The sequence below is a fragment of the Sphingobium sp. B10D7B genome, assembly GCF_025961955.1.
Taxonomy (GTDB): domain Bacteria; phylum Pseudomonadota; class Alphaproteobacteria; order Sphingomonadales; family Sphingomonadaceae; genus Sphingobium.
The window spans coordinates 848,135-958,909 of the sequence record NZ_JAOQOQ010000001.1; the positions used below are offsets into that span (position 1 = coordinate 848,135).

At 63.5% G+C, this 110,775-nt stretch carries 119 protein-coding genes and 4 tRNA genes (2 of these 123 only partly in view); 74 read left to right on the top strand and 49 right to left on the bottom strand.

The annotated features are described in order from the left end of the window. From M2331_RS03905 to M2331_RS03915, 3 genes are all read left to right on the top strand, one after another. Positions 1-819 carry the 3' portion of a protein kinase domain-containing protein gene (locus tag M2331_RS03905; RefSeq protein ID WP_181559060.1) on the top strand. Its footprint begins 555 nt before the window's first position, so the window shows 819 of its 1,374 coding nt (coding positions 556-1,374); its start codon lies off the left edge, out of view; its stop codon occupies positions 817-819. A 1-nt stretch (position 820) separates the two neighbouring features. Then, a complete protein-coding gene (locus tag M2331_RS03910) occupies positions 821-1,972 on the top strand; it encodes an ATP-binding domain-containing protein (RefSeq protein WP_181559061.1) in 1,152 nt (383 codons plus the stop codon). An 89-nt stretch (positions 1,973-2,061) separates the two neighbouring features. After that, the gene (locus M2331_RS03915) at positions 2,062-3,330 is read left to right on the top strand and encodes a hypothetical protein (protein ID WP_264592284.1); all 1,269 of its coding nucleotides are present in this window, start codon (positions 2,062-2,064) and stop codon (positions 3,328-3,330) included. Positions 3,331-3,515: 185 nt separating this feature from the next. On the opposite strand, the gene M2331_RS03920 is transcribed toward M2331_RS03915, so the two are convergent. Genes M2331_RS03920 through M2331_RS03935 form a run of 4 tightly spaced genes read right to left on the bottom strand, consistent with a single transcriptional unit; the run spans position 3,516 to position 4,987 of the window. Next, positions 3,516-3,728: a hypothetical protein gene (locus M2331_RS03920; RefSeq protein WP_181559063.1), complete on the bottom strand. Its 213-nt coding sequence runs from the start codon at positions 3,726-3,728 to the stop codon at positions 3,516-3,518. Between the two features lie 16 nt (positions 3,729-3,744). Then, complete coding sequence (locus tag M2331_RS03925) at positions 3,745-4,125, bottom strand: hypothetical protein (protein WP_181559064.1); 381 nt, start codon at positions 4,123-4,125, stop codon at positions 3,745-3,747. Next, complete coding sequence (locus M2331_RS03930) at positions 4,122-4,727, bottom strand: glycoside hydrolase family 108 protein (RefSeq protein WP_181559065.1); 606 nt, start codon at positions 4,725-4,727, stop codon at positions 4,122-4,124. The genes M2331_RS03925 and M2331_RS03930 overlap by 4 nt, the downstream gene beginning before the upstream one ends. Further along, positions 4,724-4,987, bottom strand: coding sequence for a hypothetical protein (locus M2331_RS03935; protein WP_184117240.1), 264 nt, complete (start codon positions 4,985-4,987; stop codon positions 4,724-4,726). Before M2331_RS03935 ends, M2331_RS03930 begins: the two co-directional genes overlap by 4 nt. A 65-nt stretch (positions 4,988-5,052) precedes the next feature. Here M2331_RS03935 and M2331_RS03940 point away from each other — a divergent pair, with 65 nt between their 5' ends. Further along, entirely contained in the window at positions 5,053-5,592 is a 540-nt protein-coding gene (locus tag M2331_RS03940; protein ID WP_181559067.1) for a PEPxxWA-CTERM sorting domain-containing protein, read from the top strand. Here the strand turns inward: M2331_RS03940 and M2331_RS03945 are convergent. Both M2331_RS03945 and M2331_RS03950 read right to left on the bottom strand, forming a co-directional pair. Then, positions 5,556-9,128, bottom strand: coding sequence for a hypothetical protein (locus M2331_RS03945; protein ID WP_181559068.1), 3,573 nt, complete (start codon positions 9,126-9,128; stop codon positions 5,556-5,558). The two genes, M2331_RS03940 and M2331_RS03945, sit on opposite strands and share 37 nt — an antisense overlap. Next, positions 9,128-9,442, bottom strand: a complete 315-nt coding sequence (locus M2331_RS03950; RefSeq protein ID WP_181559069.1) for a hypothetical protein — start codon at positions 9,440-9,442, stop codon at positions 9,128-9,130. Before M2331_RS03950 ends, M2331_RS03945 begins: the two co-directional genes overlap by 1 nt. A gap of 138 nt (positions 9,443-9,580) precedes the next feature. Here M2331_RS03950 and M2331_RS03955 point away from each other — a divergent pair, with 138 nt between their 5' ends. Genes M2331_RS03955 through M2331_RS03970 form a run of 4 tightly spaced genes read left to right on the top strand, consistent with a single transcriptional unit; the run spans position 9,581 to position 13,116 of the window. Further along, a complete protein-coding gene (locus tag M2331_RS03955; protein ID WP_181559070.1) occupies positions 9,581-10,477 on the top strand; it encodes a baseplate J/gp47 family protein in 897 nt (298 codons plus the stop codon). Next, complete coding sequence (locus tag M2331_RS03960; RefSeq protein WP_181559071.1) at positions 10,474-11,007, top strand: phage tail protein I; 534 nt, start codon at positions 10,474-10,476, stop codon at positions 11,005-11,007. The genes M2331_RS03955 and M2331_RS03960 overlap by 4 nt, the downstream gene beginning before the upstream one ends. A 13-nt stretch (positions 11,008-11,020) precedes the next feature. Continuing rightward, the gene (locus M2331_RS03965) at positions 11,021-12,883 is read left to right on the top strand and encodes a hypothetical protein (RefSeq protein WP_181559072.1); all 1,863 of its coding nucleotides are present in this window, start codon (positions 11,021-11,023) and stop codon (positions 12,881-12,883) included. A 26-nt stretch (positions 12,884-12,909) separates the two neighbouring features. Continuing rightward, positions 12,910-13,116 (top strand): hypothetical protein, encoded by a 207-nt coding sequence (locus M2331_RS03970; RefSeq protein ID WP_181559073.1) that lies wholly within the window; start codon positions 12,910-12,912, stop codon positions 13,114-13,116. A gap of 184 nt (positions 13,117-13,300) precedes the next feature. On the opposite strand, the gene M2331_RS03975 is transcribed toward M2331_RS03970, so the two are convergent. Further along, positions 13,301-13,912, bottom strand: a complete 612-nt coding sequence (locus M2331_RS03975) for a hypothetical protein (RefSeq protein ID WP_181559074.1) — start codon at positions 13,910-13,912, stop codon at positions 13,301-13,303. Positions 13,913-14,464: 552 nt separating this feature from the next. Between M2331_RS03975 and M2331_RS03980 the strand changes: the two genes are divergently transcribed. The 9 genes from M2331_RS03980 to M2331_RS04020 all read left to right on the top strand — a co-directional run bounded on the left by M2331_RS03980 (position 14,465) and on the right by M2331_RS04020 (position 21,198). After that, positions 14,465-15,022: a phage baseplate assembly protein V gene (locus M2331_RS03980; protein WP_264592285.1), complete on the top strand. Its 558-nt coding sequence runs from the start codon at positions 14,465-14,467 to the stop codon at positions 15,020-15,022. After that, on the top strand, positions 15,019-15,360 hold the full coding sequence (locus M2331_RS03985; protein WP_181559076.1) for a GPW/gp25 family protein: 342 nt from the start codon (positions 15,019-15,021) through the stop codon (positions 15,358-15,360). Before M2331_RS03980 ends, M2331_RS03985 begins: the two co-directional genes overlap by 4 nt. Before the next feature lie 13 nt (positions 15,361-15,373). Continuing rightward, positions 15,374-16,483, top strand: coding sequence for a phage tail sheath subtilisin-like domain-containing protein (locus tag M2331_RS03990; protein ID WP_181559077.1), 1,110 nt, complete (start codon positions 15,374-15,376; stop codon positions 16,481-16,483). Positions 16,484-16,517: 34 nt separating this feature from the next. Next, a complete protein-coding gene (locus tag M2331_RS03995; protein ID WP_181559078.1) occupies positions 16,518-17,027 on the top strand; it encodes a phage major tail tube protein in 510 nt (169 codons plus the stop codon). Positions 17,028-17,107: 80 nt separating this feature from the next. After that, positions 17,108-17,443: a phage tail assembly protein gene (locus M2331_RS04000; RefSeq protein ID WP_181559079.1), complete on the top strand. Its 336-nt coding sequence runs from the start codon at positions 17,108-17,110 to the stop codon at positions 17,441-17,443. Next, the gene (locus M2331_RS04005; protein ID WP_181559080.1) at positions 17,443-17,574 is read left to right on the top strand and encodes a GpE family phage tail protein; all 132 of its coding nucleotides are present in this window, start codon (positions 17,443-17,445) and stop codon (positions 17,572-17,574) included. The genes M2331_RS04000 and M2331_RS04005 overlap by 1 nt, the downstream gene beginning before the upstream one ends. A gap of 4 nt (positions 17,575-17,578) precedes the next feature. Further along, complete coding sequence (locus M2331_RS04010) at positions 17,579-19,807, top strand: phage tail tape measure protein (protein ID WP_181559081.1); 2,229 nt, start codon at positions 17,579-17,581, stop codon at positions 19,805-19,807. A 3-nt stretch (positions 19,808-19,810) separates the two neighbouring features. Next, positions 19,811-20,185 (top strand): phage tail protein, encoded by a 375-nt coding sequence (locus M2331_RS04015; RefSeq protein ID WP_181559082.1) that lies wholly within the window; start codon positions 19,811-19,813, stop codon positions 20,183-20,185. Further along, the gene (locus M2331_RS04020; RefSeq protein ID WP_181559083.1) at positions 20,182-21,198 is read left to right on the top strand and encodes a contractile injection system protein, VgrG/Pvc8 family; all 1,017 of its coding nucleotides are present in this window, start codon (positions 20,182-20,184) and stop codon (positions 21,196-21,198) included. Before M2331_RS04015 ends, M2331_RS04020 begins: the two co-directional genes overlap by 4 nt. 34 nt (positions 21,199-21,232) lie before the next feature. On the opposite strand, the gene M2331_RS04025 is transcribed toward M2331_RS04020, so the two are convergent. Next, positions 21,233-22,213 (bottom strand): transferrin-binding protein-like solute binding protein, encoded by a 981-nt coding sequence (locus tag M2331_RS04025; RefSeq protein ID WP_181559084.1) that lies wholly within the window; start codon positions 22,211-22,213, stop codon positions 21,233-21,235. A 242-nt stretch (positions 22,214-22,455) separates the two neighbouring features. Here M2331_RS04025 and M2331_RS04030 point away from each other — a divergent pair, with 242 nt between their 5' ends. After that, the gene (locus tag M2331_RS04030; RefSeq protein WP_181559085.1) at positions 22,456-22,743 is read left to right on the top strand and encodes a type II toxin-antitoxin system HicB family antitoxin; all 288 of its coding nucleotides are present in this window, start codon (positions 22,456-22,458) and stop codon (positions 22,741-22,743) included. 705 nt (positions 22,744-23,448) lie between these two features. Here M2331_RS04030 and M2331_RS04035 read toward each other — a convergent pair. The 4 genes from M2331_RS04035 to M2331_RS04050 form a co-directional block, all read right to left on the bottom strand. After that, positions 23,449-23,784 carry a hypothetical protein gene (locus M2331_RS04035; protein ID WP_220128510.1) on the bottom strand — a complete coding sequence of 112 codons (336 nt, stop codon included), beginning with the start codon at positions 23,782-23,784 and terminating at the stop codon, positions 23,449-23,451. Between the two features lie 541 nt (positions 23,785-24,325). After that, entirely contained in the window at positions 24,326-24,631 is a 306-nt protein-coding gene (locus M2331_RS04040; RefSeq protein WP_264592286.1) for a hypothetical protein, read from the bottom strand. Between the two features lie 3 nt (positions 24,632-24,634). Then, positions 24,635-24,868, bottom strand: a complete 234-nt coding sequence (locus tag M2331_RS04045; RefSeq protein WP_264592287.1) for a hypothetical protein — start codon at positions 24,866-24,868, stop codon at positions 24,635-24,637. A gap of 497 nt (positions 24,869-25,365) precedes the next feature. After that, the gene (locus M2331_RS04050) at positions 25,366-25,533 is read right to left on the bottom strand and encodes a hypothetical protein (protein WP_181559086.1); all 168 of its coding nucleotides are present in this window, start codon (positions 25,531-25,533) and stop codon (positions 25,366-25,368) included. Between the two features lie 575 nt (positions 25,534-26,108). On the opposite strand from M2331_RS04050, the gene M2331_RS04055 reads away from it, so the two are divergent. After that, entirely contained in the window at positions 26,109-26,642 is a 534-nt protein-coding gene (locus M2331_RS04055; RefSeq protein WP_181559087.1) for a hypothetical protein, read from the top strand. 113 nt (positions 26,643-26,755) lie between these two features. Here the strand turns inward: M2331_RS04055 and M2331_RS04060 are convergent, their stop codons facing one another. Together M2331_RS04060 and M2331_RS04065 are read right to left on the bottom strand one after the other, a co-directional pair. Further along, the gene (locus tag M2331_RS04060) at positions 26,756-27,427 is read right to left on the bottom strand and encodes a hypothetical protein (RefSeq protein WP_181559088.1); all 672 of its coding nucleotides are present in this window, start codon (positions 27,425-27,427) and stop codon (positions 26,756-26,758) included. Positions 27,428-27,498: 71 nt separating this feature from the next. After that, a complete protein-coding gene (locus tag M2331_RS04065; RefSeq protein WP_181559089.1) occupies positions 27,499-27,828 on the bottom strand; it encodes a helix-turn-helix domain-containing protein in 330 nt (109 codons plus the stop codon). Between the two features lie 85 nt (positions 27,829-27,913). Between M2331_RS04065 and M2331_RS04070 the strand changes: the two genes are divergently transcribed. From M2331_RS04070 to M2331_RS04100, 7 genes are all read left to right on the top strand, one after another. After that, entirely contained in the window at positions 27,914-28,252 is a 339-nt protein-coding gene (locus M2331_RS04070) for a transcriptional regulator (protein ID WP_181559090.1), read from the top strand. Continuing rightward, on the top strand, positions 28,249-28,551 hold the full coding sequence (locus M2331_RS04075; protein ID WP_181559091.1) for a hypothetical protein: 303 nt from the start codon (positions 28,249-28,251) through the stop codon (positions 28,549-28,551). Before M2331_RS04070 ends, M2331_RS04075 begins: the two co-directional genes overlap by 4 nt. Continuing rightward, the gene (locus M2331_RS04080; protein WP_181559092.1) at positions 28,548-29,033 is read left to right on the top strand and encodes a hypothetical protein; all 486 of its coding nucleotides are present in this window, start codon (positions 28,548-28,550) and stop codon (positions 29,031-29,033) included. Before M2331_RS04075 ends, M2331_RS04080 begins: the two co-directional genes overlap by 4 nt. Then, on the top strand, positions 29,011-29,385 hold the full coding sequence (locus tag M2331_RS04085; RefSeq protein ID WP_181559093.1) for an ogr/Delta-like zinc finger family protein: 375 nt from the start codon (positions 29,011-29,013) through the stop codon (positions 29,383-29,385). Before M2331_RS04080 ends, M2331_RS04085 begins: the two co-directional genes overlap by 23 nt. A gap of 110 nt (positions 29,386-29,495) precedes the next feature. Continuing rightward, positions 29,496-29,942 carry a hypothetical protein gene (locus tag M2331_RS04090; RefSeq protein ID WP_181559094.1) on the top strand — a complete coding sequence of 149 codons (447 nt, stop codon included), beginning with the start codon at positions 29,496-29,498 and terminating at the stop codon, positions 29,940-29,942. A 27-nt stretch (positions 29,943-29,969) separates the two neighbouring features. Continuing rightward, positions 29,970-30,239, top strand: coding sequence for a DUF2312 domain-containing protein (locus tag M2331_RS04095; RefSeq protein WP_181559095.1), 270 nt, complete (start codon positions 29,970-29,972; stop codon positions 30,237-30,239). A 193-nt stretch (positions 30,240-30,432) separates the two neighbouring features. Continuing rightward, positions 30,433-31,563, top strand: coding sequence for a tyrosine-type recombinase/integrase (locus M2331_RS04100; protein WP_181559096.1), 1,131 nt, complete (start codon positions 30,433-30,435; stop codon positions 31,561-31,563). A 64-nt stretch (positions 31,564-31,627) separates the two neighbouring features. On the opposite strand, the gene M2331_RS04105 is transcribed toward M2331_RS04100, so the two are convergent. The 3 genes from M2331_RS04105 to M2331_RS04115 all read right to left on the bottom strand — a co-directional run bounded on the left by M2331_RS04105 (position 31,628) and on the right by M2331_RS04115 (position 33,940). Then, the gene (locus M2331_RS04105; RefSeq protein ID WP_184117299.1) at positions 31,628-31,864 is read right to left on the bottom strand and encodes a hypothetical protein; all 237 of its coding nucleotides are present in this window, start codon (positions 31,862-31,864) and stop codon (positions 31,628-31,630) included. A gap of 75 nt (positions 31,865-31,939) precedes the next feature. Continuing rightward, entirely contained in the window at positions 31,940-33,253 is a 1,314-nt protein-coding gene (locus M2331_RS04110; protein ID WP_181559098.1) for a glycosyltransferase, read from the bottom strand. A gap of 213 nt (positions 33,254-33,466) precedes the next feature. Beyond that, complete coding sequence (locus M2331_RS04115; protein ID WP_181559099.1) at positions 33,467-33,940, bottom strand: copper chaperone PCu(A)C; 474 nt, start codon at positions 33,938-33,940, stop codon at positions 33,467-33,469. Positions 33,941-34,222: 282 nt separating this feature from the next. Between M2331_RS04115 and dnaK the strand changes: the two genes are divergently transcribed. Both dnaK and dnaJ read left to right on the top strand, forming a co-directional pair. After that, on the top strand, positions 34,223-36,130 hold the full coding sequence (gene dnaK / locus M2331_RS04120; RefSeq protein ID WP_181559100.1) for a molecular chaperone DnaK: 1,908 nt from the start codon (positions 34,223-34,225) through the stop codon (positions 36,128-36,130). A 71-nt stretch (positions 36,131-36,201) separates the two neighbouring features. Continuing rightward, positions 36,202-37,329: a molecular chaperone DnaJ gene (gene dnaJ, locus M2331_RS04125; RefSeq protein WP_181559101.1), complete on the top strand. Its 1,128-nt coding sequence runs from the start codon at positions 36,202-36,204 to the stop codon at positions 37,327-37,329. Positions 37,330-37,585: 256 nt separating this feature from the next. Here the strand turns inward: dnaJ and M2331_RS04130 are convergent, their stop codons facing one another. Further along, the gene (locus M2331_RS04130; protein WP_181559102.1) at positions 37,586-38,311 is read right to left on the bottom strand and encodes an SDR family NAD(P)-dependent oxidoreductase; all 726 of its coding nucleotides are present in this window, start codon (positions 38,309-38,311) and stop codon (positions 37,586-37,588) included. A gap of 17 nt (positions 38,312-38,328) precedes the next feature. After that, on the bottom strand, positions 38,329-39,792 hold the full coding sequence (gene purF / locus M2331_RS04135; RefSeq protein ID WP_181559103.1) for an amidophosphoribosyltransferase: 1,464 nt from the start codon (positions 39,790-39,792) through the stop codon (positions 38,329-38,331). Positions 39,793-40,027: 235 nt separating this feature from the next. Between purF and M2331_RS04140 the strand changes: the two genes are divergently transcribed. From M2331_RS04140 to M2331_RS04185, 10 genes are all read left to right on the top strand, one after another. Next, positions 40,028-42,451, top strand: a complete 2,424-nt coding sequence (locus M2331_RS04140; RefSeq protein WP_181559104.1) for a membrane-bound PQQ-dependent dehydrogenase, glucose/quinate/shikimate family — start codon at positions 40,028-40,030, stop codon at positions 42,449-42,451. 169 nt (positions 42,452-42,620) lie between these two features. After that, complete coding sequence (gene rodA / locus M2331_RS04145) at positions 42,621-43,736, top strand: rod shape-determining protein RodA (RefSeq protein WP_264574755.1); 1,116 nt, start codon at positions 42,621-42,623, stop codon at positions 43,734-43,736. A gap of 95 nt (positions 43,737-43,831) precedes the next feature. Then, positions 43,832-44,563, top strand: a complete 732-nt coding sequence (gene ccmC / locus M2331_RS04150; RefSeq protein ID WP_181559105.1) for a heme ABC transporter permease CcmC — start codon at positions 43,832-43,834, stop codon at positions 44,561-44,563. An 11-nt stretch (positions 44,564-44,574) separates the two neighbouring features. Further along, the gene (gene ccmD / locus M2331_RS04155; protein WP_181559106.1) at positions 44,575-44,706 is read left to right on the top strand and encodes a heme exporter protein CcmD; all 132 of its coding nucleotides are present in this window, start codon (positions 44,575-44,577) and stop codon (positions 44,704-44,706) included. Position 44,707: 1 nt separating this feature from the next. Continuing rightward, the gene (ccmE, locus tag M2331_RS04160) at positions 44,708-45,187 is read left to right on the top strand and encodes a cytochrome c maturation protein CcmE (protein ID WP_181559107.1); all 480 of its coding nucleotides are present in this window, start codon (positions 44,708-44,710) and stop codon (positions 45,185-45,187) included. Continuing rightward, the gene (locus M2331_RS04165) at positions 45,184-47,145 is read left to right on the top strand and encodes a heme lyase CcmF/NrfE family subunit (RefSeq protein ID WP_181559108.1); all 1,962 of its coding nucleotides are present in this window, start codon (positions 45,184-45,186) and stop codon (positions 47,143-47,145) included. Before ccmE ends, M2331_RS04165 begins: the two co-directional genes overlap by 4 nt. Further along, positions 47,142-47,684 (top strand): DsbE family thiol:disulfide interchange protein, encoded by a 543-nt coding sequence (locus tag M2331_RS04170; RefSeq protein WP_181559109.1) that lies wholly within the window; start codon positions 47,142-47,144, stop codon positions 47,682-47,684. The genes M2331_RS04165 and M2331_RS04170 overlap by 4 nt, the downstream gene beginning before the upstream one ends. Beyond that, positions 47,681-48,103 carry a cytochrome c-type biogenesis protein CcmH gene (locus M2331_RS04175; protein WP_181559110.1) on the top strand — a complete coding sequence of 141 codons (423 nt, stop codon included), beginning with the start codon at positions 47,681-47,683 and terminating at the stop codon, positions 48,101-48,103. Before M2331_RS04170 ends, M2331_RS04175 begins: the two co-directional genes overlap by 4 nt. Then, the gene (locus M2331_RS04180; protein WP_181559111.1) at positions 48,100-48,804 is read left to right on the top strand and encodes a tetratricopeptide repeat protein; all 705 of its coding nucleotides are present in this window, start codon (positions 48,100-48,102) and stop codon (positions 48,802-48,804) included. Before M2331_RS04175 ends, M2331_RS04180 begins: the two co-directional genes overlap by 4 nt. A 102-nt stretch (positions 48,805-48,906) precedes the next feature. Then, positions 48,907-50,844, top strand: coding sequence for a potassium transporter Kup (locus M2331_RS04185; RefSeq protein WP_264579391.1), 1,938 nt, complete (start codon positions 48,907-48,909; stop codon positions 50,842-50,844). 230 nt (positions 50,845-51,074) lie between these two features. Here the strand turns inward: M2331_RS04185 and M2331_RS04190 are convergent, their stop codons facing one another. After that, a complete protein-coding gene (locus M2331_RS04190) occupies positions 51,075-51,683 on the bottom strand; it encodes an NTP transferase domain-containing protein (protein WP_181559112.1) in 609 nt (202 codons plus the stop codon). Continuing rightward, entirely contained in the window at positions 51,683-52,600 is a 918-nt protein-coding gene (locus M2331_RS04195; RefSeq protein ID WP_181559113.1) for an XdhC family protein, read from the bottom strand. The genes M2331_RS04190 and M2331_RS04195 overlap by 1 nt, the downstream gene beginning before the upstream one ends. A gap of 145 nt (positions 52,601-52,745) precedes the next feature. On the opposite strand from M2331_RS04195, the gene M2331_RS04200 reads away from it, so the two are divergent. The 3 genes from M2331_RS04200 (at position 52,746) to M2331_RS04210 (ending at position 55,927) form a co-directional block, all read left to right on the top strand. Then, complete coding sequence (locus M2331_RS04200; protein WP_181559114.1) at positions 52,746-53,219, top strand: (2Fe-2S)-binding protein; 474 nt, start codon at positions 52,746-52,748, stop codon at positions 53,217-53,219. Beyond that, positions 53,216-55,453, top strand: a complete 2,238-nt coding sequence (locus M2331_RS04205) for a xanthine dehydrogenase family protein molybdopterin-binding subunit (protein WP_181559115.1) — start codon at positions 53,216-53,218, stop codon at positions 55,451-55,453. Before M2331_RS04200 ends, M2331_RS04205 begins: the two co-directional genes overlap by 4 nt. A gap of 192 nt (positions 55,454-55,645) precedes the next feature. Beyond that, positions 55,646-55,927, top strand: a complete 282-nt coding sequence (locus M2331_RS04210) for a DUF427 domain-containing protein (RefSeq protein WP_181559116.1) — start codon at positions 55,646-55,648, stop codon at positions 55,925-55,927. Between the two features lie 8 nt (positions 55,928-55,935). Here M2331_RS04210 and arsC read toward each other — a convergent pair whose 3' ends face one another. From arsC to aroQ, 5 genes are all read right to left on the bottom strand, one after another. Then, positions 55,936-56,274 (bottom strand): arsenate reductase (glutaredoxin), encoded by a 339-nt coding sequence (gene arsC, locus M2331_RS04215; protein WP_181559117.1) that lies wholly within the window; start codon positions 56,272-56,274, stop codon positions 55,936-55,938. A 28-nt stretch (positions 56,275-56,302) separates the two neighbouring features. Next, positions 56,303-56,857: a GNAT family N-acetyltransferase gene (locus M2331_RS04220; protein WP_181559118.1), complete on the bottom strand. Its 555-nt coding sequence runs from the start codon at positions 56,855-56,857 to the stop codon at positions 56,303-56,305. Beyond that, positions 56,830-58,182, bottom strand: coding sequence for an acetyl-CoA carboxylase biotin carboxylase subunit (accC, locus tag M2331_RS04225; protein ID WP_181559119.1), 1,353 nt, complete (start codon positions 58,180-58,182; stop codon positions 56,830-56,832). Before accC ends, M2331_RS04220 begins: the two co-directional genes overlap by 28 nt. Before the next feature lie 13 nt (positions 58,183-58,195). Then, positions 58,196-58,684, bottom strand: a complete 489-nt coding sequence (gene accB / locus M2331_RS04230; RefSeq protein WP_181559120.1) for an acetyl-CoA carboxylase biotin carboxyl carrier protein — start codon at positions 58,682-58,684, stop codon at positions 58,196-58,198. 98 nt (positions 58,685-58,782) lie between these two features. Beyond that, positions 58,783-59,226 carry a type II 3-dehydroquinate dehydratase gene (gene aroQ, locus M2331_RS04235; RefSeq protein WP_181559121.1) on the bottom strand — a complete coding sequence of 148 codons (444 nt, stop codon included), beginning with the start codon at positions 59,224-59,226 and terminating at the stop codon, positions 58,783-58,785. A gap of 91 nt (positions 59,227-59,317) precedes the next feature. On the opposite strand from aroQ, the gene thiS reads away from it, so the two are divergent. From thiS to leuC, 5 genes are all read left to right on the top strand, one after another. After that, complete coding sequence (gene thiS / locus M2331_RS04240; RefSeq protein WP_181559122.1) at positions 59,318-60,322, top strand: sulfur carrier protein ThiS; 1,005 nt, start codon at positions 59,318-59,320, stop codon at positions 60,320-60,322. 117 nt (positions 60,323-60,439) lie between these two features. After that, positions 60,440-60,622 (top strand): CsbD family protein, encoded by a 183-nt coding sequence (locus tag M2331_RS04245; protein WP_181559123.1) that lies wholly within the window; start codon positions 60,440-60,442, stop codon positions 60,620-60,622. A 206-nt stretch (positions 60,623-60,828) separates the two neighbouring features. Continuing rightward, positions 60,829-61,536, top strand: coding sequence for a CoA transferase subunit A (locus M2331_RS04250; protein ID WP_181559124.1), 708 nt, complete (start codon positions 60,829-60,831; stop codon positions 61,534-61,536). Continuing rightward, positions 61,536-62,171 (top strand): CoA transferase subunit B, encoded by a 636-nt coding sequence (locus tag M2331_RS04255; protein ID WP_181559125.1) that lies wholly within the window; start codon positions 61,536-61,538, stop codon positions 62,169-62,171. The genes M2331_RS04250 and M2331_RS04255 overlap by 1 nt, the downstream gene beginning before the upstream one ends. 209 nt (positions 62,172-62,380) lie before the next feature. Further along, positions 62,381-63,823 (top strand): 3-isopropylmalate dehydratase large subunit, encoded by a 1,443-nt coding sequence (gene leuC / locus M2331_RS04260; RefSeq protein WP_181559126.1) that lies wholly within the window; start codon positions 62,381-62,383, stop codon positions 63,821-63,823. Between the two features lie 172 nt (positions 63,824-63,995). Here the strand turns inward: leuC and M2331_RS04265 are convergent, their stop codons facing one another. Then, positions 63,996-64,547, bottom strand: a complete 552-nt coding sequence (locus M2331_RS04265) for a GNAT family N-acetyltransferase (protein WP_264592288.1) — start codon at positions 64,545-64,547, stop codon at positions 63,996-63,998. A 64-nt stretch (positions 64,548-64,611) separates the two neighbouring features. Between M2331_RS04265 and leuD the strand changes: the two genes are divergently transcribed. From leuD to nadC, 9 genes are all read left to right on the top strand, one after another. Then, positions 64,612-65,205, top strand: a complete 594-nt coding sequence (gene leuD, locus M2331_RS04270; protein ID WP_181559128.1) for a 3-isopropylmalate dehydratase small subunit — start codon at positions 64,612-64,614, stop codon at positions 65,203-65,205. A gap of 97 nt (positions 65,206-65,302) precedes the next feature. Continuing rightward, positions 65,303-65,629 carry a DUF1476 domain-containing protein gene (locus M2331_RS04275; protein WP_181559129.1) on the top strand — a complete coding sequence of 109 codons (327 nt, stop codon included), beginning with the start codon at positions 65,303-65,305 and terminating at the stop codon, positions 65,627-65,629. Between the two features lie 12 nt (positions 65,630-65,641). Continuing rightward, entirely contained in the window at positions 65,642-65,875 is a 234-nt protein-coding gene (locus M2331_RS04280; protein WP_181559130.1) for a BolA/IbaG family iron-sulfur metabolism protein, read from the top strand. A gap of 46 nt (positions 65,876-65,921) precedes the next feature. Further along, positions 65,922-66,251 (top strand): Grx4 family monothiol glutaredoxin, encoded by a 330-nt coding sequence (gene grxD, locus M2331_RS04285; RefSeq protein ID WP_181559131.1) that lies wholly within the window; start codon positions 65,922-65,924, stop codon positions 66,249-66,251. A gap of 317 nt (positions 66,252-66,568) precedes the next feature. Then, complete coding sequence (locus M2331_RS04290; protein WP_413716065.1) at positions 66,569-67,453, top strand: MBL fold metallo-hydrolase; 885 nt, start codon at positions 66,569-66,571, stop codon at positions 67,451-67,453. A 66-nt stretch (positions 67,454-67,519) separates the two neighbouring features. Then, the gene (locus M2331_RS04295; RefSeq protein ID WP_181559133.1) at positions 67,520-68,284 is read left to right on the top strand and encodes a hypothetical protein; all 765 of its coding nucleotides are present in this window, start codon (positions 67,520-67,522) and stop codon (positions 68,282-68,284) included. Positions 68,285-68,352: 68 nt separating this feature from the next. Further along, positions 68,353-69,348 carry a quinolinate synthase NadA gene (gene nadA / locus M2331_RS04300; protein ID WP_181561358.1) on the top strand — a complete coding sequence of 332 codons (996 nt, stop codon included), beginning with the start codon at positions 68,353-68,355 and terminating at the stop codon, positions 69,346-69,348. 16 nt (positions 69,349-69,364) lie between these two features. Further along, complete coding sequence (locus tag M2331_RS04305) at positions 69,365-70,678, top strand: DUF2254 domain-containing protein (RefSeq protein WP_181559134.1); 1,314 nt, start codon at positions 69,365-69,367, stop codon at positions 70,676-70,678. Then, on the top strand, positions 70,662-71,522 hold the full coding sequence (gene nadC / locus M2331_RS04310; RefSeq protein ID WP_181559135.1) for a carboxylating nicotinate-nucleotide diphosphorylase: 861 nt from the start codon (positions 70,662-70,664) through the stop codon (positions 71,520-71,522). The genes M2331_RS04305 and nadC overlap by 17 nt, the downstream gene beginning before the upstream one ends. A gap of 32 nt (positions 71,523-71,554) precedes the next feature. On the opposite strand, the gene M2331_RS04315 is transcribed toward nadC, so the two are convergent. From M2331_RS04315 to aroA, 7 genes are all read right to left on the bottom strand, one after another. Then, positions 71,555-71,962 carry a DUF4112 domain-containing protein gene (locus tag M2331_RS04315; RefSeq protein ID WP_181559136.1) on the bottom strand — a complete coding sequence of 136 codons (408 nt, stop codon included), beginning with the start codon at positions 71,960-71,962 and terminating at the stop codon, positions 71,555-71,557. A 77-nt stretch (positions 71,963-72,039) separates the two neighbouring features. Further along, positions 72,040-73,530 (bottom strand): ABC transporter substrate-binding protein, encoded by a 1,491-nt coding sequence (locus tag M2331_RS04320; RefSeq protein WP_181559137.1) that lies wholly within the window; start codon positions 73,528-73,530, stop codon positions 72,040-72,042. A gap of 116 nt (positions 73,531-73,646) precedes the next feature. Beyond that, a tRNA-Leu gene (locus tag M2331_RS04325) sits at positions 73,647-73,733 on the bottom strand. 165 nt (positions 73,734-73,898) lie between these two features. Beyond that, the gene (locus M2331_RS04330; RefSeq protein WP_181559138.1) at positions 73,899-74,183 is read right to left on the bottom strand and encodes an integration host factor subunit beta; all 285 of its coding nucleotides are present in this window, start codon (positions 74,181-74,183) and stop codon (positions 73,899-73,901) included. 212 nt (positions 74,184-74,395) lie between these two features. After that, positions 74,396-76,096: a 30S ribosomal protein S1 gene (gene rpsA, locus M2331_RS04335; protein WP_181559139.1), complete on the bottom strand. Its 1,701-nt coding sequence runs from the start codon at positions 76,094-76,096 to the stop codon at positions 74,396-74,398. Positions 76,097-76,272: 176 nt separating this feature from the next. After that, positions 76,273-76,902, bottom strand: coding sequence for a (d)CMP kinase (locus tag M2331_RS04340; protein WP_181559140.1), 630 nt, complete (start codon positions 76,900-76,902; stop codon positions 76,273-76,275). Further along, positions 76,899-78,239 (bottom strand): 3-phosphoshikimate 1-carboxyvinyltransferase, encoded by a 1,341-nt coding sequence (gene aroA / locus M2331_RS04345; RefSeq protein WP_181559141.1) that lies wholly within the window; start codon positions 78,237-78,239, stop codon positions 76,899-76,901. The genes M2331_RS04340 and aroA overlap by 4 nt, the downstream gene beginning before the upstream one ends. Before the next feature lie 172 nt (positions 78,240-78,411). Between aroA and M2331_RS04350 the strand changes: the two genes are divergently transcribed. The 9 genes from M2331_RS04350 (at position 78,412) to M2331_RS04390 (ending at position 86,396) form a co-directional block, all read left to right on the top strand. Then, positions 78,412-78,741, top strand: coding sequence for a TIGR02300 family protein (locus M2331_RS04350; RefSeq protein ID WP_181559142.1), 330 nt, complete (start codon positions 78,412-78,414; stop codon positions 78,739-78,741). Between the two features lie 110 nt (positions 78,742-78,851). Further along, a tRNA-Ala gene (locus M2331_RS04355) sits at positions 78,852-78,927 on the top strand. Positions 78,928-79,241: 314 nt separating this feature from the next. Beyond that, complete coding sequence (locus M2331_RS04360; protein ID WP_181559143.1) at positions 79,242-80,444, top strand: aromatic ring-hydroxylating oxygenase subunit alpha; 1,203 nt, start codon at positions 79,242-79,244, stop codon at positions 80,442-80,444. A 141-nt stretch (positions 80,445-80,585) separates the two neighbouring features. Beyond that, positions 80,586-81,074 (top strand): VOC family protein, encoded by a 489-nt coding sequence (locus tag M2331_RS04365; protein WP_264576193.1) that lies wholly within the window; start codon positions 80,586-80,588, stop codon positions 81,072-81,074. A gap of 200 nt (positions 81,075-81,274) precedes the next feature. Then, on the top strand, positions 81,275-82,057 hold the full coding sequence (gene ygiD, locus M2331_RS04370) for a 4,5-DOPA dioxygenase extradiol (RefSeq protein ID WP_181559145.1): 783 nt from the start codon (positions 81,275-81,277) through the stop codon (positions 82,055-82,057). Positions 82,058-82,097: 40 nt separating this feature from the next. Next, positions 82,098-83,189: an acetamidase/formamidase family protein gene (locus M2331_RS04375; RefSeq protein WP_181559146.1), complete on the top strand. Its 1,092-nt coding sequence runs from the start codon at positions 82,098-82,100 to the stop codon at positions 83,187-83,189. Then, complete coding sequence (locus M2331_RS04380; protein ID WP_184117300.1) at positions 83,170-84,189, top strand: helix-turn-helix domain-containing protein; 1,020 nt, start codon at positions 83,170-83,172, stop codon at positions 84,187-84,189. Before M2331_RS04375 ends, M2331_RS04380 begins: the two co-directional genes overlap by 20 nt. A gap of 78 nt (positions 84,190-84,267) precedes the next feature. Then, a complete protein-coding gene (locus M2331_RS04385) occupies positions 84,268-85,080 on the top strand; it encodes a TauD/TfdA dioxygenase family protein (RefSeq protein ID WP_181559148.1) in 813 nt (270 codons plus the stop codon). Further along, positions 85,080-86,396: a serine hydrolase domain-containing protein gene (locus M2331_RS04390; RefSeq protein WP_181559149.1), complete on the top strand. Its 1,317-nt coding sequence runs from the start codon at positions 85,080-85,082 to the stop codon at positions 86,394-86,396. Before M2331_RS04385 ends, M2331_RS04390 begins: the two co-directional genes overlap by 1 nt. Here M2331_RS04390 and M2331_RS04395 read toward each other — a convergent pair. The 7 genes from M2331_RS04395 to M2331_RS04425 all read right to left on the bottom strand — a co-directional run bounded on the left by M2331_RS04395 (position 86,386) and on the right by M2331_RS04425 (position 95,639). After that, positions 86,386-88,731, bottom strand: coding sequence for an acetamidase/formamidase family protein (locus M2331_RS04395; RefSeq protein WP_181559150.1), 2,346 nt, complete (start codon positions 88,729-88,731; stop codon positions 86,386-86,388). The genes M2331_RS04390 and M2331_RS04395 overlap by 11 nt on opposite strands. 99 nt (positions 88,732-88,830) lie before the next feature. Continuing rightward, entirely contained in the window at positions 88,831-90,231 is a 1,401-nt protein-coding gene (locus M2331_RS04400) for a peptidase M20 (RefSeq protein WP_264592290.1), read from the bottom strand. A gap of 1 nt (position 90,232) precedes the next feature. Further along, positions 90,233-91,468: a CynX/NimT family MFS transporter gene (locus tag M2331_RS04405; protein WP_181559151.1), complete on the bottom strand. Its 1,236-nt coding sequence runs from the start codon at positions 91,466-91,468 to the stop codon at positions 90,233-90,235. Between the two features lie 103 nt (positions 91,469-91,571). Further along, positions 91,572-92,861, bottom strand: a complete 1,290-nt coding sequence (locus tag M2331_RS04410) for an MFS transporter (protein WP_181559152.1) — start codon at positions 92,859-92,861, stop codon at positions 91,572-91,574. Then, positions 92,858-93,514, bottom strand: coding sequence for a cysteine hydrolase family protein (locus tag M2331_RS04415; protein ID WP_181559153.1), 657 nt, complete (start codon positions 93,512-93,514; stop codon positions 92,858-92,860). Before M2331_RS04415 ends, M2331_RS04410 begins: the two co-directional genes overlap by 4 nt. Next, on the bottom strand, positions 93,507-94,625 hold the full coding sequence (locus M2331_RS04420) for an LLM class flavin-dependent oxidoreductase (protein ID WP_181559154.1): 1,119 nt from the start codon (positions 94,623-94,625) through the stop codon (positions 93,507-93,509). Before M2331_RS04420 ends, M2331_RS04415 begins: the two co-directional genes overlap by 8 nt. Before the next feature lie 75 nt (positions 94,626-94,700). Then, positions 94,701-95,639: a ribokinase gene (locus tag M2331_RS04425; protein WP_181559155.1), complete on the bottom strand. Its 939-nt coding sequence runs from the start codon at positions 95,637-95,639 to the stop codon at positions 94,701-94,703. 168 nt (positions 95,640-95,807) lie between these two features. On the opposite strand from M2331_RS04425, the gene M2331_RS04430 reads away from it, so the two are divergent. The 3 genes from M2331_RS04430 to M2331_RS04440 are packed head-to-tail and all read left to right on the top strand — an operon-like array spanning position 95,808 to position 97,934. Then, on the top strand, positions 95,808-96,662 hold the full coding sequence (locus tag M2331_RS04430; RefSeq protein WP_181559156.1) for an oxidoreductase: 855 nt from the start codon (positions 95,808-95,810) through the stop codon (positions 96,660-96,662). Then, positions 96,655-97,314, top strand: coding sequence for a cysteine hydrolase family protein (locus M2331_RS04435; RefSeq protein ID WP_181559157.1), 660 nt, complete (start codon positions 96,655-96,657; stop codon positions 97,312-97,314). Before M2331_RS04430 ends, M2331_RS04435 begins: the two co-directional genes overlap by 8 nt. A 20-nt stretch (positions 97,315-97,334) precedes the next feature. Then, entirely contained in the window at positions 97,335-97,934 is a 600-nt protein-coding gene (locus M2331_RS04440; RefSeq protein ID WP_181559158.1) for a nitroreductase family protein, read from the top strand. 83 nt (positions 97,935-98,017) lie between these two features. Here the strand turns inward: M2331_RS04440 and M2331_RS04445 are convergent, their stop codons facing one another. Then, complete coding sequence (locus M2331_RS04445) at positions 98,018-99,103, bottom strand: TauD/TfdA family dioxygenase (RefSeq protein ID WP_181559159.1); 1,086 nt, start codon at positions 99,101-99,103, stop codon at positions 98,018-98,020. Between the two features lie 422 nt (positions 99,104-99,525). Here M2331_RS04445 and M2331_RS04450 point away from each other — a divergent pair, with 422 nt between their 5' ends. Then, positions 99,526-101,877, top strand: coding sequence for a TonB-dependent receptor (locus tag M2331_RS04450; RefSeq protein ID WP_264592291.1), 2,352 nt, complete (start codon positions 99,526-99,528; stop codon positions 101,875-101,877). Between the two features lie 250 nt (positions 101,878-102,127). Here the strand turns inward: M2331_RS04450 and M2331_RS04455 are convergent, their stop codons facing one another. Together M2331_RS04455 and M2331_RS04460 are read right to left on the bottom strand one after the other, a co-directional pair. Further along, a complete protein-coding gene (locus M2331_RS04455) occupies positions 102,128-102,859 on the bottom strand; it encodes an HD domain-containing protein (protein WP_181559160.1) in 732 nt (243 codons plus the stop codon). A gap of 138 nt (positions 102,860-102,997) precedes the next feature. Continuing rightward, positions 102,998-103,495, bottom strand: a complete 498-nt coding sequence (locus tag M2331_RS04460) for an Lrp/AsnC family transcriptional regulator (protein ID WP_181559161.1) — start codon at positions 103,493-103,495, stop codon at positions 102,998-103,000. A 338-nt stretch (positions 103,496-103,833) separates the two neighbouring features. Between M2331_RS04460 and M2331_RS04465 the strand changes: the two genes are divergently transcribed. Next, on the top strand, positions 103,834-104,040 hold the full coding sequence (locus M2331_RS04465; protein ID WP_181559162.1) for a cold-shock protein: 207 nt from the start codon (positions 103,834-103,836) through the stop codon (positions 104,038-104,040). Between the two features lie 168 nt (positions 104,041-104,208). Then, positions 104,209-104,382, top strand: a complete 174-nt coding sequence (locus M2331_RS04470) for a hypothetical protein (protein WP_181559163.1) — start codon at positions 104,209-104,211, stop codon at positions 104,380-104,382. A gap of 120 nt (positions 104,383-104,502) precedes the next feature. Here the strand turns inward: M2331_RS04470 and M2331_RS04475 are convergent. After that, positions 104,503-104,579: transfer RNA gene (locus tag M2331_RS04475), tRNA-Pro, on the bottom strand. A gap of 194 nt (positions 104,580-104,773) precedes the next feature. Between M2331_RS04475 and thyA the strand changes: the two genes are divergently transcribed. From thyA to M2331_RS04490, 3 genes are all read left to right on the top strand, one after another. Next, positions 104,774-105,754 carry a thymidylate synthase gene (gene thyA / locus M2331_RS04480; RefSeq protein WP_181559164.1) on the top strand — a complete coding sequence of 327 codons (981 nt, stop codon included), beginning with the start codon at positions 104,774-104,776 and terminating at the stop codon, positions 105,752-105,754. Between the two features lie 107 nt (positions 105,755-105,861). Then, positions 105,862-106,953, top strand: a complete 1,092-nt coding sequence (locus M2331_RS04485) for an AI-2E family transporter (protein ID WP_181561361.1) — start codon at positions 105,862-105,864, stop codon at positions 106,951-106,953. A 61-nt stretch (positions 106,954-107,014) separates the two neighbouring features. Further along, positions 107,015-107,091: transfer RNA gene (locus tag M2331_RS04490), tRNA-Asp, on the top strand. Positions 107,092-107,182: 91 nt separating this feature from the next. Here the strand turns inward: M2331_RS04490 and M2331_RS04495 are convergent. The 4 genes from M2331_RS04495 to M2331_RS04510 form a co-directional block, all read right to left on the bottom strand. Continuing rightward, on the bottom strand, positions 107,183-107,404 hold the full coding sequence (locus M2331_RS04495; protein WP_264569843.1) for a DUF2842 domain-containing protein: 222 nt from the start codon (positions 107,402-107,404) through the stop codon (positions 107,183-107,185). Continuing rightward, positions 107,401-107,979 (bottom strand): 5-formyltetrahydrofolate cyclo-ligase, encoded by a 579-nt coding sequence (locus M2331_RS04500; RefSeq protein ID WP_181559165.1) that lies wholly within the window; start codon positions 107,977-107,979, stop codon positions 107,401-107,403. The genes M2331_RS04495 and M2331_RS04500 overlap by 4 nt, the downstream gene beginning before the upstream one ends. A 200-nt stretch (positions 107,980-108,179) precedes the next feature. After that, complete coding sequence (locus tag M2331_RS04505; protein ID WP_181559166.1) at positions 108,180-108,515, bottom strand: cell division protein ZapA; 336 nt, start codon at positions 108,513-108,515, stop codon at positions 108,180-108,182. Between the two features lie 3 nt (positions 108,516-108,518). Beyond that, positions 108,519-108,767: a hypothetical protein gene (locus M2331_RS04510; protein ID WP_181559167.1), complete on the bottom strand. Its 249-nt coding sequence runs from the start codon at positions 108,765-108,767 to the stop codon at positions 108,519-108,521. A gap of 269 nt (positions 108,768-109,036) precedes the next feature. On the opposite strand from M2331_RS04510, the gene tkt reads away from it, so the two are divergent. After that, positions 109,037-110,775, top strand: the 5' portion of a protein-coding gene (gene tkt / locus M2331_RS04515; RefSeq protein ID WP_181559168.1) for a transketolase. Its footprint extends 229 nt past the window's final position; the window shows 1,739 of its 1,968 coding nt (coding positions 1-1,739); its start codon is at positions 109,037-109,039; its stop codon lies off the right edge, out of view.

Consider the following 110,775-nt stretch of genomic DNA (forward strand, 5'->3'; position numbering starts at 1 on the left):
ACACTGCAATATAGCTCGCCTGAATTCCTTTTAAGGAATGAGGAAGATACGATTGAGGGCTGGCGCGCACTATCGATTTACCAGATCGGCGGAGTGCTCCACGATCTAATTATGCGTAAACCATTGTTCGAGGATTACACCAATCCTTATGCCCGACTGGTAATGGCCGTACAGAATGACATGCCCTCAATCGGCAGCACAACGCTCCCGTCCTACTTAGTTGAGGCTTGCAAGGCATCACTTGTCAAGAACCCGCTTACCCGGATCGAGTTGGTTGACTGGCAATCATTCAGTCCGCCGGTAAAGACTAGCGCCGGCGCTGCGGCACGTGAGCGTGTCACCCGCCGGTCAGTCGTGAATCAGGCGACCGCGATCGTCGAGGCTCCGAGTGCTACCGCAACACCCGACTTAGTTGATGTAGTGATCGATCTCATAAAGGTTGAGGCGCGACGCATACGCAACGCCAATACCGCAGCGTTCCCGCCTCTGACTGTTGCCAGACAACCTCGGGCGGGTCGAACCGTAACGATCGCGCTCCGCAAGGCTCCTCAACAGGGCCTCCCGGATGGGCTGACGATTGCGCTGGATGTTGAAGTCGTCGACGAGGCAGCTCAGGCGATATCCCTTTCGGTTGTGGCGTGGCGGGGTGACAGCGCACAAAGGCCCGCGAAGTCGAGCAATGCAGGCACTTTTATGGGCGTCTTTGTCCCCGCCACGGTGTCAGGACTTTTGGAGAATGTAATGTATATGGCGGTCGATCAAGCGCAGACGGTAAATGCTGATTGCGAACTAAACCTTTGCGGCGTGGAGGCGGCCTAAAATGCAAGCATCATGGTGGACTGATCCGAAGGATCTCGATCCTGACCAGCGCAAGGTTGTTGTCTTGACGACTAATAAAAATCATTTGGTGATTGGACCGCCGGGTTGTGGAAAAACGAATCTATTACTTCTCAGAGCCACATATTTATTTCGCCAAGGCGTTACCAACATCATAGTGCTGAGCTTCGGTAGAGTGCTGCGTGAGTTCCTGGCAACCGGTTCCGCGCATTATCCCTTCGCAAGTGACAAGGTACAGACCTATGTCCGCTGGGGTGCGGAATTGCTGCGAGCGAACGGAATAAAGTTTGACGAGTCGGAAGATTTCGACACCACGCGCGTGAAGCTTTACGACGCGTTACTGGCCCTTGCTGACCAAGGGCTGCGAGAGAATGTTCACGACGTGATCCTTATTGACGAGGCGCAAGATTACTCCGCCGACGAGATTGCCCTGATCGCTCGTTTTGGCGATCGAATCTTCGCCGTGGGAGACAAGGATCAGCGGATTTCTGACAAGACGGGTGCGCTCGATAAGCTCGTATTGCTTGGCACTAACCGAGAGGTTCTAAGCACGCATTATCGTAATGGACTAAAAGTCTGCAGAGTGGCCGATGGGGTCAAAAACCTAATCGACGACCCAGCCGGATTGGAGGCGACCTCCAATTACGACGAGACGCGCTACCCGTCGACAGTCGACGTGTTTCCGGGCCTCACGATCGAACAACAGGTGGCCGAGGCCATCCCGCGAATCCAGACCCAGTTGCAGGCATACCCCGGCGAGATGATCGGCATATTTTGTCCGCGCGTGGGTGATCTCGATGCAGTCCGAACGATGTTGGAAGCCTCTCCGATCTCGCACGAGTTACACGTTCAGAGAGCAGGCGCATATTCATCCTTCTCGCCTGATCGCCTCGTAGTGCTATCGACTGTGATGGGCGCCAAGGGACTGGAGTTTCGGTGTGTGCATATGCTCGCATCAGACAAGCTAAAGCGCTTTCCGTCTCAGCGGAACCTGACTTATACGGCTGTGACGCGGACCAAGACGTCGCTATCAATCTATCATGAGGACAATCTGTCCGGTTATTTCGAAAAGGGCCTTTCGGCGTGTCGATCCGTCAAACTCGCCCCTCCGACCCTCGACGAGTTATTCCTGTGAGGGAGTTTGCCACCGCTACTCTCTCTCGCCAAGAATTTCTTGATTGGCTCGGCGGAGATCGAACCGATCTGACGGGTACGCCATACCAAATGGTGGAACCTAGCCGCCGGGACCGGCAAGTCGTGCTGCTTTACAGGCCGATTTCGCAAAGCGCACTAGACCAGCCAATTGTTGCCATCCCTATCGAAGAAATATCCGAGTTCTTCGCGTTCATGGCGACCTATGTTGCGAGCTACAAGCCGTTTTCTGCATTTCATCGCGTCATGCCTTTAGAACTAGTTGAGGAGTTTGAAAACCGGCGACCGCTTGAGGCCGAGATGATTGGATCGGTTGCAAAATTGGTTGCGGGCGGAGTTGTCGCCGAACATTTCTTGCGGGAGCGGTCGCGTGTCGACCTAGCTGGCTCTGTGCTGAGCACCGCGAAATCCACGCTTTCGGCCACGCTCGGATCGGCAGTTATTGCTGGATATGAGCAGATCGTCATTGCTTGGATTTCCGATCAGTGGGCTTCAGTGAATCGGAGGGACAGAGCAATCTTTGGATCGGCAGCGACGACGGACATACTGGCGATATGGAACCTGCTCTTTTCGGCTATCCGTGATGAAGCCAGTCCCTCAGTCTATCACGGCAGTCCGGCGGCTCAAGCGGTCTCGATCTTCCTTAGAACTGCTATGGAAACCGGCGTAACGCCCGACATTTTGAGTGGTCTGCGTGTGGTCAGCCGAGGCGAGATAGAGCCGGAAAAGTTGCTCACGGCATCACGAGAAGACCGAATTCGGTCGTTTAACAGATTTGTCGCTGGGATGAACGAACGCTCTGCGGTTGGCCTGGAAGAGCCTTTCATGGCGGGATTGCTGTTAGCGATCGTCGGCAACGGCTCATTCGACATGTTGCGCTCTGCGCGCGAACTCGCGGAACGGTCGCCAGTATCGATCATCTGGTTTGGCATCTGCGCGGCGTTGTTTGAGGAAAGTAACATTCTTACTACGGCTAATTGCTTGGGGCGCCGTCTTGTGCGCGATTTATGCAGTACCGCCGATCCATTCGGCCCACCGCGCGCAGATCTCAGCTTGTTCGAGTATCGGGCGATGACGCGCGAACCTGAGGCGCTCGCACAAATGGTCACCGGAAACGCGGATGCATTGCGCATCGAGATTCTTCCCGGTGTTGACACATACGTCGCGCGCGGTTCGATCGACCGCGAGCGCAGACTGAATGAAGATTACAACCTGATGGCCGACAGCTTTCGGGAGATCCGCTTAGTCGTCGATCGGGTTACGCGGCGGATGGACCTCACCAGCGATTACCGGCAGCGCGATCTCTACGTTGACGATGCAAAGCCTCGACGACGGCGGTAGCGCGCTCGCGCTCAATCGTCTAAAGATGGCACGATCGCGGCAGAACCGAACTGGGTCATTCTCTCCGTGCAACGCTGACATTGCCGTCAGCTGTTCACGTCTTTGGCGAGCCGTGAACGGAAGAAATTGCCGGACAATAGCCGTCTCACAAAACTGTTGAATTCACCCACTGCACCTGTCCGCTCTCACCTCGGCCGCGCCGCATTCAACATCGCCTCACAATTTCGCACGATCGCCAACATCGTCGCCAGGCGTTCCTGCACGATCTCCTGCCTCCCATCCGCCGCGACATAGGCCGAGGCCCACGGTGCCACCAAAGCAACGCCCATGCTGTCGGTGAAGGGCTTGCCCAGCCACGCGCTGTAATCCGGCGTGATCGGCACGGGAGCGGCCGCCACAGGCTCATCATAGGCTTTAGGGATGAGGTCGCCACAGCGCGCAGGCGGGGTCTCCACGATGGGATGGCTTCGCACACAGCCGATCAAGCACATGGTCGCGAATATCATTGACGGTCTGCGCATTGGAAATCTCCCCTTGCGTCTGTGCGATGGCGGTCTCGATGGCGCGCTCTGTCGCCGCCTGGTTGCCGATCTGATTGATGGCGGCCTCCGCGGCGTCGGCGATGGCCTCGGCCGACCGCGTCGTCTGCTGCGCCTGCGCGGCCGTCCGGTCTTTCCCGCCCGTGCATTTGGCTATGGTGAGCGTCGCCAGCACCGCGACCATCACGATCAGCGCGAGCTGCACCAGGCGCGAGCCGGCGAGCATGTCGCGCGCCTTCGCCAGAAGCGCGCTCACGACCGGCATTCCCTGAAATCGACATTGCCGATCCGGTTGATCGTCCAGCCCGGCATGAAGTCCTCATAGGCATTGTCGTTGGAGGCCAAGCGCAGATAGTGGGCGGCCTGTTGGGCATCGAGGAGCTTCACCACCATTTCGCATGCCGCTGCCGCACCGCGCCGGCGCTGGAGGTTACGATAGGCGGCGATCGTGCTCGGCCCGACTTGCCCGTCGACCGCGATGTTAGGATAGTCAGCGCCGCGTCGATTCAACGAATTTAGCGCCGTCTGCAGCCATCGCGAGGGCTGTGCCGGCCCCGCGTTCACGCCACTGTCGATGATCTCTTCGGCGACCGGCCGGGACAGCTCCACCAACGGCGCGAAGCCCGGCTTTACGATGTAATCGACATGGTAGATGCGGGCCGCCTCGTCCTGCGGCAGCGCCTGCATATCGCCCTGATAGCCATGCTTGCGGGCGACCTGTTCCGTCACGCCATGGTTGGTCGCGCCCCCCGGATCGGACGGATGGTCGACAAATCCGCCCTCGATTGCGAAAATGCCGGAGATGATCGCCACAACGGCCGGCGTGCCCCAGCGCAGGGCCTGTTGCTGCCAGCTCATTTCGCCAAGCCCTTATAGGCGGCGAAGATCGCTCCCAGAGATGCGACCAGCCCGACGATCCACTTGAACCAGCGCAGCCAAGTTTTCGCGGCGCTCCACGCTTCCACGATCTCCTTGGTGCTCTTCGTTTCCTGCTCGACGACGACCATCCGATTGGAAAGGCCTCCCATCGTTTCGCGCATACCGCGCACTTCCCCGATCAGTTGATCGAGTTTTTCAGACAGCATCGGCGCGCTCATAAACTGTTCCACCTGTGCCATTTCGGGATTTGGCGCGACTCGGTCGCGCGTGCTGTTAGCCAACCCACCATTGTGGGAGGTGATTGATGTTGAAGCTTTTTCTGGCGGCCGCTCTGGCCGTAGTTGGCATGCCTGCGCAGGCGGTCACGTTCATCAAATACACGGCGACCGGAACGGGCATTCTTTACGAGAACGCGCCCGACTGGACGCCGGCCTATGTGACTGCGACCGCCTATTTTCCGACTGGCGAGATGGGATGTTGGCTGCGATTCCAGTGCACCGTCACTGACACGCAGATGACCTTTCTCGCCAACCCGCAAGAATTCGGCGGGCCGTCGATGTCGCTGACATTCTTTGACGGCGTCGCCGCGCCTCGCACCACCTCGGACGACTTTGTCAGGGGTAGCGTGACCTGGATCTACGGCCAGGCGCAACTGACGGGCCTGACGATCGAAACTGTCGACATCGCCGATCCGTATCTCGCCTCGGGCTGGGTCTCGGTCGAGGCGCAGCGGCAAGCTGTGCCTGAGCCTTCCACATGGGCCATGATGATTGCCGGCTTTGGCTTGCTCGGTGCCTCGCTTCGTCGTCATACGGCACCGAAGTGGTTGAGCAACGCTAGGTAACGCTGTTCGTCGGCGTCATTGTTATTGAGAGGGCCGGGCAGACTGTACTGGCGCATCCCGAACCACTGCATCTGCTCGATCCAGCTATTGTAAGTGACCTTCTCGACGTCGGCGAAGTAGCACATGACGCCGCCCACTTCGTTGCGGAGCCGTCCGTTGAAGATGGCGGCTTCAGCCTTGTCTTCGCGGCTCGCAAGGACAGCGGAGACCGCTGCCTTCAAGCCTGCCTGTTGGGCACTCGGCACCTTGATAAAGGTGTTGTGATCAAAGCCCTCGTACAGGAAGCCCATCTTGGGGCAGAGTTCGGCCGGCACGCCCTCGGCGAGCATGATGCGACGCGTGCCGTGCTTCAGGAGTTTCAGCTTGTCGACCGTTGTGGCCGCCGTGGTACGGAAGCGGCTGTGGAAGTTGGTCTTGAAGTTGGCGAAGTTAGACGTGTGCTGCTGTGCCCACGCGGTCGTCGTGTAGTCTTGAGCTTCGCCGGCATAGAAGGACGGCGAGAAGTAGTCGATGCCCTGCCAGCTTTCGTTCCAGAGTAGGTAGCTTGCCACCTGGTTAGGCTGATCACCAAGGAACGTACCAAGGACGCTGGTGAAGCGGTCCCCTAAGATTTCGCGGCCGAGGTTTCCGAGCCGCATCTGCTGATAGCTCTGCTCGCGGCGAGCCGAAGTATTGATCGCGTCAAACAACCCCAACGTCTGGAAGTTGGCGTCGCTGGCCTCCCACACGTCGGTCCCCACCGGAACGGGCGACAACGCGACCACTTTTTTGACCACGGCCTGATAGTTACTCGATCCGCACAGGATGACTTCGCCGGGGTTGAATACCCGTCGGGTCTTACCGGGCGTCACGGTGCCATTCTCGTCCTTGCCGCCAGAGATGACGCCCCCGGTGGGGTTCCAGTCGGTGTAAACCTCAAGCGTGATCGATCCGCCAGACGGCACCGCGACGCCCGGAAGGAAGCCGCGATTGGCGCCGGCGACCGCCATCGTCCACCATTGCTTGTTGTAGGTGCTGTAATTCCAGACCTCGTTGGCGACCTCGCCGGCTGAACGAGAATAAATGGGAGCGTGGGCGAGGAAGTATGTGAGGTCGTTGGCGACCTTGGTCTCAAGGTGGTTGGCGACCTCGTCATAGGGGAAGGTCCAGAAGAGACTGCCCTTCGTCTGCTTACAAACGGAGACGCCGAATTCTTTGGAGCCCGCGAAATACGGTAGCTTGGGGTCGACAGCCTCGGCCATCGTGACCTTCATGTTACGCCACCACATGTTGCCCGCGACGCCGCCGAAGTTGTCGCTATGCCAAATGGCAGCGACCTGCGGCGTCATGAGTTCAGATGGGTCGTGCTCCTCTCCCTGAGGAAGAACAGGCAGCACCGACAGTTGAAAGCCTTCTGGCGGAACCGTCACATTCGCAAAGCGCAAAGTTATGTTGGAGGCCGCTGTTGCGCTGGTCTGCGTGAGACGAGCACCTCTAGAGGTAACATTGGATACCGTTACGTTTTCAGGTGTCCATGTAGTCGAGATGGTTGAATCCGCATTGGTCGTAAGGTTCCAGGCACCAAAGCGCCCACCCGGGCCGGCACCCTCCCAGATAATGGCACAGATTGAATACCCTGCAGGCGGCTGAACTGCCGGCCAACCATCGGCATTACGGTCCTCATCGGGAATGTAAGAATGCGTGCCATTTGACGTATGGATATAGCGCCAGGAGACGACCCGCCCACGATCTTTGACGATGTCGACAGGGTTACTTGCACTTGTCGGAGAAGAATTGACGCCGAAGACATGAGGCTCGATTGCCTCAAATACCGGCATGACCGGAGCCTCGGCAAAGATGCCATCATTCGGCGCATCTACAGGGGCGATATAGGCGCCGTATGGCGGAAGCAGGTCGAATGGCATCGTGACCGAATATGCGCCGGCGGACGGAATGAAGGGGAAGGGGCCGCTCACGACACGCCCATATTCATCCACACCCCATGCGTTGTGCTGCCCGGTGTTTGTCGTCGTGCCGGTGACCACGACGGCCGGCGGGGCGGAGGCCGATGGCTCCGGGACATTCATCGAGCCGACATTGACGGCGCGATTATCCCAAGCTGAAACTTGCAGTTCGTGGATCAGGCGTTGCGGCCACGAGGGATTGGACACCCCCAATTCTGTCGTCATGGCGATGCCGACGTTTGTCCCCGGAAGCAGCGTACCTCCAGTTGCGTTCAGGTTGATGCCATTGCCGCCTGGATCGACACGAACGCCCCCCCGCGAGATTTTCAGGTAAGGGGTGTCGCTGATCCAGTTCAGCTCGATCTCGAACCATGTGGCTTCCAGATTGCTTCCGCCGATGGTCGGGATGTAGCTCCACTCCATCTGATTATTGGCGCGCTTGTTGATGCCAATATTGCCCGTCGAGATGGAAACGTTCACCCAGTTGCGGTCGTCGGGAGTAGCGGCCAGCAGGAACCCGCGCTGGGATGAACTGCCGTCGTTGCCGTTAGCGGGATCAGACTTGAACTGCGGGCGGAACCGGATCTTCTGATTGACCTTACCCACATTGCGAAGAGGGAAGGTGCCTGCGGAGGATGTTCGCGTAAGCGCGACCCCGTCCGTGACGAATTGCGCAGGCGACGTCCAGCCTAGGGCACTAAGGGGCGTGCCGCTGGGCGCGTCGGCAAAGTCCAGATATTGGTTGAGGTCGGAGACGATCTTGAAAACGACCGCTGACTTCGTGGCGGGTTGGCCCTCCACTTCTGCGGTGACGCCTTCAGAAGTTGAGGCGGCGGCCAGCGTAGCGGCAGAGGTTGTCGAGAGGGTGGTGCCGCCACGGGTCTTGTAGACGTAGGTAGCGCCGGGAAACGCGCTGGCATTAGCGACTTCCCATCGGGTGTCGGCAGTGTTGTAGCGCAGGTCCACCCGGTCGATCTGGACCGCTTCCTGGACCGCCATCGTGAACGCATCAGTTCGAGATGTCGGGTTTGTGCCCGCGTTGGCGGTTGCGATCTGGAATGAAAGCGACGCCGTCTCCGCATGAGCGATAGGCGTCAATCCGGCGACGATCTTGCTACCGCTTGCAATCGCGAGGCGCCCGCCGGCGTCATCGGCCAGACTGTAACTGTTCCCTGACTGCCCGGTGATGGTCGCGATCTCGGCGCCTGGCGCCAGAGCTTCGACAACGGTGAGGGGGGACACGGTCGGGGCATCCAGCGCGGGGGTCGGCGTTGGCGTCGGCGTGGGGGCGACAGCAGTCAACGAGGCGGACCACGGCTTGCGGCACCCATCTGCCCCGAAGGCATAGCCTCCAATTTCCTGTGTTTCGTCCACCGCGATCGGGAGCGACGCCACGATCGCGCCGGTCGAGGCGCCGCCGGAGAGAACGGTAAGATTGGCCGGCCCGGTCGTCTTCGTGAAGGTGACAGGAGACAGCAGCCCCATCATAGGCAGGGTGAACACGACGCCTGCCTTGGACGGCACTTTCGCCGTGAAGGGCTTGGGTGCGCGTGTCAGGTTCGCGCGCGAGCCGCCACCAAAGCCGCCCAGCATCACGCGGCCCTCTTGATCGCGATGCGCTCGCCCTTTCGGACGTAGCGCTGATCGGTCGTGCCATCGAGCCACAACTCGCCGGTGTCGGCATCGGCATCCTTTGCGATGCGCACCTGCGCGTCGCCGCCCACGATGACGATGCGGCAGAGGCACGGGCCATCAAACGCCTCGGTCTCGGCCTGCTCGCCGTCTGCAAGGTCAAGGGCGATTCCGTCGCCGTCCTGATGGCCAAGCACGGACAGCGCCTGGCCGGAAGAAAGCCGCTGCCAGTTCAGCGAATTGGTGCTGTAACGGGTGATGTAGGCCTTCGCCATTGATGCACGCCCCTATGAGATCGGTCTGCAGCAACCTTCGGTCGGGCGGGGCGCGGGCGCCATTTGGGCCGATTGTGAGAACGGTCCTCACAAGAGCGCGCGGGTGCAAAGATGTGAGCGCTGGGCATTGCTCCGACCATGACGGACGCGACCTTCTCAGCCATCGACCTATCGCGCCTGCCGGCGCCCGCCGTGGTCGAGCAGCTCAGCTATGAGGCGATCTTTGGCGCGATGACCGCCTCGCTACTGGCCGTGATGCCGGACTTCGACGCCAGCCTTGAGAGCGACCCGGCGGTGAAGATCCTGCAGATCGCGGCCTATCGCGAATTGCTGATCCGCCAGCATGTCAACGACGCTGCCCGCGCGGTCATGGTAGCCTATGCCAAGGGATCGGACCTCGATCATCTCGGCGCCCTGTTCGGGGTTCCGCGACTGGAGCTGGTGCCGGCGGATTCCGAGGCGGACACGCCGGCCGTGATGGAAGACGATGAGGATTTCCGCCGGCGCATCATCCTCGCGCCTGAGGCGATGTCGGTGGCCGGGCCGAGCGGTGCGTACATTGCCCATGCGCTAAGCGCTGATGGGGATGTCCTTGACGCCTCGGCCGCGTCGCCTGCGCCCGCCGAAGTGACCGTCTATGTGCTCTCGCGCGTCGGCGATGGCACGGCGGCGCCCGAGCTGCTCGCGGCCGTCACGGCGGCGCTCTCCGATGAGACGGTGCGGCCGGTGGCCGACCGGGTGACCGTGCAATCGGCCAGCATCGTCCAATATGCCGTGCAGGCGACGATCAAGACCTATGCGGGGCCGGACCCTGTCGTCGTGCTGGCCGAAGCGCAGGCCCGGGTCGAGGCTTATGTTCAGTCCCACAAGCGCCTTGGCTTCGATGTGACGCGCTCGGGCCTGTTCGCAGCCCTTCATGTGGCGGGGGTCCAGAATGTGGTGCTGGTCGAGCCGGCGGCCGATATCGTCATCGATCCGAGCGAGGCCGCGCACTGCACCGGCATCGCCCTCACCAATGGCGGCACGGACGAATGAGCCTGCTGCCACCCAATGCCTCGGCGCTGGAGCTGGGCCTCGAAGCAGCGGTGACAGGGCAGGCCTTGCCGGTGCCGTTGCGCGCGCTCTGGTCGCCGCAGAGCTGCCCGGAGGCGTTGCTGCCATGGCTCGCCTGGGCGCTCTCGGTCGATGAGTGGGATGCGAGCTGGCCGGTCTCCGTGCGGCGGCAGGTGATCGCCAGCGCGATTGCCGTGCATCGCCGCAAAGGCACGCTCGCGGCCGTGCGTGCCGCCGTCGCGGCGCTGGGTGGTTCCATTTCCATCCGCGAATGGTGGGAAACGGAACCGATGGGCGAGCCGGGCACATTCTCGCTCATCCTCGCCCTTTCCGAGGTGAACGGTGCGGCCCCAGGCGCGGCCTATGTCGATGCCACGATCAGGCAGGTCGAGCGCGCCAAGCCGCTGAGCCGCCCCTTCGATTTCACGCTCGCCATCGCCGCCGCCGGCGCGATCGGCATCGCCCCCTATGCCCGCGCCGTGGTGTCCGCCCGGCTCGACATGGCGGCCTAAGGAGACCTGCAGCATGGCGCTTACGCTCACCGTCACCAACGCCGGCCGCGACGCAGTCGTCAATGCAGAAGGCACCGGCACGGCGCCCCTCACGATCACGCAAGTCGGCCTGTCGGCGACGGCTGTCGCGGCGGTGCCTACAGCGACGGCGCTGGCCGGCGAGTTCAAGCGGGTCGCGGCGGCGGGCGGGGGGACGGTGGCGCCCGACACGATCCACCTGATCGCGCGCGACGATAGCGCGGACGCCTTCACCATGCGCAGCTTTGCGCTCTATCTCGCCGATGGCACGCTCTTCGCGCTCTACGGGCAGGCAGGCGCGATTGTGGAGAAAACGGCCAGCTCCATCGCCTTGCTCCAGTGCGATATCAAATTTGCCGATATCGCGGCAGCAAGCCTCACCTTCGGCGATCTGGAGTTCATCAATCCCCCCGCATCCGAGACGGTGAAAGGCGTTGCCGAGATCGCCACGCAAGCCGAGACGGATGCCGGCGCGGATGATCAGCGGATCGTCACACCCAAGAAGCTCATGGCGGGCCTTGCAACCTGGGCAGCAGTCACCTTCGGCGATGTCTGGCGGGCCAGCAATGACGGGTCCGGCTCGGGCCTCGATGCCGATCTGCTCGATGGGCAGCACGGGAGCTATTACAGCAACATCCCCGCGCGTCTGGGCTACACGCCCGCGAACAAGGCCGGCGATACCTTCACGGGCGCCGTGGCCGCGCCGTCGATCGAGATCATCAGTGGCGATCTGTTTCTCAGCCGCACCAATGGGAGCACTGCCCAGATCCTGCGCCCCAACCTTGCCGGCTACAAGGGCCTGAAAATCGGCGTCTCGGGCGGCGGCAATCTCGACACGCTCGAACTGGCGAGCCTGTCCGTGACGATCCGGGGCAATATGGTCTGGCATTCGGGCAATGATGGCGCCGGCTCGGGCCTCGATGCGGATCTGCTCGATGGTCAGGACAGCAACTACTTCACCAACATCGTTGCGCGCCTGGGCTACACGCCGCTCAATGCCACGCTCTACACAGCGGCGGATATTCTGGCCAAGCTGGCAACAGTGGACGGCTCGGGATCCGGCCTCGATGCCGATCTGCTGGACGGGATCAATTCGAGCGGCTTCCTGCGCGCCAACGCGGGCGCATGGGTCTATTCGACCGATGGCATAGCGCGCTTCTACTTCGCGGATGTCACATTCATCGGCGGCGGCCCGCAGGGCTGGTCGTTTCAGTATGGCGGCGTCAATCGGGTCACGATCTCAACCGGTGGCAATATTTGGACAGCGGGGTCGATTCAGTCGACAGGCAATGTCGAGGCGAGCGATGGGAACGCCGTCAGCCGTATTGCATCCAATGGCGATATTACGACCTCCCGAGCCGGCGGCGTCGAAGGCGTGGTCTGGTTCGGGAACAGCGGCAACCGATACCTGCATTACAGCGGATCAACCTACAACCTCGTGAACGCGCCGCTCTATGTGAATGGCGGCTATGTCTGGACGTCGACCAACGATGGCGCGGGGTCCGGCCTCGATGCTGATACGCTCGATGGCAAGCATGCGAACGCCTTTCTTGAAGTGACCGCGAGCTACATCGTCGAGAATGGCGGCTATCGCGTGACGGCGGACGGCCTCAAGGAGACGTGGGGTTTCATCACGATCGGGCCGGACAGCATCGGCACCTACAACTTGCCGGTCGGCCATTCGAGCTGGGTGAACCCCGTCATTTCGGCATACTGGCCCGCTAACCAAACGGTCAGCCAGCACGCCACCGACTGGTATCAGACCCTCTACAATGGTGCCGGCCAACCCTATGCGATCCAGTTCTGGAATGCGGACGATCGCTACGTCCGCGTCCACGTCCAGACCAAGGGCGTCTGACCCCGCAATCTCGAAAGGAAGACCTCATGAAGATCAGCATTGGAGCCTTCAACGCCGCCACCAACGAGGTGCCCGTGACCCTCACGATCGACACCGCAAAATATCAGCGCAATGTGCGCGCCGTGCTGAAGGACGACGGCAGCTATGACCGCGCAGCGACCAAGGCGCGCGTCGAGGAAGTCGCTCGGGGTTATCCGGCCAAGATTGCCGCCAGGGTGGTTTCGCCGACTTAGGTCAGCGAGCATTCGGACGACAACGTCTGGGACACACTCCCCATTCCAATGATTAGCCGCGAACAGCGGGTGCGTCGGAATGCTCCCACTGCTAGTCAAAAATACAGTAGCAGAAGCCCCTTTTTCTGGCGCTGGTTGTGGACCCGTCTGCAAGGCTGACTTGCCGGTCCGGAACATGGCCGATCTATAGTGGCTTGAGCTGTGTAGAAAAGTTTCCTGCCCGGAGGGACTTCGTCAACGGCCCGCTTGGGTTGTTAAATCGTTCGCCAAAGAACGAGCGGTCAAAATACTTTGGCAACCATGGTAATCTGCTAAGAATATGGTCGCTGACAGCTTCCTGGGTAAGCTGCAAAGTGATTTGACGCAGACGATATCCGGGGCCAAAAGCCTCTTCGAGATTGGCAGGATCAACCACCTTCACGCTGGTGGGGTCGGCAAGATTGCGGAACCGCACAAGCGCAGGGTAGCCCGTCGGCTTGGCGAAGTCACCTTGTCGTTCACGGGGGTCCATAGCAATTGGACCTGCAGGTGTAGCGCCTCCGCTGATGCGTTTCGCGCTGTCAATCCAGTTGTTCTTCCACTCTGGATCAAGCACGGCCTGCGTCAGTTCCGGACGACATAGTAATGCAAAGAGTACGTTTCCATTGCCCAAATCCACTGCGACCGCTTCACCTCGCGTATGCATCCCCCGCTTCGCTGAAATATCGCCCAGATCGACATTGCTCTGACTAACAATAGTCTCTTGCACGGAATAACCGGTGCGAATGCCATCTGGTGTATCGACGGCGACGGTCATGCGGTATCTGTATTTAAAAGTGCTATTAAGCAGGTTGCACCCGGAAAGAACTAGCACACCGCTGCAAATCAGCCACTCCATCAAGTTGCGTCTCGTCGTCATACCACCTCATTTCGCACGCTTGATGACATGCGGTTGTCAGCGTTCGTTTAACTGTCTTTAAAACGGTGCTGATCGAAACAAAGCAGCAGATCAGCGCGAAAAAACGGGCTCACCGGGTCTGGCATCCGAGAACTCAATCTCGGAAACCATGTCGCGAAAAACGGTGTGACTATCAAGTCGCCTTTCCCGCAATCGAGCTACCGCTTTTGGCCCGGCTACAACCGCTTTGGTCTGGGACGGTGGTCCGCGGTCCGTATGGCGAACGGGTCGCCTGGTCGGCTGCTACCGACGCTGCGGCTCCCAACTAGACCGTCTCCGTCTCAGGTTCGAATATCCGGTCGGCCATTACCGGACGCCCGCGATCCTAGCGTTTGACGCCGCCGCTTTCGGCTCGCTTGTGAGAACCGATGCCACAAGCCCTTGCGGTGGCTCAGCATCCGCCGGCGTTGGATGCAGTCTGCCATGACGCAGACCGAAGACATGCCCGGCCTCGTTGGCGACTTGATCCGCATTGGCGTGGTCGAGGCTGTCGATCTGGCCGGCGCCACGCTCACCGCGAAGCTCGGCGATATCGTGTCGCCGGCAGTGCCCTGGCTGGAGCTGGCGGGTGGCTTCCGCACTTGGTGCCCGCCCACGGTCGGCGAGCAAATCCTTCTCCTTTGCCCTGAGGGCGACATTGCCCATGGCGTCGCCCTGCGCGGCCTCTACTCCAATGCGTTTCCGGCGCCGGCCAGCGACGGCCGGGCGCGGATCCTGATGCCGGACGGCTCGACGATAGACTATGATCCCGAGGGGCATGTTCTGGCCATCACGCTCGCCGGCGGCAAGCTAACCATCAACGCGCCCGAGGGCGTCGCGATCTCGGGTAACGTCGAGATCACCGGCAAAGTCGACGTGAACGGGACGGTCACGGCAAGCGATGATGTGGTCGGCGGGGGCAAGAGCCTCAAAGGCCACAAGCATAGCGGCGTGCAGGCCGGCAGCGCGCTCTCCGGAGCACCCGCATGAGTGGGATGGAGCGGGCTACCGGCAAGCGGATCGATGGCGCCGAGCATATCGCGCAGTCGATCCGGGACATCCTGACCACGCCCATATCCACGCGCGTCATGCGGCGCGACTATGGATCGCGGCTGTTCGAGCTGATCGACGCGCCGCTGAATGCCGTCACGCGGCAACTCATCGCAGCGGCAAGCGCTGGCGCCATCGCCCGCTGGGAACCGCGCGTGAAGCTCTCCCGCATCATCGTCGGCAGTGGCGACGCTGCCGGCAAGCTGACCCTCCTGATCGAGGGCGCCCGGCTCGATCTCCCCGGCGGCGCGCCGCTCAATCTCTCCATCGCGTTCTAGGAAAGGACGAACCATGGCCATCATTCACGGCATCAAGGTCAACGAGATCAATACCGGTGCGCGCGCTGTCGCCGCCGCCTCGACGGCAATCATCGGCCTGGTGGCCACGGCAAGCGACGCGGACGTGACGACTTTCCCGGTCAACACCCCCATTGTCGTGCCCAATGTGACGGCGGCGATCGCCAAGGCTGGCGCGGCCGGCACGCTCGCCAAGGCGCTCGATGCCATTGCCGATCAGTGCAGCCCGATCGTGGTGGTGGTGCGCGTTGAAACAGGCGTCGATGCCGAAGCGACCGAAACCAACACCAAGGCCGGGGTCGCGAAGCTGCTGCAGGCCGAGAGCACGCTGGGCGTCCGTCCGCGTATCCTTGGGGCACCCGGCCTCGATACTGCAGAGGTCATCAACGATCTGGTGACGGTGGCGCAGAAGCTGCGCGGCTTCGCCTATGCGGCGGCCAGTGGCGACGATTTGACCGAGGTGAGCGATTTCGCCGGGGATTTCGGCCAGCGCGAGCTGATGCTCATCTGGCCCGAGTTCACGGATTGGACCGGCAGCGCCGTCGCCCGCGCCCTTGGCCTGCGCGCCAAGATCGACAGCGAGACAGGCTGGCACAAGACGCTGTCCAACATGCCCATCAACGGCGTGACCGGAATCGCAACGCCGATCGATTTCGATCTGCTCGGCGGTGCGTCCTCGGCCGGCCTGCTCAATGACAAGAACGTCACGACCTTGATCCGGGCGAACGGCTTTCGCTTCTGGGGCAACCGCACCATGGCGAGCGAACCGCTCTTTGCCTTCGAGAGCGTCGTGCGCACGGCGCAGGTGCTCATGGACGAGATCGCCAATGGTCTGCTCTGGGCCATCGACAAGCCGATCACGGCCAGCCTGGTCAAGGATATCGTCGAGACGGTGAATGGGCGGTTCCGCACGCTCGTATCGCAGGGCAGGATCGTGGGCGCGCGCTGCTGGTTCGATGCCGATGCCAATCCGGCCGCCTCACTCGCCGCTGGCAGCATCACCATCGACTATGAATACACGGCCTGCGCGCCGGCTGAGGCGATCCTTCTGAACCAGCGCATCACCGATAAATTCTACGCCAGCATTGCCGACCAGCTCGGCTGATGCGCCCGATTTTCCGACCAGAAAGGACTGAGCCATGGGCCTTCCCGCCACCCTCAAGAACATGAACCAGTTCCACAACGGCACCAGCTATGTGGGGCAGATCTCCGAAGTCACCTTGCCCAGCCTTGCCCGCAAGTTCGAGGGCTATCGGGGCGGGGGCATGGATGGCGAAATCCAGATCGACCTGGGGCAGGAGCCTATCGAGTTTGAGTGGAAGGCCGGCGGCCATATCTCCTCGATCTACACGGGCTTTGCCGCCGCCACGCACGATGCCGAGCTGATCCGCTGGGTCGGCGCCTATCAGGACGATGGCACGGCCCAGATGAAGGCCGTCGAGATCGTCGTGCGCGGCCGGCATCAGTCGATCGAGCCGGGGAACGCCAAGCCCGGCACCCAGACCGAAGAGACGGTGAAGACGGCGGCCAGCTATTACAAGCTGACCGTCGATGGCACCGTGCTAGTCGAGATCGACATTCCGAACCTGATCTGCCGCGTCGGCGGCATCGACCGCCACGCCGAGCTGCGCGCCATCCTCGGCATCTGACCAGCTTCGCCCCGCCGTGAGTAATGCGGATGGCACGGCGGGGCGAAGACACTGACCATCCGCATTCAGGAGCATCCGCAATGTCCGATCAAGCCACTGCCGGCGACGGCGCTACGCCCGCCGTGCCGCACGTCATTCTCGAAAATCCCATCAAGCGCGGCGATACGGAGATCCGGCGCGTGGATCTGCGCAAGCCCAAGGCGGGCGAGCTGCGCGGAATCTCGCTGCAGGCCCTCGGCCAGAGCGACGTGCAGTCCCTCATCACTGTCATTCCGCGGATCACGATGCCGCCGCTCACCGAGCCGGAAGTGGCCAATCTTGAGGTCGAGGATCTGGCCGCATTCGGGAATGTCATCTTCGGTTTTTTTCTGACACCGGCGCAGCGCCAGCGGATCGAGGAATCGTTGGGGATCTGATGGCCGACATTGCCGCCATCTTCCATTGGACGCCCGAGCAGATGGACCCGCTCAGCCTCGAAGAGCTGGTCTATTGGCGCAACGCCGCCGTGCGGACGTGGAACCAGATGAACGCGCCGGGAAAGGGGTAATCCCATGAGCAACCTTCTGCGCCTGGTCGTCAGCTTCGCCACGGTGGACCGCCTCTCCGGTTCGCTCAAAGGCATCGTCGGCCTGGCGCAGACCGGCGGCGAGAAGCTGGCTGGCATGAAACGCCATGCCCGCGATCTTGAGCGCGAGCTGACCGGTGTTCGCGCCCAGATCGCGGGCACGAGCGGCAATGTGACCGGTCTGTTCGCGCAGGAGGCCGATCTGCAAGCCCAGATCGCGCGGACAAACCGCGAGATGCAGGAGCAGGTGCGCCTCCTGCGCATCAGCAATCAGGTCGAGCGCATGCAGGCGCGCGGCGCCGCCCTGCGATCCTCCGGACAGCAGCAAATGATTGGCGGCGCCATGATGCTTGCCCCGGCCATTCTCGCGGTCAAAGGGATCGGCGATTTCCAGTCCGGCATGACCGATATCGCTCTCAAGGCAGAGCTTTCGCAGAATGAGACGGCGGAGCTTCAGCGGAACATCCTGGCTGCAGCGCGCGCGGCGCGGCAGTTGCCGGAGAATATGCGCGCCGGCGTCGACACGCTCGCGGGCTTCGGCATGACACCGCAGCAGGCGGTGCAGATGATCGGCCCGATCGGTCGGGTCGCGACGGCCTACAAGGCGTCGGTCGATGACCTGGCGGCGGCATCGTTCGCCAATTTCTCGAACCTCAAGGTTCCGATCAACGAGAATGCCAAGGCGCTCGAAGCGATGACGGCTGCAGGCAATGCCGGCGCTTTCGAGATCAAGGACATGGCGCAGTATTTCCCGATGCTAACCGCGCAGGCGCAGGCTTTTGGGCAGCAGGGCGTTGGGGCCGTGGCGGATCTGGCAGCAGCCGCGCAGATCGCCCGCAAGGGCACCGGCGACGCCGCGTCGGCCGCGACCAATCTCCAGAACCTGATGGCCAAGATCAACACCAAGGAGACCATCGACAAGTTCCAGAAGATGGGCGTTGATCTGCCGGCCGCGCTGAAAAAGGCCTATGCGGACGGCAAGACGCCGCTCGAAGCCATTGCGGAAATCACGAACACGACGCTTGGCGGCAAGCTCGACCGGATCAGCTTCCTCTTCGGCGACATGCAAGCGCAGCAGGCCCTGCGGCCGCTCATCCAGAACATGGAGGAATATCGCCGTATCCGCGCTGAGGCGATGGCCAGCTCGGGCGCGATCGATGCGAGCTTCAACCGCCGTATGGGGGACATGAATGCACAGATCCCCGCGATCATCGGCAATCTGCAGACCATGGCGCTCACCCTCGGCCCGGTGCTGTTGCCGTCGATCGTGCGCATCACCGAAGCGGCGGCCCGGCTGACCGACCGGATCGCCGCCTGGGCAGAGGCCAATCCCGGCATGGCCGCCTCGCTTGTGGGCATCGTCGTGGGCATTGGCGCCCTGCGCATCGGCGTCGGCGCGCTCATGTGGTTGTTCGGTGCGTTCCTCGGCCCAGCAGCCGGCGTGTACGGGTTCTTTGCCCGCAACGGCCAGGCGATCGTCACCATGTTGGGCCTGCTGCGCACGGGCTTCCTGCTGCTCGGACGCGGCATCGTTTCGGCCGGCGCCATGATGCTGGCCAATCCGGTCGTGCTCATCATCGTGGGAATCGTCGCGGCAGTCGGCGGCGCGGCCTATCTCATCTATCGCTATTGGGATCAGATCAAGGCGGCCTTCTGGGCCGGGGTCGCGGCGGTCAAGGGCGCCCTCTCTGCCGGGTGGACATGGATCAAGGCCAATTTCTCGCCGGCCATGCTGCTCGGGATCTTCAATCCGATTGGCGGTATGATCGTCGCCGGCCTCATCGCCGGGTTCAAGGCCATGTTCCCGCGCGCTTATGCGGAGGTGACCGGGTTCCTCGGCAGCCTGGTGACGGGCGCCAAGAAGTTGCTGGGGATCCACAGCCCGAGCCGCGTGTTCATGGGCCTTGGCTCGAACATCGCCGCCGGCCTCGCCCTCGGCATTTCGCAAGGGCAGGGTGCAGCCGCCATGGCAGCGCAGGAGATGACGCACCGCGTCGCGCTGCCGGCGCTTGAGCCGTTTGCGCCCCGGCGCGGCGGGGCGGGGGCGGGCGGCGCCGCTCAAGCAGCCGGCGGCTTTGGGGACGTGCATATCACCATCCAGGCGGCCCCCGGCCAATCCGTACAGGACATCGCGCAGGAGGTGCGCAGGATCCTTGCGCAGATCCAGAGCGAGCGCGACGCCGCCCGGCGCAGCGCTTTTCAGGACGAGGACTGAGCCATGATGATGTCGCTCGACACCTTTCTTTTCGAGATCGGGACGCTGCCATACGAACAGCTCGCCCAGACATGGAATTGGCGGCACGCCAAGTCCGAGCGCTTTGGCGCCCGGGCGGCTTCTCAGTTCCTCGGGCCGGGCGATGAAACCATGCGCCTGACCGGGCGCCTCTTTCCCGGCGTGGCGGGCGATTATTCCAGCCTCGAACGCATCCGGGAGATGGCCGATACCGGCGAGAGCTACACGCTGCTCAGCGGCCGACAGGAGGTGCTTGGGCAGTTTACGATTCGCAGCCTCGAACAGTCGTCGGACACCTTCCTCGTGGATGGCTTCCCTCGTCGGGCAAATTTCACGCTTGAGCTGGAGCGGGTCGATTGAGCGGTTATGTTCATCCCAAGGCGGGCTGGAAGGTGACGCTGGACGGCAAAGACCTCACCAGCACCATTGATCCGCTGCTGATCTCACTTACCATCGCCGAGAAACGGGGCGATGCGGCCGATCAGCTCGATATCGTCATGAGCGACGCCGGCGGGAAGCTGGAAATCCCCAAGGACGGCGCGAAGCTGCGCGTGAGCCTGGGGTGGGAGCGCGGGAGCGGTCTGCCGCAGGGCCTCATCGACAAGGGCGAGTTCAAGGTCGATGAGGCAACCTTTTCCGGGCCGCCGGACATTATCACCATCCGTGCCCGCTCGGCCGACTTCACCGATGCCTTTCGCGTCCGCCGCGAACGCAGCTTCGTGGGCAAGACAGTGAGCGAGGTGGTCGGCGCCATCGCAGCCGCCAACGGCCTGACCGCGAAGGTGGATGGCGCGCTGGGCGGAAAGTCAATTCCCGCGCTCGGCCATGGCGCCAAGAGCGACGCGGCGCTCCTGCAGGCGTTGGGCAAACGGTTCGACGCCGTGGCGACGGTCAAGGCAGGCGCCTTGATCTTCGCCCCGATCGGGAGCGGCAAGACATCGAGCGGCAAGGCGCTCCCGACCGTGGAGATTGCGCGCAATGAGACGGTGAGCATCGATTATCAGCGCGTCACGCGCGGCCAGTATGACGGCGTCGAGGCGAACTGGCACGACAAGGCCGGCGCCGCGCGCCACAAGGTGCAGCACGGCCACAGCGGGAAGGGCAAGGCCAAGCGCCTGCGCAAGCTCTACGCGAGCGAGGCGGACGCCAAGCAGGCCGCAGAGGCTGAAAGTGCGCGTCTCGCCCGTCGCGTCGCCACCGCTCGGCTGAAGCTCGCTTATGGTCGGCCCGATCTGTTCCCCGAGATCCCGGCGACACTGGACGGTTTCAAGGCCGAGATCGACGGGCGGAAATGGCTAGTCGAGGGCGCCAAGCACACAATGGATGGTTCTGGCGGATTGACCACTGATCTAGAGTTGGAGGCGCAGCGGTAATGCGTGGTGCCTGCGTGCGCAGATCATTGTGCCTTCATTTACAAATAATTCGGCCCGCAGCGCCCTTATCTGTGCGTGAGATGGTGAAGATAATCTGCATCTCAACGCCCTGCGGCCCGAAAAGACTGCCGTGAAATTCACCGCTGAAGCTATCAGAAGACGTGACTCCGCCGGATAAGCTGTTGTTTGATGGATGGAATGTTCCCGATAGCTTTATAGTGGTAGACACGGGAGACGTTCCCGCCAGCCACGCCATCTGTTGAGCGTAAATGCTGCCGGTGATCGTTCTTTGACCAAAATCGAGCGTTAAATAGCCCTCGCCGGCAATTCCGCCAGAGCCATCATAGGTGACCGTTGTAGTGTCCAACCGGCAATCGTAAGTCTTTTTTCCAGAATTTGGAACGTCTCCAGACGATGTATTATAACCAGTCAAAAGAAACTTGTCGTTATCGACGCGCCTTTGGCCACCAGAATAGCCGCCTCGGTCGTAATAATAAGTTGAATAACTCGTTATCCAAGTATATTTAGTTAAAAGATCTCTGCGAGTTCCAATTATTAACTGATGGCCAATGTAGTTAGAGTCGCGATTGTTAAAAAATATTGTTCCGTATTGATTATAAGTGACATCTTCAGAATTGAAATCAGGAAAATTTGAGTTAAATGAATCCATAACGTGGGCAGAATGTGTTGGGGTGCCTGTATATGCTACGCTAATAGCGTTTGACCGGTTGTTTAAATTAGTACGCGCCTCCGTGTAGATAAATTTACCTGTAGAGGTGTCAATATAGGTAAGAACCTCGACAAACGGAGTGGTCATTTCCCAGTTCTGACTCAGATCGGTGAATGTTGGATAGGAGACTGAAGGCGTTGGCGACGGCGTTGGAGATGGCGTCGGCGAAGGGGTGGGTGCTGCGGGAGGGACGGTGACTGGCGGTGTCTGCTGTTGACCACCTTCACCACCGCAAGCCGACAGGAGAATGCAGGCCGCCGCCGATAACGAAATGTGATGACGCATTGGGGAAGGTTACCTCGTCGGGCCGTTTTCTGTGCGACGGCGCGTTAACATTAGGACTGAGTTCTAACAACTCCATCAACCACTTAGCAGGGGATAAAATCGTCAGCACCAACTAGCCTTTTTCTAGCCGAGATTAAGAGGCGCTTGAGGCTCTCGAAATGGCGAGCGGTCGAACACGCCCTTTGCCGCGAACTCGCTGCAGGCGGCAGGCTGGATTTGAAACCGCCAAAGGAAGTCTTGATATGAACCACTATTTTGCCCTCGTGCATAAGGACGCCGATAGCGCCTTTGGCGTCACCTTTCCGGATCTTCCGGGCTGCTTTTCTGCCGCTGATGATGCTGACAACGTCGTGCCCCAGGCCATCGACGCCCTCGCGCTTTGGTTTGAAGATCGAGACCTCATCGAACCCAGTGCTGTGGATGATATCCGTGCCCGTTATGCTGACGAACTGGCCGAAGGTGCCTATCTCGTCTCGGTGCCGCACATTCGCAGCGCGGGCTGCGCGATTGGTGATCGAGCAAAGGTCTGATCAAGCCAAGGGGAAAGCACTGCCTGTTATAAATGGCTGGCTGCTTTCGAGCGTCGACAAAGGATTGGGGAACGGCAAGTTTGACGTGGAAAGCGGAAGATCGAGACGCGAAAATATTGAAGCGAAAGGTAGCGATTGCTGCGCGGCGCGTGAGGCTGCAAGACACACCAGTGAGAAAATTGTTTGCTCTCTCGTTTGTCGTTCTTGCCGCCTCGATGGTCATGAGCTGCGATCGTGCCGCTGAGACATATGCGTCCAGCTGCTCGACGCCTCCCGCGGATTGGGGCGGCGAACGGGAAGGCATCGCTCATCTGAGATCCATTCAGTTCGTCCACATCAGGCAAGACGGTTCAACGCTTTGGAACAACGTGGCAATTTCCGACGAGAAGTTGCGGCGCTACATGGCGTTATCGACTAACTTCAATCCCGAGCCGCAAGTTATCCTCGAAGTTTCGCCAGAGGCACCGTGCGCTCGAGTTGATGCCGTCCGAGCGATCATGGATGCGACTTCGCTTTGTAAAGGGCCTCATTCGCTTTGCAGCGAAGGATCAAATTGGAGGCGATGGCCCGAGCCAGCACAATAACGCCCTTCAATGGGGTTATGTCCGGAATGTTGTCGTGTCCGGACTGGCAGCTTTCGTAGCAAATGGGCGGATAACAGCCATGACCGCTTTGAAGCGCTGATGAACGGCAAGGATGGCGTGGTTAGCGGACCTTTCTCCGCCAGGATTTCAATCGCTGCCTGACCCATGCGAGCGCCAAGCCTATGGGGACTGATACGGCGATCAGCAATATGATCGACAGTGGCCATGACCAGCCGCGTTCTCTCGCAAAAGCCAGAAATGCGGATGTGAAAAGCGCTCCAAAGATGTGAACACCATAATCGGAGAGTCTAGGTTTCGGTCGCCCCATGCTCGCCATCATGCCCCAGGCCAATAATGTCAGCAATGTCGTCGTGTCCGGACTGGCGGCTTTCGTAGCAAATGTCCGAATGACAGCCATAACCGCTTTGACGCGCTGATGAAGATCGGCGAACAGCAAGTTTGGGGTGCTAGCGGACATTCTCCACTCGAACGTAGCGAACTGCTTCGTCGCGTTCGACCGACAAAAATTTAAAGGTGGGCTTTCTATCCACACTATCGATCTGGATATAACTAGGCCTGTTGACTCTTCTCAACGTACATGATCGCCCCCAAGAAAATTGTGGGGTAGTCGACGTTGCAAGAATGTCGTGCCCTTTGATGCGGATCAGTTCGTAAGATGACTTCGCTCCAGCGTAAGAAAGCTCATTCCTTCCTATGATGATAGGAGGGCAAGAAGGGTGAACGTATCGGCCGGCTAGCTGTGCTGGGTCGATCAACGGCTCAGGTGATGAGCATCCGGAAAGGTAGGCGAGAATAATTGGTGCGAGGCTCAGCTTCATTCGACCATCTTAGGGGAATCGCGGCTTATCGCCAATGTCCGCAATGGCGCCGTGTCCGGTGAGTCCGCTTCAATCGCCGCAGGTCGGATGTCAGCTATGACGGCTTTGGAGTGCTGAGATGGGAACGACGAGCGGCAAATTTGCTGTGGTGTGGGGGCGCTACAGATTTCTATGCAGAGATCGTCGAAGCGCCCGCAAATAAGAGGTGACGTTAATCCCCACGACGACAAGCGCCCAAGCAACACTGAGGCCGAACCACGCATACCAAATGATCCCGCGAGACCAGCCGAGTTCGTCCGAGATCATGATCGGAACAAATGGGGCAAGCGCCACAAGGAAGAATTTGGCATCTACGCGTTCGGATTTCGCAAAGCCGGCGATCCGCTGGCGCACTCTCTTCCGTCTCGTCATCTGCAACAGAGCGCTCTCTTGCTGACGCGACCAGCGGCTCGCTAACTTCCTCATGACTTAGATGTCCATTCGCCAATAGCGTCGAAGTACGTAAGCCATTTGTATCAACACTGCCGCGGTAAAAACCCCCATGGCGACATAGCTGGCAAGACCGCCAAAATCACCGAACATCAAAAATGCCCACGCAGGAAACCCTACGCAGACAGTATACAGCTTTGCCCACATTGGCTGGACAGACCAATGACCGGCTTGAGGCGTCTGAGGCTCATCGCTGTCGGTCAACCAATCCATTATGCTATTTTGCACAGGCGATAAATGACTGCAATCGGGAGCCAGATCGCCGCTTGGGGGCGACATGTCGGGGGTAGGCGGCCGGATCTTCCTGTTGGGTCTCACGGATGTCGTCGACCCGGGAAGTTTCACAACCGACATCCAGCGTTGATGCCGACGGCAAAGGCTGGGTTCAGCCCCTGAACCTATCGACCGCCCGTCGCCATGCGCGTTCATCTGGAAAAGGCAAAAGCACGCCCGGCTTTTCCTGCGACGTCTCGATCCTGATCGGACGCGCCGATGCGCGGCCCCGTCGTGCGCAGGACGCGCAATAGAAGCGAATGCGCGCATCCCGGAAATCGTCCGACCAACCCTTCCGCTCGAAGATCCACCACAGCCCATGCGGAGCGAACGAACCTGTCCGTCCGCACGGGCAGATCACTTTCACGGTAAGGTGCCAGGCAGCAGCCTCGAAGATGCACGTCGCGACCTTGAGGTCGCCAACGTAGCGCGCCACATCACTCGGCCGGCGCCAGCAGCAGCTCTGCGCAGGCCAGCGCCCCGGTCATGAATGGACCATCGTCCCGCGCGCCCGCACGGATTTCCTCCAGAAATTGGCGGTTGCCGTGGCCACGATCTTCCAGCGCCTTCGCGACCGCGTCGCGAATGTCGTCAATGCGTTCCATACGTGTCTCCTGATTGAGAACATATGAAGAACAATGCGCGATTCGGTCAATGGGATTCGATGCGGATCGTCGCACCGAGAGCTGGCATTCTCGCTCCGCTAAAACCCCTTTTGAGCGCGAACGAAACGTCCGCGAAAGGCGAGTTCGGCGTGGCTAACGGACGTAGTATTTACGACAAGCGAGCCATGCCAAAATGCTTCCCGCATATAATGCACCTAGAGCTGTCAAAACGAAAAAGGGTGACAGCCCGACACGGACCGGAACGAAAGGTATATTATACAGCCAGTTACGTACTAGCGTGAGAAACAGGCCAAGAGCAGAAAGGGCGATCCAAGTTCGAATGGGCGCGTACTCCACTCTCAGTTGTGCTTGCGTTGGTGGGATCGGTTTCACATCGCCATTCTGGCCAATTAATTGAACGTCCGCAATGTTGTCGTGTCCGGACAGTCAGCTTTTATCTGATGGCCGAATCATTGCCCTAACGCTCTCGAGGACACGCGAACAGTCAAGGCTGGCATCGCGCACGATATCCCCTATCATGAGATCAACTAAGATATTTGGTTTCCGGTGGAAAAATGACTCGCACAGACCGTGACGATGCCGTTCAACGCATTAATCGGGCACTCTTCGATGTTGCTTTAAAATGGGGTGTCGATCCGAACAAGGCGACCCATAGTCCAGTATTTTGGCACGACGGGTCGTTGAATTATTATGACCATCGCAGCCACCGGGAAGCAGTTTTCCGGTATCTCAAAGGACGAGGGGTGCTCGGTGACGGACATATCCGAGCCTTCAAGCTTATGTGCGATTTCGATGATATCGACCAAGCTGCCGACGCTGATTACTGCAGGGGAGTAGATGTTGACGAAGTTGTTAGCTTTCTCGTCATGCAGCTAATTTACCAATTTGGCGAACTATTTCCACTGAATGCAGATCTCAACCCACAGATCGTGATGTGGTCCGAACGCACAAGTGCGATTATCGATGATCTTCGAGAACTTGGATACGTCGAGCGGGTTCCGTCAGCCGAAGGATATGTGGACCGATGGACTAAGATGGCCAACCCTGCAATGAGGGCGAGCTATCTGCCTACGCTTGACGAAGCGTGATCGACGAACTGGGAAAGGTTATTTTCCAAAGGCGCAGTCATATTGTCCCCTGAGTTAGGCGCTGCCGCGCGGCATGACGACCTATCGCAAGGATTTTGACAATAGCCGCACTATTACGCGCTATCGCCTGCCGAAATTCGCTTCATGATTTCGTCAGCGCGGATTTCTGCAGCTGCGCGGGCGACAGGCGATAGATCACGGCAATCGTTGACGAGGTTGTCGTTGTCGGTGTCCCCCGCTTCGCTATGAGCTGATGCGAGAATGGTCATTCGCCATGCGCAGGCGGCCATTTTGTTGACTTCGGTCGCGCCATCGCAACCCGTCGAGAGACAAAAGGCTACGTTGCGCTGGGCCTGATAGTCTCCGCGCCAGGCCTTTGGCCAATCTGTCCGATCAAACATCGCGCGGTTCGTCTCGCAAAGTGCCGTGTCGGCGACCAGGCAGGCGCCCGTTATTGGCGGGGGCGGGGCGAACGCCGGCAGTGGCGTGCGCGGCGGAAGATCGGCCTCTTTTGGAGCGCGCGCACCGGGTTTGTCGTGCGCCAGCGAAATTGACGAGTTGCCTTCTAGTGCGACGTTGCTTGCGTTGTCTGCCTCCCCGATTGTTAACGAGGCAGTTACGGCGATTAAAATCGCCACAATGATCATAATCGCACAGCAGCCCATGATCGAGTTGCGGCGGCCCTTGAGGTCGTCCGGCGTGAAGATCGTTTGGCAATAGGGGCACACCTCTGCATTGTAGGCAATGCTCTTCTTACATTTAGGGCAGGGCAGATTGATCGGCATTGTACTTCTTTACGAGGCTTTCCCGGTGCCCACCAGCTGTGGCTCGGTTGGTCTATGGCTGCGGTGACCGACTAACTGCCGTCAAGAGAGCGCGCGATCTGCAACAGTGCGCGCCGATCCCGCCCGCCGAGGCGTTTAAACCGCTCCGCCATCTCCCGAGTCTCGGCATCAACTAGCACATTGTCCGGGGCGCTTCCTTGCGGATCGTCCGTTTCGCCGAGCAAATATTCGGGCGTGGTCTGCAACTCGCGAGCGATCTTGAGAAGATGCTTTGAGCCCTGCGGACCACGCGAAATCAGATAGTTGATGCTGGGTTGCTTGATGCCAATGCGCCGCGCTAACTCGGCCTGAGATAGACCGACATCATTTATCCGATCGCTAAGTCGCCGGCCTAGATCCATGGACTGGCACCATATAGAACTGGCTATAAGCGCACAGTTAGATTTGTCTATTGACTGCTCTATAGATTGGTCTATACGCAGCGGAATGATCACGATAACAACCCCCTTCGAAGCGCTGATGAAGGCGATCGAAATGTTGGGCGGCCAGTCCGCAATGGCTCGGCTTTGCGAACTAAAACAGCCGAGCGTGTGGAAGTGGACGCGCTCGTCGAAGCGCATCCCCGCCGAATATGTGCTCCGTGTCGAAGCGGCGACCGGCGTGTCCCGTCACGATCTTCGCCCCGATATTTACCCTCGCGATCATTCAGCGTCCCCCACGGATGCAGAGCCATCCGACGACTGCGAGCCGATTCTTACCGGGCTCGACCTCGCGTGCCAGTCCAATCGAATGCCGGCTTTTGACCGCAGGCCGGAGGCGGCATGAGCGTGACCGCCATCATTGCCCTGAGCCTGGGCCTCACCATCCTGTGCATCGTCGCGGGGCTGCACAGCCTGATCCCAGCGGTCAAAGATGTGATTGCGGATCTGCGAGCCAATCTTTCTCATCGCGATCTCACGATCGCCGCCAAAAACCTTCGCATCGCAAATCTTGAACGATACCTTGAGGAAAGCCAGCGGGACAGGGGGGCAAACTGTCCTGTCTGTGGGTTCTCTCAAGCCGTGCCCGGCGGTCATCCCACGCTGCCGGGCACGATCCTCCTTTCGACGGAGGACGGCCAGTGACCAAGGAGCGCCGGCCGCTTACCTTCGAGCGCGCGCTGTGCCGGGTCGCGGAGCTGATCGGCTATGATGGCTGCGCGCAGCTTCTCGGCTGCTCCGAGAATTGGGTGCGCAAGCTGTCTGACCCGGATGCCGAGCGCGAGATCAGCCTGCAAAAGGCCCGTCGCCTCGATCTCGCCTATCTGCGCGCGGGTGGCTACGGGCGGCCCTTTCTCGAATGCTATGAGCTGCAGCTCGAGATGGGCGACGAAACCGGCGGCTCGTCCACCGGCGAGCTGATCGCGGCGGCTGGCAAAGCCGCCAAGGAGACGGGCGAGGCGGTGGGTGCCGCGCTGGCGGCCATCGAGAGGGGACGGGATGCGGGATCCGTCGAAAATGCACTCCGTGAGATTGAGGAGGGGATCGAAGCCCTCACCGGCGTAGCCAATCGGCTGCGCGTCTCCGGCAATGGGGGGACAGGGCGTGAATCAGGCCATCCAAATTGATTCCGGCTCTCAGGCTGCGGTCAGCCGGGGCGAGAAGCGGCGCCTCCCCATCGTGCGCTGCCCCGTCTGCAACGAGCGGGCGATGGTGCGCACGTCCGAGGAGATTACGCCGACGCTGCGCCAGCTCTATTATCTGTGCTCGAACTTCAAATGCTCAATGCGCTGGCGCGCCGCGCTGCAGGTGGAAGAGATCATCTCGCCTTCGGGCGTGTCGCCGGAATTCCGGCCGCCGCACTATCGCGAGGTCAAGCCGCCGGGCCACGCCTTCGGCCAGGCGTCGCTGTTCGACGGCATTGATGTCGTGAGCAGCGGGCCGGCCAATGATCCCATCGGCAGGAGGCCCTCGGGCTAAGCCGACCGGGATCGGCATCTGAGATGCCATGAAAATCCGCAAAAATATCAAGTGCTTAAAACTGAATCTCGAATTCAGGACGGTCCTCTTTGTCTGAAAGGAATGCCCCGATGCCTGCCAAGACGACGCCCCAACCAGCAGCCGTGCAAACGCGCGGCCCCTTCGTCTCATTCTGCCTCGCCTGCGCCCGGCAGGAGAACCGCCCCAATGAAGTGCTGCCGGATGGGTGGACCTTCGGCGATGCCGGCGGCGTCCTCTGCCCCGATTGCGCCCCGCGCACCATCGCCATCATCCCCGCCGCCGGTGAGGATGACGATCTACTGGCGCCCTCCATCGAGGCGCGGGAGATGGCTTCTGCCCTGAACGGTGACTTCACGCCGCCCGCGCTGGCGATCGAGCAGAACATTCATCTGCAGCGCCAAGCGGACGGCACATATCATGTCGCGGTTCTGGTCGGCGGCACCTTCGCCCCGGCCGACGTCGTGCGCCTCGCGCGCCAACTGGAAGTCTACGCGGCGCTCGCAGAGCGGCCCGGCACGCTGGGGATGGCGGCGTGAGCTGCCCCGAACATGGAGACCTCCAACATGGCTGAGAACATCGCTGCCGAGCAATTGCGGCTGCTCATCGAGCGCGTGGAGCGCCTCGAGGAAGAGAAGAAGGGCATCGCGGACGATATCAGGGACGTCTTCGGCGAGGCCAAGGCCACCGGTTACGACGTGAAGATCATGCGCCAGGTCATCCGGTTGCGGAAACTGCCGGCGCAGGATCGGCAGGAGATGGAGGCGGTCCTGCACACCTATCTGGCAGCGCTTGGCATGGACGACATGTTCGCCGGCTTTGATGGCCGCCGCTGATGGAGACGGGTTCCGTCATTCTGGACCGCGCTCGCTCGCCTGCCGCTTGGATCGAGGAGCTGGCTGCGCGGGGCTTCGAGGTATCGGAGCGCGCCTTGCGGGATCGGGCCAACCGGCTTGGCGCCTGCCATCGCATCGGCCGCGCCGTGTTCATCACCCCCGCACATATTGATCTCATTCTCGGAGAAGCACGTTGCCGATCGAGCCGTATCGCCGAGGCCCGACCTGGTGGGCCAAGGGTCGTGTCGAATATCTCGGCAAGCCCATCACCGAATATTACCGATGCAGCACTGGAGCTTCTGAAGAAGCGGGCGCGTGGGCATGGTGCCGGGCTGAAGAAGAGCGGCGGATAGCCGAACACCTCGTCGGGGCGAGCCGGCTGCTGACCTTTGCCGAAGCCGTGATGATGTATCCGGCCAATGCGAATACGGCGCGCTACCTCATCCCCATTACGGAACTATGGGGCGCACGCCTTGTATCCGACATCTCGCCCAAAGACGTGCGAGATTTGGCGCCCAGACTGTACCCCAATGCCTCGACGGACACTTGGACGCGGCAGGTCATCACGCCGGTGCGCGCGGTCATCAACAATTTCCGGGATGCCGACAGCGGCGACCTGTTTCACGTCAAGGGCTACAGCAAGCAGGACCGCATCCGGCAGGACCGCAGGCGCGGCAAGCTCAGCCGCGTCAAGAAGGAACCGGGGAGCTGGGAATGGCTGCTCAAATTCCGTGAGTATGCCGGCGAGCGTCATGCAGCGTTGGCCCTCACCATGTTCGTGACCGGCGCGCGCATCAGTCAGGCGATTGCCATGCATCCTGACAAGCATTGCCGCTTCGATGAGAACCAGATCTGTATTCCCGGCGCCAAGGGCCATGATGATCGCTGGCTGGAAGTGCCCGCCGAGCTGGTGGCGGAATTGGCCTCGTTGCCGCGCCGCTATCCCCGTGGCGCCGCTCGCAAGCCAGAGAACCTGCGGCTCTTCGGTTTTGCAGACCGATCCAGCCCGCGCAAGGGCTGGGTGAAAGCCTGCGAAGCTGCCGGCATCCCCGTCATTCCGTTCCACGCAGCGGGCCGTCACGGCTTCGGGCAGGAGATGAACGTCCGCCAGCAGATCGATGAGAAGGCAGCGGGCGCCTACGGGGGCTGGTCAGACACAGCGTTGATGAAACGCACCTACACCCACGCAGAAGAGACCGTGAGCAAGATCCACGGCGCCTTCTATCGCGGCCTCGCGCAAGCCGAAGCCGCCACCGGCCTGTCCCTGGCCCAAAGGGACTTTTCGTACAAAGCGCGTACAAAAAAGAAGAAGGGGGCAAAGTAATGCCAAATAATGCAGAGACTTACAAAAACAGCCTCGTCACCTTCACACGGGTGGGGTCGCAAGTTCAATCCTTGCCGCGCCCACCATTAAATGCCCTGATTTCAAGGGCTTTTAATGCACATTTCCGAGCGAATGAAAAAAACCGCTTTTCCGGGCAGACCCAAACAAAGGTCTCTTCCGTGGGCTGATCGGTACAAATCCCGTACAGCATTTCACGCCGGTATTTGGCTCTGAGCCAAATACATGCGGCGCCGATCTTCGCTCCCACATCGACGACGATCAGCACCTTGCCCCTGGCCAAGTATAGCTTGGGAGTGATTTTCGATGGCACTTGTCACATGCTCGGGGGGCAGGCCGTCGCCTCTATCCGGCCAGACTAAGCGCAGGGTTTGAAATCGCTGTCACGACGCGCGCCTTCAAGGCCCGTCCCGCTGATAGGAGCTTCGACGCCCCGAGGTTCGGCTCGACAGTATAGCTTCATCAGCGATGCCCGATGAGCGAACACAGCTTCGTCGTTCATGTGCGCACCATCCTGAGCCGCCCGGCCGATCAACGCCGCAAGGGCAGGCCGATCACGCCCCAGCCGGACCAATTCATGCGCTAAAGCCTGAGGATCCATGGGGGTGAGGACGCCGCCACCGTGGCCGGAAATCAAATCCTGAGGATATGCTGACTCATAACCGACTATGGGTGTTCCAGACGCCAGCGCCTCGATCAGGTTTCGCGGAGATTCAGGTGTCAGGTGACAAAACGGCATCAGATGCGCCGCGCGCAACTTATCCAGCAACTCCGATCGATCGACAAGGAGGCCGGGGAATTCGATTTGTTCCTCAAGCCCTTGCGCCAGCACTTTTGCGCGCGCCTCCTCCCGCTGCGGGCCATCGCCAAACCACTGGGCACGAAACGCTACCCCCGCCTCTTTGACGAGACGGAGCGTTTCTATCCAGTCCATGACACCTTTATCGGGGTGAAACCGCCCAATGTAGATCAGACGCAGTGGGGCGTGCTCGACGTCGCGTATTTTGCGGACCAGGCTCTCGTCCGAGATTTTGTCGTGCGGCTTCAAATGGATGTCGTGCACAAGAAACGAATTGGCATTGAACCCACGATAAGTCTGGTAGCAATCATTGCCGTGGAACAGGCCAAGCGCTGCCGAACCAATCGCGCGACGCTCCAGGCGTCGCGCGAGGCTCGCATTCATAAGCCTGACAAAGCGCCGGATGCCCGACGCTCTGAGGGCGTCGATGCGCATGACTTCCGACTCGACCCTGTCCGTCCACACGGCGACCTTCCGTCCTCGGCGAGCGGCCATCAGCGCCGCAACGGCGGCCCAGTCTCCCCATGCCCCGCCAAGGGCACAATGGAGGAACGCGTGGCTGTCGATCAGCCGTGACAATTTGGCACGCATCTCTGGATAGGCCTTGGCAAAGGAAAGGGGCGTCCACCCTGGCGGCATCAGCTCAACGGCAAGATTGGGTCCCAAGCCAAGCCCTGCGATCGAGACGCTGTCCGCAGGAGGGGGAGCGTTCACGACCTTCACGCACAATGTCATCGGGCCGAAATGGCGAATCCACTGGTGCAGGCCATTCGCCGCCTGCTGCTCAATGAAGACATCGCCTTCGTACTGATGAACGAGAAGGGGCAGGATAAGGAGCAAGCCGCCCAACGGTTTGCTTGCCACGTCTTCCATCAACCGACCCCACCACATTTCTCCGCCCAGCCGCCCCATAAAGCGAGCGCGCGCGGCAGCAAGTCTCTAGCTCGGCAAGTATTAAATCCGTTCTAATATCGGAGATCGTTTCGCTATCAGACGGGGGCGCACGTTCAGTCCGTGCTTGCGCCCACTATCGCAGGGCCGTCATGCCCATCTCCCCATCATATTCCTGGACAGGCCGAGCCCAGCTCAGTGGCCGCTATGGTCTTCCATGCCGGCCATCGCGCCCTCCGCGTCCGGCTGTTGCACGATGGCATCGGCGAGAATGCGCTGGCCATTGGAGAAGATGAAGGTGAACGTCATCTTCTTGTCCTCAAGCGCCTGCGGGTTGATCGACCACAGCATGAGGTGCTTGCCGCCCGGTTCGAACTTCACTGTCGCGCCGGCGGGCACGTCCACGGTCTTCACTGGGCGCATGGAGGCGACGCCGTCCTTGGTGCTGCTCTCGTGAATTTCCACACGCACGGCTTCGTCGGTCAGCACGTCGCGCAGCACGACATCATCGGCGCCGCCGTGGATCGTGAAATAGGCCGCCGAGGGGGCATTGGGATTGGGGTTGAGGCGCAGAAAGCCGCCATCGACATCCAGCGGCGGCGGGTCGCTGCACGCACCGAGCGTCGCCAGCATCGCGGCTGCGACGAGGAGCGATGAGGGCTTGTGCATGTGCGGTCTCCAGGAGGTTTGTTATCTCGCCGGGCTTTAGACCCGGTGATCTACGCCGCCAAGCAAAACAGGGCCGGCTTGCTCGGGCGAGTATCTCCTGACCTGTCCGGCCGGGCCTGCCGTGCGCGCTTGGGTCAGCTAAATCATCTCGGGACTTGTTGCGCGAAAACACCCTCCTATATCGGCGCGGTCAACGGGGTGGTTTCGGCCTGAGTGCGGAGCCGCCCCGGCAGCGGCCCAATTCCGGGCGCTCAACTACACATGGGGTACAAGAGGGCAAATATGGCTAAGGTTATCGGTATTGATCTCGGCACCACGAACAGCTGCGTCGCCGTGATGGACGGCGGCAAGCCGAAAGTGATCGAGAATGCGGAAGGCGCGCGCACCACGCCCTCCATCGTGGCATTCGCCAAGGATGGCGAGCGGCTCATTGGCCAGCCGGCCAAGCGTCAGGCCGTGACCAATCCGGACAACACCGTGTATGCCGTCAAGCGCCTGATCGGTCGCCGGTTCGACGATCCGCTGACCAAGAAGGACATGGAGCTGGTCCCCTACAACATTGCCAAGGGTCCCAATGGCGACGCCTGGGTGAATGCTGGCGGGCAGGACTACAGCCCCTCGCAGATTTCCGCCTTCATCCTGCAGAAGATGAAGGAAACCGCCGAGAGCTATCTCGGTGAGACCGTGACGCAGGCCGTCATCACCGTGCCGGCCTATTTCAACGACGCGCAGCGCCAGGCGACCAAGGACGCCGGCCAGATTGCGGGCCTTGAAGTGCTGCGCATCATCAACGAGCCGACCGCGGCCGCGCTCGCTTACGGGCTTGAGAAGAGCGAAGGCAAGACCATCGCGGTCTACGACCTTGGCGGCGGTACCTTCGACATCTCGATCCTCGAGATCGGCGACGGCGTGTTCGAGGTGAAGTCGACCAACGGCGATACCTTCCTTGGCGGTGAAGATTTCGACTCCAAGATCGTCGAATATCTCGCTGATGGCTTCAAGAAGGACGAAGGCATCGACCTGCGCGGCGACAAGCTGGCGCTGCAGCGCCTGAAGGAAGCCGCCGAGAAGGCCAAGATCGAGCTCTCCAGCGCGCAGACGACGGAAGTGAACCTGCCGTTCATCACCGCCGATGCGACTGGTCCCAAGCACCTGGTCAAGACCATCACCCGTGCCGACCTTGAGCGGCTGGTCGAGGCGCTCATCAAGCGCACGCTCGAGCCCTGCAAGAAGGCGATCGCGGACGCCGGCGTTTCCTCCAGCGAGATTAGCGACGTCGTGCTCGTCGGCGGCATGACCCGCATGCCCCGCGTGCGCGAAGTGGTGAAGGAGTTCTTCGGCAAGGAGCCGCACACCGGCGTCAACCCGGATGAAGTGGTCGCCATGGGCGCCGCCATTCAGGCCGGCGTGCTGCAGGGCGACGTCAAGGACGTGCTGCTGCTCGACGTGACGCCGCTGTCGCTGGGCATTGAGACGCTGGGTGGCGTGTTCACCCGCATGATCGATCGTAACACCACGATCCCGGCCAAGAAGAGCCAGGTTTACTCGACGGCTGACGACAATCAGCAGGCAGTGACCATCCGCGTCTTCCAGGGCGAGCGTGAAATGGCGGCGGACAACAAGCTGCTCGGCCAGTTCGATCTGGTCGGCATTCCGCCGGCGCCGCGCGGCGTGCCGCAGATCGAGGTCACGTTCGACATCGACGCCAACGGCATCGTGAACGTCTCGGCCAAGGACAAGGGCACCGGCAAGGAGCAGCAGATCAAGATCCAGGCTTCTGGTGGTCTGAGCGATTCCGACATCGACCAGATGGTCAAGGATGCCGAGCGCTTTGCCGAGGAAGACAAGAAGCGTCGCGAGGGCGCCGAGGCGAAGAACAACGCCGAGAGCCTGATCCACACCACTGAGCGCCAACTCGCCGAGCATGGCGACAAGGTGGACGAGGCGCTCAAGGGCGAGATCGAGGCGGCTGTCACCGCGGCCAAGAGCGCGGTCGAGGGCGGCGATGTCGAGGCGATGAAGACCAAGACCCAGGAACTGGCTCAGGTCTCCATGAAACTCGGTCAGGCGATCTACGAGAAGGAGCAGGCTGCGGCCGCGTCTCCGGGCGCAGAAGGCACGGCCCAGAAGGCTGATGATGACGTCGTCGACGCCGAGTTCTCGGAAGTCGACGAAGACAACAAAGCCTGATTGAACGGAAATGACGCCCGGCCGGCCCATGAACTGGCCGGCCGGGCGATTGCTTGGGACTGCTGCGGGGCATGAGTAGCAAAATCGATTATTACGAGCTGCTCGAAGTCGAGCGGACGGCGGACGGCGCGACGATCAAGTCGGCCTATCGCAAGCTGGCCATGCAGTGTCATCCGGATCGCAATCCGGGCTGCAAGGAGAGCGAAGCCAAGTTCAAGGCGATCAACGAAGCTTATGACTGCCTGAAGGACGAGCAAAAGCGCGCGGCTTATGATCGCTTCGGCCATGCCGCTTTCGAGCAGGGCGGCATGGGCGGCGGACGCGGCGGTCAGGCCGGTTTCTCCGATTTCTCCGATATTTTCGAGACGATCTTCGGCGATGGTTTTGGCGGCGGTGGCCGTCAACAGACGCGGCGCGGCGCGGACCTGCGCTACGACATGGAAATCTCGCTGGAAGATGCCTTCCATGGCCGCGACACGACCATCGAGATCGATGTCTCCACCCAGTGCGACGCATGCGACGGTAGCGGCGCGGAGCCGGGGACCAGCGTGGAAAGCTGCCCGACTTGCGGCGGCCACGGCAAGGTGCGGGCGCAGCAGGGCTTCTTCGTCATCGAGCGGACCTGCCCGAGCTGCCATGGCGCGGGCCAGCGGATCAAGTCGCCCTGTCGCGCCTGTCGCGGGGAGGGGCGTGTGGACAAGCGCCGTTCGCTGGACGTGAAGGTGCCGGCTGGTGTGGACGAAGGCACACGCATTCGCCTCACCGGGCAAGGCGAGGCGGGGCCGCGCGGCGCGCCCGCGGGCGATCTCTACATCTTCCTGCATGTGAAGCGGCACCAGATTTTCGAGCGGGACGGCACCAACCTGTTCTGCCGCGTGCCGATCAGCTTCACGCTGGCGGCGCTGGGCGGCACGATCGAGGTGCCGGGTCTCGACGGCGAGGATCACGAGATCCGCATTCCCGCCGGCATCCAGTCCGGCAAGCAGTTGCGCCAGCGTGGCGCCGGGATGCCGGTGCTGAATGCGCGCGCGCGGGGGGATCTGGTCATCCAAATCGAGGTGGAAACGCCCACCAAGCTCTCCGCCCGGCAGAAGGAACTGCTGGAGGAGTTCCGCGCCACCGAGACCGGCGAGGAATGTCCGCAGTCGAGCGGGTTTTTTAGCAAGATCAAGAATGTGTGGAGCGATTTGACGGAGTGATCTGAGCGGGTGGCGGGATTGTCGGAGCGCTTATCAAAGCGCTGGTCAATCCGCCGTCGGGGAGCTCTGCTGCCTAGGCTCCTGCCTGCGCAGGAGCACAGCTTGGGCTTAACGGCTCACTTGTACGCCCAATCAAACGGCCACGCGGTGATGCTCCACACCACCTCGTGCCCCTGCGCAGGCAGGAGCCCAGGGCGCAAAAGCACCGCCCCAAATCGTTGATCGAAAAAGCCGGCCCAATCGCCGGCCGCCGCTCTTACCGCGGCAGATCGACCCGCGTGCCGTCGGCCGCATCGCTGACCACCAGATCGGCAATCGCACGACCGACCACGTCCGGTGTCTTGAGCGTTGCCGGGTCTTCGCCCGGATAGGCGCGTGCGCGCATGGTGGTGCGGGTGGGGCCGGGGTTGACGATGTGGGTGCGGACCTTGGAAATCTTGGTGACTTCCTGCCCATAGGCGCTCACCAGCACGTCCTGCGCCGCCTTGGACGCACCATAGGCGCCCCAATAAGCGCGGGGCGCCGTCGCGACGCCGCTGGAGAGGGCTACGACGCGTGCGTCGCTACTCTTGCGCAGCATGGGATCGAAGGCCGCGATCAACGCCTGGGTCGAGGCGATGTTGAGCGTGAGCTGCCGGGCAAATTCCTTGGTGTCGATGGCGGTCACGGCGGCAAGCGTGCCCAGCGTCGCAGCATTGAGCACCAGCACGTCGAGCGCTTCCCAGCGCCCGCTGATCGCCGTGGCCAGGCGCCCGATGCTCTCCCCGTCGGTCAGGTCGAGCGGGGCGATGGTGGCGCTGCCACCGGCGGCGTGGATCTGTTCCTCCACCCCTTCAAGATCCGGCACGGACCGCGCCACCAGGACCACATGCGCGCCATCGCGCGCAAGTTCGATAGCGGTGGCCGCGCCGATGCCCCGGCTGGCGCCGGTGACGAGGGCAAGGCGCCCGGCCAAGGGCCGGTTGTCGGTCGTGTCGGTCATGCTGTCTCCGCTCCGGCTCAGACCACGCGTTCGCGCAGCAGTTCGAGCTGGTTCACTTCGGCCTGATCGTCGAAGTCGGTGAGGGTGGTGGGATAATCGCCGGTGAAGCAGGCATCGCAATATTGCGGCAGCTCATCGTTGCGGCGCGCCTCGCCGATCGCCCGGTAAAGGCCTTCGATCGACACGAAGGCGAGGCTGTCGGCATGAATGAACGAACACATCTGCGAGACGTCCATGCGGTGCGCGAGCAACTTGGCGCGCTCGGGCGTATCGACGCCGTAGAAGCAGCTATGCCGGGTCGGCGGGCTGGCGATGCGCATATGCACATCCTTGGCGCCGGCCTCGCGCATCATCTGCACGATCTTGAGGCTGGTGGTGCCGCGCACGATCGAATCGTCGATCAGCACGATGCGCTTGCCGGCGATCAGCGCCCGATTGGCGTTGTGCTTGAGCTTCACGCCCAGATGGCGAACCTTGTCGCCCGGCTGGATGAAGGTGCGGCCGACATAATGCGAGCGGATGATGCCCAGCTCGAACGGAATGCCCGATTGCTGCGCATAGCCGATGGCGGCAGGCACGCCGCTATCCGGCACGGGAATCACGAGATCGGCATCGACCGGGCTCTCGATGGCCAGCTGCGCGCCAATGCCCTTGCGGACCGAATAGACGCTGCTGCCGTCCACGATGGAGTCCGGCCGCGAGAAATAGACATGCTCGAAGATGCAGGGGCGGGCCTGCGCCGTCTCGCCAAAGGGGCGGTGCGAGCGGATTTCGCCGCCCTGCGTCACCACGATCAGCTCGCCGGGCTCGACCTGCCGGATATATTCCGCGCCGACCACATCGAACGCCACAGTCTCGGAGGCGAAGATGATCGCATCGCCCAGCCGGCCCATGACCAGCGGACGGATGCCGAGCGGATCGCGGCAGGCGATCAGGCCCTCGCGCGTCAGGCAGATGAGCGAATAGGCGCCCTCGACCTGCTTGAGCGCATCGATGAAGCGATCCAGCAGGGTGCGGTAGCGCGATTTGGCGACGAGGTGGATGATCACCTCGGTATCGCTGGTCGACTGGAAGATCGCGCCATCGCGCACCAGCCGCTTGCGCAGGTTCATCGCGTTGGAGATGTTGCCATTGTGAGCGATGGCGAAGCCGCCCGAGGACAGCTCGGCATAGAGCGGCTGGACGTTGCGCAGCGCTGTCTCGCCGGTCGTCGAATAGCGCACATGGCCGCAGGCGACATGGCCGGCGAGCTGGCGGATCACATCGTCCTTGTCGAAGTTGCCCGCGACATGGCCCATGGCCCGGTGGGTGTGGAACTCCTCACCGTCCCAGCTGGTGATGCCGGCGGCTTCCTGCCCACGATGCTGCAGGGCGTGAAGGCCCAGCGCCACCATGGCGGAGGCTGTGTCGGCGCCATATACGCCAAAAACGCCGCACTCTTCGCGCAGCTTGTCGTCATCAAATGGGTGCGTGGTCAGCATGGCTCTACTCATAGCCGACGGGGTGCGATTCCCGCCGCGTCGCGATCCTCGTTGCCGGCCATATAGGAGCGTCAAACTGCTTTGTCGCCCCATTGTCGCAAGAAAGGTGGTGAATGCCCCGGGTTGGGCGAAGGCAGACCCTCCATAAGCCCGTGAAGCTGCCAAAATTGGCGAAGGGCATAAAGTTCGGAACCATGCCACCCGGAGGCTGTTTCCCTTGCAAAAGGAGATCGCCATGCCGGTTGATTGGACGTCCCGCGCGCGTGCTCGCTCCCTCTTCGCAACCATCGTCGGCGCGATTATCGCGCTGGTCGGCCTTGTGCTGGCTATCGGCGGCGCATGGCTCGCGGTGCTGGGTGGCAGCCTCTATTACCTCATTGCCGGGGTGCTCCTCGGTCTGGCGGGCTTTCTCCTCATCCGACAGCGGGTGCTGGGCGTTTGGGTCTATCTCGCGGCTTATGGACTTTCGATCATCTGGGGGCTGGCGGAGGCCGGGCTCGATGGGTGGGCGCTGATTCCCTTTACCGTCGGTCCGACGGTGCTCCTGATTCTCGTGCTGCTGACCTTGCCGGCGCTTCAGCCCGAGCGTTGGCACTGGCGTTTGCCGGTCATCGCGAGCGTGGCAGCCGTGCTTGTGCTGGCCGTGGGTGGCGTGGTGATCTCCCGCCTCAACCTGCCGGACGTGGGCGCGATGCCGGCGCGGCTAGCCTCGACGGTGGCCGATCCCTCGCTATTGCGACCCGGGACGGACTGGCCGGCTTATGGCGGCAGTTACGCAGCGCAGCGTTATTCTTCGCTGGGCCAGATCACGCCGGCCAATGTCGGAAAATTGCAGCGCGCCTGGGTGTTCCACACCGGCGATCTCCCCGAGGATATGGCCGACAACAAATATGGCGCCGAAACGACGCCGCTGAAGGTCGGGAATACGCTCTATCTGTGCTCGGCCACTAATATTCTCATCGCGCTCGATCCGGCGACCGGTCAGCAGCGCTGGCGCTACGATCCCAAGGTCGATCATGCGTGGATTCCCTACACGGCCGCGTGCCGGGGCGTCGCTTATTATGCTGTGCCGCAAGCCACGCAAGGGCAGGCCTGCGCGACGCGCATCATCGAGGGTACGCTGGACGGCCGCCTGATTGCCGTGGATGCGCAGACCGGCCGGCCCTGTTCCGACTTCGGCGAGAACGGCGCGGTCGATATCAAGCGCGGCATGGGCAGGGTGGTGCCGGGCATGGTCTCGATCACATCGCCGCCCACGATCGTGCAAGGCGTCATCGTGACCGGGCATCAAGTGCTGGATGGGCAAAAGCGCGATGCGCCGTCCGGCGTCATCCAGGGATATGATGCGGTCACGGGCGAGAAGCGCTGGGCGTGGGACATGCTCAACCCGGATTGGGCGGGCGATCCGCCGGCCGGGCAGGAATATGCGCGCGGCACACCCAATATGTGGACCATTGCCAGCGGCGATGAGTCGCTGGGCCTCGTGTATCTGCCGATGGGCAATTCCGCAGTGGATTACTGGAGCGGGAGCCGCAGCCCGCAGGAGGACGATTTTTCTTCCTCGCTGGTTGCGCTGGACGTGACGACCGGCAAGCCGCGCTGGCGGTTCCAGACCGTGCATCGGGATGTGTGGGATTATGACCTCGGGGCGCAGGCCACGCTGGTTGATTTCCCCAATGGCTCCGGCACGGTGCCGGCGCTGATCCTGCCGAGCAAGCAGGGCGAAATCTACGTGCTGGACCGTCGCACCGGCCAGCCGATATTCCCGGTGCAGGAGCGGGCCGTGCCGCGCACCGGCGTGGAGCCGCAGCGGCGCAGCCCCACCCAGCCTTACTCGACCTACCACACGCTCGCCTTCCCCGACCTCAAGGAAAGCGACATGTGGGGCATGTCCCCCATCGACCAGATGGTGTGTCGCATCCAATATCGGCAGGCGGAATATCGCGGGCGGTACACGCCTCCCACGGCGGACAAGCACTTCGTCGAATATCCGGGCTATAATGGCGGCACGGATTGGGGCGGCCTCGCCATCGATCCGGTACGCGGCGTGATCCTCGCCAACTACAATAATATGCCCAACTATAATCGCCTGGTGCCGCGCGCCGAGGCGGACCGTCGCGGCTTCCCGGCGCCGCGTGGCGATGAGAAGGCGCGGGGCGGCAGCATGAGCGAGGGGGGCGGGCATGGCTCGCAAGACCCGCAAGCCGGCTCGCCTTATGCCATCTCGGTGAATGCCGGCTGGCGGCTGTCGCTGACTGGCCTGCTGTGCAAGCGCCCGCCTTATGGTGGCATCCGCGCGATCGACATGCGGACGGGCCAGACCATCTGGGATCGCCCGTTCGGCACCGCGCGGCGCAATGGCCCCTGGGGGATTCCGTCCATGCTTCCCATCAACATCGGCACGCCGAACAATGGCGGCGCGGTGGTCACGGCTGGCGGTGTGGCCTTCATCGCCGCAGCGACGGACAATCTGATCCGCGCCATCGACATCGAGACGGGCAAGACGCTCTGGCAGGATACGCTGCCGGCGGGCGGTCAGGCGACGCCGAGCGTGTATGAGGTGAACGGTAAGCAGTATCTCGTCATCATGGCGGGTGGGCACCATTTCATGGAGACACCGATTGGCGATGAAGTGATCGCCTACGCTCTGCCGGGATGAGAATGGGAGCAAACATGGCTTTGGCAGGTCGGGCGTGGCAAGCCCGCTCGATCTGCCGAGCGCTTGCCTGAGGCGAAGGGGTGAAGCGCGTGCTTTCGCTGGAAGCAGAAAGGCATTAGGCGGGGAGGGCAACGTCGCCTTTCCAAACTCCGGTTCAAGATTCCGCCTCATGATGCTCGTGCATGTCCCGCCTGCGATCGCCAACCAGTCCTGGCGTGCCATCGGCATCGTAACGGCGCTGGCGGTGGTCGGCGCGCTCGCACTCTATTCCATGGCTGGTGGTTCGATGGTGCCGTGGGCCGGTGCGCATCTGCTGCGCTTTGCGCTGTTTCTGATCCTGGCACTGGTGATTTCCTACATCCCCTCCGAGCAGTTCAAGCCGCTGCTCTTCCCTGCCTATCTGGCGAGTCTCGCGCTGCTCATCATTGTGCTGATGATGGGCATCGTCGGGGGCGGGGCGCGCAGTTGGCTCAATCTCGGCTTCATGCAGTTGCAGCCCTCCGAGTTCGTGCGGCTGGCCGTGATCGGCATGGTCGCGCGATTCTACGAGATGTTGCCGCCCGCCGCGACGCGCTCCTTCACGGCATTATGGCCGCCGGTCGCGCTCACGGTGGTGCCCTTCGCGCTCATCCTGCTCCAGCCGGATCTCGGTACGGGCATGATGCTGGTGCTGTCCGTGGCGGTCGTGACCTTTCTCGCGGGATTGCCGCTGCGGCTCTACGCGGCAGCGGGCGCGGCGGCGATCGTGCTGATCCCGGTGATCTACAGCTTCCTGTTGCCGCACCAGCAGCGACGCGTGACGATTTTCATGAACCCGGAGGCCGATCCGCTGGGCGCGGGCTATCACATCACCCAGTCGGTCATCGCCATTGGCTCGGGCGGCTTCTTCGGCAAGGGCTATCTGCAAGGCAGTCAGAGCCATCTCCATTATCTTCCTGAGTCGCATACCGATTTCATTTTTCCGGCCATAACCGAGGAGTGGGGGCTGCTCGGCGCGACGGTCATCATCGCCTTGTTCTGGCTGCTGCTGCGCTGGGGCATGAATGTCGCGCGGGATGCGGCCAGCCGCTTCGACCAGTTGCTGGCGGCGGGGCTGACCTGCAGCCTGTTCCTCTACATCTCCATCAACATGATGATGGTCGTCGGCTTCGCGCCGGTGGTCGGCCTGCCTTTGCCGCTCGTCTCCTATGGCGGCTCCGCGATGCTCTCGATCATGATCTCGCTAGGGCTGTTGATGGGCATCGACCGCAAGACCCGCAAGCGCGCCAACCCCTATCTGCGCTGAGCGCGGCGGGACGTTACATTCGGGGTCACATGCGGCGTCACATTCTCTGGCCAAAGCCTCTGGCGCGCCTGCCCCGCTGCCTCTAAAGGGGCGGGATGCACGTCCTTGCGAACCCGCGACGTTTCCTGGCGATTGCCGTGCCTGCGACGCCCTGGTGCTTCTGGGGCGGCATCCTCCTGATTCTCGTCGGTTGCTGGGCAGGACTGTTCGTGGCGCCGGCGGATTATCTGCAGGGGCACAGCTTCCGCATCCTCTACATTCATGTGCCGGCGGCCTGGCTGGGCATGGGCGGCTGGAGTGGCCTCACCATCGCGGCGATCATGCAGCTCGTCTGGCGTCACCCGCTGGCGAGCGTTGCCGGCCGCGCCATTGCTGTGCCGGGGGCGGTTTTTACCGCCTTGTGCCTCGCCACCGGATCGATCTGGGGGCGGCCTACCTGGGGGACATGGTGGGAGTGGGACGGACGCCTGACCTCCATGCTGCTGCTGCTGTTCCTCTACATCGGCTATATCGCGCTGGCGCGCGCCAGCGTGGAGCGGGGCGATGCTGGCGGTGTCAGCCGCGTGACGGCGATCTATGCGCTCATCGGCGCGCTCAACCTGCCGATCATCCATTATTCAGTCGTGTGGTGGAACAGTCTCCACCAGGCCAAGAGCATCAGCGTGGTCGGCATGAGCAGCAGCATCGCGCCCTCCATGCTCTGGCCGCTTGGCTTGACCGTGCTCGGCTTTACCCTCTGGTTCACGGCGATCGTGCTGCTGCGGATGCGGGCGATGCTGGCGGAAAATCGGATCGAGGCGCGGTTGCGCCGGATGTCGCGGGGCTGAGGGCGCATATCATGAATCCCTGGCCTTTCGTGATTGCGGCTTATGGCCTCACCTTCGTTGCGACGGTTGCGACCAGCCTGTGGGCTTGGGCCCGCGCGCGGCAGGCGGAGCGCCGGGCGCGGGATTTGCTGGAGCGGGATTGAAATGGTTGCGGTGACGTCGAACAGAGCTGGCCCCAAGCGCAAGCATCAGCGCCTCATTCTCGTCGGGCTGGCGCTGGCGGCGATGATCGGCGGCGTGCTGCTGGCCATGTCCGCACTGCGCTCGCAGGCTGCCTATTTCTACACGCCCGCTGAAGCGCTGGCCGCGAAGGTCGAACCGGGCCGCGCGATTCGTCTGGGTGGCATGGTCGAAGCGGGCAGTATCAAGCGCCACGCCAACGGAACGACGGTGGATTTCCGTCTGACCGACGGCAAGGCAACCGTGCCGGCTTCCTTCACCGGCATCACGCCCGACCTCTTTGCCGAGAACAGCGGCGCGGTGGCGGAAGGTGCCTTTGGGGAAGACGGCGTGTTCCGAGCCACCAACATCCTCGCCAAGCATGATGAGCGCTACATGCCGCGCGAGATGGAGGGCATCAAATATGATCCGCAGACCCATCAGGTGGATGCAAGCGGCCAATGATCGCTGAAGCCGGCCTTGCCGCCCTGTGGCTCGCGGCCACGCTCGCCGGCCTGCAATTGCTGCTCGCCTGGTTGGCCGTTGCACGCGGTAATGCCGATGCGGCGCGCTTCATCCGGCCGCTGGCGGTCGCGCAGGGCGTGCTGGCGGGTCTCGCCATGGCGCTGCTCATCGTCCTGTTCCTGATCTCCGACATGTCGGTCTATCTGGTCGCGGCGAACAGCCATTCGCTCAAGCCGTTCATCTACAAATTCGCCGGCGCCTGGGGCAATCACGAGGGCTCGATGCTGCTCTGGGTGGCAGTGATGAGCCTTGCCGGCGGCGCGGTGGCGCTGTTCGAGCGCAGCCTCGATCGCGCGACCCATTTTGCGACGCTCGGCGCGCAGGCGGCGATCAGCCTTGGCTTCTATGCCTTCCTGCTGTTTGCCTCCAATCCCTTCCAGCGCCTCAATCCCCCGGCGGTCGAGGGGCAGGGGCTCAATCCACTGTTGCAGGACCCCGGTCTCGCCTTCCATCCGCCGACGCTTTATTTTGGCTATGTCGGCCTGTCCGTGGCCTTCTCCTTCGCGGTGGGCGCGCTGCTCACCCGGCAGGTGGATGCCCGCTTCGCCCGTGCGATCCGGCCGTGGGTGCTGGGTGCCTGGGTCCTGCTGACCATCGGCATCGCTGCCGGCTCCTACTGGGCTTATTATGAATTGGGCTGGGGTGGCTGGTGGTTCTGGGACCCGGTCGAGAATGCCTCGCTCATGCCGTGGCTGGCGGCGACGGCGCTGCTCCATAGCGCTTCGGTCCTGGCTGCCCGCGATGCGTTGCGCGCCTGGACGGTGATGCTGGCAGTGGTCGCTTTCGCCATGTCGATGATAGGCACCTTCCTCGTGCGCTCGGGTATCCTGACCAGCGTCCACGCCTTCGCGGTCGATCCCACGCGCGGCAGCTTCATCCTCATTCTGCTCGGCCTCTATATCGGCGGCGCGCTCGCGCTGTTCGCGATGCGGGTTCATACGGTCAACGAGGGCGCCCGGTTTGATCCGCTGAGCCGGGAGGCGCTGCTCGTCGTCAACAATCTGCTGCTGTGCGTGATCCTGGGGCTGGTGCTCATCGGCACGCTCTATCCGCTGCTGACGGAAATGCTGGGCCAGAGCGTCTCTGTCGGCCCGCCTTATTTCAACGCGGTGATCGGGCCGATCACGCTGGTACTGATGGCCGCCCTGGTCGTCGGGCCGCTGCTGCGCTGGCGGCGGGACGAGTCGGGCGCGGCGCTGCGGCGTTCGGCTCCCGCCATTGGCGGTGCCGTGGTGACGCTGATCGCCGTGCTGCTGTTTGCGGATCGCCCGATCGGCTGGTTGCCGCTGCTGGGCCTGGTCATGGCAGCCGCCGTTGCCGTGGCCAGCGTAGCGCCGCTCTGGAAGCGTAATCTGCGGCGTACGCCGATGTTCACTTATGGCATGGTGATCGCGCATCTGGGCTGCGCAGTCAGCCTGGCCGGCATGGCGAGCGAATCGGCCTTCTCATCCGAGCGGCTGGCGGCTGCAGCGCCGGGGGACTCTTTCGAGATCGCCGGCTACACCGTGACCATGGAAGGGGTGCGGCCCTATGCCGGGCCGAACTGGACCGCCATGGAAGCGCAGCTTGTCGTGCGGCGTGGCGACAAGGTGATCGGCACCGCGCGGCCGCAGGCTCGCTACTTCACCGATCCGCCGACGCCGACCAACGAATCCGTCCAGCTCACCCGCTGGAACGGTCAGCTCTATCTGGTGCTGGGTGAAGCGCTCGAAAATGGCCGCTGGCAATTGCGCATCTGGTGGAAGCCGTTCGTCACGCTGATCTGGGGCGGCGCGGGACTGATCGCGCTGGGCGGCGCGCTGGCGCTGGTCGGCCGCGTCCGGCGCGAGCGCAAGCAGGCGCGGCTCGCGCGCGCATCTGGCGCCGCTGCGGAGCATCCGCAGGAGGCGCTGGCATGAAGTTCGGCAAGCGCTCGCTCATCCTGTGGATTCCGCTGATTGCCTATGTGATCTTCCTCGGCGTGGCCTCGCTGGGCCTCAATCGTGAGCAGCAGACGGTGGTGCAATCGCGCATGATCGGCAAACCGGTGCCGCCGATGGACCTGCCGGCGGGCGCCTCCAGTCGCCCGACGCTCTCGACCAAGGCGATGGCGGACGGCCAACCGCGCCTGCTCAACATCTTCGCGAGCTGGTGCGTGCCCTGCATCGCCGAGGCGCCGGTGCTGCTGCAACTCGCCCAGCGCGGCGTCCCCATTGATGGCGTGGCCATCCGCGATGCCCGCGCCGATGTGGACGACTTCCTCACGCGTCACGGTAACCCTTATCAGCGCATCGGGCTGGATGAGCGCAGTGCCCTGCAATTCTATATGGGCTCCTCCGGGGTGCCGGAGACGTTCGTGGTCGATGGCAAGGGCATCATCCGCTACCAGCATATCGGCGTGATCGGCCCGCAGGATGTGGACATGATCCTCGAAAAGCTGCGCGAGGCGCAATCATGAGAGGCACGCTGATCCTGCCGGCGTTGCTTGTGATTTTGCCGGCGCCCGCCTTCGCGCAGACCGCACTGCCGCCCGCACCCTATGCCAATCGCCAGCTCGACGATCCGGCGCTGGAGGCGAAGGCGACCGAGCTGATGCACACAATTCGCTGCCTGACCTGCCAGAGCCAGTCCATTGCGGACAGCGACGCGAGCATGGCGGCGGACCTGCGCTCGATCATCCGCGAGCGCATCGCTGCGGGCGAAGACCCCGAGGCCATTCGTGCCTGGCTCATCGAGCGCTATGGGGACTGGATCAGCTACAAGCCGACCGCCGACCCGATTCTCTGGCCGCTCTGGGCGGCACCGCTGATGCTGCTGGGCGCGGGCGGGGCGCTGGCATATGGGCGGATGCGCCGCCGCAAGGGAGCGAAGGCATGACCGGCCTGTTGATCGCAGCGGGCCTCGCGCTCATCGTCGGCATCGGCATCATGCTTGGTGCGCGCCTCCCGCTCCGCCAGGCCGCGCCGGTTGCCACTGCGCTGCTGCTCGGCCTCGCCGGCTATGCCTGGCAGGGCAGCCCGGGGCTGGCCGACAAGCCGGTCGCGGCGAACGACTCGCGCGTGAAGTTCGATGAGGCGCTGGCCAAGAAGCGCTCGGAAATCGGCGAGCGGCTGACGGGTGCAACTAAATGGCTTGTCGTGTCCGATGCGCTCGCCCGCAAGGGCAACACGGCCGGCGCCGCCAATGTGCTGCTCTCGGGCCTGAGGGAATATCCCGATGACGCGAACATCTGGGTGGGGCTGGGCAATGCCCTTGTCGCGCATGGCAATGGCACCCTGACGCCGGCGGCGGATTATGCCTTCGCGCAGGCCCTGCATTTCCAGCCGGAAGGCGTTTCTCCCAATTATTTCTATGGGCTTGCCCTGGCGGAGTCGGGTCAGTTCGACCGCGCGCGCGATGTCTGGCTGAAGCTGGCAGCGCGCCTGCCGGAGGATTTCGAGCTGCGTGAAGAGCTGATCCGCAACGTGGCGTTGCTCAATGCGCTCATCGAGCGGCGCGATGCCATGGCGCAGGGTGGCCCATCTCAGGGCGATGCCCCGCAGGCTGGGGCGCCCCAAAGCGGAAATGCCGGCCCCTGATGGTGCGTTGCGTGCCTCTCGACGAAGTGCTAGGGCGCCGCGCGTTCAGGGCAGGGCCTGGGCAAGGGAAGCGCGATTGATGATTGCGAGTCAGGCGGGCAAGTGAGCCCCACCGAACAGCCACGAGACTTTGCGGCGGGGAATCCTGCGGCCGCTGGTCATGGGCATGGCCCGGACAGCCTGCGCAAGATGGCGCTGGCGGCGATGGGTATTGTCTTCGGCGATATCGGCACCAGCCCGATCTACGCCTTCCGCGAGACGTTCGCGGGGCATCACCCGCTCGCGCCTGATGCGCTGCATATCTACGGCGTGCTCAGCCTGATCTTCTGGTCGATGATGATCGTCGTGACGATCAAATATGTCTCGATCATCATGCGGGCCGACAACAAGGGGCAAGGCGGCAGCCTGGCGCTGCTCGCGCTGGTGAACCGCCGCAGCGGACGCAAGCGCTGGACCGGGCCGATCGTCATCCTCGGGGTCTTCGCCACCGCGCTGTTCTACGGCGATTCGATGATTACCCCGGCAATGTCCGTCCTTTCGGCGTCGGAAGGTCTCATCACCGTCAACGCGCATTTCGCGCCACTGGTTTTGCCGATCTCCGTGGCGATCCTTATCGGCCTGTTCGCTATCCAGTCGCGCGGAACGGCGCGGGTCGGCCAGCTTTTCGGGCCGATCATGCTGGTCTATTTCGCGACGCTGGCGGGCCTCGGCATCATGCATATCGCGACCGATCCGGCGATCCTGCTGGCGCTCAATCCCTGGTATGCCTTCCAGTTCTTCCTGACCGACAAGTTGCTGGCCTTCCTTGCGCTCGGCTCCGTCGTGCTCGCCGTCACCGGCGCGGAAGCGCTGTACGCGGATATGGGGCATTTCGGGCGCAACCCGATCCGGGTTTCCTGGCTGTTCTTCGTGTTGCCCGGCCTCATGCTCAATTATCTGGGGCAGGGGGCGTTCATCCTCTCTCTGCCGGCGGACCAGGTGGATCACGCGATCCGCAATCCCTTCTTCCTGCTCGCGCCGGAAAACTTCCGCCTGCCGCTCGTCATCCTCGCTATTGTCGCGACGATCATTGCCAGCCAGGCCGTCATTACCGGCGCCTTTTCGCTCACCCAGCAGGCGATCCAGCTCGGCTTCATTCCGCGCCTCAAGATCAAGCACACCAGCGCCAGCGCGCAGGGGCAGATCTACATCCCGGTCATCAACTGGGGCCTGATGGTGATGGTCATCCTGCTGGTGCTCTCGTTCCGCTCCTCCAGCAATCTCGCCGCGGCCTATGGCATCGCGGTGACGGGCGCGATGTTCATCGACACCTGCCTGCTCGCGGTGCTGCTGCTCTCGCTGTGGAAGTGGAACCGTCTGCTGGCCTATGGCGCGCTTGCGATCTTCTTCATCGTGGACATCGCCTATTTCGGCGCCAACCTGACCAAGGTGCCGGATGGCGGCTGGTTCCCGCTGCTGGTTGGTCTGGTGATCTTCACCATGCTCACCACCTGGGCCAAGGGCCGCGGGCTGATGGTCGATCGCCTGAGCGAAGCGGCCATGCCGATCCCGGTCTTCGTCGCCTCAGCCGCCAACAGTGCCGTGCGGGTGCAGGGCACGGCGGTGTTCATGACCTCCACCTCGGACGGCGTGCCCCATGCGCTGCTGCATAATCTCAAGCATAACAAGGTGCTGCACGAGCGGGTCGTGCTGCTGACGGTCAAGGTGCTCGATGTGCCGACCGTCGATGCCTCCTATCGCTATCAGGTCGAGGATCTCGGGCGCGGCTTCTATCGCGTGCTGATCCATTACGGCTTCATGGAAGAGGCCGATGTGCCCGCCGCGCTGGCGATGGTGGAAGGCTGCGGCCAGCCCTTCCGCATGATCGAGACGAGCTTCTTCCTCACGCGCCAGACCCTGCTGCCGGCCGCCCGGCCCGGCATGCCGATCTGGCGCGAAAAGCTCTTCGCCTGGATGCTGCGCAACGCGGAAAGCCCGATGGAGTTCTTCCGCCTGCCGACCAACCGCGTGATCGAACTGGGTAGCCAGCTGGAGATTTAGGGGTGGCGTCGAGAGGGGCATCGCTCCGCACTCGAAACCTTCTCTCGTGCTCCTGCGAAGGCAGGAGCCCACGGCGATAAAGTGCTCCAATCAATCAGCCGACTTGAACCCGATACGCTCGGCATTTGCGCTAACTCTCTCTATATGTCGCCGTGGTTCTCGAACGCCCTGGGCTCCTGCCTCCGCAGGAGCACGGGGAGGGTGATGCTGCCGGGATTTTGAGAGTGCGCTCAGTCCGGAGCTTTGCTCTCCGTGTTCGTAACCATGGCCCGCGCCCACGCGAGGTCTTCCGGCGTATCGACATCCAGCAGCAGCCGTGCGTCGGCGTTCACCAGCGCAGACCCTGTGGCGAGCCCCTGCGCACCCCGATCTCCTTCAAGCGCTTGGAGATCAGCGAAAGCCCGCGCCGGAAACAGCGCGGGCGGTTGAGCAACGCCTTCGGGCGAACAAGAGAAGACAGCGGACGCTCCATCCGTCGCAAACTGCCCAAGCACCGCATCCAGATGCTCGGCCGTGACAAACGGCATATCCGCGAGCAGCACCATCAACGCCGAGGCTCCGGCTTCCTGCGCCGCCGCCGCCGCCAGACCCAAAGAGTGCGCCATCCCCGCTTCTGGCCGGGAATTGACGACCAGCCGATATCCCGGTGCATGGCTTCCCCAGTCCACGCCCGCCGGCGCCACCAGCAGATGATGGGCCGCCTCCACCGTTCTCCCGGCCTCAGCCGCCCAGCCGATCAATGCGCGTCCGCCAAGGTCCGCCGCCAGCTTGTCCGCCGCGCCGAAGCGTGTCGAGCGCCCCGCCGCGAGCAGCGCGACGGCGAGGCCGGGCAGCGCCATCAGCGCGTGCCGCGAAAGGCCGCGACCATGCCGGCGGCGATGGAGAGGGCAATCTCCTGCGGACCAAGGCCGCCAATCGGCAGGCCGGCCGGCCCGTCCACCCGGCGCAGGTCATCCGCGCTCACCCCAGCCGCCGCCAGCCGCTCCAGCCGCCGCCCATGATTGGCACGTGATCCGAGCGCGCCGATATAGCCCGTCGACTGCGCCAGCGCCGCGATCAGCGCAGGGTCATCGATCTTGATGTCGTGGCTGAGCGTGACCACCGCGCAGGCGGCATTCGGCGCGAAGCTGGCGACGGCCTCGTCCGGCCAGGCATCGGTCAGGGTCACGCTGGGGAAGCGCTCGGCGCTCAGGAAGCGCTCGCGCGGGTCGTTGACCGTCACCGCCATGCCGAGTGTCTGCGCGATGGCCGCGAGCGCCTGGCCGATCTGCACCGCGCCGACGATCAGCAGCTTGCGCGCCGGCTCGTAGAGATTGACGAACTGCCCTGCCTGCGTCCCCAGCCGTGCCTTGCCGGTCGTAAGGTCGGTGGAGATCGCCACTGCTTTGCCTGCCGCGCGACCCTGCGCGATCGCTTCGAACAGCGCCGGCGCAAAGCCCGCCTCGCTCACCGGCTGGACGAGCACGCCGATCTGCCCGCCGCAGGGCAGGCCCGGCTCCCATATGCTGGGGTCGGTGCTGCCGAAATAGCGCAGGCCGGTCTCATCCTTCGTGAGCGCCCGCTCGGCCATGGCGAACACGTCATATTCCACGCAGCCGCCCGAGATCGATCCGGCAAAGCGTCCATCTGCCGCAATGAGCATATGCCCGCCGCGCGGCCTGGGCGCAGAGCCGGAGGCTTCCACGACGGTGGCGAGCGCCATGGGCTGGCCGGCCCAGTCCCGCGCGGCGGCGATGATGGCATCGATATCGTTCAAGCGCTCGTCCTGTATCGGGGTGGGGGCAGGGGAGCCGCTGCCATCTCTCGCCAGCCTCATTATTGCAAGCCTACGGACATTGACAACCGGGCGAGAGCAACGGCAATGTCGCTGTTCATCGAGACATTGCGGAGGGAGAAGCGGCATGGCCACCGAACTGATGGTCAACGGGCAAAAAAGGCAGGTCGAATCCGACCCCAAGAAGCCGCTGCTCTGGGTACTTCGTGAAGATCTGGACATGGTCGGCACCAAGTTCGGCTGCGGCATGGCGCTGTGCGGCGCCTGCACGGTGATGATCGATGGCCAAGCCGTGCGCTCCTGCACAACGCCGGTCGGTACGGCGGCGGGCAAGCAGATCACCACCATCGAGCATGTCGCGACGACGCCGGTCGGCAAGGCCGTGAGCGAGGCGTGGACGCAGCTGGACGTGCCGCAATGCGGTTACTGCCAGGCCGGGCAGATCGTCTCCGCGACGGCTTTGCTCGCCAAGACGCCCAAGCCCACCGATCAGCAGATCGATGCGGCGATGAGCGGCAATATCTGCCGCTGCGCGACCTATTTGCGCATCCGCAAGGCCATCAAGCAGGCGGCCGGCCTTGAAGAGGGAGCCGCCGCATGAACGCGCCCCTCACCATGAACCGCCGCAGGCTGCTCAAGGCGACGCTGGTCGGCGGCGCGGTGCTGGCCTTCGACGCCCGCTTTGCCTTCGCGCAGGTGCCGGGCGAGAAGGCGGTCATCATCAACGCCTATATCCGCGTGCTGCCGGATAATCGCTTCGTCATCGGCTCCAAGAACCCGGAGATCGGCCAGGGCGTCAAGACGATGCTGCCGATGCTCATCGCCGAGGAACTGGATGTCGACTGGGCGCAGGTTACGGCCGAGACGACCATCGCCGACGAAAAGACCTACGGCATGCAAGTCGCCGGCGGCAGCTTCACCACGCCGATGAACTACATGCCCATGCGCCAGATCGGCGCGGCGGCGCGGCAGATGTTCATCAAAGCGGCGGCAGCGCGCTGGGGCGTGCCGGAAGACACGCTCACCACCGGCGGCGGCCGCGTTTCGCAGACGTCCGGTTCGCCGACGGCAAAGCACAGCGTGACCTATGCCGAGCTGGCGGCGGAAGCAGCGAAGATCGCGGCGCCGGACCTCAAGACCGTGCCGCTCAAGGACCCGGCGAGCTTCAAGATCATCGGCAAGTCCAAGATCGGCGTCGATACGCCGGCCATCGTCGCGGGCAAGCCTTTGTTCGGCATCGACGTGAAGAAGCCCGGCCTGCTCCATGCCGCGATCGAAGCGTGCCCGGCTTATGGCGGCACGCTCACCAGCTTCGATGAGGCCGCCGTAAAGGCGCTTCCCGGTATCATCGCCGTGGTGCCGCTCAACAGCGGCTACAATCCCAAGGGGCCGCATGATGCGGTGGCGATCGTGGCGGAAAGCTGGTGGGTCGCCAATCAGGCGCGCTCGGCCCTGAAGCCGGTGTGGAACATGGAGGCGCAGAAGCGCTTCTCCAGCGCGGCTTTCAAGGCTTCGGCCGAGGCCAAGATGGCGGCTGCGCCGGAAGGCTCGATCCACAAGGCCGGCGATGCCGCCAAGGCCATGGCGAGCGCGGCAAAGACCGTCACCGCGCGCTATGAATATCCCTACATCGCCCACGCTACGCTCGAGCCGCAGAACTGCACCGCGCTGTTCAAGGACGGCAAGATCGAGTTCTGGGCACCCACCCAGCTCCCGGCGGATGGGCGCAAGGTGGTGTCCGAGGCGCTCGGCATCGCGCCGGAGGCGATCACCATTCACATGACGCGCATCGGTGGCGGCTTCGGCCGGCGGCTGATGAACGATTACATGGCGCAGGTCGCGCAGATCGCCAAGGCGCTGCCCGGTCGGCCGATCAAGATGATCTGGACCCGCACCGACGATCTGCGTCACGATTTCTTCCGGCCCGGCGGCTGGCATGATTTCCAGGCGGGCATCGATGGCTCGGGCAAGCTCGTGGCCTTCACCGACCATTTCATCACCTATGGCAAGGAGGGCAAGCCGGACACCGGCGCCGCCATGACCGCGACGGAATTTCCGGCGCCTCTGCTAGCGGATGTCGATCTCTCGGTCTCCTATGTCGAGAGCAACGCGCCGACGGGCTATCTGCGCGCGCCGAGCTCCAATGCACTGGCCTTTGCGTTCCAGAGCTTCCTCGACGAGGTGGCGCTGGCCGGCGGGATCGACCTGCCCGAGCTGATGCGCCGCACGCTTGGCGAGGCGCGGCTGATGAAGCATGGCAACCGCCCCGGCATGGATGGCAGCGTACCCGAGTTCAACACGGGCCGTGCCCGCGCGGTGATCGACAAGGTCTGCCAGATGGCGGACTGGAAGGGCCGCACCGGCGGGGATGCTGGGGACGGCGTGCGCAAGGGCCGGGGTTTTGGCTTCTATTACAGCCATCGCGGCTATTTCGCCGAAGTGGTGGACGTGACCGTCGCCAAGACCGGGAAGGTCAGCGTCGACAAGGTCTGGGTCGCCGGCGATGTCGGCCGGCAGATCATCAACCCCATCAACGCGCTCCATCAGGCGCAGGGCGCGGTGATCGACGGGCTGGGCCAGGCGCTGTCCGGCCAGAAGATCGAGATCAAGGATGGGGCGGCCAACCGCACCAACTTCCACGATTACCCGCTGCCGCGCATTGTGGATGCACCGGCGGACGTAGTGGTCGAATGGGTGATCTCGGACAATGATACGACCGGCCTCGGTGAACCGGCTCTGCCGCCGGTGATCCCCGCGATCATCAACGCCATTTTCGCCGCCACTGGCAAGCGCATCCGCTCGCTTCCCGTGGTGCCGGCGGACCTGGCGGTCTGAGGGGAGGGCGGGGGAGGATGTTTCTTCCCCCACCGTCACCCCGGACTTGATCCGGGGTCCAGCTTTCTCGTGACCGGCTGGTCAGAGCAGAGGCGCACAAAGCAGCGGGACCCCGGATCAAGTCCGGGGTGACGTGCGTTGGGAGGACGGGGCGGGTCGCTTATCACCCGCCGGACCTTAAGGAGAATGCGCATGGTCGAAGCCCGCTGGAACGGCGCCGTCATTGCCCGCAGCGACGACACGGTCGTCGTGGAAGGCAATCACTATTTCCCCGCCGATGCCGTCGATCCCGCCTTTCTCCGCCCGAGCGACACGACGACGGTCTGCTCGTGGAAGGGCACGGCGCATTATCACAGCCTGCATGTCGATGGCGCAGACAACTCGGATGCCGCCTGGTATTATCCCGATCCCAGACCCGAGGCGGAAGCGATCCGCGACCGTATCGCCTTCTGGAAAGGCGTCGAGGTCGGCTGAGCGGCGCCTTACAAAATCTCCCGCACTGCCTCCGGGGGACGGCCCAGCCGCACGCCTTTCTCGGTGGCCACCAGCGGGCGCTCGATCAGGATCGGATCGGCGGCCATGGCGTCGAGGATGGCGGCGTCGTCCGCGTCCTTGAGTGCCTTGGCGCCGTCCTCGGCCTTGCGCAGGCCTTCGCGCGGGGTGAGGCCCGCGCGTTGATAGAGGGCAGCGAGCGTGTCGCGGCTAGGCGGGGTCTTGAGATATTCGACGATCTCCACCTCGACGCCCGGCGTTTCCTGCAGGATCGCCAGTGCCTCGCGGGATTTCGAGCAGCGGGGGTTGTGGTAGATGGTCGCCTTCATCGCCTGATCCTTTTCGTTTGCCCGTCCGTCAGGCCGTCTGGTCGTCGCCGGGCAAGGCCCGCTGCATGTAGATGGTGTCCAGCCAGCGGCCGAATTTATAGCCGACCTTTTCCATCTGACCGGCGTGGCGGAAGCCCTGGCCGGCATGGAGCGCGACCGAGGCGTCCTCGCCGCCGGCAATCACGCCGAGCATCTGGGTAAAGCCCGCCGCGCCGGCTGCGGGGATCAGCGTCGCCAGCAGCGCTTTGCCGATGCCCTGGCCGGTCTTCTCGGGATGGAGATAGACGCTGTCTTCGCAGGCATGAGCGTAGGCGGGGCGGTCGCGGAATTGCGCGGCATAGGCATAGCCGATCACCGCGCCGTCCTCATCTTCCGCGACAATGAAGGGCCAGCCCCGTGTCGCCAGATACGCGATCTTCTCGCGCCATTGCTCGGCCGTGGGCGCCTGTGTATCGAAGGTCGCCGTGCCGTGCTGCACATGATGGGCGTAGATCGCCGTTATGGCCTCCGCATCCGCCGGGGCGACCGGACGGATGCGCAGTGGCGGTTGCCCGCTCAATCGACCTTCTGCCGCTCCAGCCATTCTTCCAGCCACTTGATGCTGTAATCGCCATTCTGCACGTCCGGGTCAGCGATGAGCTTCTGGTGCAGGGGGATGGTCGTCTTCATGCCCTCGATGACATATTCCTCAAGCGCGCGCTTGAGGCGCATCAGGCAGCCCTCGCGGGTGCGACCATAGACGATCAGCTTGCCGATCATGCTGTCATAATAAGGCGGCACGCTATAGCCCTGATAGAGCGCGCTTTCGACGCGCACATGCATGCCGCCGGGGACGTGGAGCATCTGCACCTTGCCGGGGGAGGGCATGAAAGTCACCGGGTCTTCCGCATTGATGCGGCACTCGATGGCGTGGCCATGGAATTCCAGCTCGTCCTGCGTCACCGAGAGCGGCTTGCCCTCGGCAATGCGGATCTGCTCGCGCACCAGATCGAAGCCGGTGATCATCTCCGTCACCGGATGCTCCACCTGAATGCGGGTGTTCATCTCGATGAAGTAGAACTCGCCATTCTCGTACAGGAATTCGATGGTCCCCGCGCCGCGATAGCCCATGTCGGCCATCGCCTTGGCCACGAGCGTGCCCATGCGATTGCGCTCGGCCGACGAGATGACCGGGGAGGGCGCTTCCTCCAGCACCTTCTGGTGCCGGCGCTGAAGCGAGCAGTCGCGTTCGCCCAGATGGATGGCATTGCCCTTGCCGTCGCCGAAGATCTGGAACTCGATATGGCGCGGATTGCCGAGATATTTTTCCATGTAGACGGTGTCGTCGCCGAACGCCGCCTTGGCCTCGCTCTTGGCCTGGGACATCAGGCTCTCGAACTCGTCTTCGGTGGGGACAACCTTCATGCCGCGCCCGCCGCCGCCCGATGCGGCTTTCACGAGCACCGGATAGCCGATCTCTCGCGCGCGTTGCTTGGCGTCGGCGATGTCCTCGATCGCGCCGTCGGTGCCCGGCACCAACGGCAGGCCGAGCGCGCCAGCGGTGCGCTTTGCTTCCACCTTGTCGCCCATCACGCGGATATGCTCGGGCTTGGGGCCGACGAAGATGATGTCATGCGCTTCGACGATTTCCGCGAAGCGCTCGTTTTCGGAGAGGAAGCCATAGCCCGGATGGATCGCGTCCGCGCCGGAGATTTCGGCGGCGGAAATGATCGCGGGAATGTTGAGATAGCTGTCCTTCGCAGCCGGCGGGCCGATGCAGATGGCTTCGTCCGCCAAGCGCACATGCATGGCGTCCGCGTCCGCGGTCGAATGCACGGCCACCGTCTTGATGCCCATCTCATGGCAGGCTCGGTGGATGCGCAGGGCGATCTCGCCGCGATTGGCGATCAGCAGCTTCTCGATGCTCATGGCTGGCGTGTCCTCACGCGACCACGATCAGCGGCTGGTCATATTCGACCGGCTGGCCGTTTTCGACCAGCACAGCCTGGACCGTGCCGGCAGAGGGCGCGGTGATCGGGTTCATGACCTTCATGGCCTCGACGATCAGCAGGGTCTGGCCCGCCTTCACCGCGTCGCCGATCTTGACGAAGGCGGGGGCGTCGGGCTCGGGCGTCAGGTAGCAGGTGCCGACCATCGGCGATTTGATCGTGCCGGCGGCGGGACCGGCCGCGGGGGCCGGTGCAGCGCTTTCCACGGGCGCAGCAGCAGCCACCGGGGCTGCCGGTGCGGGCGCAGCGGCCATCGGCGCATAGGTCGCGCTCTGGGCGGCGGGGGTGCGGGCGACGCGGATTTTGCGGTCGCCATCTTCCACCTCGATTTCGGTGAGGTTCGTCGCGTCCAGCATTTTCGCCAGTTCGCGCACCAGCTTAACGTCCACCTGCATCGAGCCTTCGTTGGTCTTGTCGGCCATTGGTCTTCCCTTTGAGAAAGCTTTATTCTGTTCTGGAGTGGGGCTGGGGCCTATTGCCCTTCGCCCGATAAGGCAACCGTTTGCACGCCCTGCCTGGTTCAATCCATCTCAAGCGCTGCTTCCAGCGCCAGCATATAGGAGAGCGCGCCAAAGCCCGCGATCGATCCGCGCGCGGCCATGCCGACATAGCTATGATGGCGGAAGCTCTCCCGCGCGGCGGGGTTGGAGAGGTGAACCTCGATCACTGGCACGGTGATGGATTTGATCGCATCGTGCAGCGCCACGGATGTGTGCGTGAGGCCGCCGGCGTTCAGAATGATGGCCATCGCTGCTTCCGCATTGGCCTGATGCAGCCAGTCGATCAGATGGCCCTCATGATTGGACTGGCGGAAATCCAGCTCCACGCTGGCGCGCCGGGCCTCGTCTTCCATGCGGTCGGCAATATCGTCGAGCGTATCATAGCCGTAGATTTCCGGCTCGCGCGTGCCGAGCAGGTTGAGATTAGGGCCATTGACGACATAGATTTTTCGCGCGGCAGTCATGGGGCCATCCGGTCCTTGTTGGTTGCGAGCCTTGGGCTCCACCCTATATGGCGTGGCGAACGGCTCTCAAAGCGAAAGGTGAACACACGGCATGAGCGCGGACGGAACGATCGGCATCCGGGTCAATGGCGAGCATCGCCGCGTGCGCGCCGGGCATAGCATCGCGCATCTGGCCAATGAGCTTGGGCTGGCGCCCGAGAAGGTGGCGGTCGAGCGTAATCTGGAGGTCGTGCCCCGCGCAAAGCTGGCCGATGTGATTGTCGAGGATGGCGACGAGCTGGAGATCGTGCATTTCGTCGGCGGTGGGGATGGATCGCCGGTGCTGGCCGATGATAGCTGGAGCGTGGCCGGGCGCACCTTCCGCTCGCGGCTGATCGTCGGGACTGGCAAATATCGCGATTTCGCCGAGAACGCCGCTGCCGTCGAGGCATCGGGCGCGGAGATCGTCACCGTGGCGGTGCGGCGGGTGAATGTGTCCGACCCCAAGGCACCGATGTTGACCGACTTCATCGACCCCAAGAAGATCACCTATCTGCCGAACACCGCTGGCTGCTTTACCGCTGAAGACGCGATCCGCACGCTGCGACTGGCGCGCGAGGCGGGCGGCTGGGATCTGGTGAAGCTGGAAGTGCTGGGCGAAGCCCGCACGCTTTACCCGAACATGGTCGAGACCATCCGTGCGACGGAAATCCTCGCCAAGGAGGGCTTCAAGCCGATGGTCTACTGCACCGACGACCCAATCGCCGCGCAGCAGCTGGAGAGTGCGGGCGCGGTGGCGATCATGCCGCTCGGCGCGCCCATCGGCTCGGGCCTGGGCCTCCAGAACCGGGTGACCATCCGTCTGATCGTCGAAGGCACCAAGCTCCCGGTGCTGGTCGATGCCGGCGTCGGCACGGCCTCCGATGCAGCGGTGGCGATGGAACTGGGCTGCACCGGCGTACTGATGAACACCGCCATTGCAGAAGCCAAGAACCCGGTGCTGATGGCCGCTGCCATGAAAGCGTCGGTCGAAGCTGGACGCATGGCCTATCTCGCCGGGCGCATGGGGCGACGCATGTATGCCGACCCCTCAAGTCCGCTCGCTGGCTTGATCTGAGCCAGGCGCGGCCAACCGCTGGTCGTATTTGTCGGAACCAGCCGCCTCCCAACTCGTTTGATTTTCAGACGGTCGGATCGTCCGGCCGTAGCAGAATTCAGCGATTGGAGACCTATCATGGGTGAATTGATCGACAAGGCCAAGGGTGCCGTCAACGAAGCAGTCGGCAAGGCCAAGCAGGAGATCGGCAAGCAGCGCAACGATCCCGATCAGCAGGCGGAAGGTCTCGGCCAGGAGCTCAAGGGCAAGGGCCAAGGCCTCAAGGGCGCCGTGAAGGGAGTCCTCGGCGACCGGGTCTGACCCCAAGCCGTAACGCTCAAGCGTTTGATGAAAGGTCGTACTCGCAGAAGCGAGTGCGGCCTTCATTGTTTATGTCCGAGCAGGCAGCGATCACCCGGTATGGTTCGGTTTCCCTACCGCTTCATGCAATCCGGGCATTTGACCGCCCGGTCCGGCGCTCTTATGGGCGGATCAGTTTTCGCTCCATCCGTGCCAAGGAGACACGCGTGAAGAAACTCTACCCCGATGCCGCATCCGCTCTGGATGGCTTGCTCCATGACGGAATGCTCATTTGTGCCGGCGGGTTCGGCCTGTGCGGTATTCCCGAGCGGCTGATCGACGCGATCCGCGATTCCGGCGTGAAGGATTTGACCTTCGCTTCCAACAATGCCGGCATCGATGGCGAGGGGCTGGGGAAGCTGCTGCGCACCCGCCAGGTCAAGAAGATGATTTCGTCCTATGTCGGCGAGAACAAGGAGTTCGAGCGGCAATATCTTGCAGGCGAACTGGAGGTGGAGTTCTGTCCACAGGGCACGCTTGCCGAGCGCTGCCGGGCCGGCGGCGCGGGCATCCCCGGCTTTTACACCAAAACCGGCGTGGGCACGCAGGTCGCCGAGGGCAAGGAAACCAAGATTTTCGACGGGCAGGAATATGTGCTCGAACGCGGCATTTATGCCGATCTGTGCATCATCAAGGGCTGGAAGGCCGATGAAGCAGGCAATCTGATTTTCCGCAAGACCGCGCGCAATTTCAACCAGCCGATGGCCACCGCGGGCAAGATCTGCGTCGCGGAAGTCGAGGAAGTCGTGCCCGTGGGCAGCCTCGACCCGGACAGCATTCATCTGCCCGGCATCTATGTGAAGCGCATGATCGTCGGTGCGCCTTATGACAAGAAGATCGAATTCCGCACTGTCCGCGAAAGGGAGGCCGCATAATGGGCTGGTCACGCGATGAAATGGCCGCGCGCGCCGCGAAGGAACTGCAGGACGGCTTCTATGTGAATCTCGGCATCGGCATCCCGACGCTGGTCGCCAATCACATCCCTGCCGGCGTGGAGGTCACGCTGCAGAGCGAGAACGGGATGCTCGGCATCGGCCCGTTCCCTTATGACGATCAGGTCGACCCGGACCTCATCAATGCCGGCAAGCAGACGATCAGCGAACTGCCGAGCAGCGTCTACTTCTCCAGCGCAGACAGCTTCGCGATGATCCGCGGCGGCCACATCGATCTCACCGTGCTGGGCGCGATGGAAGTCTCCGAAAAGGGCGATATCGCCAACTGGATGATCCCCGGCAAGATGATAAAGGGCATGGGCGGCGCGATGGACCTCGTCGCCGGCGTCAAGAAGATCATCGTGGTGATGGAGCATAATGCCAAGGATGGCAGCCCCAAGTTTATCCCGGAATGCACCCTGCCGCTCACCGGCCGCGACGTGGTGGACATGATCGTCACCGATCTGTGCGTCTTCCAGCGCGTTTCGCACGATCAGCCCTTCCGCCTCGTGGAACTGGCGCCGGGTGTTACCGCCGAGGAAGTCGCGGCCAAGACGACGGCGCATTACGTCTCGTAAGGCGTCGGGTTAACGCGCGGTAGTTACCCCCCTTCTCTTCGGAGGAGGGGCAGTTCTGGAGCGCTCCGCTGCCCCACCAATACTCCGTCATCCCGGATCAAGTCCGGGGCGACGAGAGGAGGAGTGCCGCGCGCGCCATTGAAACGGACTTTGACCGCCCGATATAGGGGCTTCCCCCCCGACCGCGACAGATGTAGGGCAGCCCCATTATGACCCAGGCCCGCACCCTTTATGAGAAGATCTGGGACGCGCACGTCGTCGAGAAGCGCGACGATGGCACGTGCCTTGTCTATATCGACCGCCACCTCGTCCATGAAGTGACCAGCCCGCAAGCGTTCGAGGGCCTTCGTCTGGCTGGCCGCAAAGTGCGCCGGCCCGATCTCACGCTGGCCGTGCCCGATCACAATGTGCCGACCACGGCGCGGGTTGATGCGCAGGGCAACCGCATCCCCATCGTCAACAAGGAGAGCGCGCAGCAGCTCGCCGCGCTGGAGCGCAATGCGCCCGAGTTCGGTATCCGCTATTTCGGCGCGACGGACATCAATCAGGGTATCGTCCATGTCGTCGGCCCCGAGCAGGGCTTCACGCTGCCCGGTATGACCCTGGTCTGCGGGGATAGCCACACGGCGGCCCACGGCGCGCTGGGCGCGCTGGCCTTCGGCATCGGCACCAGCGAGGTCGAGCATGTGCTGGCCACGCAGACGTTGCTGCTCAAGCCGAGCAAGACGCTTGCCATCGAGGTCGAGGGCGAGCTGGGCTATGGCGTGACGGCCAAGGACGTGATCCTCGCCGTTATCGGCCGCATCGGCACGGCTGGCGGCACCGGCCATGTCATGGAATTCCGCGGCTCGACCTTCCGCGCGATGAGCATCGAGAGCCGGCTGACCGTCGCCAACATGGCGATCGAGGGTGGCGCGCGCTCGGGCCTGTTCGCGCCGGACGAGAAGACGTTCGAGTACATCAAGGGCCGCCCGATGGCGCCGCAGGGTGCCGATTGGGACCGCGCGGTCGATTATTGGCGCACGCTCGTCACCGACGAAGGCGCGGTGTTCGACAAGCATGTGCGGCTGGAGGCGAGCGAAATCGCGCCGACCGTTACCTGGGGCACCAGCCCCGAGGACGTGGTGCCGATCACCGGCGTCGTGCCCGATCCTGAGAGCTTCGAGGATCCCTCCAAGCGGGAAGCTGCGGCCAAGTCGCTGGCCTATATGGGCCTGACCGCAGGGCAGCGCATGGAAGACGTGCCGGTCGAGCACATCTTCATCGGCAGTTGCACCAACAGCCGCATCGAGGATCTGCGCGCGGCCGCGTCTGTGCTCAAAGGGCGCAAGGTAGCCGACGGCATCAAGCAGGCGCTGGTCGTGCCCGGCTCCGGTCTGGTCAAGCATCAGGCCGAAGTCGAGGGGCTGGATCGCATCTTCATCGAGGCCGGGTTCGAGTGGCGCGAGCCGGGCTGCTCCATGTGCCTGGGCATGAACCCGGATCGCGTGCCGAGCGGCGAGCGTTGCGCCTCCACCAGCAATCGCAACTTCATGGGCCGGCAGGGGCCGGGTGCGCGCACCCATCTCGTCTCGCCGGTGATGGCCGCCGCTGCCGCGATCAGGGGTCGACTTGCGGACGTTCGCGAACTAATGGTGCCCGAGCAAGCGTAAGGGGACGCAATGAAAGTCATTTTCTGGATTTTGGTCGCCGGTGCCCTCGGTAGCGCTGCCATGGCGATGGGCCTTGGCCAGTCCGCCGGTGCTGCCGCCAAGGCGGAGAAGCCCGCCGCACGCTGAGTGTGAAGGGTTCGTTCGACGGGCGCGGGCTTGACTATCCGCGCTGTTACGCCGTCGGCACGCGCATGTTCATGCGGCGACAGGTTTCGTCATAACCGGCTGGGTCGGGCGCTTCGACGGCCTCGAAGCCTTGCGACGCCCAATAGCGATCGGCGCCATTGACCGCCGTCAGCCAGATTTCTCCCAGACCCTCGCTGCGCGCCTGCGCGACGATCAGCGCCAGCGCGGCCCGCCCGGCACCACTGCCACGCGCATCGGGCAGCAGCGCGAGATCGTGCAGATAATAGCTGCCGGGTTTCTCCGGGATGGCGCCAAGCCGTGCATTGAAGGCCGGCACGCCGCCCGCCTGCCAGGGGTGGGCGATGAGATAGCCGAGCACGCGCCCTGCCTCCTCGAAGACGAAACAGCCCGCCGGATGCAGGCTCAGGCGCTCGGCGTAGATCGCTTCATCCTCGGTATAGCGGCCATGGACCGCATCGGAGATGGCCTTGACCGCTGCCATGTCATGCGCGCGCATCGGGCGCCAAGTGCCGCTCACTGCCATTGCTTCATCATGCTCCGGGGATTGCCATTGCCCGCCTGCATATCGGGTCGGCATCTTGACGCAAGCGCGCGCATCCGCCACTTGACCGGTCAAACAGCCCGTCATCAGCAGGACCAGCATGGAACCCGTCACCACCGTTGAAGGTCGCGCCTATCCCTTCGGCCTGAAGAATGTCGATACCGACATCATCATTCCGGCCGAATGGCTCAAGACCATCAGTCGCACGGGCCTGGGCAAGGGCGCGTTCGAGGCGCTGCGCAAGGAGCCGGGCAATGTGTTCGACGATCCGCGTTATGCCGGCGCGCCGATCATCGTGGCCGGCGACAATTTCGGCTGCGGGTCGAGCCGCGAACATGCCGCCTGGGCGCTGATCGACATGGGCGTGCGAGCCGTGATCGCGCCCAGCTTCTCGGATATTTTCTCCGGCAATGCCTTCAAGAACGGCATCCTCACCGTCGTGCTGCCGCAGGACGCGGTCGACCGGCTGCTGGAGGTCGCCAAGACCGATCCGATCAGCATCGATCTGGAGAACCAGTCGGTGACGACGCCGTTCCAGGACCGTTTCACCTTCGAGATCGATCCGTTCCGCAAAAGCTGCCTGCTGGGCGGCCTCGACGAGATCGGCCTGACGATGGCGCAGGGGGACACCATCGGTGCATTCGAGGCGCGCGACGCGCAGACCCGGCCTTGGCTGGTGCCGGCGGCCGCCTGAATTCGTCGCGGGGCAACCTCCCGCGCGTTGCCAATGGGGCGCCTGCTTCCTAAGTAGGGCCTCTACATAGTTATCTCCAGATGAAGGTGCGTCTTTCATGAGTTCATTCGACGATCGCGAGAAGGCGTTCGAGACCAAGTTCGCCCTGGATCAGGAACTCGCGTTCCGGGTCGCTGCCCGGCGCAACCGCCTGCTTGGCGAGTGGGCGGCCGGCCTGATGGGCCTGACCAAGGAAGAGACCGATGCCTATGCCAAGGCGGTCGTTCAGGCGGACTTCGAGGAAGCCGGCGATGAGGACGTGATCCGCAAGGTGATGGGCGATCTGGTGTCCGCTGGCGTCGACATGGACGAGCAGCGCGTGCGCACGGCGCTGAGCGACAAGGCCGCCGAGGCGCGTCGCCAGTTCATGCAGGAAGAGAATTGAGGGGCTTTTGACATGCCCATGGCGGCTGGCGATATCGAGGCGATGATCCTCGCGGCTTTCCCGGATGCGACGGTGGAGATCACCGATCTGGCCGGCGACGGCGACCATTATGCGGCGCGGGTCACCTCCGAGAGTTTTCGGGGGATGAATCGCATTGCCCAGCAGCGTGCCGTCTATGCCGCGCTGGGCGGTCGCATGGGCGGAGAGCTTCACGCCTTGCAACTGACCACGGCCGTTCCCAACTGATAGCGCAGCGCCGGCATCGCGCCGCACTGCTGCCCGGAGACCAGACATGACCGACCCCGTCCACGCCCGCATCGCCGATATCGTCGGCAAGAACGATGTCGTGCTCTTCATGAAAGGCACGCCCTTGTTCCCGCAATGCGGGTTCTCCAGTCGCGCCATTGCCATTCTGGAACGGCTCGGCGCACCCTTCGAGAGCGTGGATGTGCTGCAGGATCAGGAGATTCGCCAGGGCATCAAGAGCTTTTCCGACTGGCCGACCATCCCCCAGCTCTATGTGAAGGGCGAGTTCCTCGGCGGGTCGGACATCATGATGGAAATGTATGAGGCGGGCGAGCTCAAGCAGCTTCTTGCGGAGCAGGGCGTCATCGCCGCCTGACCGAGCTTCCATTTCGTTCTTCAAGCGGGCGCGGGGCAAAAAGCCCGGCGCCCGTTTTGTGTTCGGGCGCCGGAGTTCGGAGGGATTGGGAGACAAAAGGATTGGGGGACAGGCAAGAAGACCGGGTGCCCGTCCCCCAAAGCGGGTGTGTCGACAAGAAGAGCAAGCGCCGTGCCAGTTTCTCCGGGTGAGGAGAGCGGGCGGCGACGCTAGTTAAGGGCGGGGCAAGAGGTTGCGACCTGTAAAGCGCTCCGACAGTTTCGCCCGCATTTCCGCTTGCGCCTTGCAATCGGCGGCGGCCGTGACACATGGAAGAGATGATGCCTGCTGCCCCCAGTCTCGCCGCCGACACCGGCCGGGTCATGCGCCTGTCGCCGCTGGTGCAGCGCGTGCTGGCACCCAATCCCTCGCCCTTCACTTTTGAGGGGACGCAGACCTATCTGGTGGGCAACAGCGACCTTGCCGTAATCGATCCTGGCCCGGATGATCCCGCTCATTTGGATGCACTGGAAGCGGCGATTGCCGGTCGCCCCGTCATTGCTATCGCCTGCACCCACACCCATCGCGATCACAGTCCGGCGGCGCGGCCGCTGGCACAGCGCAATGGCGCGCCGATCATCGGCTGCGCGCCGCTGACGCTGGAGGATGACGGGCCGCGCGCCGATGCGGCATTCGACCCCGATTACAGTCCCGATCGGGTGCTCGCGGAGGGCGAGCAAATCGTGGGCACGGGCTGGATTCTTACCGCGCTGGCGACGCCCGGCCACACCTCCAATCATCTGTGCTACGCGCTCGAGGAAGAAGCGGCGCTGTTCACCGGCGACCATGTGATGAGCTGGTCTACGAGCGTCGTCTCGCCGCCGGATGGCGACATGAGCGATTATCTCGCCTCGCTGGAGCGCCTCGTCGGCCGTTCGGACAGCATCTATTATCCCGCCCATGGCGAACCGGTGACGCAGCCCCAGCGCTTCGCTCGCGGCATGCTGGGGCATCGGCGGATGCGGGAAGGGCAGATCCTGCGCATTCTGGAGCGACAGGGCGCTGTCACCATCCCGGATTTCGTCGCGAGCATGTATGTGGGCCTCAATCCACGCTTGCACGGTGCCGCCGGACGATCCGTGCTGGCCCATCTCATCGATCTGCAATGGCGGGGGCTGGTAGAGGATAGAGCGGACGGGGTCTGGGCGAGGGTGCTGATTTAGGCGCTTGACGGAAGGCGCGAACAGGATCAGCTTCCCCGCCGTCCAGGCAACGGTGGGGGGACCGTCATGGCAACACTTGCTTCAGGCATCAGATCCGAGATCGAGCGCGAGCGCAGCTTCTTCCTCAAATTGGCGCTGGCGATGGCCTTTGTCATTGTGGCGGGCTTCTCGTTCAACGTCGCCGCCGGCCGCTCGACCTTCGCTGCGCCGCTGCTGCTTCATGTCCATGCGCTGGTTTTCTTCGGCTGGCTGGTTCTTTTCGTCACCCAATCCTTTCTGGCGGCGGGCGGCTCGGTGCGCCTGCACCGGCGGCTTGGTGTGCTCGCGCTGCTCTGGGTGCCGGTCATGGTCGTGCTGGGTCTGGCGGTGACGCGTCATTCGGTGCGCGCAATCGGTGGTCCTCCTTTCTTCGATACTAACGAATTTCTTTTCGGCAACAGCATCGGCCTGCTGGCTTTCGCGCTCACCGTCGGGGCGGCGCTCGTCCTGCGCGCGCGTCCCGACTGGCACCGGCGGCTGATGTGCGGCGCAATGGCCGGGCTGACCGGCCCCGGCTTCGGGCGGCTGCTGCCGATGCCGTTCCTCATCCCCTGGGGCTGGTGGGTCGCGGCTGTCGTGGCGCCCATGATGTTCATCCTGGCCGGCATGGTGTGGGACTGGCGGCGCAAAGGACGGGTCCACGCTGCATGGTTGTGGGGGGCGGGCATCCTGATTGGCAGTCAGCTCGTGGCCGATGCCATCGCCTACAGCCCGATGGGCCTTGCCATCACGCGCGATATGGTCGCCGGCACCCCCGGCGCGATGCGCGATATGCGGGCCTTCTTCCCCTGAGCGCGGTTAGAGGTTGATCGCCGGGCGCTTCGTGGCCATCTCCCCCGCATGACAAAGGAGATTCGGTGATGGATGCACGCGGCGGGATCGGCGGAAGTCTTGCGGGGCTGGACCTGCTGGAGGAGATCAATCGCCTGCGCAAGGAGCGCAACGCGGTCATCCTCGCGCACTATTACCAGAAGCCGCAAATCCAGGACCTGGCCGACTTTGTGGGCGACAGCCTGGAGCTGTCCCGCAAGGCGGCGGAGACGGATGCGGACGTGATCGCATTTTGCGGTGTGCGCTTCATGGCCGAGACGGCGAAGATCCTCAGCCCCGAGAAGATCGTGATCCTGCCGGACATGGACGCCGGCTGCAGCCTGGAAGACAGCTGCCCGCCCGCGCAGTTCAAGGCCTTCCGCGAGGCCCATCCCGATCATATCGCGCTCAGCTACATCAATTGCTCGGCCGAGGTGAAGGCGCTCAGCGATATCATCGTCACCAGCTCGTCTGCCGAGAAAATCCTGAGCAAGCTCCCCAAGGACCAGAAGATCATCTTCGGGCCGGACAAGCATCTGGGCGGCTATCTCGCGCGCAAGCTGGGGCGTGAGATGCTGCTCTGGCCGGGCGTGTGCATCGTGCATGAGAGCTTCAGCGAGACCGAGTTGCTCAAGCTCAAGGCCATGCACCCCGGCGCGCCCGTCGCGGCCCACCCGGAATGCCCGCCGGCTATTATCGATCATGCCGATTATGTCGGCTCGACCAGCGGCATCCTGCAATACGCCAAGGACATGCCGGGCGACACGCTGATCGTGGCGACCGAGCCGCACATCATCCACCAGATGGAAAAGGCGATCCCCCAAAAGCGCTTCGTCGGCGCGCCGGGTGCGGACGGCAACTGCAACTGCAACGTCTGCCCCTATATGGCGCTCAACACGCTGGAGAAGCTCTACATCGCGCTCCGCGATCTCCAACCGCGCATCGAGATGGATGAGAGCCTGCGGGTGGCCGCGAAGAAGAGCCTCGACCGGATGCTGGATCTTGCCAGCGACACGGTCGGGCAGGGCGACGTGGGAGCTCGGTGAGCGGGGAGCCACCCCGGTGATCGTCCGCCTGCGCTCGCTCTGGCTGAACGTTAACGCGAGCTACTGGTTTTATCCGGCGCTATTCACGATGCTCGCCCTCGCGCTGGCGATCGTCACCATCGCCATCGATCGCTCGGGGCAGGCCGCCCATCTCGTCAAGTTTGTGGATGCCGCGCGGCCGGAAGGGGCGCGCAATGTCCTCAACGTGATTGCCGGATCGATGATCGGCGTGGCGTCGACCGTTTTCTCGATCACCATTGCCGCCGTGGTCTATGCCTCGGGCAATTACGGCCCGCGCCTGCTCATCAATTTCATGGAAGATCGCGGCAACCAGCTTTCGCTGGCGACGTTCATCGGCACGTTCGTCTATGCCGTCATGGTGCTGCGGGTTGTCCGGGAGGCGGCGGAATCCAGTGTCGATGTGGGGTTCGTGCCGCAACTCTCGCTGGTCATCGCCACCGGCCTGATGCTGATTTCCATCGGCGTGCTGGTCTTCTTCCTCAATCATGTGCCCGCCAGCATCCGCATCAATTCCGTGCTTGAGGAGATCGGACGGCGCCTGACCAAGGAAGTGCGCCAGCGCTTTCCGAAAGAGGGTGACGATGTGGAGATGAAGGCGTTGTCCGACGGGCAGATCGTGCCGGCGACGGGCAGCGGCTATATCCAGATCGTCGATTTCTCAGGCCTGGCTGACGTTGCCCGCGAGCACAAATGCCGCGTGGTCATGTGCCTGCGTCCCGGCGATTTTGTCCATCCCGAAATTGGCTTGATGTCCGTCCACGGCTGTCATGTGGATGATGAGATGGCCAAGCAGTTGCGGGACTGTTTCTCCCTCGCTGGATTTCGGTCTCCGGCGCAGGACATCGAATTTCTGATCGACGAGCTGGTCGAGATTGGCTTGCGCGCCCTGTCGCCTGGCATCAACGATCCCTTCACGGCGGTGACGGCGATGCACTGGCTCGGCGCTTCGATGAGCGAACTTGCCCGGCGCGATCTGCGCAGCAGACCGGGTGAGGAAGAAGAAGACTGGCAGCGTGTCATTCCGCTCAATGACGATTTCGACCATTTCCTGCGGCGCGGGTTCGGCTCCCTGCGCTCGGCCGCAGCGACCAGCCCTATTGCTGCGGCGCAGTTTCTCGATTGTCTGCTGGGCATTTCCGCCGGCCTCGCCTCGCAGCCCCGGCGGGAGGCGCTGCGGCTGGAAGGTGAGCGGTTGATGGCGCAGGCGCGGATCGCGCTGGCCGGTCCCTCCCTCGCCGAGCTCGAGGAACGCTCTTGCGTTTTCGAGGCGGCGATGAAAAAGCGAGCGCATCATGCTCTTCACACTTGACCGCTTCGACCTCGACGCCTTCGTCGCCGCCACCCTCGCCGAGGATCTCGATGGTCCGGTCAATGGCGGCGGGCGGGATGTGACGTCGCAGAGCGTCATCCCCGCAGACGCGGTGTTCAGCGGTGTCATGGACAGTCGTGACGCGGTGACGGTTGCGGGCCTGCCGTTGGCCGAAGCCTTCTTCCGTGCGCTCGATCCCGATGTCGAGATCACGCTGCTCGTCGCGGATGGTGATCAGGTGCCTGCCGGCACAGACCTGATGCGCCTGAGGGGCCGCGCACGCGCGATGCTCACGGCGGAGCGGTCGGCGCTCAACACCGTCCAGCACTTGACCGGCATCGCCACGATGACGCGGGCCTATGTGGACCGCATTGCCGGCACCGGGGCGACGCTGCTCGATACGCGCAAGACGATCCCCGGCCTGCGCGTGCTGGAGAAATACGCGACGCGCATGGGCGGCGCGAAAAACCACCGCATGGGCCTGTGGGACGCGGCGATGATCAAGGACAATCATGTGGCCGTCGCCGGTTCGGTGGAAGAGGCCGTCCGCCGCGCGGTTGCCGCCGGGATTGCCGAGGTGATCGTGGAGGTCGACCGGATCGACCAGATCGAGCCGGCCATCGCGGCCGGGGCGACGCATCTGCTGCTGGACAATATGTCGCCGGACGTTCTGCGCGGCGCGGTCACGCTGGTCGGAAAGCGCGTGCCCACGGAGGCGTCCGGAGGCGTCACACTGGAGACCATCCGCGCCATTGCCAGCACCGGCGTCGATTATGTTAGTGTCGGGCGATTGACGCAATCGGCGCCAGCGGCGGATATCGGTCTCGATTTCAGCAACATTTAGGCTCAAGGCGCCGAGGAACGGAGCCCGCTTGCTTAGCCTTCGATAATCGTCGTCTCGGGATGGTGCTTGTCGAGATGCTTGCGGATGATCCGCAGGTTGCGCGTGTTCGAGCGGAACATGACGTCGAAGGCGTCGCCGACCAGCGGAACCGCGCCGATTGCGGTGTCAAAGGCGACATTGCCGCTCATCCGCAGCAACTGCCAGCGCGGCATCCCGAGATTGCGGGCCTCCCAAACGATCCATGCGCCCATGGCCGCTGCGAGCAGATCGCCGACGATGGGAACGATGCCGAGCATGGCGTCCAGCCCGACGCGGATGCGCGTTCCGGGGATCACCATCGCATTTTCGAGCACCTGCTCCATCATCTCGATGCGGCGGCGCACCGCATGGGGATCGCGCCCGAGCCGCGAACCGGCGAGGCTCTCAAACTGTCTCGCCATCTCTTCAGCGGCGTTATGCGGTCTCGCCCGGGCCATTCATATTCCTTTGCAGGCTGCCTTGCTGGCAGCGCGAAGGATTAGTTGGGGACGGTGATCAGCGCATTCAATGGATGAACTCCGCGCGAGGACGGTTTGAAGTTGGTGAGCCGCTGCCCGACGAGCGACCAGCGGATGGGGCGACCGAGCGGGATGAACCCGCTGAAGGCTACCGTCGCTTCCTCCGCTTCCGCCAGCAACTGGGCGCGTTCCTCATCATTCTGGCTCTTGCGGGCCTCGGCGAGGCGGCTGGCCACGCGCGGATCGCACAGGAGCCCAGCCGAACAATCGAGGCGGGCGAGATACCAGAACGCACTATCAAAGGGCGCGACTTCGTCAATCAGCCGCAGATCGGCGGGTTGGTCGATAGCCACCCGATCGAGTTGCAATCCGGCCTGTCCGAAATCCTGAACCAGGCGCAGGAACAGCAGGGAGGCGCCTGATCCGTCCGGCAGGGCGACCCGCAGAACTGGCGGGTCACCCTTGTCCGCCCGCCAGCGGTCGATGATTCGCCGGGCCGATTCGATGCGCTCCTCGCGTGAGCGGCCGGACCAGGCCGGTGCGCTCGGCAGGCGGTTCAGCTCATAGGAGGCAGGCAGCGGGTAGGTGGCGGTGCGCCAGCCCGGCAAGCCCAGAACCTCGGCGAGCTTGTCCCGGTCGACAAGGCGCGCGAGCGCGTCGCGCACCGGTACGTCCGCGAGGAAGGACGACCTGCTCGTAAAGGCGAGGCCGAACAGGCCCTCGACCGGGTCCGTCTGCGCATCGGCCATGTTGAGGCCGGCCGCGGCGATCAAGGGGAGGTGCTGGAAGCGCCCGCCCAGCACGAGATCGGTATGACGGGCGCGGAAGCGAACGAGAGCCAGCGACGCGCGCTCGGCGCGCACTTCCCGTCGCTCGACCGGGGGCGTGGCTTCGCTCTCGGGTTCGCCCTCCGTCGGCTCCTCGCTGGCGGCAGTCGCGGGTGCCAGCACGACCGGTCCGCCCTTGGCAACCGGCTCGCGGCGATAGGGGCCGGTGCCGTTGCCTGAGCGGGTCATTACCGCAAGGTCCGGCTGGGCGAGCAATTGCAGGAAGGCGGGGAGGCTCATGTCGAGCCTTATTTCGATGACCCGGTCGGTCATGGCGCGGACATCGGGAGTAAGGCCCGCCAGCAGCAGCGGATTGGCGCGCATCCGCTCACGCAGCAGCCGGGCGACCTCATCGGCATGGACCGGCTTGCCGTCCGCCCAGTGCAGTCGCTTTAGGCGGAAGATGTAGCTCTGGCCGCCATCCTCGACGATCCAGCTTTCCGCCAGAGCCCCGACAATGTCGCCGCGCGCATCGAAGCTGAGCAGCCCTTGCGCGGTCGAGGCGAGGATCAGCCGGGCTGCCGGTGCATTGCCGTGGCGCAGCGGCTGGGCGAGCGCCTCGCTCTGGCCGATCACGTCCACCCGAACGGTGCGGTTATCGCGCGGGCTGTTGCATCCCGCCGTGGCGAGTACGGCCAATGCCAGCAGGGGGCGGACCCAGGTTCGCGCGGGGCGGGTGCCCATCGCCTTTCACTCCCTGTTCGGACAAGAATCCATCGACGTTACAGGGAGGCCGTAGCCTGCCGACGCGATTCGTCCAACCATGGCTGCGCTTGAAAGGGGCGACATCGCATTCGCTATGGTGCGGACGGCGGGACTTGAACCCGCACTCTCAGATGAGAAGCAGATTTTAAGTCTGCTGCGTCTACCGATTTCGCCACGTCCGCAAGCACATTGGGATGCGCGAACGCCCATGCCATGCACGGCAGGACGGTTCCAGCCCTTATCAAGCGCCGGGTGAACGACATGCTGTGCGCGGAATGACCGCAACCCGGCCGATGCGCTGCCGCATGGCCGGGCTGCCGGATCGTCAAAGGCTCAGGTGCGGGTGCTCAGTCGCCGGCATTCAGGCGAATGCGCATTTCCTTGCCGGGCTTGAAGTGCGGCACGCGCTTGGGCGGTACCACCACCGAATCGCCGGTGCGGGGATTGCGCCCCGTGCGGCCGTCCCGTGCGCGGGTGGTGAAGGCGCCGAATCCACGCAGTTCTACCCGGCCCCCTTCGGCCAGACGCGCGGTGATCGAGTCGAAAACGATATCCACGATGCGGTCGACTTCCTGCCCGCTGAGGTCAGGATGAAGAAGCGCAAGCTTTTGAACGAGCTGAGAACGAATCATCTCTGCTACTTTCCGAAAAGGCCGAAGCCGTCCCCCATAATCCGGAAGTGCCCCGAGTCCCCCTTCGTTGCGTTTTCCGTGACTCGCGCGATGCGCCAACATCGGCGAGCAATCAAGAAAATTCCCGCAGAACCCCGGAAACGGAGCGGGCCGGCCGATTGCTCGACCGGCCCACTGCCGCAATTATTAGAGGGTGGGAAAAGCCCCGGCGATCAGTTCTTCGCCTTGAGCGCCTCACCCAGAATGTCGCCCAGCGACGCGCCGCTGTCGGACGAACCGTACTGCGCGACAGCCTGCTTCTCTTCGGCGATCTGGAGCGCCTTGACCGAGAAGTTCGGCTTCTTGGAGCGGTCGAAACCGATCACCAGTGCGTCGAACTTCTGGCCGACCTGGAAGCGCTCGGGGCGCTGCTCGTCGCGGTCGCGGCCAAGGTCGCTGCGCTTGATGAAGCCGGTCACGCCGTCGTCGCCAGCCTGAACTTCCAGGCCGCCGTCGCGGACTTCCAGAACGGTCACGGTCACGGTCTCGTTCTTGTTGAGGCCGGTGCCACGCACCGCGCCAGCTGCCGGCGCACCCTTTTCGAGCTGCTTCATGCCGAGGCTGATGCGTTCCTTCTCGACGTCCACGTCAAGCACGATGGCCTGAACGGTCTCGCCCTTGCGGTGCAGGTTGAGCGCGTCCTCGCCGGAGATGCCCCACGCGATGTCGGACATGTGAACCATGCCGTCGACGTCGCCGTCCAGGCCGATGAACAGGCCGAACTCGGTGGCGTTCTTGACTTCGCCCTCGACCTGGCTGCCGACCGGGTGACGCTCGGCAAAGCTCTCCCAGGGGTTGGACTGGGCCTGCTTGAGGCCAAGGCTGATGCGACGCTTCTCGGCATCGACCTCGAGCACCAGAACTTCCACTTCCTGGCTCGTCGAAACGATCTTGCCGGGGTGGACGTTCTTCTTGGTCCAGGACATTTCCGAAACGTGGACCAGACCCTCGATGCCGGGCTCCAGCTCGACGAACGCACCATATTCGGTAATGTTCGTGACGCGGCCGGAGAGCTTGGCGCCGATCGGGTACTTGGCCGATGCGCCTTCCCACGGATCGCTCTCGAGCTGCTTCATGCCGAGGCTGATGCGCTGCGTGTCGCGGTTGATGCGGATGATCTGCACCTTCACCGTGTCGCCGATGTTGATCATCTCGCTCGGGTGGTTGATCCGCTTGTAGCTCAGGTCCGTGACGTGCAGCAGGCCGTCAATGCCGCCCAGATCAACGAACGCACCGTAATCGGTGATGTTCTTGACCACGCCCTCGATGATCTGGCCTTCGCTCAGCGTCTGGATGAGGCCGCTGCGCTGCTCGGCGCGGGTCTCTTCCAGGATCGCGCGACGCGACACGACGATGTTGCCACGACGACGGTCCATCTTGAGGATCTGGAAGGGCTGCGGAATGTCCATGAGCGGGGTGACGTCGCGCACGGGGCGGATGTCGACCTGGCTGCCGGGAAGGAAGGCCACGGCGCCGTCGAGATCGACGGTGAAGCCGCCCTTCACGCGGCCGAAGATGACACCCTCAACGCGGGCGCTCTCGGCGAATTCGGATTCCAGCTTGTCCCACGCGGCTTCGCGGCGGGCGCGGTCGCGCGAGAGCATGGCCTCGCCATTGCTGTTCTCGACGCGGTCGACATAGACCTCGACTTCGTCGCCAACCTTCAGATCGGCCTTCTGGCCGGGCATGGCGAACTCGCGCAGCGGCACGCGGCCTTCGCTTTTGAGGCCCACGTCGATGACGGCGAGGTCGTTTTCGATGCCGGTGACGGTGCCCTTGACCACGCGGCCTTCGAAGCCGCCGTCTGCACCACCAAGAGATTCATTGAGAAGCGCGGCAAAATCATCGCGCGTCGGGTTTGCCTGAGAGGCCATGTAAGAGTTCCTTCAAGTCGTTGCTGGCCAACCGGTTGTCTCCGGTGGTCTTTGGCCAAACTGCCCGAACGACCTCATGCCGGCCGGGCATTCACCAGGCGGCGCGAAGGCGATCACTCGTGCTTTGGGAAAAGCAAAAGGGCGCCTCGCAACGCGAAGCGCCTCATCCAAGCCGTCTAATGGCGACTCTTCAGGCGAGCGTCCACCAGCGCGATCGCATGCTGAACGGCGGCGTCTATACTCAAATTGCTGGTATCCAGCAAGTCCGCATCTTGGGCCTGCTTCAGGGGCGCATCGGCGCGCTGCATGTCACGCGCGTCGCGCTCGGCGAGGTCGGCGGAGAGGGCCTCCAGCGCGACGGGATGGCCATGGGCGGTGAGCTCCGCATGGCGGCGCTGTGCGCGCACCGCAAGGCTGGCGGTGACGAACAATTTGGCGTCAGCATCCGGCGCGATCACCGTGCCGATATCCCGCCCGTCGAGCACCGCGCCGCCCGGCTGTGCGGCGAAGGCACGCTGCCGCTCCAGCAGCGCCGCGCGCACCTGCGGGTGACGAGAGACGCGGCTGGCGAGGGGGCCGGCTTCCTCCGACCGCAGCGCCGGATCGGCGAGCAGGCTGTCCGGAAAAGCGCAGGCCGCTGCGGCATCGGCCGGATTGTCGGCGTCCCCGCCCTGCCGCGCGACTGTCATACCAACGGCGCGATACAGCAGGCCCGTGTCGAGATGGGGCAGGCCATAATGCCGGGCCAGCGCCCGCGCGATTGTGCCTTTGCCGGAGGCAGCGGGACCATCGACGGCAATGATCATGCCGCGCCCTTGAGCGTGGCCAGCATGTCGGTGAAGCCGGGAAAGCTCGTTGCGACCGGGCTCATATCGTCGATGATGAGGCCGCCGCGCGTGTGATGACCGGCGACCGCGAAGCTCATCGCGATGCGGTGATCGAGATCGGCACCGATCGTCGGCGGTTCATTGCCGCCGTCCAGCGGCTCGCCACCGCGTCCGTGGATGATGAGGCCGTCGGGTGTCTCCTCTACCGACACGCCGAGGCGGGCGAGGCCCTGCGCCATCAGGGCGAGTCGGTCCGATTCCTTCACCCGCAGCTCATCCAGCCCGGTGGTGCGGGTGGTGCCCTGTGCGCAGGCTGCCGCGACGAAGAAGATCGGGAATTCATCGATCATGCTCGGCGCGACCTCGGGTGGCACGTCGATGCCTGTGAGCGTGCTGTGGCGCGCGACGATATCCGCGACCGGCTCGCCACCGACTTCCCGCTGGTTGGTCAGCGTCAGGTCCGCGCCCATCGCCTGCAACATGGCGAACAGGCCGGTGCGGGTGGGGTTCATGCCGACATTGGTGACGGTGATGTCCGACCCCGGCGTGATCAGCGCCGCGACCACGGGGAAGGCGGCGGAGGAGGGGTCGCCCGGCACCACCAGCGTCTGTGGCTTGAGTTCGGCCTCACCGGTCAGCGAGATGATCCGCGTGCCGTCTGCTTCGATCCCCACGACCAGGTCCACCCCGAAGCCGCGTAGCATCCGCTCACTATGATCGCGTGTTGGCACCGGCTCGATGACGCGGGTGATGCCGGGCGTGTTGAGGCCGGCGAGCAGTACGGCCGACTTCACCTGGGCCGATGCAACCGGCAACCGGTACTCGATCGGCACCGCCGGGGCGATGCCGCGCATGGTGAGCGGCAGGCGGCCGCCCGGCGAGGTCATGAACTCGGCGCCCATCAGCCCGAGCGGTGTGGTGACCCGGCCCATCGGGCGCTTGCTCAGCGAGGCATCGCCTACGAAGGTCGCGGTGAGATCATGGCTCGCCAGCAGGCCCATCAGCAGGCGCGTCGAGGTGCCGCTATTGCCCATGTCGAGCGCGGTCGCGGGCTGCGTCAGGCTGCCGACGCCGACGCCATGAATGCGCCACACGCCATCCTCGCCGCGCGTGATCTGCGCGCCGAGCGCCCGCATCGCCGCCGCCGTTGCCAGCACGTCCTCGCCTTCCAGCAGGCCGGAGACGCAGCTCTCGCCCACCGCCAGCGCGGACAACATCAGGGATCGGTGGGAAATGCTCTTGTCGCCGGGCACGGTCACCGTGCCGCGCAGCGGAGCGCCAGGCTCGAAGAGCATGTTGCGCGCAATGTCAGTCATGAAAATCAGGTCCGAAAAATGGCCGTCGCTGCGCGGAGCAGGAGGGCGGGCAATAAAAATGGCGAACTGCTTTTGACAGTGCCCGCCCGCTATGGCAAGGCGCCCCACACTTCGCGGCAGGCCTGCCTGTCCGCGCACTTGGCTATTACTCTCTGGAAGGATGAGGCGGCACATGGTGAAGCCTGAATGGGGATCGAAGCGGACCTGCCCCAAATGCGCAACGCGCTTCTATGATCTGGGCAAGGACGAGCCCGTGACATGCATCGAATGCGGCAATGTCTGGACGCCCGAGCCCGTGCTCAAGTCCAAGCAGCCGCTGCCCTTCGAGGAAGCGCCGCAGAAGGTCGCGGCCGGCGCGGATACGGAAAGCACGGCGGACGATGATCTGGACATCGACATCGACGTCGATGAGGCCGAAGGCTCGCCCGACAACGACGTCGATCTCGGCGGCGATGACGATCTCGGCGTCGATGCCGGCGACGATAACGACGAAGAAAACTGAGCGCGCAGGAAAGATTGCGCGCCATAAAAAATGGACTTGCAGCGAGGCAGAGCCTGACCTAAAGGCAGCGCCTCGCCGCGACGGACCCACCCGTCGCCGCTGCAATGATCGGGGCCGTAGCTCAGCTGGGAGAGCGCTACACTGGCAGTGTAGAGGTCAGGGGTTCGATCCCCCTCGGCTCCACCATTTCCCCTTATCGCAGACAGGTTAAGCGCTATAGAGCGTGCCCCGTCGTGAATGCGCGGCGTCGGGCCAGCGCCGCGTCCGGAATGCACCCCAACCTCTCTTATTGACGGCGCCGGCCAACCCGCGCAGCTTCGCGCCACCCGGTCCACCCTGCCTCTCTCGACAAAAAGTTGGTCGCCCGGCGCAAAGCCAGTCGGGGCGGCGGTTGGTACACATCTTCTCAGCCTGGGGTGCTTCGCGCTGCATGGCGGTTCTGGCCGAGGGTCGGGACTGAACGCGCGGCGCGGCGTGGTCGCCAATTGCGAGGATGTGACATGACTCTTCTGACCGACAAGTTCTTCGACAGCTTTGCCTCCTCGGTGAAGCCCACGGACGAGGCGGAGACGCTGCCGCCGGAGATCTACACGAGTCAGGAGTTCTACGACTTCGAGAAGGACGCGCTGTTCTATCGCGAGTGGCTCTGCGTCGGGCGGGACGAGTGGATCGCGGAGGTCGGGGATTTCTTCACGACCAGCCACGCCAATGAGCCGATCATCATCTCGCGCGGGCGGGACGGGGAGATCAAGGCGATGTCCGCCGTGTGCCAGCACCGCGCCATGCTGGTGGCGGAAGGCAAGGGCAATACGCGCGGTTTCACCTGCCCCTATCACCACTGGTCCTATGATCTGGACGGCAAGCTGGTCGGCGCGCCGGCGATGGGCCGCACCTGCAATTTCGACAAGGCGCAGTATAATCTGCCCAAGCTCAAGGTGGAGCTGTGGCACGGCTTCATCTTCGTCAATTTCGATTCCGAAGCGGAATCGCTGGCATCGCGCATGGGGCCGATCGAGCCGGTGGTGGCGAATTACGAGTTTGCCAGCCTGCGCGGCCCCGAGCCGCTGTCCCACGAATATCCGTGGAACTGGAAGGTCCAGTTCGAGAATAACAATGATGGTTATCATGCCAGCCGGCTTCACCAGGGGCTGCACGATTTCGTCCCGAGTTCGCTGGCGAGCTTCCCCGAAGTGCCGCGCGAGACGGCGGGCTATTATCGCCTCAACGGGTCCACGCACCCCAATGCGAGCTTCAACCCCACCGAGAAGGCGCTGCTGCCGGTCTTCCCCAAGCTGACGGAGGAGGAGCAGAGCCGGCTGCTGTTCGTGAACCTGCCGCCGACGCTGTCGCTGGTCGTGCTCAACGATGTGGTGATCTACCTCATCATGGATGCGCGTTCGCCGACCACGCACGGCCTGACCTTCGGCAGCCTCTATCATCCCAGCGCCTTCGAGGACCCGGAGTTCGAGGAAAAGCGCCGGATCAATGACGAGCACACGGCGGATATCGTCGCGCAGGATCTGCACGTCGATCTGCTGGTGCAGCAGGGGCTCTCGTCCCGCTTCGCCCCGCGCGGGCGCTATAGCTGGCAGGAAGATGCGCAGCGCCAGCTCAATGTGTGGCTGGTGGACCGCTACCAGCAGGAGTGGGACCGTCGTCGCGGCCCCTCGGCGCCGGTCACGCGGTTGCACGCAACCTCCTGATCTCGCCGGCGGCGGGGCAGGGCCTCGCCGCGACGGGCTGAGGCCCGAAATCAAAACATTGTTCGCAGGAGACACAGCTTCGCGTCCGCCGCGCTGCCTAACTGGCGCGGCGGCCGAAAGGCTTGTGTCCAGTCAGAGGTGATGATGACCAATTCGCTTATTTTCTTCGATATTCCCGCCGACGATCCCAATGCTGCCGGCGAATTCTACGCGCAGGTCTTCGGCTGGGAGAATGATCCCCGCCCGATGGGCGTCTATCACCGCATGGTGCCGGGCGGCTTCTTCAAGAAGAAGGACGGGACGGACAGCGAGATCGGCAATCTCCATATGGGCATCGCCAAGGTCGACAATATGCGCCCGCATCCCGACCCGGCAGGCGTCGCGCCGCGCCATATCGCCAGCGATGGCCGCAAGCCGCGCATCTGGGTGTTGATCAGCGACGATGATTCGGCGGATCGAATCCTGGCGACGGCGCAGGAACTGGGCGCGACGCTGCTGTGGCGCGACCATTATTGGGCCGAGTTCAACGGCTATAACCACTGCTTTGTCGACCCCTGGGGCAATGAGATCCTGCTGTGGGGCAAGGCGGGCGAAAATCCGCAGATTCCCGAGACGTTCACCAAGGAATGAGGGGTGCGCGCGGCCCGCTGGCGGGTTGGCGGAACAACATGTTGTGCGCCAATCTGCAAGACCGGGCCGCAACCCTTCCCATAGCCTCCAGTCATCCAATGCAACGGCCCGAGCGGCAAGCATGAGGCAAAAGCGACCATGAGCCTACAAGTTCAACCCTGTCTGTCCGCAAGGCGCGCCTGCGCAACAGGAGCCGGACAATGAGCCGCCTGCCGCTGATCTTCTTCGGCCATGGCAGCCCCATGGTGGCGCTCGAGCAGAGCAGCACCACGCAGGCCTGGCAGGGCATCGCACAGAGCATCGGCAAGCCCAAGGCGATCCTGTGCATCTCGGCGCACTGGCTGACACGCGGCACGGCCGTGACGGCGATGGCGCAGCCCCGCACGATCCACGATTTCGGCGCCTTCCCGCAGGCCCTGTTCGACATGCAATATCCGGCGCCCGGCGACCCCGCCCTGGCGCGGCGTGTGGCCGAACTGCTCGATCCCGTGCCGGTCCATATGGATGCCAATTGGGGCCTGGATCATGGCACCTGGACGGTGCTCGTCCACGCCTATCCCGAGGCCGATGTTCCGGTCGTGCAGCTGGGCATGGACGTGAATGCCACGCCTGAGCAGCACTGGAAGATCGGCCAGATGCTCCGCCCGCTGCGCGACGAAGGCGTGCTCATCATGGGCACCGGCAACATCGTCCACAATCTGCCGGCGATGGACTGGAACAACCCGGATGCCGAGCCCTATCCGTGGGCCGACCGGTTCAACAGCACGATGCTGGATGCCGTGGTCGCGGATCGGCCGCAGACGGTCATCGATTTCGCGGCGCTGGGCGACGATGCCCGCCTGTCGGTGCCGACGCCGGACCATTTCTGGCCGCTGCTCTATGTGCTGGGTGCGCGTCATCCGGGCGAGGAAGCGCAGCTGCACCCCAATTTCATCCATCACAAGTCGCTCGGCATGACGAGCATTCTCATCGGGGCTTCCTGAGCCTCCACAAACCCAACACTGACTGACGAGCAGGGGAATTATGGCGCTGATCTGCAATCATGGAATGCGACGGAGCGAAACGCAGCCCGGAGCGCTGCACTATTTGCGGGCGACGCCTGAGACCGTGCACTGGGGCTTCTTCTCACCGGAACTGAAACCAGCGCTGACCGTCAAGAGCGGCGATCTCATCCAGGCGCAGGCGGTGACGCACCACGCCGGCGATGATCCCGAGCTGATGTTCGACGAGCACATCCAGCGCATCTTTACCGAGGTCGATCCCAGCACGCGCGCACCGGGCTGTCACATCATGACCGGGCCGATCTATGTCGAGGGCGCAGAGCCCGGCGACATGCTGGAAGTGCGCTATTTCCAGATGACGCCGCGCTTCAACTACGGGTCCAATCTGCAGGCGAACTGGGGGCATCTCTATAAGGAATTCGGCGAGACCGAGCGGGTGACGATCTACGAGCTGGACCCGAACGCCAACACCGCCACCGCGCTTTACGCCTATGATGTCGAGGGCGTTTATACGACGCCTGGCCGCATCACCAATTGCCCGCATTGCGACCGGCAACCGGCGCTGCCCGGCGTAACCATTCCTGCCCGCCCGCATCTGGGCACCGCCGGCGTCGCGCCTGCGGTCGATGCGCCGGTCAGCACCATCCCGCCGGGCCTGCATGGCGGCAATATCGATAACTGGCGGATCGGCGCCAATGCCCGCATGTATTATCCCGTGCAGGTGAAGGGCGGGCTGTTCTCCATCGGCGATCCGCATGTCAGCCAGGGCGATGGCGAGATCAGCGGCACGGCCATCGAAGCCTCGCTCGACGTGCTGTTCCAGATCATCCTGCGTAAGGATTTCAAGTTCCCATCGCCGCTGCTGGAGACGCCCAATCACTGGATCGTCCACGGCTTTGGCGATGATCTCGATGCGGCGATGAAGAATGCCGCCATGGACATGATCGAGCTGCTCTCCGAGCATCAGGGCCTGTCGCGGACCGATGCCTATTCGCTGATGAGCGTCGGTGCCGACTTCGGCGTGACGCAGGTTGTCGATGGCACGCAGGGCATCCATGTGCGGATCGACCGTGGCATGTTCCCGAACAAGGGCAGTGTCCGCGATCCCCGCTGATCCGGCCCGGCCTGGGGAGGCAGTCTCCAGTCCGGACGCCTGGTCCTTCGACGTCGCGTCGCTGCCGGCGGCGGAGCGCGCCCCGGCATGGGCCGCCGCCATGCAGCGCCTCCAAATGCCGTTTCCCAATACGGCGGAGGCAGGCGGGTCGGTGCTCGCTATTACCTCGCCGATGGGCTTTGAATTCGCGGTGGTGACGGGCGGCGCCCTTACCATCGCGGGTCGCACGCCGGGGGCCGCGCCCGGCCTGTGGCTGGGTCTGCTCATTGATGGCGAGGCCTCGCTGGAGACGCATGAAGGCGTGATGCCGCTCACCGGCGACTGCCTCATCTATGGCGCGACGGGCGTCGACGCCGCGCTTCGGTTCAAGACGCAGTTCCGCCAGTTCTTCGTGCGCATCCCCAGCGTCGCGATCGACGCCCGGATGCTGGCGCCGCTGGCGCGGCGGATCGGCGTTATTCAGCCGGACAGTCTGGTGGCCCATGCGCTGCTGGCGCTGTTGCGCAGCGCCGCTGACTCGCTCTCGCAAGGCCGGGCGCGCGAATTCGCGCCGCTTGAGACGGCGCTGATCGAATTGCTCGTCCCGGTGATCGCGCATGCCGGCGGCGTGGAGGCCAAGGGTGGTGCCGCCGCGCACCGCGCTCGGCAGTTCGAGCGGATCTGCCGCACGATCGAAACCAATCTGACCGACGCGGACCTCTCGGTGCAGTCCGTTGCGCGCAGCGAGGGCGTATCTGTGCGCTATATCCAGCAGCTCTTTGCGCGCTCAGGGCAGACGGTGACCGGCTATGTGAAGGGGCGCCGCCTTGAGCGCGCGCGGGCCGATCTCGTCAATCCGCTTCATGCGCAATTGAGCATTTCCGAGATCGCCTTCCGCTGGGGTTTCAACCAGTCGGCGCATTTCAGCCGGGCCTATCGCGAGCGCTTCGAGGAGGCGCCCCGCCAGACCCGCGCCAATGCGCGGCAGGCGCTGCCGGACAATCGAGCTTTCGCGGGCTGACAAGACGTGTGTGCGCCGCTGGCGCATGATCGCGCAGCCCACATGCCAAGGGTTACGTTCCAGTCGAGGTTGTTCGCCATGTCATATGATGTTCTTGATATCCGCCCCGTCACCCGGCGGATCGGTGCCGAAGTGTTCGGGGTCGATCTGAACGCCCCGCTCGGCAACAAGGTCGTCAGCGAGTTGCATGATGCGCTGATGGAACATCAGGTGCTGTTCTTCCGCGACCAGAATCTGGAGCATGACAATCACAAGCGCCTCGGCCGCTATTTCGGCGAGCTGGCGCTGCACAGCGGTGTGTCCGGCCTTGCCGAGCATCCCGAAATCGTAGCGATCCATGCGGATGCGAACAGCAAGTTCATCGCCGGCGAGGACTGGCATTCGGACCTGAGCGAAGATGCCGAACCGCCGATGGGCAGCATTCTGTACATGCACACCGTGCCCCCCACGGGCGGCGATACGCTGTGGTCGAGCATGTATGCCGCCTACGACGCGCTGTCGCCGGCCATGCAGGCCTTTCTGGAACCGCTGACGGCGGTCCATGATTCCAACCACATCTATCGCGAGCTGTTCCCGGATGTGGACAAGGTTTACCCACGCAACACGCACCCTGTCGTCCGCACCCACCCGGTGACCAAGCGCAAATGCCTGTTCATCAGCAAGTCGAAGACGATCAAGATCAACGGCCTCTCGGCCGAGGAAGGAGATGCGGTGCTGCGCTTCCTCACCGAGCATGTTAAGAACCCGAATTTCCAGGTCCGCTTCCGCTGGCAGCCGCATTCGGTCGCCTTCTGGGACAATCGCTGCACTCAGCATTTCGCGACCTGGGATTATTTCCCGGAAACACGCTCGGGCTATCGGGTGACGATCGCAGGCGACCGGCCGTACTGATGCGGGCCGCCGCCCGACTGGCGGCTGGTGCGCTGGCCTGTCTCTGGCTGACGGCCACGCCGCTCGCGGCCAAGGCCGGTGCTGCGGCAGAGGCCGTCGCGCCGACCGATGCACTGGCCGCCCTGCGTGCGGGGCTGCAGGCCATGGTCGACGCGCGGGAGCTGCCCAATGCGCAAGCCGTGATCGTCAAGGACGGCCGGGAGCGGCTTCGCGTTTCGATCGGTAAGCTGGATTTGGAAGCCGGCCGCGTACTGCCCGCCGATGCGATCTTCCGGCTCTATTCGATGACCAAGCCGATTACGAGCGTCGCGGTGATGATGCTGGTGGAAGAAGGCAAGATCGCCATCGATGCGCCGCTCAGCCGCTACATGCCGGAATTCGCGGATCTGCGGGTCTACAAGAGCGGCAGCCTCGATGCGATGGTGACCGAGCCGCTGAACCGCCCGGTGACCATTGGCGATCTGCTGACCCACAGCAGCGGGGTAACTTACAATTTCACCGGCAACGGCCCGGTGCAGCAATATTATCGCCGCCATGGCGTGATGCGCGCTGGCGGGGTCGGGCAGAATGCCGATGATGCGCCTCCAGCCAGAACGATGGACGAGCTGATCGCGCGCCTCGCCAAGGCCCCGCTGCTGCATCAGCCCGGCGCGCGCTTCTCTTATGGCAATTCCACCGGCATTCTGGGCGCGCTGATCGAGCGGGTGACGGGGCAGGGCCTCGATGCGTTCTTGCAAGCCCGCATTTTCGATCCGCTCGAGATGACGGACACGCGCTTCGTGGTGGACGATGCGCGCGCCACGCGGCTCGTCACCAATTATGCGGCGGTGGACGGCGGCCTGCAGGCTATCGAGCCGGCGGCGACGTCCGAATATCGCGACCCCGCCCGGCCGTTCGACGGCGGCGGGGCGCTGGCCGGCACACTGCATGATTATCTGAACTTCGCGCAGATGCTGGCCAATCGGGGGGCATGGCACGGCAAGCGCCTCCTCCGGCCCGAGACAGTGGACCAGATGTTCCAGCCCCGGCTGGAGACTGGCGGGCAGCCGCACGAGAATGTCCTGTTCGGCTATGGCCTGGGCCTCGGCGATGCGGTCAGCGAGCAGCGCGGCGGGATGCCGGCCGGCGCCGGCGGCTGGTCGGGCTCTGCCAACAGCTATTTCTTCGTCCATCCCGGCCGAAATCTGGTCGCCATCGTGATGACCAATGTGCTGGTCGGCCCCGCCTTGGTGGATCGCACGATCAGATTGCGGGGCCTCGTCGATCAGGCAGCGCAGGCCGTGCTTGCCGAGCAGGAGCCAGCGATCAGGCGGTAAACAGTTCCTTGCGAATGATCGCGTGGACGCCCCAATTGCCGTTGGCGACCTGCGAGATGCCGAAATCCACCCCGACCGACAGAAGCGAGATGGTTTCGTCTTCCGAGAGATCCTTGGTGGTCATCAGGAAGCGCCGCGCCTTGCGGAACGCGTCGCGCATGGCGGCATCGATGGATGCGCGCTTGTAGACTTCGCTCTGCGCGTCCTCGCCCAGTTCCTTCAGATAATCCGGGTGACTGAAACCCATGATGACCCATTCGGTCTCGGTTTCGATCATCGGATAATCGAGATCGCGCAGCTTGCCGGTCAGCTCGCCGGCGGGGTGGCGGATCACTTGAATGAGCGCGGTCATCGAGCATTCGATGGCGGTGCCGCATAGTTCGGAATCGCCCTGCGAGGCATGCGGGTCGCCTAGCGAAAGCAGTCCGCCCGAGACCTGCACGGGGAGGAACACGCTCGATCCGGGGCCGGTCCGCCAATTGTCCATATTGCCGCCAAAGGCGCTGGGCGGAATGGTATCGACCGGCTCGGCATGGGCCGGCGCCAGCGCGATGACGCCGAAATGCGGGCGGATCGGGATTTCGACATTCTGGAGGATGTCGTAATTGCGCTCGATCGTCTCAGGATCGACCGGCACGCCAGGATAATCATAGCGCTCGTGGACGGTGCCTGAGGGGTCGGTCTGTGGTGTCCAATGATAGGAATAGACCGCGTGAGCCGTGGGCCGCCGTTCGCCGCCGGATTCAACCTCGTAGATGGTGATCACTTCGCGGTTCTTAGGCTCGGTGAGCAGATCGTTATAGTGGAAGCCCCAGAAGGTTGCGGCATTGCTGCCGAAGGACTTGCCCTGAAAGCGCGGATTGCCGCTCCGACGCGGCTCCAGGCTGAGGATGCGTACTTCGATGATGTCGCCCGGCTCCGCGCCCTGAATGGCGATCGGCCCGGTGCAGATGTGCACGCCAAAGCCCTCGCCGGGGCCGCGCCCGAACTCGCTGGCGCTCATCGGGCCAGCACCGCGCCGCTCGATAGCCCGGCCTGTCTCGTCCCAGCGATAGACGCTCTCTGCGCCATGATCGCCCTCGACCATGCGTTCGGGATCGTCATTGGCGTGGTGGGTTAGCGTCTCCACCGTCACGAAGTCGCCCGAGCGCACCATCAGCGCCGGTTTGATCGCCGAGCTGAAATAGCCCCAATGGACCGTGCGCGGGCTCACCGGCAGATGATGATGCCGCACCGTGCCTTCATCGCCGATCGCCGGGATGACATTGGCCTCGACGCCGTCTGTTTCCGCCTCGCCGCTGTCCAACTCCTCGACCGGCGCGACGGCGGCTTCGTCGCTGACCGCCCGCTTGGCCGTCGACCGACCGCGCCGCAGGGTGTCGGGGCCATGATCGGCCTCGTCCACGGCCGGCATCTTGCGATAGTCGCGCGGGGAAATGCCATATTGCTCGCGGAAGGCGCGGCTGAACGAGGCGGAATCGTTGAAGCCCCACTGGAACAGGATGTCCGAGATAGATTTCTGGACGTGGAGCGGACTGCGCAGGTCGAGCCGGCAGCGCTCCAGCCGCCGCACCTTCACATAATGGCCAAAGCTGTCGTCGATCGATTCAAAAAGCTTCTGCAGATAGCGCGGGGAAATGCCATGTTCGGCCGCGACCTGCTGGTAATTCAGATTGGGGTCCGAGAGGCGCATCTCGATGGTCTGGAAGATCCGCTCCAGCAGCGCGGCGCGCATGCCCGCCGCGCCACCGAGCGCGCGGGCGGGCGCATCGTTGAGCAGGCTGGCCAGCAGAAACTCGGGGAGGGCCAGTTCGACGGGGCGCAGTTCCTCGTCCGTCACGTCATTGCCCATGTCCGCCAGCGAGCGCAGCACGGTCGAGAGCAGGCGGGCAGGGCCACTGTCGGCGGAAAGGTGCCGGGGCTTTTCGGGCAGCAGGGCCTTGAGGCGCTGATCGAGCGCGCGCGGCGGAATCTTGAGCAGCAGCACGCGGTGATCGCCGGTGAACTGCAGCGACATCGGCATTTCGCTGCGCGCGCAGACCATGTGACCATCATCGAGGGTGAAGCTGGTGGTGGCGTTGCGCGCAATGCTGGGCGCATCGAGCGTCACGGCCAGCCAGAAGCAGCCCGGCTCGTCGCGAAAATCAACGGTATATTCCTGAGCGGTGGCCAGCAGGCGCACAAACACGATTCCGTTGCTGCTGGTGAACTGGATAAGCTCGCCGTAGAGCGTGGCCTCGTCGGCGGCCTCCAGCGTGATCGAAAGGCGCTTGAGCGCAAAGCTCCATGCGCTGAGTCGCTGCTCCTTGGGGTAGGCATTTGTAGTCGAGCGCAACGGCGGTTCTCTATGTTTTGGTGCGCCTCTCCCGGGTCTTTATGCCCGCCAAGATGCGCGCCTGAGAGAGCCCGGTCAATCCATCACGCGGCGGCTGTTTCAGAATGGGTCATCCCTGCCTCCGTAAACAGATGAAATCGCAGCAGAATTCGGTGCGTGCTCGGAGCGTCCGCACACTGCCAGCATGGTCAGCGCGTAGATGAGGGCGCTCGAGTGCAGATCCTCGGGCGTCGGGCGCCAGCGTGGCATGCCAGTTGTGATGGCGGGAATGCCCTGCATGTTGAACACATTATGGTCGCGCCACATGCTGGAATAGACCGGATGCGCGCGCTCCACCGGCGCCTGCCGGGCGAGGCGCGTAGCGGCATCCACCGCGCCGGCGAGTGGCGCGACTTCGTCCGCGTCGGCAACGAAACCGTGGCGGACGACCATTGGCTCGACATCGAAGCTGTCGAGATCGAGCGTGCGCATGGCCGCGACGATCTGATGATAGGCCTGCGCGGATTTCTGCCCCGGCGCGAGGCACACTTCCACATAGATGGCGCACACTTCGGTGCCGGCGCCATAATCGGTCGGTGCACCGGCGCGCACTGAGGCGATCTGCGTCTTGGGAAGGGAGAGGCCCCCAGCCGTCTCGAACACGCCCTGCGCTTCCCACTGCCGGCCCCACTGGTGCAGCGCGTCGATGACCGGGCCGAGTTTATAGATGGGGTTGAGGTGCTGGGCGACGGTCTCCGGCGTCTCCAAGATCGGCGTGAACATGCCGGTGCCGAAGATGCGCACGCGGAAGAGGGCATAGCCGCAGCCCTGCCAGGTCAGGCCGAAATCCGTGCCTTCGGCGGCAATGGCGTAATCGGGCGCGACGCCGCCATGGTGGAACAGATAATGCGCGCCGATATCCTTGCCGAGATAGTCGATGCCGGAGAATTCCTCGATCGGCTCCGGGCCGATCTCGCCGGGGCAGGCGGTGAGCCAGGCCTTGCCGGCAAGGCCGATGCCCGCCTTCTTGAGCGCTTTGGCCGCCATCAGGAAACAGGCCATCGGCCCGCGATCGTTGGAGATGGGGAAGCCGCGCAGGCGCCCATCCTCATCGAGCCAGCACTGCGTCCATTCCGGATCGCGCATCGTTGTCTCGCGATAGCGGAACTTGTCCTGCGAGAGGTCGCCGCTCGGGCTTTCCGTATCGAGATGGGCGGTGAAGAGCAGGTTGGCGCCCGTACCCAAGCCGCCATATTCGCCGATGATGTTGGGTCGCTCGGGCGTGGCGCCGGCGCGGCGGGGCTGGAAGCCTTCGCGATCCATCCAGTCATAGACATATTGCGCGGCGGCGGCTTCCTCACGTGAGCGGCTCGGAATGTTGCCGAGTTCAAGGGCGAGGGTGACCAACTCATCGGAATCGATGGCGGCGGCGAGCGCGTCCTTCTCGGCTTCGGTCACCTGATAGGGAGCCGTGGCGGGATTGGCGAACATCGGAGCGGGTTTGGGCTGGGCTTGGGTCATGTCATGCTGCCAAGGCGGGCTCGGCATCCTCCGCTGTGTCTTGTTGGGGAAGCTCCGGCGTGCGGAGCAAGAGCAAGGCTCCGACGAAGATGAAGCCGAGCAGGGCGCAGCCGAGGAATACAAGCGAGAACCCGCCCGTTTCGTCACGAATGACGCCGCCCAGCGCCGGGCCGATGGCGGCTGCAGTCGATATCAGGCTCATCGTGGAATAGAGCTCCAGATTGGCGCGCTTGCCGAACAGGTTGAGCATCAACATCGCCGTGCTGACATAGCTGAAGCCGAAGCCGACACCCAGACCGATCACGGCCAGCGAGACGACGAACAGATTGCCGCCGATCATCAGCGCCAGCACGCCGAGCGAGGTGGAGGTGATGGAGAGCAAGGTGAGCTCGCGCGCGCCGATTTTCTCGCCCGCCATGCCGGCGATCATCGATCCGGCGGCGCTGACGAGGGCAATGCCGCTCATCACGGTGGCGGCCGCACCCATGGTCAGGCCGGTCTCGGTCAGATGCTTCACCGCAAAGCCGTGGACGGTGGTGTTGATCAGCAGGAATGAGGTGTAGACGCCGACCACGATGTAATATTGCGCGGTGCGCATCGCGGCCCGTGCCGTCCAGCCGTCCGTGGCCATGGCTTTCCGGGGCTTAGGCGCAACCTCGGCATCACCGGGCCGGTCGCTGGTGACGAGGGCGGCGAACATCGAGAGCAGCACGGCGGCAATGGCGGCCGTCCACCAGTAATGGCGCCACTCGCCGGTGATCGCCTGCGTGGAAAACGCGATCAGCGGCCCGACAACCGCGCCCATGCCGCCCGCGGTGAAGTACACGCCCATGGCGGTCGAGCGCTTCTCGAAGGAGTGGGAAATGACGTTCACGCCGCCCGTGGTCCCGCACATCGAGAAGCCGACGCCGGCAAACGCCGTGCCGATGAAGTAGACCATCGCCGTTCTGGTGACGGCCAGGCAGGTGAAGCCGATGAGGAGAAGCGCGCCGCCGATCATCATCGTGCGGGAAACGCCGAGGCGCCGGATCGAGATAGCGGGTGCAAGACTGGACAAGCCGCACGCCACGCCCAGGAATGTGAAGCCAAGGCCGGCGACGGCCCAGGGCCAGCCCATCTCCTCGACCATATAGGGAAGCACGACGCCAAGCCCGTTGAAGGTGAAGGCGTTGAGCATGAAAAACAGCAGGCAGAACGCCGTCAGCGCCAGGTATTTTTTCCGTCCTTCATAGGTCATGCAGCGACTCGCCTATCTGGAGTAAGTGCCTGGAAGATGCCGGTTTGGGTGTGCCGGTGTCTTGACGTGGGGCGTCCTCTCGCTTGGCGAGCCGCCGTCCGTCTCATTCGGCGGGAGCAGACGACCTGGTGCTGGCGGCGTAGGGCGGAAGCAGAAAAAGCAGCAGGCTGCCGACGGCCATGACGCCGACCGCGACGACCACTGCCGCGCGATAATGGCCGATCATGTCGTAGCTCAGATCCATCAGCACCGGCGTGATGCCCTGCGCGCCGATGACAGCCGAATACATGACGCCGATGATGACGCCAAAGCTGCGCAGCCCGAAATATTGGGCGATGAAGTAAGGCAGCGCGCCGAACTGGGCGCCGAGCGCAATGCCAAGGCACAGGCCGGCAACGGGCAGAAGGGCGCCGAAGGGCGAAAATTCGAGCAGCAGCAGGCCGAGAATGGCCAGCGCATACATCGGCACGACCACGCGCGGCCCGCGGCTCTTGTCGAGCACGCGTCCGGTGAAGATCTGCCAGAGCGAGCCAGTGAGCGCGAAGATGCTGACGATGGCGGTGCCGGTGCCAAGGCCATAGCCACGGTCCGCCAGAATGGGCACGACATGGCTCAGCACGGCGATCATGGTCCCGCCACCGGCCGCGATGGCGATGAGCATCAGCCAGAAGGGTGCGGTGCCGATGGCCTCACGCAAGGTCATGCCGTCCACGATGTGGGAGGCTGTCTCCGATGGGTTGCTCGGCGCTGCCGGGCGCGGTGCATCGCGCAGCAGGAAGAAAAAGATCGGAAAGCCGACGCAAAGGATCAGCGCGCCGATCCCCAGATAGCCCGCGCGCCAGCCCGCGGTGGAGACGATCAGCGCGGTCATGATCGGCACGCAGACCGAACCAATGCCGTTGCCGAGCCCTGCGCTCACGCCAAGCGCGGTGCCCCGATTGGTGTCGAACCATTCCGCCACCAGGCGCGAGAAGACCGAGGTAGCGGGCAGCGAGCCGAACAGGCTGATGGCCAGAAAGTTGAGGTAGAACAGCATTAAATTGCCGTTCGTGAGCGCAAGGCAGGCGACCGAAGCGGCGAACAGCACATTGCCCAACAGCACCATGTTGCGGGTGCCATGCCGATCGGCATAGCGACCGGCGAGCGGATAAATGCAGGCGCTCACGACGGCGAGGATCGCCAGCACCATCGAAATGCTGGACCGCGCCCAGCCGAATTCCTGAGAGAGGGGCACGAGGAAGGTGCCGAAAACCGCATGAACCGTGGCGGTCTTGCCGAGCGCATTGCCTGCCGTGGCGGCGATCAGCACGCCGGTCCTGCTTTTGTTCAGTGCGGGCGCTTCGCTGAGAGGGCCGTTCGCGGCGTCGAGGGCGATCGCCGGCTGCGCGGTCATTGCGCCCAGGCCGTTTTGGCGGCTTGCGTGGTGACCATAAGGGCGCAGTTCTTACTGAGCACCTTGAGCGTCGCTTCATGCAGGCCAGGCTCATAGGCGGCAGTGGCGTCCGAAACGACGAACACATTGAAATTGCGGTGGAAGGCCGAGCGGGCTGCGGCGTCAACGCAGCAGTCAGTGCTCAGGCCCGTAATCAGCAACGTGTCGATACCGCGCTCGGTGAGCTGGGCCTCAAAGTCGGTGCCGTGGAAGCAATCGTAGAGAACCTTCTCGACCTCGATATCGCCCGGCTCGGGCAAGAGCCGATAATAGTCAGCACCATAGCCCTTGCGACAGATGACCTGTCCGCCGGGTTCGCCGCGACGCGTGTAGAAGGTCTTGAGCGCCTCGGAATCGGTTTCGGGCGTCGTCACCACCCGCACGAAGGCGAGCGTGACGCCAGCGGTACGCGCCGCGGCGACCAGCTCCTCGGCCTTGTCGATGGCAGCATGGGGTGCGGAGAGATCCACCCCATGCTGCCCGAGCAGGCCCTCGGGGGCGGCCCAGTCGTTCTGGATATCCACCAGCACGAGCGCGGTGCGCTCGGGCGCGATCATCCCCGCCAGATCGCTGGCGGCGACGTGGGGAATGTCCACGAGCGCCGCGTCAGGCATGGACCGGAACCTTGCCGGGGAAGCGCTCGCGCAGCACCGGGAGGACACGCTCGCCGAAGATCGGGATGTCCTTCATGTAATCCGGGAAGATCAGCATCAGCCCGTCCGTGCCGGAAACCTCGAACAGTTCGGTGAGCTTCTCGACCACCGTCTCGGGCGTGCCGATGACATGGGGGGTCATGAAGCCGGCCCGGCTCTTGCGGGTGAAGTCGTTTTCCTTGCCGATCTCGCTGTCGAGGAAGCCATAAGCGCGCATCATGCCGTGCAACGCGCCTTCGTCGAAGCCGTCGCGGATGGATTGCGCAAAGGCTTCCGCTTCCGCATCGGTCTCGCCGAATACGGGCGTCATCATCGAATAGGTGCGGATCGGCTTGCCGATGTCGGCAGCGACAGCCTTGGCCTTCTCGCTGGCGGTCTTGAGTTCTTCCGGTGTCCCGCCGGAAAGGAAGATCGCATCCACCTCGTCAGCCGAAAAGCGCATGCCCTTGCCGGAGGTGCCGGCGCAGACGAGGAAGGGGCGGGTGGAGGGCGTCGGCAGCGAGCGGCAATCCTCCAGCGAGAAATATTTGCCTTCTTTCGTGACGGTTTCGCCGGTCCACAGCGCCTTGATCGCCTGGATCCATTCGTAAGCGAGGTCGTAGCGCTCATCATGGTTCACATCGTCGCGCCACGCGCCCATCTGCGCGAATTCATCCTTATAGGAGCCGGTGACGATGTTGAGGCCGGCGCGGCCCCCGCTGATCTGGTCCAGCGTGGCGACCATCTTGGCGACAACGCCTGGATTCTGCAGGAGCGTGTGAACCGTGCCCCACACCTTCACCCGGCTGGTCGCTTCCGCCACCCCGGCAATGGTGAGGTAGGAATCGAGCTGATAGTCCCAATGCTCGGTCTCGCCGCCGAAGCCGCGGTACTTGGCCATCGCCATCGCGAAATCCAGCCCGTGCTTTTCCGTCAGCACCGCCGCATCGCGGCAGTAGCTGTAGGACGCATCGATGTGCGGCTTGTTTTTCGAGAGGATCCATCCGCCGTTGGCGATGGGAAGGAACACGCCCAAATCCTTTCCTCCTGTGTCGGAGGGCAACCCGAAGGGCGTCGGCGTAATCTCGCTCATAATCTCAATCCCGTGACCTTATTGGCACGCCCACCTTATCGCGCCGACCGATCCGTTCTTGATCATTCGCGCATATTATATTGGTCGGCCCTCGTTCGGATGGGCGGCGATGAAGGCTTCGACCTCGCTCCGCAGCGGCATGGCGGGTACGGCACCGGGCTTTTGCGTGCACAGGGCGGCCGCGGCATTGGCGAAGATCAGCAGGGCCTCGTCCGTTGGCCGAGCGTCGCCGGCGCGATCGAGCATGGCGCACAGCGCGCCGACAAAGCAGTCACCCGCGCCCACGGCGTCGCGCGGCACGACCGGAAAGGCCGGGACATGTACAGCGCTGCCTGCCCGCACCGCCACCGCGCCGGATGCGCCGAGCGTGACGATGACGAGCTGATCGTCGCGGCTGATCAACGTTCGGGCCGCCAGCGCGGCCTGTGGCGTCGCTCGCTCGTCATGCCGGCCGAGATAAATGGCCAGCTCATGCTGGTTGACGATCAGCACATCCGTCGAGGCGAACAGGCGTTTGGCTTCAAGAACCGCAGGGGCCGCATTGAGGACTCGGACCGCCTGCTTTCCCGGTGAGGCTGCGAAGAATGCCGCGACGGTTTCGACTGGCACTTCGAGCTGAGCCACGCGGATATCGGCGTCTGCCACGGTATCGACCATGGCGGGCGCCAAGGCGGCGTTGGCGCCGGACGCCACGATGATCTGATTCTCGCCGGACGTGTCGACGGTGATGTAGGCGGTGCCGGTCGCCGCTCCTTCGACAGCGATCACTGCGAGGGTGTCGACTCCAGCGGCGGAGAGCTGCTCAGTCATCCAGACGCCGGATTCGTCTTCGCCGACCGCACCGATCATGCGCGTCTGCGCCCCTGCGAGCGCTGCGGCGACGGCCTGATTCGCGCCCTTGCCGCCGGGCAGGCGCTCGGACTGCAAGGCAAGCACCGTTTCGCCGGGCCGGGGGAGGGCATCCACGGACTGGATCAGGTCCACATTGATCGATCCTGCTACCACCACCGCCATGCCGGCCTCCTTCTATACTGCCTCGCTCCCAACCATGATCGGCGCCGCGTCACAATGCGCCGCGCGCCGGCGTGCGCTCCCTGACAACAATTGCGGTCTGCCTTGCAAAGCGCTGCGCCGCCACGGGCGTACACAGGGCGCAGCAACTCTCAACAAGGTAGATGACGCATGGTGAACTGGCTGATTACGGGTATTGGCGGCGGCCTGGGCGAAGCGCTGGCGCAGGCGGCGCTGGATCGCGGCGACAAGGTTTTCGGCACATCGCGCAGTGTCGAGGCCTGCGCCCGTTTCGCGGCCATCGCGCCGGGGCGGTCGTTCGCGCATGGTCTCGACTTTGGCGATCAGGCTGCGCCGGCCGCCCTCGTGGCGCTCGCCGAGCAGACCATGGGCAGTGTCGACCGGCTGGTGAACAATGCCGGATACGGGCTGATCGGTGCCGTCGAGGAAATCACGCTGGATGACGCGCGCGCGCTGTTCGACGTCAACCTCTTCGGTGCGATTGCGATGATCCAGTCGGTGCTGCCGGCGATGCGCGCACGGAAGGCGGGGCATATCGTCAACATCACCTCCGTCAGTGGCCTCGCGCCCTGGGCGGGGACGTCCATCTACGGGGCGAGCAAATATGCGCTGGAGTGCATAGGGCAGACGCTGGCGCAGGAGGTCGCGCCGCTCGGCATCAAGGTCACCAATGTCGCCCCGGGTGGCCTGCGCACCAATTTCGCGGGCGGATCGCTGCGTCTCGCTGACCGGATGATCGCCGATTATGAGGGCTCGGCCCATTTCGCCCGCCAGTCGCTCAAGGAAGGCGTCGGCAAGGAGAAGGGCGATCCGATCCGCGCCGCCGCCGCAATCCTCGCCGCGCTGGACGCGCCGCAGCCGCCCATGCACCTGCTGCTGGGTGAGGATGCGCTGCATTATGCCGAAGGGCAGACCGATCTGCTGCGCGCAGAGATGGAGCGTTGGAAGGACTATTCCCTCTCCATCGCCTACCCGGCCGAGGAGATGGCAAGCGCCGATGCATGACAGCCGCCTGCCGGCATGGGCCATCGAGCGCGGGCGCTATCTGAACAGCTTTTCGGCGATCGTGCCGGAGAGGACTGCGCTGGTCGTGATCGACATGCAGACGGCGTTTTTGGCGCCAGGCGCGGTGTTCGGCAATCCGCACGGGATGGACATCATCCCGGCGGTCAACAGGCTTGCCATGGCGATGCGGGCCGCCGGCTGCCCGATCATCTGGACCCGGCAGAGCGTCTCGGACGATCCCCCGCTCGCCATGGCGCCCTGGCAATATGATCGGACCGATCCCCATGTGCAGGCTGCTATGCAGGCCCTGACCCCCGGGCACCCGGCGCATGGCTTGCATCCGGACATGGCGGTGGAGACGGGCGATACGGTGCTCGACAAATATCGCTACAGCGCTTTTGCCTGTCCCGCTGGCCAGCTTGAGGCGCAGCTGCGCAAGCGGGGAATCGAGATGCTGGTCATCGCGGGAACGCTGACCAATGTCTGCTGTGAAAGTACCGCGCGCGATGCCTATATGCGCGGCTACAAGGTCATTGCCGCGCTGGACGCGATGGCCGCCGTGACGGATGAGGAGCATGAGGCGGCGCTGCTCAACCTGCGCCTTAATTTCGCGGACGTTCGCGAGAGCACGTCCATCATCAACATGCTGTAAAGCAAGGAAGACGCTGACATATGACTGACGCTGGCTCGAGGACGACCCACCACGAGATCGATGACATCTTCACACGCCGCTGGTCTCCGCGCGCCTTTGATGGCAGCGCGGTGGCGGAAAGCGAGTTGCTGCGGTTGTTCGAAGCCGCACGCTGGGCGCCGTCGGCGTTCAACGCGCAGCCTTGGCGGTTCCTGTACGCCGTGCGCGACGGGGCGGACTGGACACGGTTCCTCGATCTGCTGATTCCGTTCAACCGGAGCTGGGCGGAAAGCGCCGGCGCGCTGATCATCATCCTCTCCGACACGCAGATGCGCAACCCGGACGGCACGCCGAAATCCGCATCGCACAGCCATTCCTTCGATGCCGGCGCGGCATGGGGCATGCTCGCTGTGCAGGCTACGCTCTGCGGGCTTTACACGCACGGCATGACCGGGGTCGACTTCGACAAGGTTCGCACCGAATTGAGCGTGCCGGAAGACTTCCGCATCGAGGCGGCCATTGCGGTGGGGCGCATTGGCGATGCGTCGACTTTGCCCGAAGGCCTGCGCGAACGCGAGCAGCCCTCTGACCGCAAGCCCGTGGCCGACTTCGCCTTTGCAGGGGGATTTGCCGCGGCCTGATCGGTCCCGTCCACCGGCAATAAAAGACCCCGGAAAGCAGTGCTTTCCGGGGTTTCTTCATATTTGCGGGAGAAGCAGGCAGGTCAGGACAGCAGCCGGGGGACGGAAATCGCGCCGACCGTGAATCGTGCGTCCGGATGCTCCTCACCGCCGTCGCGCGGCTTTTCGCGGTGCTGTACGACGCCATTCTTGCCGAAATTCTCGACCACAGGCCGTCCGGAATCGCGGTGCAGCCACAAGCGAAGCAGGTGGCGGCGGCGCTGCGGTTCAGGGAAATCGTTGAACGATGTGCGCGCGTGCAGCGCGGCGTAGTTGGAGAGCCACTGGATGTCGCCGGGGCGGAAATCCATCTCGATGGCCATGCCCGGCTCATAGGTGATGTCGTCGAACAGCTTGAGCACTTCGATCTGATCGGGCGTCAGGCGCGGCGCCTCGGGATAATCCTGCGCGGTGAGGATGTAGAGCGATCCCGCATACATGCTGAACACGCCCTCTTCCATGCTGATGATAGGCGAGGTGTAGGTGTTGGCGGGCGCATTATGGTCCTGCCGGCGCCAGTCCCAATGGAACGGCTCGAGCAGCAGGGGCGCCAGGTCGGGCCGGCGGGCGAGGATCTCATTGTAGATCTGCGCGCCCGAGACGAGGCAGGATGCGCCGCCTTCCTTGGCTGGGCGCAGGCACATCAGCGCCACGATATCCGAGCTGTCCGAGTGGTAGACGAGCTTGTCCCGCACCTTGGAGGAGAGGGCGGTGGGATCGTCCATGGTCTTGTCGGAGGTCGCATAGACATGGTCGATCAGGTCGCCCATTTCGTTCTGGCGGATGGGGTCGCCCATGTGCAGGCCCAGAATATAGTAGATCGCCGCCGAGAGCGCGTCCGAGTAGAGATGGGTGCGCAGGCCGCGCACCAGCACGAAGCCTCGGCCGTAATCGACATCGCGACCCCATTCGGCGGCAGCGTCGGCGCAGGCAACCAGCGGATAATCCTGCTTGGAGACGAAGCGCAGGTCAGGATTGGCCTCTACGAACCGGGTGCCCAGCGTTTCCAGTTCGGCCACCTGATCCTCCGAGAGCCGGTAGATCCAATCCTGAGATTGGGACAGCGTATCGCCGCGCCAGGCGGCGTCGGTCCGTACCGGTTCCAGGGCTATGGTCGTCGTCGTGGACATGGTCAGCGCGGCTCCTCTTGCAAGGCCATTATCGTCGTCTGGGTCTGATCCTGCCTGACTAAAGCGTCCCTTTCTTCCCGTCTTGGCAGCACATGCAAAATTAGTGTCCGGTGCGCGAATCAAAAGCGTGCCTAGACGCATCGCGGGCATTCGCGCCGACCAGCCGGTGGCGTTGCTTCTTATATAGGGCGCGCAGGCCAAGCACCCGCCCGAACTGTGTTGCAATGCAGCATGACGCATTTGCATCAACAAGTTCTGCGCCCCGCCTCAAGATTAAGTTCCCCAAAACTGGCTCAATGCAGGCTCAGCGGCACTCAGGGAAAACCGGGGCCGGAACAATCGCCGGAGAGGAGCCGCGAGGTCAGGCCGAGAAGGGGACCGCGACAATGAGCGACAGACTAGGAAAGACATACGGATATTTCATGGCGGGTGCGGCGATGGCCGCGTTGATGACCAGCGCCGGGTTCGCGCAGGAAGCGCCTGCGGACAGCGCGAGCGCACATGATGGTGACGAGATCGTCATCACCGCCTCCAAGGTGGATGTAAGCCTGCAGCGCGCCAACCTCTCGGTGTCCGCCGTGACGGCAGAGACGCTGAGCATGGCCAACGTCACGGACGTGACCGGCCTGAACGGCTCGGTACCCGGGCTTGTGGTCGCCAAGAGCGGCGGCGCCGAGCGCATCATCACCATCCGCGGCATCGGCTCGGAAACGCCGGAGAACACGAACACTCAGCCGGGCGTCTCTTACCATGTCGATGGCGTCTACATCTTCAACTCCATCGCTGCCAATGCGGCGTTTATCGACGTGGCCCAGGTCGAGGTGCTGCGCGGCCCGCAGGGCACGACCTTCGGTCAGGGCTCGACGGGCGGCACGATCAACGTCGTGTCCCGCCAGCCTGTGCTGGGCGAATCCAGCGCGAACGGCGAGATCGGTATCGGCAACTACAATATGCTGAAGATGAACGCCGGCGTGAACGTGCCGCTGGGCGATACGCTCGCCCTGCGCGTCGCCGGGCAGCACCAGAAGCATGACGGTTATGCCGTGGCGACCGATGTCGTGGGCTTCGGCCAATATGAACTGGATGACGCCAATGAGACCGGCTGGAAGGCGGCCCTGCTCTGGGAGCCGACTGACAGCATCTCCGTCAGCCTGAACACCATTCAGTACCGCAGCAATACCCATGGCACGGCGCAGAAGAACGTGTTCGATCCTGAGCCCGATCCACGGCGCCTCACGCAGGATTATCCCGGTCGGTCGGTGGTGAACACAGAGCTTTACTACGGTGTGGTTGCTTTCGATGCCGGCTTCGCGACGGTGAAATCGATCACCAGCTACCAGAAGGTCCACAGCGAGCAGAGCTGGGATGCGGACGGCCTGACGGCCGACCTCTTCGAGGCACTGACCTACAGCCCGCTCACCTTCGGCGGCACCCGCTACGACCACGTGGCCATGTGGGAGAGCAACACCAAGAGCTGGACGCAGGAGTTCAATATCTCCTCCACGCACGAGGGGCCGTTCCAGTGGATCGCCGGTGCGGTGTATCTGCAGTCGACCAACGACCAGTATATTCTTGAATATCGCGGCAGTGACGACAACCTCGTCCCGCCGGTCCTGCCGGTCACCACGCCCTATAACGACCCGCTGGTCGACAATCTCACTTATGCGGAACTGTCGTCGATCAAGCGTGAAGCCTGGGCGGCCTACGTGCAGGGCACATACGACTTCTCGTCGCAGCTCAGCCTCACGGCAGGCATCCGTTACAACAGCGACAAATATAGCGGTCAGGGAGCCAGCAACAGCGACACCGCAAGCTACACGTCCGGCGCCTTTCTCCAGCCGACCCCCACGGACGGCCTGAGCACGACGGAATGGACAGGCAAGGTGGCGCTGGACTTCAAGATCACGCCGGAAAATCTGCTCTACGCCAGCTTCACCCGTGGCTTCAAACCGGGCGGCATCAACAGTTCGGCTGCAGGAGGCAACAGCTCCTCGTCGCTGGGCTTTGCGACCGGCATTCAACCGACCTACAAGCCCGAGACGGTGAATTCGTTCGAGATCGGTTCCAAGAACCGCTTCTTCAACAATGCTCTGACCTTCAACGCCTCCGCTTTCTATTATGACTACAGCAACATGCAGTTCCTCGATGAGGATGCGATCCTGTATGGCGAAGGCACGGCCAACGCCCCCGGCGCGCATATCTACGGCCTGGAGTTGGAAGGGGCCTGGGCGGTCACCAGCAAGCTGAAGATCGACGGCTCTGCCTCGTTCCTGCGCGGTAAGTTCGACGAGGATTATCTCGCGCTCGATCCGGTGAAGGCCGACGAAGCGCAGACGGCGGCAGGCTATCCCGACTGGCTGTTCTGGAGTAACTTCTACCCCGCCGTGCTGGCGCGTGAAGCGGCTCGCGAGAATATCAACGGCAACCGGGTGCCCAAGCTGCCCAAGTTCCAGGGCTCGATCGCGGTCACCTACACCGATCAGCTCGGGGCCGGCGAACTCACGGCGCGTGCGCAATATCTCTATCGCGGCCAGTTCTTCTATCGTGTGTTCAACGACGATTTCTACGACAAGACGCCGTCTTACGACACGGTCAACCTGTTCGTGAAATATGCGCTGGACGATGCGCCGGTGTACTTCAGCGCTTCGGTCACCAATGTGTTCGATACGACCGGCGTCAACTCGCGCTTCTCCGACCCTTATGGCAGCTCGCAAGGGTTCGAGACGTACATCGCGCCCCGGCAGGCGATCTTCTCGGTCGGCTTCAACTTCTGATCACCACTGGCACTGCCTTATAAGGGCAGGCTGACACAGCGGCGCTCTTCCTCTCGAGGAAGGGCGCCGCTCCTGTTTGGTGGTGTGTGGTCGTGCCCTCCGTTCGTCCTGAGTAGCTGCTGAGCCTGTCGAAGCAGCGTATCGAAGGCCTGCTCCGTGCGCCGCGATGCTTCGATACGGCTCTTCGATACGCGCCTGCGGCGCACCTCAGACCCTACTCAGCATGAACGGTGGGCGCTCTCTGCACCGATCAAAGGAAGTTGTTCGGCCAGATCATCGTGCGCCACATGTGCGCGGTGGGTGAGCGATCGAAGCCCAGGCCTTCTTCTGGCTCCCGGAAGTGCCGCCCGATGATGTCGGTAAACTCTTCGGGATCGACCGGCGGAGACTGGTCGAAGAAGTAATAATCGTAGATCGTGACCAGCCGCGAGCTCATGTACCATTTGTGGTTGCGGGCATATTCGGCATCGCGCTGGATATATTCGGGCGGAACATAGTCCGGCCCGAAGAAGCGATCATAGCTTTCCGGATATTCATATCCCACCGACCCATCCGCGAAATAGCGGAGCGGCTGGTGATATTGCACGGCCCAGGCGATCTCCTCGGAGACATAAGGCGCAATCATCTGCGCGCCCCAATAGCCGTGGTCGGCGCGCACGAAGCAGCCATTGGAGATGTCGTGCAGCAGGCAGGCAAGGACGATCTTCTCTTCCTGCCCATCGTCCAGCGCGCGCTTGGCGCTGGTCAGCAGATGGCGGATGGCAATATCGTTGAAGCGATATTTGAAGAAATCCATCAGCTTGGGCTGTTTCGGCATGCGCGGCAGCGCGGGGTTGTCGCCCATCATGAAGACGTGATTCTCGTCCATCTGCCGGATGAGGTCGGGCTCGGGGTCGGGCATGCCGGTGCCGATCCTGCCGACGGGGGCGGGCACGATCATGCGGGTGCGGCCTTCCTGGGGCCAGGGATGGTCATCGCACATCAGGTCTCTCCATAGTCAATCGCGGTGGCGCTCATGAGGAACGACTATCACCTTCATGCGGGCATGAATGATCTTTATACACCCAAATTAGCAGATTATTGGGTGGATATAGCCCACATTGTCACCAGGTGCGGTCGATTACGCCGCATTAAGCGGCAACGCCGGGCTGTCCTTGACGACATCCAGTGCAAAGGTGGTGCGCATGTCGCGGACGCCCGGCAGCTTGAGCAGCACGCGCTGGGCCAGTTCGGCATAGGCATCCATATCCGGCGCCAGCACTTTCAACAGGAAATCGAACTGCCCGGCCGTGATGACGCAACTCACGATTGCCGGCTCGTTCAGCACGGCCTCCTTGAACTGTTCGATAATCGAGGAGCTGGAGGACCCCGTGGCAGCGCCGCTGGGCGTCTGGGGCACCTTCACCTCTACATAGGCAAGGATGCCAAGGCCCACCCGCTTGCGATCGACGATCGCCGTATAGCCGGTGATGATGCCCTCTTCCTCCAGCCGCCGGACATGGCGCAGGCACGGGCTGGGCGACATACCCACGCGCTCCGCGAGGGCCAGATTGGTGATGCGGCCGTCCTGCTGCAGTTCATGGAGAAGCTTCAGATCGGTGCGGGAAAGATCCGTCATGCGCTGGTGCCATTCGCTCGCGATGATGAGTGGTCGCCCCGACCTACCATCGCTTCGCTGGCGTGAACATGGCTGGCATGAGGTGGCCGCGCTCGATTGGCAAAGTCGAGTTGGCGCCGCGCACGGTTTGAGTGAAAATATGACGATAAAATAGCCAAAGTTATCAAGCAAAAATGTCAAAATATTGACATTTCGGGCAATCGGCACCATCTAATATCCGCTAACGTCGCACCTCGACGGATTTTGATGCCATTGCAGCGGATTCTTCCTTTGATACTTCGGCCAGCGCCACCGGGACAGGCGTTTCGGTGGGTTTCTTATGTAAAAGGAATGATCCCATGCCCATTGGCACAGTCAAATTCTTCAACGCCGACAAAGGCTATGGCTTTATCGCACCCGACGATGGCGGTGAAGACAGCTTCGTTCATATCAGTGCGGTCGAGCAGGCCGGCATGCACACGCTCGACAAGAATCAGCGCGTGAAGTTCGAGATCACGACCGACCAGCGCGGTCGGGCCTCGGCGACGCAGCTCGAAGAAGCCTGAGCAGCACGTTCGTCCCCGGCTGGCTCGTCCGGTCGGGGGTGTGCCTCGCAAGGATTTCTCGCACGGATTTCTGGGCGGGGCAGGGGAGACGGTAAAACGCCAATCTTCCCATGAGAGTTCACGCTGGGGCCGCCGCGGCCCCCGCGCACAGCCCGCAAGGAGCGTGCAATGTCAGCGACCAGTGATTTCTATCTCGCCCGCGCGGCGGAAAGTGCCGATGCCGCCAGCAAGGCCGATCTGGCCAATGTCCGCGAGCGCTGCCTGCGGGCAGAGGCCGCCTGGCAGCAGATGGCGGACCGACTTATCGAGATCGAGCGCAAGAAGCGTCAGGCCGCCGCTTAAGCGGATCGGACTTCTCTATCAAAACGGCGTGGCTTTCGGGTCACGCCGTTTTTCCTGCTGATTTTCGCGATGTGATTGCGTCCGACGCCCGATACATCTCAGGCCGAGGACGAAATTAAATGGTCGGGGAGAGAGGATTCGAACCTCCGGCCCCTGCCTCCCGAAGACAGTGCTCTACCAGGCTGAGCTACTCCCCGACCGGGCCGACGCTTGAAGCGCCGGCAAGACAGGCGCTGCCCTATAGTCAGGGGTTTGCGTGCTGGCAAGCGCTGCATCGAGAAATCGTCAAACAGCGCGGTAACCCTTGGCTGCGGGATCGTTTGGTCGCGCTTATCAGGGCGGCAGATGGCATGTGCTGGCGCTCGCGCGGCGGCGCGGTTAAGCTCGATCCATGCTTTCATCTGTCTCCCTCGCCGAGTCTGCGCCGCCAACGAGCGCTTCGCCGCATTATGAGCAGCAATATCTCGATCTGATGCGGCATATCTGGAATGCGGGCGATGAACGGGTGGACCGCACCGGCGTGGGCACGCGGTCGATTTTCGGGGCGACCATGCGATTCTCGCTCGGCGATGACGCGGTGCCTCTGCTGACGACCAAGCGCGTCTACTGGAAGGTCGCCGCGCGGGAGATGCTGTGGTTTCTCTCCGGGGATACCAGCATCCGCCCTCTGGTGGCGCAAGGCGTCCACATCTGGACCGACTGGCCGCTGGATCGCTACCGGCGCGAAACCGGCGACATGATCTCCATGGAGGATTTCGAGGCGCGCATTCTGGCAGATGATGCCTTCGCGCAGGCGTGGGGCGATCTTGGCCCCGTCTACGGCCGGCAGTGGGTCAACTGGCCGCATTATGAATTGGCGCCCGAGGCCGGGGAGGGGCTTTATCGCCGCGCCGCGACGGGTCACAACCAGATCGCGACGCTTGTCGATGCCATTCGCAACAATCCCGGCTCGCGCAGGCTGCTCTTCACTGGTTGGAATGTCGATGAGTTGGAGGGCATGGCGCTGCCGCCTTGCCATATGACCTATCAGTTCCATGTCGCGAACGGGCGGCTCAACGGGCTTTTGTTCCAGCGCAGCTGCGACCTGGGGCTCGGCTTTTCCTTCAACATGTTCGGGCTGGCGCTGCTGACGAGGATGCTGGCGCTGCAGTGCGATCTGGAGGCCGGCGAGATCGTCTGGCAGGGCGGGGACGTCCATCTCTATCTCAATCACGCCGATCTGGTGGAAGAGCAGCTGTCGCGGAGGCCGTCCGGAGCGCCCAAGCTGAAGATCCTGCGCAGACCGGATACGATCTTCGCGCATCGCATCGAGGACTTCGTGGTCGAGGACTATGCGCCGCAACGCGGCATCGCTGCCCCGGTCGCGGTTTAAGGGGCTCGTCGGTGCCGCTGGACGAGCAAAATCTGGCCACAGAGCAAGGCGCGGGCGATCAGCCCTCCGCCGAGCGCTTTGATCGCAGTACCTGGGAGCGCAACCGGCTGGTCGCCTCGATCGCGTTGTTCGCGGGGCTGGGCGTGTTGCTGGCCCTGCCGTTCGTGCTTCGCGCCGGCGGTGCTTTCTTTCTTCCCCTCACGGTCGCGCTGGTGATCGCGATCTGCCTCGTGCCCTTCCTCGAGTGGCTCGAGCGGCGGCGCATCCCGTCGCCGCTGGCCGCGCTGATCGCGCTCGTGTCCTTCCTGTTCGCTGTGAATGCCGCGCTGGTGCTCATCGTGGTGCCGGCGGTCGACTGGATCGCCCAGCTTCCCGAGCGGATCGGCCAGATCAAGACGACGCTGGAGCCGGTCATCCGCCTCTATACCGAGGCGCAGGGTTTCATCGACGGCCTGCTCAAGCTCGTCACGGAAACCCGCAGGGCGCCGACGGTGCCCGGCGAGGTGCCGCGCCCCGGCTCGCTGTTGGATATGCTGACCACCGCCGCGCCGAGCGTCGTCATCAATGTCGTGTTCGGGCTGCTGGTGATCTTCTTCTTCCTCTCCGGCTGGACGCGCATGCGCCGGCGGACGATTCAAGGGCGGGGCAGCTTCTCGGGCGCGCTGACTATCGCGCGGGTGATCCAGAACGTTGTCGATGCCACGTCGCGTTATGTGCTCACCATCGCGCTCATCAATGTGCTGCTGGGCTTCACCGTCGCCATCGCGCTCAGCCTGTTCGGGATGCCCACGCCGTTCATGTGGGGCGGATTCGTCGCGCTGCTCAACTTCATTCCCTATTTCGGCCCCTTCGTGGCGGCGATCCTGCTGGCGATGGGCGGGCTGATGACCTTTTCCACGGTCGGCTGGGCGCTGATGCCAGCGATCATCATGACCGGGCTGCATCTTATCGAGGCGAATGTCGTGACGCCGCTGGTGCTCGGCGAGCGCCTGAAGCTCAGTCCGCTGATGATTCTCGTCTCGCTGAGCTTCTGGACGTGGGTGTGGGGCACGGCAGGCGCGCTGCTGGCGGTGCCGCTGTTGATCATCATCCAGACGGTGCTGGCGGCAGCCGGTAAGCCGGATATCGCCGGTTTCCTGTTCGAGTCCGGAACGCTCACCAGCGTCCCATCCGACCCGCAGGAAGAATATCGCAATTGATCGCGCGAAGCGTGTTGACAGGGCCGGCGCCCTCTTATACCTGCGCCCTCCTCAGCCAAGCGCGGGTGTAGCTCAGTTGGTTAGAGTGCCGGCCTGTCACGCCGGAGGTCGCGGGTTCGAGCCCCGTCACTCGCGCCATTTTCTTCAATGAAGAGAATGGCATCGCGCTGGCTTCCCCCTCCTGAACGGAGCGGGACAAGCCTCTAGAAAATGGATTTGGAACTGGCGCTCAGGCGCGCCAGCGGCCTGTCTCCATCCACACCAGGATGGGCCGGGTCGGGAAGATCCAGATGATCCCCACGATTACATAGAAGACGAGTTGAAGGGCGCCGGGCCAGCGCGCGATCTGCTCCGAGAAGGAGCCGATGATGGCAGCCCAGACGGCGATGATGCCGAGGATGGCGAACATGCCCGCCGGCTTGCGCCAGCTCGGTTGCGGCGCGTCGTTCACGCGGCCTCTCCCTCGATGACACTCTGCTCGGTAAACAGCATGTGCAGGGGCACGTCCCACGGCTGGATGGGCAGCGCATCGACCATCTGGCAGCTCCACGCCATGCCGATTCGCAGCGCGTTGGGCAGCTTGGCGAAAGCGCGGTCATAATAGCCCGCACCATGGCCGATGCGATTGAGCGCGGGATCGAACCCGACGAGCGGCGTCAGCACCACGTCCGGCGTGACCGTGGCGGCCTGCGGGGCCGGCTGGGGGATGCGGAGCTGGCCCGGCACCAATATGTCGTCCGGCGACCAGTCGGCAAATTCCATGTCCTCGGCGGTGGTCTTGCCGAGCCGGGGCAGGCACAGCTTGAAGCCGCGCTCGTGGAGGAAGTCGATCAGCGCTTCGGTCGGCGCTTCCGAGCCCATTGCCCGGTAGATGGCGACCCGCGAGCCGGGCGGCATGCGGGCGAGCACGGGGGAAGGGGGAACCCGGAAGGCCAGCGTGCGCACCGAAGGCGGCAGGCCGGCGACAAAGGCGGAGCGCCGGGCGAGCAAAGAGGAGCGCAGCTTGGCGCGATCAGTATCGGTCATTCTTTGGGTCCTGTCCGAGATGCCGGCGGGGTGACGGGACCGCCATGGCCGTTTGCCGGAAAATCCTCTGACGCCTCAACGTCAGGTGGGGACCATGTAGTTCGGACCTGGGTCCGGCCAGGGACAGCCCCCTTGGATGTGATTATCGCCTCAGGGATGTTCGCTAATGCGCGCACCGGGCAGTACCCGTCCCACCTTACTTAGGCGTTGGACAGCTGGGCTGCAAGGCTGTCGCCCAAGGCTTCGATCCGCTGGGCCAGCGCGTCGAGCGCCTCCAGCGTTGCGGATTCGTCCTCCGGCTCGGCGGGCGGTGGTGGCGCGGCTGCCGGGGCGGGGGCCTTGTCGGTGAGGGAATCGGCCAGCAGCAGTCCTGCGAACAGCAGTTGCCGCACCTCGGTCAGCCCGGGACTGCCGCTGCTGACCTGCTGGACCCGCTCGGACATCAATGCGGCCAGCTCGTGCAGGCGCGCTTCCTCGCCATCCCGGCAATGCACCGCATATTGCCGGCCGCCGACCATGATTCGTACTTCTGCCATAGATCAGGCTTCGCTCCTGGCCTTTTGAAGATCGCCAATGAGCGCATCGAGCGATTTCAGCGCCGCGATCGCCTTGTCGCGTGAGAAGGGGTCGATATCCACCGGCGGTCCATCATCCTCGATGCTGCCGGCCGCGAGCTGCGCCTCGATTTCCTGCGCACGCGCCTCGGTCAGTTCCCGCGCCAGTCCCTCGGCGCGCGTCACGGCGCGTTCCAGCCGCTCGATCGCCTGCATCATCGCCTTGCTTGCCATGAGCGAACCCTTATCACGCTCCCGAGCGAATGCAAAAACTCGTTGCGCAGCTGCGGATTGAGCGTGACGGCGCCAGAATCACCGTGCCTTTGAGGCTGTGGGGCGCCCCGCAGGTTGACGCTCGGGCCGCTAGACGACATGGAGACCGCGCGGCGACTCATGGCCCGTTCTCTCGGCGCCGGCGCGGCCGTTCATCGACCATCTTCGGTCCTTGATCGCTCTGGAGCAACACGCCTGCGGGCCAGATAAAGAAGAAGGGGCGCTCGCCCATGTCAGTCACCGAAAAGCGGCTCGCCGACGCCATTCGCGTCCTTTCCATGGACGGCGTGCAGGCCGCCAATAGCGGCCACCCAGGCATGCCGATGGGCATGGCCGATGTCGCGACGGTGCTCTTCAAGGATTATCTGAAGTTCGATCCGGCAGCGCCGGGCTGGCACGACCGCGACCGCTTCGTGCTCTCGGCTGGCCATGGCTCGATGCTGATCTACGCGCTGCTGCACCTGTCCGGCTATACCAGACCGACGATGGCGGACATTCGCAACTTCCGTCAGATGGGCAGCCCTTGCGCCGGCCACCCCGAGAATTTCGAACTGGCGGGCGTTGAAGCCACCACCGGTCCGCTGGGTCAGGGCCTGGCCATGGCCGTCGGCATGGCGATGGCCGAGCGGCATCTCAATGCGACCTTCGGCGATCCGCTGGTCGATCACCGCACCTGGGTGATCGCGGGCGATGGCTGCCTGATGGAAGGCATCAACCACGAAGCAATTGGTCTTGCCGGTCATCTGGGCCTCGGGCGCCTGAATGTGCTGTGGGACGATAACAAGATCACTATCGACGGCGCTGTCAGCCTCTCCTCCAGCGAGGATGTCCTGGCCCGTTACGCCGCGACCGGCTGGCATGTGACGGCCTGCGACGGCCATGATTTCGGCGATATCCGCCGGGCGATGGATGAGGCCATGGCCGATCCGCGCCCCTCGCTCATCGCCTGCCGCACCCGCATCGGCCAGGGCGCGCCCAACAAGGCCGGCTCGCACAAGGTGCACGGATCGCCGCTGGGCGAGGACGAAATCACCGCGACCCGCGAGGCGCTGGGCTGGGATCTGCCGCCGTTCGAGCTGCCCGATGATGTGAAGGCCGCCTGGGCAGAGACCGGCACGCGCGGCAAGAAGGCTCATGCCGAGTGGCAGGGACGCCTTGCAAGCCATTCTGACAAGGATGAATTCGAGCGGCGCATGGCGGGCAAGCTGCCGGCCGGCTTCTCCATCCAGTCCTATCTCGATGGCCTGATCGCCGAGCCCAAGAGGGTTGCGACGCGCAAGGCGAGCGAGATGGCGCTCGATGCGATCAACGTGCAACTGCCCGAGATGTTCGGCGGCTCGGCGGACCTAACGGGCTCCAACCTGACCCAGTCCAAGGACCAGAAGGTTGCTTTCAGCCGCGACGATTATAGCGGTCGCTATGTCTATTACGGCATCCGCGAGTTCGGCATGTCCGCCGCGATGAACGGCATCGCGCTCCATGGCGGCATGATCCCCTATGGCGGCACCTTCCTCGTCTTTTCCGATTATGCGCGCAATGCCATCCGCATGTCCGCTTTGCAGCAGCTGCGCGTCGTCTATGTGATGACGCATGACAGCATTGGCCTTGGTGAGGATGGCCCCACGCACCAACCCATCGAGCATGTAATGTCGCTGCGGATGATCCCCAATCTGGAGGTCTTCCGTCCCGCCGACACCATCGAGACAGCCGAGTGCTGGGCGCTTGCGCTGCAGCAGGATTCCACGCCGTCCTTGCTGGCGCTCAGCCGCCAGAACCTGCCGCAATTGCGCACCGACGCTTCGGAAAATCTCTGTGCCAAAGGTGCCTACACCCTCGTGGCCAGCGGAACCGCGCCCAAGGTGGTGCTGATCGCCACCGGATCGGAAGTGGAGATCGCCGTGAACGCCGCCAAGCTGCTGGAAGAGAAGGGGGTTGCCACCAACGTCGTCTCCATGCCCAGCATGTCGCG

Excerpts from the sequence above, each read along its gene's own strand:
- M2331_RS04140 (WP_181559104.1), top strand. The coding sequence starts at position 40,028 with ATGCCGGTTGATTGGACGTCCCGCGCGCGTGCTCGCTCCCTCTTCGCA.
- thiS (WP_181559122.1), top strand. The coding sequence starts at position 59,318 with ATGAGCGCGGACGGAACGATCGGCATCCGGGTCAATGGCGAGCATCGC.
- M2331_RS04175 (WP_181559110.1), top strand. The coding sequence starts at position 47,681 with ATGAGAGGCACGCTGATCCTGCCGGCGTTGCTTGTGATTTTGCCGGCG.
- M2331_RS04315 (WP_181559136.1), bottom strand. The coding sequence starts at position 71,962 with ATGGCGAGACAGTTTGAGAGCCTCGCCGGTTCGCGGCTCGGGCGCGAT.
- M2331_RS04075 (WP_181559091.1), top strand. The coding sequence starts at position 28,249 with ATGAGCGTGACCGCCATCATTGCCCTGAGCCTGGGCCTCACCATCCTG.
- M2331_RS03950 (WP_181559069.1), bottom strand. The coding sequence starts at position 9,442 with ATGGCGAAGGCCTACATCACCCGTTACAGCACCAATTCGCTGAACTGG.
- M2331_RS04165 (WP_181559108.1), top strand. The coding sequence starts at position 45,184 with ATGATCGCTGAAGCCGGCCTTGCCGCCCTGTGGCTCGCGGCCACGCTC.
- M2331_RS04410 (WP_181559152.1), bottom strand. The coding sequence starts at position 92,861 with ATGACCGCGCAGCCGGCGATCGCCCTCGACGCCGCGAACGGCCCTCTC.
- M2331_RS03980 (WP_264592285.1), top strand. The coding sequence starts at position 14,465 with ATGCAGTCTGCCATGACGCAGACCGAAGACATGCCCGGCCTCGTTGGC.
- M2331_RS04505 (WP_181559166.1), bottom strand. The coding sequence starts at position 108,515 with ATGGCAGAAGTACGAATCATGGTCGGCGGCCGGCAATATGCGGTGCAT.
- M2331_RS04470 (WP_181559163.1), top strand. The coding sequence starts at position 104,209 with ATGTCAGCGACCAGTGATTTCTATCTCGCCCGCGCGGCGGAAAGTGCC.
- M2331_RS04115 (WP_181559099.1), bottom strand. The coding sequence starts at position 33,940 with ATGCACAAGCCCTCATCGCTCCTCGTCGCAGCCGCGATGCTGGCGACG.
- M2331_RS04290 (WP_413716065.1), top strand. The coding sequence starts at position 66,569 with ATGATGCCTGCTGCCCCCAGTCTCGCCGCCGACACCGGCCGGGTCATG.
- M2331_RS04170 (WP_181559109.1), top strand. The coding sequence starts at position 47,142 with ATGAAGTTCGGCAAGCGCTCGCTCATCCTGTGGATTCCGCTGATTGCC.
- aroQ (WP_181559121.1), bottom strand. The coding sequence starts at position 59,226 with ATGACTGCCGCGCGAAAAATCTATGTCGTCAATGGCCCTAATCTCAAC.
- M2331_RS04200 (WP_181559114.1), top strand. The coding sequence starts at position 52,746 with ATGGCCACCGAACTGATGGTCAACGGGCAAAAAAGGCAGGTCGAATCC.
- accB (WP_181559120.1), bottom strand. The coding sequence starts at position 58,684 with ATGGCCGACAAGACCAACGAAGGCTCGATGCAGGTGGACGTTAAGCTG.
- M2331_RS04350 (WP_181559142.1), top strand. The coding sequence starts at position 78,412 with ATGGTGAAGCCTGAATGGGGATCGAAGCGGACCTGCCCCAAATGCGCA.
- leuD (WP_181559128.1), top strand. The coding sequence starts at position 64,612 with ATGGAACCCGTCACCACCGTTGAAGGTCGCGCCTATCCCTTCGGCCTG.
- M2331_RS03970 (WP_181559073.1), top strand. The coding sequence starts at position 12,910 with ATGAAGATCAGCATTGGAGCCTTCAACGCCGCCACCAACGAGGTGCCC.
- M2331_RS04040 (WP_264592286.1), bottom strand. The coding sequence starts at position 24,631 with ATGAGGAAGTTAGCGAGCCGCTGGTCGCGTCAGCAAGAGAGCGCTCTG.
- M2331_RS04180 (WP_181559111.1), top strand. The coding sequence starts at position 48,100 with ATGACCGGCCTGTTGATCGCAGCGGGCCTCGCGCTCATCGTCGGCATC.
- nadA (WP_181561358.1), top strand. The coding sequence starts at position 68,353 with ATGGATGCACGCGGCGGGATCGGCGGAAGTCTTGCGGGGCTGGACCTG.
- rpsA (WP_181559139.1), bottom strand. The coding sequence starts at position 76,096 with ATGGCCTCTCAGGCAAACCCGACGCGCGATGATTTTGCCGCGCTTCTC.
- M2331_RS04510 (WP_181559167.1), bottom strand. The coding sequence starts at position 108,767 with ATGGCAAGCAAGGCGATGATGCAGGCGATCGAGCGGCTGGAACGCGCC.
- M2331_RS04130 (WP_181559102.1), bottom strand. The coding sequence starts at position 38,311 with ATGACCGACACGACCGACAACCGGCCCTTGGCCGGGCGCCTTGCCCTC.
- M2331_RS04340 (WP_181559140.1), bottom strand. The coding sequence starts at position 76,902 with ATGATCATTGCCGTCGATGGTCCCGCTGCCTCCGGCAAAGGCACAATC.
- M2331_RS04455 (WP_181559160.1), bottom strand. The coding sequence starts at position 102,859 with ATGTGCGATGACCATCCCTGGCCCCAGGAAGGCCGCACCCGCATGATC.
- M2331_RS04065 (WP_181559089.1), bottom strand. The coding sequence starts at position 27,828 with ATGGATCTAGGCCGGCGACTTAGCGATCGGATAAATGATGTCGGTCTA.
- M2331_RS03915 (WP_264592284.1), top strand. The coding sequence starts at position 2,062 with ATGGTGGAACCTAGCCGCCGGGACCGGCAAGTCGTGCTGCTTTACAGG.
- ccmE (WP_181559107.1), top strand. The coding sequence starts at position 44,708 with ATGGTTGCGGTGACGTCGAACAGAGCTGGCCCCAAGCGCAAGCATCAG.
- M2331_RS03990 (WP_181559077.1), top strand. The coding sequence starts at position 15,374 with ATGGCCATCATTCACGGCATCAAGGTCAACGAGATCAATACCGGTGCG.
- M2331_RS04280 (WP_181559130.1), top strand. The coding sequence starts at position 65,642 with ATGCCCATGGCGGCTGGCGATATCGAGGCGATGATCCTCGCGGCTTTC.
- M2331_RS04320 (WP_181559137.1), bottom strand. The coding sequence starts at position 73,530 with ATGGGCACCCGCCCCGCGCGAACCTGGGTCCGCCCCCTGCTGGCATTG.
- M2331_RS03955 (WP_181559070.1), top strand. The coding sequence starts at position 9,581 with ATGACGGACGCGACCTTCTCAGCCATCGACCTATCGCGCCTGCCGGCG.
- M2331_RS04400 (WP_264592290.1), bottom strand. The coding sequence starts at position 90,231 with ATGACCCAAGCCCAGCCCAAACCCGCTCCGATGTTCGCCAATCCCGCC.
- M2331_RS04025 (WP_181559084.1), bottom strand. The coding sequence starts at position 22,213 with ATGCGTCATCACATTTCGTTATCGGCGGCGGCCTGCATTCTCCTGTCG.
- M2331_RS03975 (WP_181559074.1), bottom strand. The coding sequence starts at position 13,912 with ATGACCGTCGCCGTCGATACACCAGATGGCATTCGCACCGGTTATTCC.
- M2331_RS04000 (WP_181559079.1), top strand. The coding sequence starts at position 17,108 with ATGTCCGATCAAGCCACTGCCGGCGACGGCGCTACGCCCGCCGTGCCG.
- M2331_RS03985 (WP_181559076.1), top strand. The coding sequence starts at position 15,019 with ATGAGTGGGATGGAGCGGGCTACCGGCAAGCGGATCGATGGCGCCGAG.
- dnaK (WP_181559100.1), top strand. The coding sequence starts at position 34,223 with ATGGCTAAGGTTATCGGTATTGATCTCGGCACCACGAACAGCTGCGTC.
- M2331_RS04460 (WP_181559161.1), bottom strand. The coding sequence starts at position 103,495 with ATGACGGATCTTTCCCGCACCGATCTGAAGCTTCTCCATGAACTGCAG.
- M2331_RS04275 (WP_181559129.1), top strand. The coding sequence starts at position 65,303 with ATGAGTTCATTCGACGATCGCGAGAAGGCGTTCGAGACCAAGTTCGCC.
- M2331_RS04375 (WP_181559146.1), top strand. The coding sequence starts at position 82,098 with ATGGCGCTGATCTGCAATCATGGAATGCGACGGAGCGAAACGCAGCCC.
- grxD (WP_181559131.1), top strand. The coding sequence starts at position 65,922 with ATGACCGACCCCGTCCACGCCCGCATCGCCGATATCGTCGGCAAGAAC.
- leuC (WP_181559126.1), top strand. The coding sequence starts at position 62,381 with ATGACCCAGGCCCGCACCCTTTATGAGAAGATCTGGGACGCGCACGTC.
- M2331_RS04050 (WP_181559086.1), bottom strand. The coding sequence starts at position 25,533 with ATGGAACGCATTGACGACATTCGCGACGCGGTCGCGAAGGCGCTGGAA.
- M2331_RS04055 (WP_181559087.1), top strand. The coding sequence starts at position 26,109 with ATGACTCGCACAGACCGTGACGATGCCGTTCAACGCATTAATCGGGCA.
- M2331_RS04030 (WP_181559085.1), top strand. The coding sequence starts at position 22,456 with ATGAACCACTATTTTGCCCTCGTGCATAAGGACGCCGATAGCGCCTTT.
- M2331_RS03930 (WP_181559065.1), bottom strand. The coding sequence starts at position 4,727 with ATGAGCTGGCAGCAACAGGCCCTGCGCTGGGGCACGCCGGCCGTTGTG.
- M2331_RS04425 (WP_181559155.1), bottom strand. The coding sequence starts at position 95,639 with ATGGCGGTGGTGGTAGCAGGATCGATCAATGTGGACCTGATCCAGTCC.
- M2331_RS04415 (WP_181559153.1), bottom strand. The coding sequence starts at position 93,514 with ATGCCTGACGCGGCGCTCGTGGACATTCCCCACGTCGCCGCCAGCGAT.
- purF (WP_181559103.1), bottom strand. The coding sequence starts at position 39,792 with ATGCTGACCACGCACCCATTTGATGACGACAAGCTGCGCGAAGAGTGC.
- M2331_RS03910 (WP_181559061.1), top strand. The coding sequence starts at position 821 with ATGCAAGCATCATGGTGGACTGATCCGAAGGATCTCGATCCTGACCAG.
- ccmD (WP_181559106.1), top strand. The coding sequence starts at position 44,575 with ATGAATCCCTGGCCTTTCGTGATTGCGGCTTATGGCCTCACCTTCGTT.
- ccmC (WP_181559105.1), top strand. The coding sequence starts at position 43,832 with ATGCACGTCCTTGCGAACCCGCGACGTTTCCTGGCGATTGCCGTGCCT.
- M2331_RS03935 (WP_184117240.1), bottom strand. The coding sequence starts at position 4,987 with ATGGCACAGGTGGAACAGTTTATGAGCGCGCCGATGCTGTCTGAAAAA.
- M2331_RS04205 (WP_181559115.1), top strand. The coding sequence starts at position 53,216 with ATGAACGCGCCCCTCACCATGAACCGCCGCAGGCTGCTCAAGGCGACG.
- ygiD (WP_181559145.1), top strand. The coding sequence starts at position 81,275 with ATGAGCCGCCTGCCGCTGATCTTCTTCGGCCATGGCAGCCCCATGGTG.
- M2331_RS04435 (WP_181559157.1), top strand. The coding sequence starts at position 96,655 with ATGCATGACAGCCGCCTGCCGGCATGGGCCATCGAGCGCGGGCGCTAT.
- M2331_RS04465 (WP_181559162.1), top strand. The coding sequence starts at position 103,834 with ATGCCCATTGGCACAGTCAAATTCTTCAACGCCGACAAAGGCTATGGC.
- M2331_RS04210 (WP_181559116.1), top strand. The coding sequence starts at position 55,646 with ATGGTCGAAGCCCGCTGGAACGGCGCCGTCATTGCCCGCAGCGACGAC.
- M2331_RS04220 (WP_181559118.1), bottom strand. The coding sequence starts at position 56,857 with ATGGCTGGAGCGGCAGAAGGTCGATTGAGCGGGCAACCGCCACTGCGC.
- M2331_RS04430 (WP_181559156.1), top strand. The coding sequence starts at position 95,808 with ATGGTGAACTGGCTGATTACGGGTATTGGCGGCGGCCTGGGCGAAGCG.
- M2331_RS04045 (WP_264592287.1), bottom strand. The coding sequence starts at position 24,868 with ATGGATTGGTTGACCGACAGCGATGAGCCTCAGACGCCTCAAGCCGGT.
- M2331_RS04440 (WP_181559158.1), top strand. The coding sequence starts at position 97,335 with ATGACTGACGCTGGCTCGAGGACGACCCACCACGAGATCGATGACATC.
- M2331_RS03940 (WP_181559067.1), top strand. The coding sequence starts at position 5,053 with ATGTTGAAGCTTTTTCTGGCGGCCGCTCTGGCCGTAGTTGGCATGCCT.
- M2331_RS04500 (WP_181559165.1), bottom strand. The coding sequence starts at position 107,979 with ATGACCGATACTGATCGCGCCAAGCTGCGCTCCTCTTTGCTCGCCCGG.
- M2331_RS04060 (WP_181559088.1), bottom strand. The coding sequence starts at position 27,427 with ATGCCGATCAATCTGCCCTGCCCTAAATGTAAGAAGAGCATTGCCTAC.
- M2331_RS04450 (WP_264592291.1), top strand. The coding sequence starts at position 99,526 with ATGGCGGGTGCGGCGATGGCCGCGTTGATGACCAGCGCCGGGTTCGCG.
- accC (WP_181559119.1), bottom strand. The coding sequence starts at position 58,182 with ATGAGCATCGAGAAGCTGCTGATCGCCAATCGCGGCGAGATCGCCCTG.
- M2331_RS04385 (WP_181559148.1), top strand. The coding sequence starts at position 84,268 with ATGTCATATGATGTTCTTGATATCCGCCCCGTCACCCGGCGGATCGGT.
- M2331_RS04095 (WP_181559095.1), top strand. The coding sequence starts at position 29,970 with ATGGCTGAGAACATCGCTGCCGAGCAATTGCGGCTGCTCATCGAGCGC.
- M2331_RS04405 (WP_181559151.1), bottom strand. The coding sequence starts at position 91,468 with ATGACCTATGAAGGACGGAAAAAATACCTGGCGCTGACGGCGTTCTGC.
- M2331_RS04330 (WP_181559138.1), bottom strand. The coding sequence starts at position 74,183 with ATGATTCGTTCTCAGCTCGTTCAAAAGCTTGCGCTTCTTCATCCTGAC.
- M2331_RS04360 (WP_181559143.1), top strand. The coding sequence starts at position 79,242 with ATGACTCTTCTGACCGACAAGTTCTTCGACAGCTTTGCCTCCTCGGTG.
- dnaJ (WP_181559101.1), top strand. The coding sequence starts at position 36,202 with ATGAGTAGCAAAATCGATTATTACGAGCTGCTCGAAGTCGAGCGGACG.
- M2331_RS04010 (WP_181559081.1), top strand. The coding sequence starts at position 17,579 with ATGAGCAACCTTCTGCGCCTGGTCGTCAGCTTCGCCACGGTGGACCGC.
- M2331_RS03945 (WP_181559068.1), bottom strand. The coding sequence starts at position 9,128 with ATGCTGGGCGGCTTTGGTGGCGGCTCGCGCGCGAACCTGACACGCGCA.
- M2331_RS04245 (WP_181559123.1), top strand. The coding sequence starts at position 60,440 with ATGGGTGAATTGATCGACAAGGCCAAGGGTGCCGTCAACGAAGCAGTC.
- M2331_RS04265 (WP_264592288.1), bottom strand. The coding sequence starts at position 64,547 with ATGCCGACCCGATATGCAGGCGGGCAATGGCAATCCCCGGAGCATGAT.
- rodA (WP_264574755.1), top strand. The coding sequence starts at position 42,621 with ATGATGCTCGTGCATGTCCCGCCTGCGATCGCCAACCAGTCCTGGCGT.
- M2331_RS03960 (WP_181559071.1), top strand. The coding sequence starts at position 10,474 with ATGAGCCTGCTGCCACCCAATGCCTCGGCGCTGGAGCTGGGCCTCGAA.
- M2331_RS04015 (WP_181559082.1), top strand. The coding sequence starts at position 19,811 with ATGATGATGTCGCTCGACACCTTTCTTTTCGAGATCGGGACGCTGCCA.
- thyA (WP_181559164.1), top strand. The coding sequence starts at position 104,774 with ATGCTTTCATCTGTCTCCCTCGCCGAGTCTGCGCCGCCAACGAGCGCT.
- M2331_RS04090 (WP_181559094.1), top strand. The coding sequence starts at position 29,496 with ATGCCTGCCAAGACGACGCCCCAACCAGCAGCCGTGCAAACGCGCGGC.
- M2331_RS04420 (WP_181559154.1), bottom strand. The coding sequence starts at position 94,625 with ATGAGCGAGATTACGCCGACGCCCTTCGGGTTGCCCTCCGACACAGGA.
- M2331_RS04005 (WP_181559080.1), top strand. The coding sequence starts at position 17,443 with ATGGCCGACATTGCCGCCATCTTCCATTGGACGCCCGAGCAGATGGAC.
- M2331_RS04255 (WP_181559125.1), top strand. The coding sequence starts at position 61,536 with ATGGGCTGGTCACGCGATGAAATGGCCGCGCGCGCCGCGAAGGAACTG.
- M2331_RS04190 (WP_181559112.1), bottom strand. The coding sequence starts at position 51,683 with ATGGCGCTGCCCGGCCTCGCCGTCGCGCTGCTCGCGGCGGGGCGCTCG.
- arsC (WP_181559117.1), bottom strand. The coding sequence starts at position 56,274 with ATGAAGGCGACCATCTACCACAACCCCCGCTGCTCGAAATCCCGCGAG.
- M2331_RS04365 (WP_264576193.1), top strand. The coding sequence starts at position 80,586 with ATGATGACCAATTCGCTTATTTTCTTCGATATTCCCGCCGACGATCCC.
- nadC (WP_181559135.1), top strand. The coding sequence starts at position 70,662 with ATGCTCTTCACACTTGACCGCTTCGACCTCGACGCCTTCGTCGCCGCC.
- aroA (WP_181559141.1), bottom strand. The coding sequence starts at position 78,239 with ATGACTGACATTGCGCGCAACATGCTCTTCGAGCCTGGCGCTCCGCTG.
- M2331_RS03965 (WP_181559072.1), top strand. The coding sequence starts at position 11,021 with ATGGCGCTTACGCTCACCGTCACCAACGCCGGCCGCGACGCAGTCGTC.
- M2331_RS04295 (WP_181559133.1), top strand. The coding sequence starts at position 67,520 with ATGGCAACACTTGCTTCAGGCATCAGATCCGAGATCGAGCGCGAGCGC.
- M2331_RS04110 (WP_181559098.1), bottom strand. The coding sequence starts at position 33,253 with ATGGAAGACGTGGCAAGCAAACCGTTGGGCGGCTTGCTCCTTATCCTG.
- M2331_RS04390 (WP_181559149.1), top strand. The coding sequence starts at position 85,080 with ATGCGGGCCGCCGCCCGACTGGCGGCTGGTGCGCTGGCCTGTCTCTGG.
- M2331_RS03995 (WP_181559078.1), top strand. The coding sequence starts at position 16,518 with ATGGGCCTTCCCGCCACCCTCAAGAACATGAACCAGTTCCACAACGGC.
- M2331_RS04070 (WP_181559090.1), top strand. The coding sequence starts at position 27,914 with ATGATCACGATAACAACCCCCTTCGAAGCGCTGATGAAGGCGATCGAA.
- M2331_RS04445 (WP_181559159.1), bottom strand. The coding sequence starts at position 99,103 with ATGTCCACGACGACGACCATAGCCCTGGAACCGGTACGGACCGACGCC.